The organism is Chitinophaga rhizosphaerae (assembly GCF_003958645.1).
Taxonomy (GTDB): domain Bacteria; phylum Bacteroidota; class Bacteroidia; order Chitinophagales; family Chitinophagaceae; genus Chitinophaga; species Chitinophaga rhizosphaerae.
The window spans coordinates 57,672-173,014 of record NZ_RXLO01000010.1; the positions used below are offsets into that span (position 1 = coordinate 57,672).

The following is a 115,343-nucleotide window of genomic DNA, read 5'->3' on the forward strand; positions in this document are numbered from 1 at the left end:
GATCTTCCCCGAAATGGAGGAAGGCATGCCCGATACCCAGCTACGGTTGTGTAAGGTTGAAGCTGGACAGCCCTTTTTCAGAAAAACGGCAAGAAAGCACCAGCTTCGCCTGCGGTTGCTATCGATCCACTTCGACCAGGACAGGCTTTATTTCCGGTATCGCATATGGAACAAATCTTCTCTTCCATACTTTATCGATTTCACCCGCATGTATATTTCTGACGGTCGCCAGGTAAAACGTGCAACCGCGCAGCAGCAAGAGCTTGCACCGGATATTACCGCCGGGAGTAAGATGGTTCCCGGCCATTCAACTGCTGAGCTCGTTTTTGTAGTAAAGCGGTTTACTATACCCAAAGGGAAGAAGTTCCAGTTCGAAATCTACGAAAAGGACGGCGGACGGAATATTCAGATGGAAGTACGGAACCGGCATCTGTTCAAGGCCAGGCCATTACTCTAAAATCTGGTACATGAATTTTGCACAAACCGGCCCGGTGAACCGTGTCGCCGAGGCTCTTTCCCTCTACGCGATTCAGGAGGCCCAATCTATCGCAGCCAACCCGGCAGGCTGGAAACAGGACGCTTCGGGACTTGATTTGAAAATTCGGTTCTATGAGGGTATCACAGCGGCGGCTTACCCGCACCCCTCGAAGGCCGAGCGCAGCACCCTCCGGTTTGTTCGCCATCAGATTAGGCGGATGAGCGCGATAAAATACCCGACGCCGTTGAGGCAGCTAATTTATCATCCGGTTTCCATTTTTCTGCGGGACATATTGCTGCAACGGCGCCAGGGCTTTCGGCAAATGGAAACACAGATCCGGCACACGATGCGTAACGAATTGCGGACGCTGAACCACCATGCTGTACAGCAGTCGTTGAATGACCGCGGGTTCCGACTTCCGGTAGAAACGATCCTGAGAAAGATGATGGCTCAGGAGATGCCGCAGTTTCATTTCAGGTATGCAGACCCGGCAAGGTGTAAGAATACCGAGTTCGTATTACATTTCGCGAAGGTGCCGGGAAGTGATTTCTATTACTTCCAGTCCTTCGATGCCGCCACCCGGCCAGACCTACAGTCTATGCTGAACCGCCCTGCCGGAGCGGTTCAGCAATCTTTTGACTTGTATGCGGGAAAGTCGTTTTCCGCACCGGAGGCGGCTGCTTTGGTAAACGGCGGCTTTGTTGCCCATATCGAAGAGGGGCACGAGAAATGGTATTCCCTGGACACAGAAGGACAGCATCTGCCGGGACAGGTTCCTTTAATCATTCACTCTTTCGATTTGGAAGCGGAATTGAAAAAGTTGCCTTTGAGACCCTTATCTGCTACCCAATCCACGAACCTGATCCGGGCATTACGGGAAGGGCAGGCGCGATCCGTTGAGCTTCAGATAGATGGTCGCGGAGTTCGTTGTAAAATACAAGCGGCGCCGCAGAGCCGGGCATTGGCAATATATGACGAACATGGACGCCGCCTTGCCTTCGCGAGCACTCCACAGAAGAATTCGGGCGCGAAGGCTAGCCTGGAAAACGGATTGCGAGTATTGAGTGATATAGGAAATACGCCTACGGTCGATAAAAAGAAAAGGAAAATTGGCAAATAGGCTTCCCGGTGTGGTCTTTTTTTGGGGGCCGGCAGTGGATATCAATTGAGCGTCCGTTGCGACGCTCCGTTCATCGGCATTTTTCCTGTTTAACTTACCATTCGTTTTTTATACAACCTATCGGAAACTCTCGTAGAAAGTGTTTCAGCCTGAAGTAGTATAAAAATAAAGCATCCAAAAAGGGGAAAGAGTAAAAAAGAGCGGCTAAGATAGTCGCGGGGTTTGGAATTGAAAAATCGCGGAGTGCCATAAACACGGGGCTCGGCTTTGGGGCATAAAAAAGGCCATGCAGAAAAGCGACTGCATGGCCTTTTTTATGCCCCGCTCTCTTTTATAGCTCCGCGATTTGTCAATGTCCAACTCCCGCGACTCATAGATGCCTTTCTTTTTTACTCTTTCCCCTTTCCAGAATGTTTTACCGCGGCTGACGCCGCAAAAAAATAAAGAATATGAAAGATTTCACACTTCAAACTTACAATCCTTCGGCCGCCCAGCCCGGTAGCCTCTATCTGCTTTCACGTGGAATGAACACCGGTAAACCTGGATTTGAGCCCTGGCGGAATAGCTACGTGTTGTTCTGCGATCCGGTTGATCTCTACAAATATTACTGGTGCATCTACGGAATGTGGCAGGCGAAGGCGTTTCGCCAATATCTCCGCGGCACCTGTGTGCAATACATTTCAATTGGGGTTATGAAAACCGCTATCGTTTCTACGATGGCGGCTTTTTCCAACATCAACCGCTATATGGATCGACTACAGGCCATTACGGCCCTCGAGCTGAATCTACTCCAAAAGATCAAACTGATAGAGGCATTGAAGCAAAGCCTACTCCGCTCTGCATGAACATTCACCAAATAAACGGGAGTGCCGCCGGTAAAGTGGTACATCTGAGATTATGAAACACGATTATCAAGAACGCAAGCAAAACCGCATCACGCGTGCCCTGGAGTTAGCCAGGAAAAAGGAACAGGAAAGCGATCAGCTTTACGATCATGCAAACAAAATGGCTTCGGTAATCCCGATGGGCCAGCCGATTCTCGTAGGTCATCATTCCGAAAAAAGAGATCGCCGGTTTCGCGGCCGAATCCACAACACTTTCGGTAAAGCCTTCAAATCCGCTGAACAGGCGGAATACTACCGGGAAAAGGCGCAGATCATAGAGAGTAATGATGCCATTTCTTCCGATGATCCGGAGGCGATTTCCAAACTGGAGGATAAACTGGCGCGCCTCAGTGCGCACCATGCTTTCATGAAAGCGGCGAATAAGTGCGTAAGAAAGCATGATATGGCCGCTTTCCTCCAGCTTGACGGGGCTTCAGAGGAGCTTTGGAAGGAATTGCACGACGAGAATGGTAATCCTGTGGGTTTCCCGCACTATCGGCTGCCTTATGCTAAAGCGGAAATGAAACGTATAGAAACCAGGATCGCGTTGCTGAAAAGATACGACGGCCAGGAGAACGAGGAAACCGAGAAAGGTGGCGTGCGCATCCTCCGGAATGTTGTAGCTAATCGGGTTCAGATATTTTTTCCGTCGAAGCCGGACGAAGAAACACGTACTCGCCTTAAAAAAGCCGGTTTCCGGTGGTGCCGCAGGGAATCCGCATGGCAAAGGCAGTTGTCCAGTTGGGCAGAGTGGCAAGCTAAGGATTTCCTCCCGGCAGGATGAGTTGAAAAGCCCCGGCGCCAGGCGCCGGGGAAATTACAGTTGTTAATCAAAAAAATATAATATGAAAAATACTAAAGGAACGATAAGGAAAACATCTGCGGAAGCATCCGCCCCAAAAAACACCAAAGTGAGCAAAGCCGCAGCACCCGTATCGGAAATTACAGTCATTCAGGTGCAAGCCCGTGATATATCCTTCAATCCGAAGAATCACCGGCAGCTTTATTCCGAAAGTGCTTTACAGGATTTTGCGCATGAGCTGGCGCTTCACGGCATTATTTCACCGATTACGATCCGAACCGTAAAGGGGAAATATGAACTCGTTGTCGGTGAACGCCGCCTGCGTGCGGCGCTGTTGGCCGGTATCAAGAAGCTGCCCGCAATTGTGAGGGAGTACAATGATGCTGAGGTTAATGAAATACAACTGGCGGAGAATCTTCAGCGAGAAGATCCACATCCGCTGCATATCGCGCTTGCAATTAAGATTATGAGAGATGCGGGACTGTCGATTGACGAGATTTCTTCCCGGTTGGGCAAATCTGCCACTTTTGTGTATGCACGCTTAAAGTTGCTCACCTTGATTAAGGATTTTCAGGAAGTGTTCCTCAGCGGGAAGATTTCGACAAATGATGCCTTCCAAATAGCCAGTTTGTCGGAAGAGGCCCAGGAGGATTTCTTTTCCGAGTATTTCTCAAACTGGCAATCAAATTCATATCTGCCGGCAAAGAACCTGGAATCAGAATTGAAGAAATACCGCTGTAATCTGAATAATGCAACTTTTGATACGGAAGACAGTGAATTATTGCCAGATGCTGGTGCCTGTGGGAACTGCCCTTTCAATAGCGCCTACCTTCAGACTCTCTTTCCCGACCTATCAAAAGAACGTCAGTGCATGAACAGCGGTTGTTTTATCCGGAAGTCCGACGAAGGTTTCCGGCTGAAAGTCGTGAAGTCCGTAGAGGAATTTCAGCCCGCCTTTTTCATCATCCGGCCGTATACGTCGGATCGCATAACGTCTATGCTCGCCGGATTCGAAGGCATTATGACAATTAAATCCGATGAAATTACATGCCTTGAAGAACCGGAAATGCCAAACCGCGATGACTACACCAACGAGAATGAAGAAGAGTACGATGATGAAGACGATGTTTTTGAAAATGGCGATAAACAGTATGGAAATGCGATGGAGGAATATCAGCAAGCCCACGCTGAATTCTTGGAAGAAATTGAGAGTGGAGGCTATCAGAAAGGGCTGGAAGTGAGAGAAAATGCCATTGAAAGACAATACTTCATCGTTGGAAAAAGAACAACGCCCGTGAAGCAAACTGCCAAGGCGGTACAGGAAGCCATCAAAAACAAGACGGTCACGCCGGAAATGTTGGAAAGTGAAATCGAAAGGATCGACGATCGTGAAGTTCGGGCAAAGGAACTGGATATCAGGAAGATACGGACTGATATTTACGATAAGTATGGGCAACATGTGACTGAACAGGGTGCAAACCTGCCGGTGACTGCGGAAGATTCCCTTTCAGTCAGGTTACTGGTTTATGAACGTCTGGATTTCCATCGGCGCCTTGTGATTGATGAATTGCTGGAGACAAAGATGGGCTATACCGAAATAGCCCCCGAGGCTTATCTACATATGGCGCTGGGCATGTTAACGGATGCTGAGTTTTGCTATATGGTGCGACTGGCATTGACCTGTACCATGAGCAGCCAATATCTCCAGAACAGTCCGGCGTATTTCCTCCGGAGCGCCGCCATTGCCAGTGGCGTTGATGTGGCACATATCGAGCGGGCCCAGCAGGAAGTTGCGGAGGCGCGGGTAGACAGGGTCGCAACGCGCACGCATGAGCTTAACCGTTTATCAGAACGGTTAAAAAGGAAACGCAATGCTCAATAATCTATAAGCACAGCCGGGCGAATTTGCCCGGCTGTTTAAATTTTGTACTATGGCAGTAAATACCCGAAGGAGCTTCCAGGTTCCTGAAATTATCCTGAAATACTTACCCAAGGTGGCGCCTGGCCAAAGGGAAACATGTAATTCAATAGATTATGCGTTCGGTTGCTTCATCCGTTCATGGAATACGGCAGAAATATTCCTGTTGGAGGAGTTTAAGGTATTACTTCTCGACCATTCTGCCGGTATTATTGGCCTATCTTCCATCGGGAAAGGTGGTCGGACGAGCGTTGTTGTTGACATTCGGATGATACTACTTCTGGCGATAAAAGCGATGGCAACAAAAATCATCGTCGCACATAATCATCCATCGGGTAACATCCGCCCTTCCCGTGCGGATATCCGATTGACGGATCAGTTAAGCAAAGCGTGTAAAATAGTGGAGATCGAGCTTGTAGATCACTTAATTATCGCGCCTGATAAATTCTTTTCCTTCCGCGAAGACGGAAGTCTATCAATAACGTAGAATTAGAAAAAGTTGCGGACTACCCGTTGGCGTTCCGAGGTGGCGCTGGGGGAAATTTATGCCCGTGTTTTTTATTTCTAATTTTAGATTGGGGTAATGCGTACTTTGTTCGGTTTTTAGTAGTTAGATTGGCGTATTATTCAGCGTAAACACTGAAGCGAAGGTTAACAAACAATGTAAAAATGTCGTAATTGCATGAAATATTCAGCACAATTACTTTACGGAAACGCTATCAATCCAACTAATCAGTGTGCTCTTTTGATGTTCGCTCAATTTTGCATCAGCATGCATTAACGTATATGATTTCAGCGGCATTTTATCTTCCTCCACCTGCTCTTTCATTCTTTTCAGCTTATTGCGCCGCCTTTTAACTGAGTATGTGCCAAACTCGTTGAAGTTCAATTCTTCTTTTCCATGTTTGATATGTCCGGCCATGAACCACCCTACGGGCTGAATTTTAACATACCAGGGATAACGGGTGTTGTTACTATGGCAATCATAGCAGGAATTTTTCAGAATAGTACGAACCTCGTCTGGCATGGAGTATAACATCGTTACATCTTCCGAAGAGATTACGTCGCCAGATTGGTTCCGCGCAGGCGGGAAAAACTGGATTACGATAAACCCAAACAAAAGCATCAGCAGTAAGTATCGCAAATATTTCATGTGTACTCCGGTTGCGAAGCCAAATCTCCCGCGAACATGCGTTTTACCGATTCGCGGGAGTTTGACAATCGTATCGTGATGATCTGAATTACTTTATTACTTCCTTGATAGTACCGCAGGTAAGCATCTTGTCTCCGAAGTACGGGTTTTTAATCTCTTTTGATTCGCTGAGCCACATCGCACCCTTGTTGTTATCGTACATGGGACAGAAGTCATGGTAAAGCGCCTGTCCGCCGCCGAATCCCTTGGCCAGCGCGTAAACATCTTCGCTCATTTGTACGAAATGTTCACGCTGGTGCTCGATATTACCGCCGTTCTTGCTGATATGATCGGCATGCTCCTTCAAATCTTCTTCATTTTCAGTGTAAAGCTTTTGCTGATCAGGCGTCATAGCCGATTTGTCGACTTTGGCAAGCGCCTCATCCATGGCTTTTGCGCCAGCAGCTGCTTCAGATGCATTATCCGCGGCAAGCCCGTTTTTAACATGAATATAATGATCAAAAACAGGTTTCAGCGAAGCGGCCACTTTCCCGTCTACATCGGCGAACTGAGGCTTAATTTCTGCTATGCTTTCATCTGATGGCGCTTCATGTTTCATAGCCTCCCCTGCAGTAGCTGCGGAGTCGTGGTTGTGTCCGTCATCAGACTTTGTGCCGCTGTTGTTACAGGCTGCGAAGATGACCATAGATAACGCCAGGGCGGCAATGATGTTCTTTTTCATTTTTGTTGATTTTGTAGTTTAAGGAAACAATGTTAATGGTTGGCTTGTGTTATTTTACTTTTAATAATTTTGCATTGATTGCCACGATGATCGTGCTCAGGCTCATCAGAACGGCGCCCATAGCCGGGCTCAGCATAAAATTGGGATAAAGGACGCCCGCGGCAAGTGGAATAGCAATGACGTTGTACCCAACTGCCCAGGCGAGGTTTTGAATCATCTTCCGGTAGGTTGCCTTACCGAATGAAATCATCTGAACTACGTCTTTAGGGTCGCTGTTCACCAGGATGATGTCTGCGGTTTCCGCCGCAACATCCGTTCCAGATCCCACTGCAATGCCCACATCGGCCATCGCCAGAGCCGGGGCATCGTTCACCCCGTCGCCCGTCATCGCTACAACTTCACCTTTATCCTGAAATTCTTTGACCTTCTGCTGTTTCTCATGCGGCAGCACGTTCGCCAGATATCCATCCATATTGAGCTTCCGGGCAACAGCAGCGGCCACTTTCTCATTATCCCCCGTCAGCAGGAAGGATTTTATTCCCATAGCTCGCAGGTCGGCAATGGCTTCAGCGGCGGTTTCGCGGATTGCATCGGCAAAGGTGATAATCCCGGCGGGTACATCGCCAATAAGGACGAAGTTCACCGTATCCGTGGATTGATCCACATCTTCGGGGATGTCCGGCAAGACGATGTTCTGCTGTTTGAAGTAATTGGGGCCTGCCGCTACGACGGATTTGCCATTGACGTTACCGGTTACCCCGATCCCCTGCATATACCGGAAATCGGTGGAGCTCCAAAGCGCGAGGTTCTTCTCCTTCAGCTTCTTCATTACGCCATGGGCGATGTGGTGTTCGGAATTCTGCTGGATCGCGGCGGCGTACTGCAATATCTCGTCTTCCGAGTATTGCGGACTCAATGGGATAATCCGCTGTACTTCATGGGAACCTTTGGTAAGGGTGCCGGTTTTGTCGAAAATAATGGTGGTCAGCTTTCTGGCGTTTTCGAAAGCGGTACGGTTTCGGATGAGTAGCCCGTGTACGGCAGACAGCGTGGTAGAAATTGCCACGACTAGCGGAATTGCCACACCCAGTGCATGGGGGCAGGATGTTACCATTACGGTTACCATTCTTTCGAGGGCGAAGGAAAGCTCATGGCCCGCCGTCAGCCAGACGATGAAGGTTACGACCCCGACGCTGATGGAAATGATCGTCAGCCATTTCGCCACCTTGTTGGCGAGGTTTTGGGTATTGGATTTGGCGCCCTGAGCGGACTGCACCATGTTTATCACCTTGTTGAGGTAACTATCCTTTCCCGCGCCGGTGACCTGAACTTTCAGGGCGCCGTCCCCATTTACCGCGCCCCCGATTACTTTTGCGTCTTTACCTTTATTGACGGGAACGCTTTCGCCGGTAAGCATACTTTCGTTGACGTCTGAGCTTCCTTCCAGGATAATACCGTCTGCCGGGACCTTCTCGCCCGGTTTAATGAGTATAACGTCCTTGTTTTGCAGATCTTGGAGCGAAATGTCGGTAACCTGGCCGTTCCGTTCTACGTGCACCACGGCCGGAAGCAACGCAACCAAAGATTCCAGCGCGCGGGAAGCTGCCATTTGGGATTTCATTTCCAGCCAATGCCCTAACAGCATGATATCGATCAGGGTGGCCAGTTCCCAGAAGAAATCCATCCCCCGCAGGCCGAGCACAACCGCCACGCTATACAGGTAGGCTGTAGTAATGGCAACTGCCACCAGCGTCATCATGCCCGGATTCTTCCACTTCAATTCCCTTATCATTCCGACTAGGAAGGGCCATCCGCCATAGAAGAAGATAAAGCTGCTCAGGGCGAGCAGCACATACTTGTCACCGGCGAACGTAAAAGTAAAGCCAAGCCATTCCTGGATCATATGCGACAGCAGCAGTACCGGTATCGTGACCGCAAGGCAAATCCAGAACCGTTGGAGGAAGCCCTCCGTGTGGTGCCCAGCGTGCTCGTCGTGCCCGGAGGTACTGTCGTGCTGTTTATGGTGGGCGGACTTTTCATTGGTCATCGCTGCGTGGTCGTGACCTGCATGACCGTGCCCTGCATGCGCGGAACTTTTGCCGTCCGGAGCCGGATCTGGGCGGTGGCTGCTATGCTGGTGGTCATGGTGTTCATGATGCCCCTGGTGGCTGTGCTCGTCTTGCATGCTCTATTTTTTGAAGGTTACGGGAAATTCGATACGGATTTTTTCCCAGGCCATGGCGATTTTACCGGAATTTCCGGCGCCAGGCTCGATATAGTACTGAAGCCTTTCCGTTAAGTTGTGGCGTTTCGGTTTCACGGCAACCCTCACGATATCTTCCTTTTCATCATATTCCGATGCCAGGTGCTGCTGCCAGCGGGAATTAATGATAACCGTCCATTCATTTTTGCCGGGGATGGTGAAAAGCGCGTATTTCCCTGCCGGAACGAGCTTTTTATCGATAATCAGTGCTTTTTTGAACTCGATTGTGGTCGCATCATGCGCACCGGTAACCCAAACCTCGCCGAATGGCACGAGCCCGCCCCAGATGATCCGTCCGCGTACACCGGGGGAATGGTATGTGATATGAATGGAGTCAGAACCGATCAGCCCTGCGGCCGCCGATTTGATACTGCGCTTGCTGGTGTCTTTCACCAAGTTTGGATTATAACATACTTCTCCGGATTGGGCTTTCAGGTTTGAGCCGGCGCAAAGCAGCAAGGCCATCAGGCAAATGCTGAAAAATGAATTGATCTTGGACATGCGAAAATTTTATAGCTGTTTGTATGCTCCGGTTTTATTGAATTGTTTCTTTTACCTCGCCGCACGTCATCATTTTATCACCGAAATAAGGGTTCTGTATAGCCTTGTTGTTGCTGATCCAGTATCCTCCCTTATCATTCAGCGCCATCGGGCAAAAGTCTACATACAGCTCACCATTATTTACCCCAACTTTTTTCACGAGGGAAATGAATTCGTTGCTGAGTGTAGAATAGGCCGCTCTTTGTTCCTCGATATCTGAAGACGCGGTAATTTTCGCGGCGGAAGCCTTGATAGCTTCTCCTCCGGCAACAGCCGCAGCGCCAGTTTCGATAGCATTGCCAGCAAGACGGGCTTCTTTTGCGTCACCTTTGATCAATGCCTGCGTCAGATGAACATAATGCTGATAAACGGCGTTCAGTTTGTCGTCTTTCAGTTGTATGCTGGCGGCAGCAGGTTCGCTTTGCATCGCCGCATGATCGTGTGTCGCAGCCGAGGCAGTGGAATCCGCGGCGGTCTGCCCTTTCTTCTCTTCGGCATTTCCGCATGCGGCCAGTAGAACGATAGCCAACACGGGAGCGGCAACGGTTTTCAAAAAGTGTTTCATGTGATTTTCAGTTTATTTTTTAGATTGTTTTTTACATTCCAGCCATGCCAGCCATAGGATCGGATCCTTTTTTCAGAATATATTCCGAGTAGAGCAGATACGCACCGGTTATCACAACAACGTCGCCCTCTTTCAGGCCTTCGGTAATTTCCACCAGGTTGAAATCCTCCATGCCGGTTTTTACCATCCGCGGGACGAATTTCCCCTTCTCTTTTTCGATCCAAACGTGCGCGCCTTTACCGTCGCGGATCACCGCATCAATCGGCAGGCTCAGCACATCTCCCTTGCTTTTAAGCGGTAGCTGAATATTCGCCTGCATGCCAGGCTGCCATCTGTTCCCGGGATTGGGAATGCTTCCGCGCACCTGCAGCAACTGGCTGCCGCTTTGCAGGGAGGGATTGATGAACTGGATCGTCATGTTTTGCGGTTCGTTCTCCCAGCCGGCAACAACAACCTTGACAGTTTGCCCTATGCGGACAAAGGACGCTTCCGCAGGATAGACGTCGGCTTCGACCCAAAGCTGGTCGAACGCCTCCAGTCGCATGACCGATCCTCCTTCCGACACATATTGCCCTTCCGTTGCGGTAAGCTCCGAAACGATACCGCCGTAGGGCGCCGGATATGTCACGAACGCGCTGACTTTCCCTGACTGTACCAACTGGTTGATCTGCGCGTCGCTTTGATCGTACAGGGCCAGCTTCTGGCGAGCCGCCTTTTCGATCTGCTGAAATTGAGCGTCTTCCGGGAATTGCTTCGCCTGCGCCACAGTCAAAAGGTACTCCTGCTGGAGCGTTGCCAGTTGTTCAGAGTATATTTTATAAAGCGGTTGTCCTTTATTTACCCTTACGCCCGTTTCCTTTATATACATTACTTCAATCCGGCCCGGAACCCTGCTGGAGATAATAGTGGTCTTTTCGGGATCGGTTGCAAGCCTGCCGTTTAGCTGGCGAAAATTCGCCAACGCGCCCGTTCCTACGGCCATCGTGGTAATATTCGCCAGTTTTATCTGGCTTTCTCCCAGCGTAAGCGAAGCGTCCTTATTGGATTTGTCGAACGGAACGAGATCCATCCCGCAGATGGGGCATGTACCGGGTTTGTCCTGCACGATTTGCGGGTGCATCGGGCAGGTATATGTTTGTTTGTTTTCCCCGGAAGCTTCTTTTTTCCCTGCATCTGAACACGCTGCCAGAAACACTGCCGGCGCAATTGAAGCTAACGCAACTGCTTTTAAAAAACTTTTCCTTTCCATATCTTCAATTGTTGCAATTAGTTATTTGTTTTGATAAAGCTTTCGCTATCAATTAAATAGTAGGCATTTGACGCTACTTTCCATGTACTGATGTCCGTGTCTACCTGTATCATGTCGTTCGTCTCTATCCCTGTCGTCACAGTCATTGGAAGGTAGGAATCCTTCTCCTTTCTGAACACCACGGACTTGTTGCCCAGCTTCAGTACCGCGCGCTTGGGGAGCCACCAGCCACCGGAGTATATAACCGGTACGTTCGCACTGAGAAGCTGGCCTACATGGAACTGCTGATCGTTCAGGTAAACCCTGGCGATGGTAAAGTTCATCCCGTTCCGGAAAACCGGTTCGATAAGGCCGACGCTGCCGGATAACATATGATTTTCGTCGCTCGTGGGATAGAAAAGCAACTTTTGCCCTTGGCGGATGCGTGCCGCCAGTTGCGGAGGGAATGCAAATTCCGCTACCAGGGCCCTGTTCTGATAAATAGTGAAGAGAGACTGGCCGGCGCTCACATATTGACCTTCGCGGAGCATAACGGGCGTGGCGGCCGGTGCTGCCGGCGCAGGAGCTGCCGCAGCCGGCGCTGCACCGCTCATCCCGCTCATTCCGTCGCCGGAAGCCCCCCCGGAAGGTGCCGGCATTGTTGCCGCCGCCGATGGCGCGGTTGCCGTAGCCGATTTCTCCAGAATGTATCCATCACTGTTGCTATATACAGGCACCCGGTAAAGTATATTACCGGTTTTCAGCACTTGTTCGATCTGCGCGCTCTGCATACCCAGCAATTGCAGCCGCTGCTTGGCTGCTGATAGCATTTCACCGCCATTTCTTGCTACGAGCAGCAGCTCACGCTGGGCGGCCGCGAGGTCTGGAGAGTAAACTTCCATAATTAATTGCCCTTTACGGATGGGCTGGAAGTTATACCTGATGTAAAGGCGTTCGATACGACCGCCGACCCGGCTGGAAATGCTCGTTTGGTTACGGGTATCGTAGGTGATGATACCGTACACGTCCGATGCATAAATGCGTGTCCCGGATTCCGCGCTTATCGCCGGAATGGTGGCAACGACCTGGGCGTTTACCGGTTTTGTCAACGCGTTGATACTGCTGTCTAGGGCCGGTTCGCTGTGGGCGTCTTTCGGTACGAGATCCATACCGCAGATAGGACATTTACCCGGTTTATCCTGGACGATCTGCGGATGCATGGGGCAGGTGTAAGTTTGACCCGCTTTATGCCCGGCATGTTCGGTTTTCGCACCGTTGCCCTTGCAGGCAGCCAATCCCAGTATGGCGAAGGACAAGCCTATTAATATTTTAACGATATAATTGTTTCTCATAATCCACGATCATTTCATAAAGTTTTAACTTTTCGTCGAGCACGTTGGCCTGCATCATGGTGAGCGCCTCCCAGGAGTCGATCACGTTGGATAACGCCAGTTTGTTCTCCTGGTAATTCAGGAAGTTGGCTTCCAGGGTTTGGCGGAGCGCGGGAACGATCTTGTCTTCCATTGCTTCGATCCGCTTTTGCATGGAAAGGATCTCATAGTGCATACCGTACAGCATGCCCTGTGTTTCCTGCAGCATGGCGGCTCTTTCTTTTTCCATCGCCTGTACTTCATATTTCATTCCCTTGACCCCGGATTTATACATTTTCGAGGACCATGGAGCGATTGGGATGCTTGCCATTACCATGGCGCTGTAAGCATTCGGCATCATTCCGTCCAGCGGGTACATGTGGTCGAAGCGCACCCTGAAATCCGGTTTCTTTTCCTTCTTCATGCTTTCGATGTTCAGTTGCATCGTTCGGATGCTTTCATCCATTTTCAGGATGTCTTTCCGGGCACTTGCCAAGGAAGCGGTATCGTATGAAGGTGCGATCTCGAAACGAGGGGTATAAGTGGTGTCGATCTCGAACTGCTCATTGCCGGGGGAATTCATCAGGCTGTTCAGCCAGGAGCGCGCTTTGGCGATATTTCCATCCTGCATCCTTATCATATTGACATTTTCCTCAATTTTCGCGTTCGCTTTGTACACGCCGCTGAGCTGAGACTGATTGTAGGGATATCTGACCTGTTCGATTTTTTTCATCGTTTCCATGATCTTCCCGTTCTCCTGCAGGATATGGATGCGTTGTTTCGCAACGATCCAGCTGAAGTAAAGGCGCTTGGCCTGCGACTTCAGCTCATTCAGGGTAACGCCCCGGGTGGCGTTCTCAACGTTTGCCTGGGAAGCGATGTATTTCTTCTTCGCGTTGAGTTTCGCCGGGTTTGGGATATCCTGCTCCAGCTGCAGCATAAGGCTTCCCTTATCCCTGTCGTCCATAATCATTTGGCCAGGATACGGGGTCATGAACGTGCCCACGCCGACCATTGGGGCCATCCAGGCTGTTGCCGCTTCGGCGCTGTATTTGTAGCTTTCCGCCTTCAGCCCGTAAGACTGAAGCAGAACATTATTCCTGTCTACGCGGAGCAAAACGCTATCCAGGGGCAAAACCGGTACTTGTTGCGCGGCGAGCCCCATTGGTGCGAAAAGCCCAATCAGGAAGATATATTTAATGATGTACTTCATGAATCTCCAATTTTCCGTACTTACGTAATTCGTATTCTTTCGTTAACAAGAAGATCAGCGGCGTTACCAGCAGGATATGCGTGGAAGAGGTCAGTACCCCGCCAATCATCGGCAGCACAATAGGTTTCATCACATCAGTGCCCACCCCGGATGCCCAAAGAACAGGCACGAGGCCGAACAAGGATACGCAGACTGTCATCAACTTCGGGCGGAGGCGTTTCGCAGCACCATGGATCACGGCAAGGCGCAGGTCTTCCCGGGTAATTGTCGCGGAAGAATTGCCTTTTTCCTTTACGAGCTGCTGCATCGCATCGTTGAGGTAGATTACCATCACGATCCCAGTTTCCACAGCGATACCGAACAGCGCGATGAAGCCCACCGCTACGGCAACCGAAAGGTTCACGCCCCAGAAATAGATCATGTACGCACCACCGATCAAGGCGAAGGGTACGGTGATAAGGCTCAGGAACGCCTCGCGGATGGAGTGGAAGGCAAAATACAGGGAGAAGAATATGATGATCAGTACCACCGGAGCGATCCACAGCAGTGTTTGTTGCCCGCGGATCAGGTTTTCGTACTGTCCGCTCCATTCCAGGTAGTAGCCCTGCGGAAGGATCCCGCCAGTGCTGTTGATCTTTTTGATGGCTTCGTTCACAGTACTGCCTAAATCCCTGTCGCGCACGTTAAACATAACGGCTCCGCGCAGCATGGCGTTTTCCGAAGTGATCATCGGCGGACCGTCGGTGAATTTCACGTCGGCAACGGAGGACAAGGGTACTTCGCCGAAAGAAGAAGACATGATTGGGATGCGTTTGATGTGCTCAACGCTATTCCGGTATTCCTGTGCCAGGCGAACGCTGATCGAGAAGCGCTGGCGGCCCTCGATGGTATTACCGATGGGCGCGCCGCCCAGTGCGGATTCTACTGTTTGGTTCACGTCGTCAACCGTCAGGCCGTAGCGGGAAAGATCCCCGCGGCGAACGTCGATATCGAGGTACTTTCCGCCGGTTACGGGCTCAACATACAGGTCGGCAATGCCGGATGTGCCTTCCAGGGCTTTTCTTACCCGTTCAGATACGGATGCGATGGTATCCAGGTTTTGGCCGTAAACTTTTACGCCCACGTCCGTTCTGATACCGGTAGCCAGCATGTTGATGCGATTGATGATAGGCTGCGTCCAGCCGTTTACCACACCGGGAATCTGGAGCTTCGCGTCCAGCTCGTTGATAATGTCCTTCTTGGTAATGCCTTCCCTCCATTCTGTTTTGGGTTTCAGCATGATAATGGTTTCGATCATGCTGATCGGCGAGTTGTCGGTGGCCGTGCTCGCGCGGCCGGCTTTCCCGAGGACTTTATCTACTTCCGGAACGGATTTGATGATCTTGTCCTGTACCTGTAAAATCCGCTTCGCCTCGTTGTTCGATACATCCGGCAGCGTAACTGGCATAAACAGGATGCTTTGCTCGTCCAGCGGCGGCATAAACTCGCTGCCGAGGCTTTTCAGCAAGGGAATGGTGATGACGAGCGCCACTACGTTGATGGCGATCGTGGTCTTTCTCCATTTCAATACACCGCGGATGATGGGCTCATAAATCCTCTCCAGTACCCGGTTTACGGGATTTGCATTGTCCGGGCGGAACTTGCCCTTCATAAAAAAGGAAATCAGGACGGGGGCCAGTGTGATCACGAGCAGGGCGTCCATGATCATGATGAAAGTTTTGGTGTATGCCAGCGGATGGAACAGCTTGCCTTCCTGGCCCGTCAGCATGAAAACCGGGAGAAACGAGGTAATGATGATGATCGTGGCAAAAAATACCCCGCGGGATACCTGTTTGCTGGACTGTTCAATGATCTTCAATCGTTCTTCTTCCGATATCCAATCCGGGGATTTTTTAAATATTTTCTTCAACCAGTTCATTGTAATTAGCTTTTTTGCTGTTTTTGCCAGAGGGCATATCTTTCAGCAAGATGTTTGTATGCGTTTTCACTCATAATGATCCCATTGTCCACAATAACCCCAATGGCCAGCGCGATACCTGTGAGGGACATGATGTTCGACGAGATGTCGAAGGTGTCGAGCAGAATGAAGCTTGCGGCCAGGGTAATCGGGATTTGGATGATAATGCTGAGCGCGCTGCGCCAGTGGAAAAGGAAAATGATCACCACGATGGAAACGACGATCATTTCTTCAATGAGCGTATTTTTGATGGAATCCACGGATTCCTTTATCAATTCGCCCCTGTCGTAAATGATGTCAAACTTTACCCCCTTGGGTAGCCCTTTGGCTACTTCTTCCATTTTCGCTTTTACCTTATCAATTACCGCATCCGCATTTTCTCCATATCTCATTACAACGATCCCGCCAACGCGTTCGCCTTCGCCATCCTGGTCGAAAATACCCAAGCGGGTTTCGCCGGTCATTTGCACAGCGGCAACGTCGGCGACACGGATGGGAATGCTGTTCTGGTTCTTGACGGGAATGTTTTCGATCTCCTCGACGGATTTCAGGTAGCCGGAGGTTTTTATGATATAGCCGATGTCGCTAAGCTCGAATTTCCTGCCACCGGATTCGTTGTTGTTCGTCCGGATGGCGTTGATGACTTCCGGAACGGTAAGCCTGTAGTAAAGGAGCTTGTTGGGATCCAGCGTAATTTGATATTGTTTCTGGAAACCGCCAAAGGAAGCGATTTCGCTGACGCCCTCCACGTTTTGCAAGGCAAATTTCACATACCAGTCCTGTACCGCGCGTTGTTCGCCCAAGTCCATGTTGGGGGCGTCCAGGGTATACCAAAGGATGTGCCCTACACCGGTGCCGTCGGGGCCGAGTTGCGGCGTAACGCCGGTAGGCAGCGTCCTGGAAACCGTACTGAGCCGTTCCAGCACGCGTTCGCGCGCCCAGTATATGTCAACATCGTCGTTAAAAATGACGTAAATGAAGCTCATGCCGAACATGGAGGAGCCACGTACATATTTGATCTTGGGGAGCCCCTGCAGATTCGTTACCAGCGGATAAGTGATCTGGTCCTCGATCAGTTGAGGCCCGCGGCCCATCCATTCGGTGAATACGATCACCTGGTTCTCTGATAGGTCAGGGATGGCGTCGATGGGGTTCTTCTTCACAGCAAAGATGCCCCAGGCGAACAAGGCGGTTGCCATCACCAGTACAATAAACCGATTTTTTAATGACCATTCAATAATACTATGTACCATATCTCTTTTTCTTTTGAAGGACGCAGCAGGTTGCCTGCCGCGTCCCATCTGTTTGATCTTGTTGCCTATGATTATTTATGGTGCTGATGGCCCTGGGTGGACTTTGCGGCACCTTTACGATCATACTGGCAGCATCCTGGAAGCTTGGTATACACGGAGTCCGCCGCCTGTGCTTTTTCCGTATCATGGCCGGCGGCAGCGATCTTCTGCTGCACCGCGTCGCCGCTGGTTTTTGCGGGATCCAGCGACACCGTCATCATTTTGGTTTCTACATTCCATTCAGCTTTCGAAACGCCGTCAACGGTGGCAGCTTTTTCGATTCTTTTCTTACACATGTTGCAGTTGCCATAGACCTTGAACGTTTCTTTCTTGGCGGATTGGGCAAATGCGCTCGATGTGCCTACAAAGGCAACCATAACAATGAGAAGAGATAATAGTTTGTTCATTTTTATATTGGTTTATTGTTTGATTACGATGCCGTTCGGCTTTTTGCCAACCGGGATGTCTTTTATTTTAGTGTGATCCGATACTTTGATAACGGAAACGTTGGCCGCTGATTGGTTCGTTACGTATGCGGTTGCGCCGTCGCTGGTAATGGCTACCGCATGCGCGCCGGCGCCGGCATTGAACTTGCCGCCGTGTACCCACTGGCCGGTAGCGTCCGGGACCCAGAAGTGAACCTGGCCGTTATCCGGATCCGTTACCCATAATTCCTTCCGGGAAGCAAGATGAGCCGCGCTTCCCGGCATAAATCCGAGCGGTATGGTCTGCACAATTTTATTGGTGGCTACGTCGATGACACTGATGCTTTGCCCGTCCTCGTTGTCGAGGTACATTTTGCCGTCGTGCCCGACCCAGGCCCCAACCGGGTTCTCACCGACAGGGATGGTCGTCAGCACGGCTTTAGAGGCAGGGTCGATGATGGAAACAGTATTGTCGCCGCCGTTTGCGACATAAGCCTTCGTGCCATCAGCTGAAAAAGTGACTTCCGCCGGTTCCATACCGACCGGGATCGTATTCTTCAGGGTGTAGTTTTGAGCGTCGAATACCAACACTTTACCTTCCATTTCCATTTGGGACGTCCAGATTTCCCGTCCGTCCGGAGAAAAAGCGGCGTTGTGATTCATGGTGGGGACTTCCAGGTCTTTGGAGATGGAGCCCTTTACGGCATCAATGATCATTACACGGCCCTTCATTCCGCCCATGTTTCCTCCATGTCCGGCACTGAGGTCGGAACCCGGAACACCGACGGCCAGCCGGTGGGCTCCGCCCGCAGCAAAGTGATAGATATGGTGCGGCCACATCGGCATATCATTTCCCCCGGCGGTCATCAGCTCGATCGTGTCGGTAAGGGTGTTGGAATTGAGGTTTATTACCGAAATCGTGTTGGATTCTCCATTTACCACATAGGCGGCCGGATAGTTGATATCTTTTACGGGCATATCCATGCCTTCCATTTTGTGCTTTCTGCATGCGGTGACTATCACCAGCGAGAACACAATTATACCAGCTACCACAATTGCAAAGCGTTTGCTCAATTGCATAACTAAAATATTTACTAAAAAAATGTAGAAAAATATGTAGCGGGAATTACCGGTCGCCTCAAAGCTACAGCGGGATTAAAACGTAGAGCGCCGGACTTGGGGTAGGATCAAATGCGGAATGTGCAGTAAAAGATATGTGCGGGAACTTTGCTACTTCGTGGGGGGGCGTGCCCGGTAGGATGTTCCACTGCAATGGAAGTAGGGAACACCCTGGGAATATCGATGAAAGAAATAGGAGTAGCAATAGCCGCCAGTTGCATGAACTGAAAAACGCTTTCCGAGACTTTCTGATCTTTCTCGAACTTTACTGTTTTATGGATGTCTTTACAGCATTTTTTGGCGCATACGCTGTTTTCTTCGGAACCACATTTACTGCATTTCTGCGCTTCGTGCTCCCAGAACTTCACGTCCACCAACTTTCCCATGCAATAATGCATGTGAAATGTAGCGCCCGTTGACGTTCCCATGTAGAGCAGGGCAAGAATCAGTGTGAGGATCCTCTTCATCTGTGGCAAAAATAAGGGGTAATTCCCGATTTATTGTTATATAATTTTGTAAGAGTTTTATATTATAAGAAATTTTATAATTAGTAAATAAAAGATTATCAAAGCCAAGGTTCCCCTTGGCTTTGATATATCATGCATGCTCCGCCATTTGAGCGCAAGTTTCCGCGCACTTCCTGCACGCTTCCGCACATTCTCTGCAATGCTCCATATGGGCATGTTTCTCACATTCCTCGGCACACCTGGTGCATGCGTCGGCGCATAGCTGGCACACCTGAGCACTAAGTTCACCGTCCATGCTCATGATCTGCACGGCGGCGTTGCAGATCGTGGCGCATTCCAGATCACGCTGGATACACTTGGCGAGGTCTTTCACATCCGGTTCCTGGAGACAGGAAACCGCGCAATGGTTACAGATCACCGCGCATGCATTACATGCGTCGATGCACTCCTGAAAATGTTGATGAGGCATAATTGAAAATTTTTGATGTTAAGAATAATTTAAATGAATTAAGGCGCCCGCTATCGGGGCCGCTCGCTTTTTAATTCCTTTAATTTTGCTTTCATCTGATCTATTTCTGCCTGCTGGCTGGTGATGATGGTTCTGCACAACTCCTTAATTTCCGGGTCGGTAACTGCCGCTTCCTTTGCCATCAGGATGGCGGCGGCATGATGAGGTATCATAGACCGGAGAAACTGCCTGTCGGATACGGCGGCCTGCTGTCTGATCAGCAGGTAGAAAATTACCAGGGCGAGGCTTCCGGTTGCCAGTAGCAGCCCGTTCAATTTTTTGTTCATGTACATGGAGCGCATGATGATCAGCTCGATTATTAGCATCGGGCTCGCCATCAGACCCGCCATGTAAAACTGGTTCACATTTGGAATTACATTCGAAAATGTATCTACCATTGCGTACATCAGGATGTACATTGAAATAAATGAAAGGATTACCATTACAAGTAAGCTTCGGTAATGCTTGTTATGCTCGCCGTGTTGCATCCCTTTGCTGTTCTCTTTTTCCATGATCAACTTTTTTGGGTTAGATAATACTCAATGTCGCATTTTCATCAGCCCGGGGTAAAGCCTTAGATAAACCTGGAGCGCTATGGGTTTTTTCCCGTATAACTCATGCAGAGCACTGCTATTAAGGAATGCACTGAATTGCCCTCCCAGCGCAAGGCGTGTTTTCCGAATATTCAACAAGTCATATGTAGCGCCGGCGGAAATTGCATTGACGGGGAAAAGCGTAGCCTCCCCGTATTTGGCCGGATCAAGGTTAAGTTCCTCGACCGCTTTCTGGACCCATTCGTACCGGGTAAATACTTCCGCTTTCTTCAAACGTAGCGCCCCTTCGAGTAGGAATGCGTTTTCACCCTCATGCCCGGCTGTTTTATTAAGTCCCCATAACGTTGTGACATTCAGCCAGTTGTCATTTCGCATGGGCAGGCTGTAAATTGCGGAAGCTGTAGTGCGATTTACGTCTTCGTCCGGATGCAGGAGCTCCGGGCTTTTGATGAATCCGTGGGAAGCTTGGAAAGCCCAGTTCGGTGATGGATTGAACGACAGTCGCCCGCTCCAGGAGTCGAAGCGCATCTTGTCGAAGTTGTACCTGTTTTCGTCGGGTTCTCGCCCGGTAAAAAGAGACCCCTCGACCTTGAACTTATCCAGTCTGACGCCGAGCGTCGCCACGCCGAAGGTAATATGGGTGCCGTCGTTCCAGTGGTGGCTGATCGGAGCGTCCGGGTACGAAAGTGCGGATGGGCGATGCATAAAGGCTACGGAGCCAATGGCCGGCTCCCCGGGATATCCGAAATACGCGAACGCATCCACCTTTTTGGAGAAGGCATAAGAGTAGCTGACGGAAAGCTCCGAAAAGAGGTCGTGGGGGTGTTGCCGATCTACGAGCGGTTGTCCCTCCCAGCTTTCCCCGGACTGGAAAAGCAGCGGGTAGCCGCTACCGCCTTCGGTAATGCGATCCAGGGAGATCATTACATTATAATGGAACAGGCCTTTTCTGCCGACCTTTCGCTGCGCCATCATCATAAACCAATTTGGGGCATCGAATTTTTCATCGCCGCGGGAACCTTTGTTTCCGACATCCTGGTCGGTGTATCGGAGAAAAAGGTTACCATGGACCATATACATCCACTTTTTGGAGTGGAACATATAACCGTACATAGGGGATGCGTCGGGCAGCCACCCTGTACCTGAACCGTTTCGATTCATAGGGAGATTTAACGAAAACGCATGGCTCATGGGTACGTCCGAAGGCATTTCCATGCTGTCCTGCATTTTGTGCATGTCGTGCATGGAGGTATCCTTCACTGCTTTATTCGGGGCCGGCATTTCTTTTGGCGGCTTTTCAGGCTTTTTGGGTGGAGATTTATGCTGCTCGTGTTGCGCGCGCAATACCCCTGAAATGGTTATCAGTACCAGCAAAATGAATAATTTCTTTTTCATACCTCAATTTTTCCTGTGTTGGAATCCCATCCCGGTAAGCAGTAGATAAGGCGGTAATTTTTTAAAAGCAGATATATCACCGGATGGCTTTTTTATTCACCTTTTGAATGGAACAGCATATCGTCCCTTCACCACCAAAGGTGGCATTTAGGTGATCGCTCAAATACGAAAGTTTTGAAATCGTAGAAATAGCGGGAGTTCAATAGGTGGTGGATGGTGGGGAATGTCGGGAGCGGAAATTTCAGACGAAAAAGAGATTGGTGCGGTGTCGTATATTAAAATGATATTTGCCTGTGCGTGGGCCGCGATAAGCGTCGCAAAATACGTAGAAACGTGGCTATCTTCTGAGCGGGGGCTGGCTATCGTTACATCTTTACAACATCCGCTGTTTAGCCCGGTGTGTATTTCCATCCCGCATTTGCCACATGGGCCGTCACGAGTAAAGATCAGGCTTACACTTTGCAACTCGCCCATGCAATAATGCTGGTATACGGTTATTCCACCCGTATATACAAGGTAGAATATTGCCAGTATAACATTATTTATGCGTTTCATGTGGAAAGTCTCTGACCTCCACGCCGAAAAACTATACCACTCTCAATGAGATGCGCTATTTTTAATCAATAGTCATAAGTTTACCTATAATTTATTGAAAATTAACGAATTGTCTGTTTGGGTTAGGGTATTAACGGTGAGCTGAAAAAGAAAAAGAGAGAGGAACATTTTCTACGAAATGGGGCTGGCGTGCTGTACGGGATTACTTACAGCAGCTTTTCTTTCTTACAAAGAGGAATTTCAGTACGGAGATCATGATGTTTTTTATCGATGCCATAGCTGCAAATATACAAAAATAAAAACGGGCAGCATTTTGAGCTGCCCGTGGGTTGGTTCTTATGCCAATGTTTCTGCCTTGTAACCTGCTTTCTCTACTGCCTTTTTTATATCTTCTTTGCCAGCTTTCTCAGTTGAAACTGTTAATACTTTATCCGGGCTTTGGAGATCGACTTCCCAGTTTTCCTTGCCGGCGAGTTCGTCCAGGAAGGGGGTTACCGTAGCAATGCAACCGGAGCATTTGATGTTCGTTTTAAATTGTACTGTTTCCATTGTATATCCTTTTAAGTATGTCGTTGCCTGTTTGATGATGTAAAATTACGATGTCTCGCCGGGGTACCTGTTATACAATTGCTACTATGATTTACAATATTCCATCGCTGCGCGTCAGTCAATTTCCACGGTAACGTCGCCGGTGACCGGGTAACTTTGGCATAATAGGATCAGCCCTGATTCCACGTCGGATTTTCTGAGTGCGAAGTTGTTCGCCATACTTACCTGGCCGGAGGTGAGCCGCGCCGTGCAGATGCCGCAAGTGCCTGATTTGCAGGAATAAGGAAGCGGTATCCGGTCTTCAAGCGCCGCAGTCAGGATTGTTTTTCCAGCCTGCACCTCCAGGAGGTTCGACTGATCGAAAAAATGAAGTAGGACTTCCTGCATTTCGATGGGTGGAACAACGGAGATGCTGTTTTCATCAGGCGCAAACCACTCGGTAAACACCTGCTGCTCGGGTATTTGTTGCGACGTCAGCACATCTTGGTGCAATCGCATCAGTTCCACCGGGCCGCAAATAAAGAAATGGGCAGCTTCCAACGGGCTCGGGACCGACATTTTTAACATCTTTTTCACGGCGAGCTTATTGATACGGCCACGAAACAGTGCCGCTCCATGGATCGATGTCAGGCTTCCGGGCTGGGAAACCGCATAATGGATAGATACCCGTTCTTTATGCTGGTAGGCCCAATCTTCTATTTTACCCCGGAAGATAATTTCATGCGGTGTGCGGTTGGAATAGATGAGCGTAACATGAGTGTCGTTACTCCCGGAAATAATGGAGCGGGCAATTGAAAACAAAGGCGTTATACCGCTGCCCCCTGCAAGGAGCACCACATGGCCCGCATGGAATGCTTCAGCAGGCGGTGTAAATGATCCGTAAGGACCGGATACCTGCCAGCGAGAGATGCTATCGGCCTGGTCGACGATGTAATTGCTCATGATGCCGCCGGTCACCCGTTTCACGGTAATGGCGGGATGGGCGTCTTCCTCTTGTACGGAGCTTAGGGAATACGACCGGGTGATAGCTTGTCCGTCGATCTGCAATGTCAGATTGATGAATTGCCCCGGTTTGTAATGGAAGGGTTCAATTCCCGAATCGAAGACCACCGTAATTGCCGATTCAGTTTCGCGGACAATTGCGGTGGTGCCCCATGTATATGATGTCATGCTTATTTCTAAGATTTAGAAACGTATTCTGAATATTATAAATTGGTTGCTTTCAGGCGCAAGCTATTGCTGACAACGCTCACCGAGCTCAGTGCCATTGCGGCCCCTGCGATCATCGGATCCAGCAAGAATCCGTTTACAGGATAAAGGAGCCCAGCTGCGATGGGAATTCCGATAACGTTATAGATGAACGCCCAGAACAGGTTTTGTTTGATCGTGCTCACCGTTTTACGAGAGAGTTTGAGCGCTTTGGGAATGCTGTTCAGATCGGAAGTGATGAGTGTCATTTTCGCAACATCCATGGCGATGTCGGAGCCTTTGCCCATGGCTATGCTGACGTCGGCCTGGGCAAGCGCCTGGGAGTCGTTGATGCCGTCGCCTACCATGGCAACCACTTTGCCTGCCTGCTGCAGTTCCTTTACGAATTCGGATTTGTAAGCCGGTAAAACTTCCGCCTTGAACGTGGTAATACCTACCTGTCTGGCTACTGCGGCGGCAGTATGTTGATTATCGCCAGTGAGCATGTAAACTTCAATGCCGCTCTTACGGAGTGCCGAGATAGCTTCAGCAGAGGTGGTCTTTATTTTGTCCGCGATAGCGATGACGGCCAGCAATGAATTGTTGGATGCAAAATAAATGACCGTTTTGGCTTCCTCCTGGAGAGATCCGGCCTGATATGCCAGTTGGGGCGGAATTGCGACGTTTTTCGCGTCCATCAGCCTTTTGTTGCCGACATAAAATCCGGTTCCTTCATAGCTACCTTTTACGCCTTGGCCGGTAAGGCTCTCAAAGCCTTGCAGCGCGGCAGGTTGAATGCGATCTTCTTTCAGATATGCTACCACGGCTTCCGCCAGCGGGTGCTCGGATTGTTGTTCCAACGCAAGCAGTACGCTGGCATGAACGGGGCCATTGCTCCAAACCATATCGGTAACGACAGGTTTGCCCTCAGTAATGGTGCCGGTCTTGTCCAGGATTACGGCATTTACCTTATGGGCCAGTTCCAGGCTTTCGGCGTCTTTAATAAGGATATTGTTTTCAGCGCCTTTTCCAACGCCTACCATAATGGCCGTCGGGGTCGCCAGACCCAGTGCGCAGGGGCAGGCAATTACGAGAACAGTTACCGAAGTGAGGAGCGCGTGCGTAAACGCATTATCACCACCGAGCACCATCCAGGAAATGAACGTCAGGATGGCAATGCCTATGACTACCGGGACGAAGACGCCGGCGATCTTGTCGACCAGCTTCTGCACCGGCGCCTTGCTGCCCTGGGCTTCCTGTACCATTTTGATGATCTGTGCCAGAAGCGTGTCCGTACCAACTTTTTCAGCCTTAAACTGGAAACTGCCTTTTTGATTGATCGTTCCTGCGAAAACCGCGTCTCCGCTCTTTTTCGCTACGGGAACCGGTTCTCCCGTGATCATGCTCTCGTCGACGTAGGACTCACCACCGGCAACCTTCCCATCTACGGGGATCTTTTCTCCGGGCTTTACCAGCAGGAGGTCATTCACTTTCACGCTGGCGATTGGTACTTCACGGGTGTTTCCGTCCGGATCTACCATCAGTACTGTTTTAGGCTGCAGGCCGATGAGTTTCTTGATGGCAGAGGACGTATTGGATTTGGCTTTTTCCTCCAGGAGCTTGCCCAGAGAGATGAAAGCGATCACTACCGCGGCGGCCTCGAAGTAAACGTGGGCATGAAGTCCGCGCTGGTGCCAGAATTCGGGATATATCGTGTTGAACGCACTGAAAAGCCAGGCAATACCCGTGCTTAACGCTACGAGAGTATCCATGTTGGCTTTCCTGTTCTGCGCTTGTTTCCAGGCGTTGACGAAAAAATTTCGACCGAAGAAGAAAACTACCGGGGTGGCCAGCACCATCATGATCCAGTTGCCGTAGGGCATATCCATGAAGAACATGCCGATAATTACGATGGGCAACGACAGGATGGATGACCATATTGTACGTTGTTTTACTTCCCGGTAGTGGCGTTGCTGGGCTTCTTCCTTTACTTCGTCCTGATTTTCGAGATCAATAACGAGGTCGTATCCGATTGCGCGAACTGCGCTTTGAAGTTCTTCGTGGGTAACTGCACCCTTTCCATATTGCACCCAGGCAGATTGGTTGGCGAAATTTACGCCGGCATCCTGTACGCCAGGTACGGATTTAAGCATGGATTCCACACTGATGGCGCAAGCCGCGCACGTCATTTCCAGGACGGGAAAGGTTTCCTTTATCGTTCCGGCGCTTTTTCTATCGGAGGTAGCCACTGGTCTTGCTGTTATCGTTGTTGACATTTTCCTGATTTTCAACAAAATTACGCCAGAAGACCGGGGCGGTTATTACACTATATCCGGAGATTTGTATATAATTCCTCAGTTGGCTGGCTTGCCTTTGCCAGAAAGCGACTGCTTATTTTGCCGAATTTTCTGGAAGTGAGAAGGGGGCAACCCTGTATTCGCTTTGAACTGCCGGGACAGATGGCCTATGCTGCTGAACCCGAGATTGTAGGCAATATTTGTGAGGGAATCGTCGGTATACACGAGGAATTCCTTGATTTTCTCAATACGAAATTCTATAATGTATTTCTCCAGGGTTATTCCTTCCACCTCTGAAAAGATGGAGCTGAGCGTGGTAAATTCCTTATTCAGTTTTTTCGCGAGCGTCTCAGAGAATTTGAACTTCGCGGGGAAATCATAGGATCCGGAGTACACCTGTTCCACGATCTTCTTGATGTCTCGCGCTAGCTTGGTTTTCTTGTCTTCCAGAAGCGAAAATCCCAGTGGGGCCAATTTTTCGCTGAGGGCGGCAATATCGGGAGCGGACAATGCGGATACCGTGGTGATTTCTCCCAAACTGATGTTAGTGACAGGGATATTCAACTCCCGCAAAACCTGGCGGATGGAGTGAATACACCTTTCGCAGACCATACCCTTTATGAAAATTTTGTATGTGCTATGCATAAAGCCAAATATTTGAACTTATGCAAAGGTGAGGCAAGGTTCAGGAAGAACTGTTATATAATTTTGGCGAACGATTATAAAATTATCAGGATTTTACTTTATCCAGCGGTTTCCGTTGGTTTTCCTGGGACTGTTTGAACTGCGACGTGGTAAGGCCGGTAACTTTTTTGAATTGCTGGGAAAGGTACTGGATACTGCTGTAGCCGAGTTTTTCCGCTATTTCGCCTACCGAGAGCTCGTTGTAGGTAAGCAATTCCTTGGCTCTCTCGATGCGCTGGAGGATTACGTATTTTTCAATTGTCGTGCCTTCAACCGTAGAAAAGAGGTTTGAGAGCTGGGTGTATTCCATCCCCGTTTTTTCCTGGAGGAAGACGGAGAGTTTCTGGGATAGCTCTACTTCGTCCACGCTGTGAATCAGTTGTATTACGATATTTTTTACTCTTTCGACCGTGGTACTTTTTTTATCATCCAGCAGCTCGAACCCCAGTTGCTGAAGCCGGGCCTTCAAAACCGGCAATTTTTCTTCAGCGACCGGAGCGGAAATGGTTACTTCTCCCAGTTGGATGTCTTCAAATGGGATTTCGGTTTCTTCGAGCAGCTGGCGAACGACCATGATGCAGCGGTCGCAAACCATGTTTTTAATAAATACTACCATCATTGAAGGTTAATAAGGCGCATTATAATGTTATTTGTGCTTCAAAAGTAAAGATAAAAGTTGATGTGGCGTATATCAAGCGAGTTCAACAGGAAGTTGCGGAGGCGCGGGTAGACAAGAGCGCTACGCGCGCGTATAAGCTTAACCGTTTATTAGAATGGTTGAAAAGGAAACGCAATGCTCAAAATTCATAAGCGCAGCCGGGCGAGTTAGCGCGGCTGTTTAAATTATATGTTATGGTAGCAAATGCCTGAAGGAGCTTCCAGATTACTGAAATTATCTTGAAATATTTACCCAAAGTGGCGCCGGGCCAGGGGAAATATGCAATACAATAGATTATTCGCATCTTCATCCGTTCATGGAATACGGCAGAGATATTCCTGTTGGAAGAGTTTAAGGTATTACTTCTCGACCATTCTGCCGGGATTTTTGGCCAAACTTCGGTCGGCAAAGGTGGCAGGTTGATCGTAATAGTTGAATTGTTCGGCGTTTTGTTGAAAGTGAAATTGTGGGCATTAATTGATTGAAGGCGAGAATGTAGGTTTTGGGCATTTTGGGGCAAAACAGGCGAAATCCGTTAAGGTTTCGCTTGTTTTGTATTAGAATTTCATCCTCTGAATACGAACGGCGTTCAGAATCGCCAGCAGTGCCACACCTACATCTGCGAAAACCGCCTCCCACATAGTGGCTAATCCACCAGCACCGAGAATCAGCACGATAGCCTTCACCCCAAACGCCAGGGCAATATTTTGCCAAACCACGCGGTTCGTGGCGCGGCCGATCTTCATGGCGATGGGGATGCGGGAAGGCTGATCGGTCTGGATCACCACGTCCGCCGTTTCGATGGCTGCGTCGCTGCCCACCCCACCCATGGCGATTCCCACGTCGCTGAGCGCGAGTACGGGGGCATCGTTGATACCGTCGCCCACGAACGCGATAACGGCGCCGGGCTCCTTTTTGATTTGCTCCACTTTCTCCACCTTGTTTTCCGGCAAAAGGTCGCCGAAAGCGCGGTCAATTTTGAGGACTGCGGCCACTTTATCAACTACGGCCTGCTTGTCGCCGCTGAGCATGGTTGTCTGAACATTCATTTCGTGCAATGCCTGCACGGCCTCCTGCGCATCTTCCTTCAGCTCGTCGGCAATGGTGATATATCCGGCAAACTTTCCATCGACGCCTACCATTACAACGGTATCGGTGATCGCTGTCGCTTCCGGCGGAATGGGGATCCCTAACTTCTGCATGAACTTTCCATTTCCTGCTGCGACCATCTTCCCACCGATCGTACCCTTCAGACCATGTCCGCTGATTTCCTCCAGCGCATCCACGGTCTGGCCGTCAGCGTCCTTTCCGGCGTGCTCCACAACCGCGGCCGCAATGGGATGGGTTGATTTGCTTTCCAGCGCAGCGGCCAGCGGCAGCCAGGTTCCTTCCGGCAGGTCGAAGCTGCGGACTTCCTGCACCCGGAAAACACCCTTCGTCAGCGTTCCGGTCTTATCCATCACCACGCGGTTCACTTTGGTAATGAGGTCGAGGTAGTTGGAGCCCTTGAACAGAATACCCTTACGGGAAGCGGCGCCGATACCACCGAAGTAGCCGAGCGGTATGGAGATCACCAGCGCACAGGGGCACGAAATCACCAGGAAGATCAAAGCCCGGTACAGCCAGTCGTTGAATACATAATTATCGACGAAGAAATACGGCAAGAGCGTGATGCCTATGGCTAGGAAAACCACGATGGGCGTGTAAACCCGCGCGAACTTGCGGATAAACTGTTCCGTCTTCGCTTTCCGCGTGGTAGCCTCCTGGACCATCGTAAGAATGCGCGCCAGGGAGCTGTCATTGAACAATTTCGTGACTTGCAGCTCTACGACTTTTTCCTGATTTATCATACCTGCCAGCACGGTTTCCCCTTTGCGGAATGAAGAGGGTTTGCTTTCGCCCGTCAGCGCGGCAGTGTTAAAAGAACTGCCATCGTTGAGGATAACTCCATCCAGCGGCACCTTTTCACCTACCTTGATCTGGATCGTATCGCCCACTTTTACGGCCGTAGGGCGCATGGATTTGTATTTACCGTCCACGAGCACCATTGCGGTATCGGGGCGAATGTCCAGTAACGCCTTGATGCTGCGCTTCGCCCGGCTAACAGCAGCGCCCTGAAAGAGCTCACCGACGGTATAAAAGAGCATGACAGCCACGCCTTCCGGATATTCCCCGATATAGAAGGCGCCCAGGGTGGCGATGGTCATCAATACGAATTCAGTGAACACATCACCTTTGAAAAGCAACCGGATGCCGTGCATGGCTACCGGCCACCCAACCGGCAGATATGCTATGCCATACCATACCAGCCGCACCCAGCCCGTAAAAAAAGACGGTTTGATGAAGTTATCGGCCGCAAGCCCGGCCATGAGCATCACGAAGCTGATGATTGCGGGCAAATACTCCCGCCACGGGGACGAGCCCGCCGGTGCTGGTGCGTGATCGTGCTCTTCTTCATCCTCCACTTCCTCGCCGGTTCCTTCCGGCTGATGGGTATGTACATTGGCGGCGGTGGATTTTGTTTTCAAGCCTTGCCGCTCTATCTCCTTCAAGATGGTTTCCTTATTGGTCGCGTTCCTGTCGAATTCGATGCGGATGTTGCCCGTGGCGGAAACGGAAACATCCACGATGCCGTTCACCTTTTTCAGTTGACTTTCCACCACGGCCGCTTCGATCATTTCCCGGATCGCCTCGACCTCGATCACCAGGTGGCCGTACTTCCGCGAAACGGATGCGCCTGCTTCCTGGGCGAATTGTTGGATTTGCTCCAGCGAGATTTCGTCCGGATCGAAATGGAAGCAAAGCCTGGCGCCGTTCTGCGTATCCGCAGGTACAACGTGCGCTTTTTCGATGCCTTTATGCTGCTGCATGGCGGCGATGACGCGCTGCACGCAAGCATCCCTTTCATCCGGAACTTCCGGCAAAACCAAATCCAGATCGATCTTGATTTTTTCCATATGAGGGCTTTATATCGGCGGCGCCCGACTTCACGAGCGCCGCCGGAGTTAAATCATCAGGTTTTACAGGCGCAGCTTCAGGCCGCCGTTTACGACGAAGCCATCCAGCGGCGCGTAAATATCCCGGAAAACGGGATTGGTAACGGTGCCGGTGTAAATCGAATCGAAACGTGTCTGCCGGGTGTCGAGGAAGTTCTCGAAATTCACGAACAGGGAGAACTTTTCCCAGATCTTCTCAGCCATGAATCCGCAAATCCAGTACGGTTTGCCGGTTTTGCCGTCGCTCAGCTGCTGCTTGCTGTAGTAGTAGCCTTCCAGTCCGAACTTCCATTTTTCTTCGATCTCGTACATCAAAACATTGTTGAGCCGGTGGCGGGAAGTCAGGTAGTTTTCCCGTTTGATGCCGTTTTCGTTGATCTGCGCGTCGGTGAACGTATAACCGATGAACAGTTTGAGATCGTCGAAGCTCACTTTTACGTTAGTTTCCCATCCTTTTGTATCAATATGGCCTTCTGCATTGACGAGCCGGTAGAGATTACCGGGGGCGCTGGTCAGCAGCAGCGGGTCGTTGATCCGGGTGTAAAAGAACAGCTGGTTCACGCTGAGGCTAACCTTTCCGTCCGCGAAGCCGGTCCGGTAGTTCAGGTCGAAATTGGCGCCGTAGGACCGTTCCAGTTTGTTATCGTCCGAATTGATCGGCAACACGGAATGATACCGGAGCCTTTCCGTTTCTTCGGTGAAAATGGTCGGCGTTTTATACCCCAATCCGCCGCCGATCCGCGACGAGAACTTCGGCGAGAACTTGAACAGCACGGAAGCCCGCGGGAGGAGCACAAAGCCGTAGTCGACCACGTAGTCACCGCGGAGCCCGGTTTCCAGATGAACTGCCTCGCTGGCCTTCCAGGTGTTTTGCACGAATGCGCCGACGGTGTTCTGATCGTAGTTCCGGAGCGGGATGGTATCAGTTTTGGCCTCTTTGAAGTTGTCGGTGTAAACGTTGACCCCGGCAACCCATTCGGAACGCTCCCGATGCCGGCTGTAGGCCGCTTCCGTGTAGGATGACCATTGCGTGCCATCGAATACATAACCCGGGATGCTGAGCTTTCGTTTAAAATTATTCACGGAATTTTTCACGGTCAGACTGCTGTTTTCGCTGAAATCGTGATCGAATGCCAGCTGGGTGCTGTACCGTTGGGTCTTGTTTTTCTCGAAATAGGAATGCGTAGCGTCCCCGCGGCCTTTGATATACTGAATATCGCCGCCGGTGCGGTCTTCGAGGGTGGCGTTTACGCCAAAGTTCAGACGGGTACGTGGGTTGAAGTACAGGAACAGCTTCGGGTTGATGTTATACCTTTCAAACTTGGGTATCGCAGTGAAACCCGTGTTTGATGGATCGTAGGGCCGGTTGCTGTTGCGGGATGCGAACACCGTCAGGCCCACTTTCTCGAACTTCTGCCCATAAAACCCGCTCACGTCCAGCCCGCCGGCGGACGTGCCGTTCACCTGGAACCGGAGATCCCGTTCTTCGGTCGGCGTCCGGGAAATGAGGTTGACCAGGCCGGCGATGGCACCACCGCCGTAGAGCGTGGAGGCCGAGCCCTTGATTACCTCTACCTGTTTAAGGTCGAGCGGCGGCGTCTGCAGGAGGCCCAGACCACCGGAGAACCCGGCATACAGCGGGAAACCATCTTTGAGGATTTGGGTATATCGCCCGTCGAGCCCCTGGATGCGGATGCTGGAGTTGGCGGAAGTCGCGGAAACCTGCTGCGTCTGGATGCCGGTGCTTTCATTGAGCATCATGCGGATGTCGCCGGGTTTCATGTTGCCTTTTTCTTCCAGTTCCTCCCCGGCAATGAATTCCACGCGGGTCGGAATATTCTGGATGGTGCGGGTGCTTCGGGTGGATGTGATCACCACTTCCTCGATCTCCTCGGATTCTTCTTCAAGCAGGATGGTTAGGGTGTCGGTACCGCGCGGGAACACCAGCGTGTCGATAATCGTTTCAAAACCCACAAAGCTGAACGCGACAGCCTGCCGGCCGTCAGGGATGTTCCGGAGGATGGCGATGCCGTCTTCACCGGATTTCGCGCCGAGCGAAGTTCCAGGAAGGGCAACCGTGGCGCCGGTCAGAGGCACTTTACTGTCTGCTTCCAGGATGCGCGCGATCAGTACGTTTTGTGCATTGCATATATAGCTGATACAGGCTAACAAGCCCGTAAATACGATTCTTTTCATAATGGTTTATAGTATGATAAAACAGTTCAATTCGCCTCTGACGGAGGCGATGCCAATGGTTGATATGGAAAATCAGGCTTTGGGTGGATGCCAGACGGCGGGCTGGTAGATGGAAAGAACGGAACTATCCGGTGTGCTGAAAATGTGTTTCGTGGGGATGGTCCAGGCGGTGAGAATTACCTTATTTGCGGTAACAACCACACCGTGGCAGGTATTGCAGGAAAAGAAGGGTGAACAGGGGAGCTCGGGTTTCTCGTGTTTTTCATGATCGTTATGATCTGCGCACTCGCGTCCCGAAGCCAGTTCGATCTCGTCTTCACAGCATGCATCTTCGCCGCAGCAAGGAACTGCGGACAGGGTGAGGACGTATGCGGCGAAAAGGAGCCAGAACCACTTCATCCGGTGAAATTACGAAAATATTTAATGATGCAAAAGCCGTCAAAGGGATTGGTGTTTGTCGGACTATGCGCAACAAGACTTATTCATTTGTATCGGCGGACATTTGACAGTGCCATAGCTGCAATACACGCAGCAATCCCCGTGTTTCGGCTTTATCGTGATTTTGCAGTTCGTACATGCATAAAAGTACTGACAGGCATCAACCGGCATGGTTTCCTCCTTTTGAAAGCCGCAATGCGGGCAAGTGATTGTCGATTCGAGAACGATATTTTCTTGCATTGGTTTATGTTTTGCCTTATCAGCAGGTTTAATTTAAATTACTTTGTATCCATAATTTCTGATCCCCGAACCTTGTAGCCGGTTTTCCCAATCGCAGCTGAAATCGCATCGATGTTAGTTTTCGATGGATCGAAAGTCACCACGCTGTTTCTTGCTTTGAATGAAGTCGCATACGTCAAAACGCCCGGCACTTTGGAAATTTCATTGTTTACGTGGGCTTCGCAGCTCGCGCAGGTCATTCCCTGTATCGTAAACCTAGCCTGCAATTTGTTATCCGCGATGGAATGCACCGCTGCATTTTCATTGCCCTTCGGATAAAATACACTGGCATACAGCGGGAAAGTCATCATCAACACGGAGAAAAGGGTGATGATTCCCAGGAATTTCTTTGATTGGTAATATGACGGCTTCTTCGCTGGTTCGCAGTGGCAATCATCAGCTGAAGGTTTCGCAGTTTTAAGTTGAAGGTACCAGGCGTATGCCAAAACCGCCACTGAAGCGCCAATAAGGTAGGGTCGTGCCGGTTCAAGCCAGGAAAAGCTGGCCAGCAAACTGCTGCTGCCTGCGATCATGGCGATAATGGGCGTAATGCAGCAGATGGATGCTGCAATTGCGGTCAGTATGCCCGTCCCGATCGCGGCGCCGGAGGATCTGGCCTTTTTCATGGCACTTCTGTTTTAAGGGTTTCCGAATTGATATGTGTAAAAAACGGATTTAATGTTGGGAGGAATTCCTTCACCAGCGAGTAAAACACGGTCTGGCCTTCCTTCCGCGTCTGAACGATACCGCCGTCCTTCAGTTTCTTCAAATGCTGGGAAATAGCCGGGATGGTCATTCCCAAAATGTCTGAAAGATCACAGGGGCAAAGCTCATTTTCCTCCTCCAGCAGATACATGATCTTCAGCCGGACTTCATTGCCGGCGAGCGACAGCACGGCAGACAAACTGGAAAAAGCCTTCTGTGCGGTCTTCAACTTGACTTGGCAGGCCATGATTTGCGCCTGGTCTGCGAATAGACGAATACAAGTATTACCATTCATCTACCAAAATTAACTAAAATCTCGATTATTTAAGCAATTGCTTAAATAATTAGACGGAGTTGATTTTTTGAACCAGGGAATGGAAAACCCTATTTCATCTTTAGCTTCCAGCCAATAAGTGCGACATCTATAAGTTCTGCTGTTGTTGAAAGCGTTTTGTCAAGCTGGAGGCGATATCGTCGAATGCTATATGCGCCGTCTTCTATTGTTAAATATATCTTAATATTGTCCAGATCGCTGAAATAATACAACTTCGCGAAATCTTGCGATGGGTGAGGCAAAAAGCCAATTGTCGCCAAGTCATCTTCAGTCAGCTCGCTCAAGGACTTGTTTCTGATAACGGCGAGTTTATCGAAATCAAGGGTATTTATTAACCGTTGTACACGTTCCTGATACTCTTGCCGATCGGCTTCGGCATTGTAGTAGAGGCCAAATTCTTTAAAATCCATAAGATGTGTTTTTGGTGTTGTAGATCGAAAATAGGGGTATTTGAGCATTCCGAAATGGAAGAAAATTCCACAATTTTATTAACAGGAAAGCAGCTGCTTTGGTGGAATTTTCATAAATTTGTGTATAATTTTATTAATTGTTCTTTACTTAAAATTGCTAAAAAGCAATCAAACACACAGGGGACCAATTCGGGGACCTATCGAATTTTGATAGAGGTATTTCCGCTTTCATAGTGGATTTCGCCAGGATTTTTAATGATCCCAGCGGGATCACCTGATGGACCAAGACAGCAGACTTGTTGTTTTGGTCCATTTTTATTTTGCCGAAAGCCTTGTCCAGCGCGAGTATCGCAGAAATAACCTCATTGAGTCGAGCGGTTCGAACTCCCGTTCCGTCATAAATTAGCTTACCAGGATAAAGCGAACCGATTATATTCCTCTTTTTTTCAACTGTACCTAATTCATATGCCTTTCGCAGGTTACGAAGATTAGGTATTGCTTGTTCTAAAAGCCTTTCCAAATCGAATTTGTTATTTTCCTCGGCCGCGAGTTTAGCCTCGAGTCGCTCCAGCTTTTGGGAATACTCCGTCTTCATTTCCCGGAATTCTGCTGGATCAATCTGTTTTAACGAAAGCATCTCCCTAATGTTCGAAATACGAGTTTCGTATTCTTTTACCTGCGCAAGTGCCGATTTTCGGTCCGCGTCCCTGAAATCAGTTTTCGTGTACCACGCCTCTTTCAGCGCGAGCTCAAACAATGGAAGCATCTCGGGTCGAGGAATAACCGTCGCCAGGAGGTCGAAAACCTTATCATTTACAACTTCTGCCTTAAATCGTGTCGGACAGCCTTTCAAACAATGATAATATGCATAGTACTTCTTGCGTCCTTTCGATGCGCTGCCTGTCAATGTCCTTCCGCAGCAAGGACAAATTAAATAGCCACGTAAGGGCAAACTCTCGTCGGAAGAAACTTTTAACTTTGCTGGTGCACGTTTTCGTCCATCAAGAACGTCCTGTACATCGTAAAAAAGCTCCTGGGAAATCAACGGTTCATGAATGCCGTTTCGTAACGAGGCTTCTTCCTCTCTTTGTTTAGGAACGGCAATGAGACCGCAGTAGACAGGATTCCGGAGCATATTCCAGAAACTGTTCTTCGAACGGGTATAACCTCTTTCCCTTGCCATTTTTAGCACTTGCTCACTATTGAATTCTCCCTCACTTATCGTTTCAAACACCCACCTTACCACACTGGCCATCGGCTCGGTTGGTGCGATGAACTTCTTCCCAGCATCATCATTTTTATTTACATAGCCAAACGGAGCGAACCCCATATAGCGCCCTTCCTTCATTGCTCTTCTCATCCCATTTGTAACATTAAGTGAACGGCGGTCATTTTCAACTTCAGGAGCGGCTAAATAAAAGGCAAGCATCATTTTGTTTTCAGGCACAGAAAGATCTAATGGTTGTTCGACTGCCTGGGGCTCCACTCCTAGCTTTTTTAGGGTACTGATCATTTGATAAGCATCACCCGCATTTCGGCTGAATCGATCCCACTTTAGAAATAAGACAAAATCGGAATGACCCTTATTTCGACGCAAATCCGCCAGGTACCTTTTCCATTCTGGCCTGTCAAAGGTCTTAGCAGAGTGATCTTCAAATATGACTTTCCGAATTGAGATCTTATTCACATCGCAATAGCGCCTCAACATTTCTTCCTGGCTACGCTGTGAATAGCCCTTTTCAGCCTGTTCGTCTGTGCTGACACGTATGTACAAATCGGCAACCTTCATGTAGTGGGACCTTTTTTACTTAATTCTTGGGAGGTCGGCTGCTCTCTATACTCGAGATACGAATCGACCAAAATATCGGCAATTAGACGCAAAAAGGCTAAAATCTCAGAAACCTGGTCTGGCGATATTTCTACTCCTTGCGCTTTCAAAATCTGAATAACCCTATCCCCACTTAACTTTTCCATATGCGGCCTAAAACACGAAACACAATATTCAGCGGGTGGGCTTATCCCGAAATTACAAAATATGTTCCGTTATAACAAAATAGTTGGACAAACATTTTTATAATATCTGAGGTTCGGTTATCTTAGTTTACCTTATATAGGGTTTAATCGAGTAAAAAAGGCAACCCTTTATGGCAAAAAAGTATCAGTTAACATATAAGACCTTTTTCAATGAGCGTCTTAACAAGTTGGAATTCGGTAGTCAATTTACGCATCCGATCTATCTCCAAATAACTTACAGACGTAGCACAAGGGCATTCAAAAGCGCGATTTTTGATTTGGTACGAGAGAATAGTAATGGGTCAAACTTTGACTTAAAAGCACTAAGATTGACTCTTCAGGGTATTGAACGCCTGGAGGTGGATATAACCACAAAGATTGCGGAGGAGCTTGGGGATACTTTTACATTCGAAGCCTATCAAAAAAGGTATAATGAATACACCATCGATTTGTGCCGTCTTGCAGCGCCTGGCTACACCTCGTTCCTTATCGGATACCTCAAAAAACGCAAGCTGAATACTATCGCTACAGTTATTTCGCGTGGTCTGGAGTTGCAAAGCACCTATTTATTGATCCAAGAATTTGAGAAGTTGGTTCGCCCTGAAGTTTATCAGGATTTGATTAAACAATCTTTGGTGGATGCCCCTCCATACATAGCGCTTTACGGGTTTACTCAGACGATAAAACGTTCCAATATGGGTTTGCTAACAATATATGATTGGCAAAATCCCAAGAATCGGAATGCATTCCTGCAGTATATTGAAAAGGCCTTTCCACAGAGCGACGGGCTTAAAGTAATCGGGCAAATTAATGTCGCAATAGCTCGACTACAACATTCGTAGGTAACTGAGGGTATGAGCTCGTAATCAGTATCGCCGGCTTAAATATTAAAAAGACTGAAGGATTAGCGCTTACAAACGCTCTTATTTCTGCCATCAGGGGAACAAGTAACCCCAAACACCCACAATAAACACTGCAACTGGCGTAATCTACATATACCGACTGGATATTGAATTCTCAAAGCTCAAAAGATGAGAACACACCAAAAATACTTATTCTTGTAACAATTTCACCTAAACCCCTTACCCATGGAATTGCTATTTTGCTACATACATTCTTTTCAATCTTTGGATAAGTGCCAAATTAATTTTGGCGGCAAATTCATCTTCCACTATGATCATGAAAAAAATAGATTGTCCATTAAGGTTAATGAAGAATATATTGCTGACTTCTTTTCGTCATCCATTTCTAATGTATCTGCGTTGGTGGGGAAAAATGGCGCCGGGAAATCTGCGATTCTTGAGGCGATTCTCTATTCACTGGGGAACCTTGAAATAAGTCTTTATACCGACGTTATCAGTGTCTTCTACATTGGAACCACGAATGAAATTGTTTTCCATGGCTCGAAGGGATTACCCGATATCACCTGGGATAATGAATTAAAACAAGCGGACGTCATACACTATTCCAGAAATTATGACTGGGAATATCATCTGGTGTATTTTACAAACAATTTGTACGACCGATTTAATCCAGACAGAAAGCACGAGGGCAACACACATAACCTATCCATAAGAGCCGATCTCGAGCAGAGATCGCCTAGCTCATCTTCAGGAGGCGAAGGTCTTATCTCGGGCTTTTTAAATAGGGAATACTATCGAATTATTAAGATGTTGCAAGCCGGGATTGCATTGGGCGATAGCTTCCCCTTTCCGAAGTATATTTCAGTAAGGCATAATGGACCAGTTGATCCTTTGCTTGAAGATCCCGAATCTGATCAGGAAAATTCACCGAGGAATCAATTATTGATAGCAATTTCTAACTTCTACGATGAGTTTTTTAAAGAGGTCTCGGCGCCTGAAAAAGTATTTATTGCGCAAATTGAAAAGATGATTCTTTTGGATTTTGTTGAAAGTGCAAAGCATCCCCAATCCGCGTTTGCAATACCTGGGGATATTGACATAATTCCAAAAGAGCCAGGTAATTTGCTGTCCCTTGTCATGGCCCAATTTGGCAGTCCAGAACATTACGAAGTTGCATTGCAGAGTGCAATTGAATTGTTTACTGGCAAGGGAGTTAGCTATTTTGAACCATTTGTTTGGATACCGTTGGAAGTTTTTGTACAAGAGAAGCTGGAAGATTTCCTACAAAAATTACGTAGAATTCAGATCGAGGGCACGCGGTATTTGACGTTTGGGTTTAGTTTTGGAGCAAGTGGTCAAGACCAATTTAGCTCAGGAGAGCTTGCTTTGCTTTCGATGTTGTCACGATTTTATGAGATAAGTGACCAACAAGCTATGACGAGCAAAGAACAAATTAGAGACAATGCATTAATAATAATTGACGAAGGGGAATTATACCTTCATCCAAAGTGGCAAAAAAGCTTAATTAGCGTTATCATTGACGCTCTTCCGAAGATTTTCCCGGAAGTAAACTTACAAATATTACTAACCTCCCACTCCCCCTTCGTTCTCTCTGATTTGCCAAAACATAAAGTAACTTTTTTGAAGAATGGAAGAACCATTGACCCTTCAGACTCTTCATTGATAGAGCATGCCCAGACATTTGCAGGCAATATTCACACCCTGCTTTCTGATACGTTCTTTATGGACAATGATTTTATGGGCTTATTCGCAAAGCGAAAGATTGATCGCGTGATAGCCGATCTCACATCTTCAGCAGAAGTGACGGCTGAAAGAAAAAGTGATATTAAAAAGATAATACTTAGCATTGGAGAACCAATCGTTCGTCGTAAGCTGCTCGAAATGTACGATATCAGATTTAATTTGGGGCTAGATGAGCGGCTTGCCCGAATAGAAAAAAAGCTGGGTTTATGATAAGGATAAATCGTACAAACCTTGAAAAGATTGCCGCAAACCACAAGGAAAGGATTTGCCAGGATAAAGGACGGTCGAAAGGTTTGGAATACCGCTTGAGACAGGTAATTAAAAACACTACCCTGCCTGCTGAGGCAAGCTTCCTTCAAGATGTTCTGAATGATATTTCTTTGCCAGTGGGCCAGTGCCTGATTACAGGGCGACCCGAATATTTAGCTGAGCGAATCGATTATTACCAAACAACGTACGCGGCTATTCTAACAAAAAATTTCATTGATAAAGTTAATAGCAAAGTATTTTTTTATGAAAATTACGAAAAGTGGGGAGCATATGAACTAGCAATAGATTTGGGAATGAATGTTTGCCCGTATTGCAATCGGCAGTACACTTTCACGCTGAGTCGAAAAGGCCCAGGAACGCGACCACAATTTGACCACTTTTTTACTAAATCAAGCCATCCATACTTATCTCTTTCATTTTACAATCTTATACCATGTTGCTCTATATGCAATGCAAGCCTAAAAGGCCAGTTGGCGTTTACGCTTAAGACGCATTTACATCCTTATCTGCATGGCTTCAGCCAACTTGCAAAGTTTAAGATATCACCGACTTCGATTGATTTCATCAATGGAATGCCAGAGAAATATGATATTGATTTTCATTTCAAGACGGGAATTGATCCAGCGATAAAAACCTGTATAGCGGGAAACGTTACTGCTTTTGCACTTCTGGATCTATATAAAATGCACAAGGATTATATTGACGAAATTATCCTCAAAGCAAGGATATATGATAATTCCTATTTAGAATCTATTCTCAAACAGTATCAAGGCACACTATTCAGTGACATAAACGACGTTAAACGGATGGTTTTTGCCAATTACTTCTCGGAGATTGAACATGAAAAGAGAGTTTTGGCAAAGCTTACGGCGGATATTTGTGAAGATCTTGGAATTTCATAATGAGCTATTGGTGGTCAATATAGCTCGAGCACATTGAGGGAATATACAAATCTACTATATAGGAACAAGTAAGGCCCATTACCGGAAGTGACGTCGATATTGCGACAAACATTTCCCGTGAAACTGAACAAGCTCTTTGGTGTTCAGTTCGCCCAAAATGAACTGGCCAAAGAAAAAATTCTACAGCATTATCAAGCCTGGAAGAACAAGCAGTTTGTTGAATATGTATCCGCTGGATTTCTCGATCCAAAAGAGGTTGAGCATGACCCTAACGTCATAAAAGGGGTTGATGGCAGACTCAAATTGGATTTCAGCGGAACACGCCGTCTCTTATCCGAACAGGATTGCAAGCACTACTTAATCATGAACTCTGTCCTTGAGATGGGCGAGAAAGTTCGTGTAAAGGAACCATTCGAATTGGAATGGTTAAACCAAGTGTCGGACGGAAAGCGGCAATTGTCTTTTGGCGATACATTCATCCGCTACGAAAAGTCAGGAAATCGCATAAATGCGCTTGCGGCAAGAAACTCTAAGACCTCCGAGGGATCCAGTTATCTCTCCTACTCTTTCTTCAATTTTGATCTGGCCCAGAAATCAATTTCGGAACATTACGCCGCAGATGACTATGATAATGGCGCCCCCATGCCCCTCAAAGACTTCGACGCCTATGCGAAAACGACCCTATATCAGCTTATTATTTTTATGGAGCTCGCCGACATCGAGGAAGTCATACTGCCACCTGGAAGAAGCCATGGTGTTCGGAAAAATCAGGAAAAGGTCTTAAATGATGCGAGGTTTCCCATCACAAAAGTCACCACGTCCTGGAATAAGGTCATTCGCACTTCAGGATTTGACGTTCGAGGGCATATTCGAAAGCAACGCTGGGGCCCTCAAAATAAATATCGGAAGTTGATTTGGATAGATCAATTTCACAAAGAAGGATGCAGTATTGGTGCACGCGCAACAAAGGCGCAGCCTAGAATAATCGAACCGGAAAGCATTTCTCGCGGTCAACGACGCAAATAAACTATGTTGTAATCTATTTGAGAAGTGAGCGTGTCCGCTGGCCCTCAGAATCTTTTTCTTACGTAGGATCAAATAGCCCCGAATGTAGCTGGTATTTGCCAGATTTATGTTGAGATGATGCAAACATAAGCTACATAATCAATGAAAAGATCATTGTCAATTCTTTCGCTAGGCCTCGGAGTCCAATCCGTGGCAATGTACTACATGTCAAGCCTGGGTTTATTTCCAAGAGCTGACGCAGCAATCGTTTCGGATCCGGGTCGCGAACGGATGCTCACATACGATTATCTCGAGCACTTGTTGAAATGGCAGGAAGCACACAATGGCATTCCCATTATCGTCCGGAGGGAAAAGAACTTATTCGACGACTTGTTAAACCCAGGTAAGGAGGGCAAAAGGTTCGCATCCATTCCGGCGTTTACTATGAGCAGTAACAGTCGCGTAGGGATGTTACGTCGGCAGTGCACCTCCGAATACAAAATTCGTCCCATTGACAATGCTATCAGAGATTTATATGGGCTGACAAAGGGGCAGCGTAGACCAGAGACGACTGTCTGGAAAGGTATTACAACAGATGAACTGGACAGGATGGATCACCCGAGGCAAGGATGGAAAACCCATATTTATCCATTTACCGGATTTTATTTCAAAAAAGAAGTCTGGGGACGAATCGCCTGGGGAAACCCGATGAGCCGGGAACAGGTTGTCAGCTGGCTTAAGCACAACAATTTTCCTGTTCCGGTGAAAAGCGCATGTGTTTTTTGCCCATATAGATCAGATAGCTCCTGGGCGGATCTTAAGGAAAACTACCCAGATGATTTTCAGGCTGCAGTTGCAGTGGATGAATCTATTCGCAATAGCATGAGTAAGGGGATTAAGAATCCATGTTACCTACATAGGAGCCTGAAGCCACTTTCGGAGATACAGTTTCGCAAAAGCCAGGATCTTTGGGCGGGCGATTGCTCGTCAAACTGCCACCTTTGACCGACGAACCGCCAACGTACCGGTTAAACTAATTCGTTGTCTCAACTGCCGCACCAATTGGATAGGAAGAGTTATGTTGATGTATTTTCCCTGGCAGACGTGATTTTCCTACCATTAGGAGTAATCAGGCATCTTGTGTAACGGTTTCAGTTCCTTTCTGATTATCCGATGTTCCAAATAGCTCTGCTGCAAGTTTTTCAAACTCCTCATCGCTTACACGTTTAAATTCTCTCCGCCATTTCCGCTTCATTGGGCTATGTAGCCATAGTTGATCCAGTCGCCAAATAATCCATTCCAACCTGGTCAACTTATCACCAATCGCACCTTTCATTAAGATATCGCCATAATAGTTTCGCAATCGTTTCATAGTAGTTTTTTGATGGCCACGTCTATATCTAACAACAGGACTTCAGCACTAAACTCGATTTGGTCATGACGGTTGAGTGCCTTCACCTTGCTGATGCCAGCCATTTACATGAGTATCTTCTTTAATAAGTATAATTTCCTGGCCCGCATTGACAATGGTTACCAATGGGACACTTGATCGATGACCACATCGTTCACAATGCAGCGTAGAGGGCCAGCGGCAGTTTTCGGGCATCCAAAACTTCTTTTCATCGACTTCAAAATATAATTGCTCTCTAGTGCTCGCTCTATAGTAAGTGCAATTGTGAGGGCTTCTACCACTGCTTGAGCATAATTCTTCAGGTGGAAATTTAACAGGTGTGACGAAGTAATTCCCGATAAATGCGCCAAAGCTTATTCCCATCCCATCTTCTTGTTGTCCCTCCGTCCTCAATATTGTCTCCAAAAGTCTCTTGGAAGAGAGGTTGGGGTTACTTTTGGCAATCCGCGGCGCTTTATCTGCGTAATCGCCTGCGAAGAAACTCCCGTCACTTTTTAGCACCTCCGTCTCTGATATAGCGGCGGCAGAAGAGTCGATCGAAAAGTGTATGACTCTAACACGACTTTCAAACCGGCAATAACCAGAAAACAGCACGTTTCGGATGCGCATATGGCTGCCGATATCGGCTACCACTTCAACAAATCTTCGACCGATTGGTAAAAAGTAGTCTTTCGGTGTCCATTTCCCCGCCACGTTTTGATCAAAGGAGGTTGCAAAAATACCCATATCGCCAGCCTCAACGTCTGCTCCGTCGATTAGTACACCGAATTCAAGGTAATTTGCATGATCCCCCCTGTCCTGAAAGGTATTGACACCCACATTCCCGCCAATTGTGAAGAGGACCTCTTTAAATCTCCCAGAATAGGTGCCGGCCATCGAGACATGACCATCAAAACGTTGTGCAAATAGCAAGGACATATTATAACAATTCTGTTTGTAATTGCATAAAAATCTTGTGAATAGCAACGAATGGCACCGACCTAACAACTATCGTTACTGGCATTTTTTTTCGAATCCTGAAACAAAGATGCGAGTTGATTGGAATTGTTCTGGAGACCATCCAAATATTCCCGAACTCATCATCATTTTTCCAAAACTTTATATGGGAAAACTCACGTCGAAAAATGCCTTATACCATTGCCATGTCACTTTTCATACCGCCAATGCTATCTGCTTTTTATAGTAATCATGTTCGGCCTTCAGGTAAATACTCTTGGCCAAACAGCAAAGACTGCAATTATTAGGGGCACTATATACGATTCTGCTTCCCAAAAGCCATTGGAAGCGGCTACCATATCAGTTTTTATGATGGCAGACTCCTCCCTGGTTTCCTATACCATGACAGGTAAAAAAGGGGAATACACAATACGCCAGGTGCCCATCGGAAAGCGCTGTGTGCTTGTGGTATCATATAGCGGGCTTAAGTCCTTTCGCGAGAGCTTCGAGCTTTCGTCGGACCGGACCGAAACTATTCGTCCGCCAGTCTACCTATCCAAGGATATCGCTATGTTGGAGGAAGTCATCGTTTCTCGCCTTCGCCCCCCGGTATTAGTGAAGCGGGACACGTTGGAATATAACGTGGGAGCTGTAAAAACTTCTACTAACGCTGTTGTCGAAGACGTTCTCAGGCGCCTGCCTGGTGTTGAGGTGGATCAGGATGGAAACATCACGGTAAATGGTAAGAAGGTAGTCAAAGTGACCGTTAATGGCCAGGACTTCTTTGGGTCGGATGTGCGTCTGGCGACTAAAAACTTGCCAAAGGATATCGTGGATCGAATACAGGTCACCGATCACAAGACGCGCGAGGAGCGATTTACCAATAGCCGCGCCTCCGGCAATCAGAAAGCCTTAAACCTTGTATTGAGAGGTGGTACAAATAAGGGAACATTCGGGAGGATAAATGGCTCCGCCGGCACTTCAGACAAGTTTGAAGCCGCCGGGAATGTGAATTTTTTTGATAAAAATACCCAGTTTAGCCTTCTTGGATCGATTAACAATACAGCGAGCCAGGCACTTTCCTCTCCCGGAGTGTCACTAACAAGTGTGCAAAGCAGCAGGGGGATTCCCCGCAACGGCCTCGCCGGGGTAAACCTGTCACAAACCATTAACCCGGCGCTGCGGTTTAACGTTAGCTACTCCTTTAATAGCAATGAGCGAAGGGAAAACACGGAGATCTGGCGGCAAAATGTCTTTCCGGATACCGCCTACAATTATACTGCATCGGTGTCTACAAAAGGAAAAACAGACGGGCATAGATTGAACTTCTCAACCGACATTAAGGCAGACAGCCTAACGGAACTGAACATCAGCGGAAGCGTCACGGGAAACGTTGTGGACGGATGGACCCAAAATAATGCCCTCACCACGTCCCTTGATGCAAAACCAATAATTACCAGTCAAAACGAACAGAAATCCAGCGGCAATAGCTTGGAATATGAATTTCAGATATTTGCTGGCAGAAAATTATCTGCTAAAGGCCGGAGTGTAACTTTTTCCATGGGAATGAGTGCTACCGAGCGCACTTCAAACGAATCAAATGTCGGATGGCTAGCGTCTGCGGCAACCGGAAATCCGATCCAGCGGCGGGAGCTGGATCAGATTGGAAGGACATCTGCGTACAGCCGACAGCTCAACCAGATGACAACCTGGAATGAGCCTATATCTGCCCGACTGGGATTGAAACTAACCTACGCTTTGAATTTATTCGAAAGCACCAATGACCGGAAAACTTATAAATTTGACTCGACATCCGGCTTGCATACCGTGTTGGATAGCAGCTATTCAAATGCCCTGGAGGTGGTCAACATGATAAGTTCGCCCGGTTTGATAATGAACTATTCGCTTGGGAAGTCAAGCATTTCTGCTGGCATGACCATTCAGCGGCAACGACAAAAGGTGACGACAGGCCCTAAAGCGACATACCGGGACGATGCAGCGACAAATATTTTTCCCTCAGCCAGTTTTATGTTTCAGCTGGGTAGAACAGGCAGCGTCAATATTGCGTACAATGGAGGAAGCCAGCAGCCTTCCAGCGAGCAGCTTCAACCCGTTGCCGATATCTCTAATCCTCTATATATACGTCTGGGAAACGCGACCTTGAAGCCTTCATTTACCCACAATGTCAGCTTAAGTGCACAAATGAACAAAGGGACAACATTTTGGTCCGGAATGCTTTCAGGGACGACCTCGTCGAACCTCATTGTCGAAGAAACCTGGTATGATAGCGTCCAATACAGTCGGCCAATCAATACAAATGGAAACCATGCACTAATCGGAAATTTCAGTTATAGCCGGAGCTGGAAAATTGAGGACGCTACATTACAACTCTCCCTTAGCACTAGCCCATATTGGGCCCGTACGGTTTCTTTATCCAATAGAGAAAGAAATGTGGCAACGACGTTTAGTGGAAGCCAGCGGATCGGAATCAATTATTCGGCCGCCTCCGTATTTTCTTTACAGTCGACTTTTTCCTTTACGAGCTCCGTTACCCGAACAGGTCACCGAGGTTTAGCAACGATGAAACAGAAAAACAACCTGACTGGATTTACCCTTTCCGGACAGCTGAACTGGCCCAAGCGATGGGCGTTGGATGCATTTCTCTCTGCAATTCAGAATCCATCCCTTGGCCACGGATTGCAAAAAAATGTTATTATCATAAACGCCTCGTTGAATTACACCTTTTCAAAAGATGAGCGCTGGTTTGCAAGGGTGCTAGCCATGGATATATTGGGGCAGAATACGAGCGTCAGGCGGGCAATAACGGCAACAATGACCGAGGAAAGCCGTTCAAATGTACTAGGTCAGCTCTTATTGCTCGGAATAACCTGGAACATTAAGAAATTCTAAGATGAAGTAAATTGATGGTAATCAGAACAAAATATGAGTAGAAAATGGTGCTTAATTCCTAAATTGCGGAAATCACATTCGGCGATGGAGGAAGCTGTAAAACGATTTTCAAAGTATTTTCTTGTGGGGGATCAAACCATCACTGCTCGATTTGAGCCTGTCAATACCAAGGTGAAACGGCTTTACCAGGTTTATCTTTTACTACCGGGAAAGGAAGTCAGAATTCACATTCAGGCAGATGCGAAGGGATGCTTTTACATAACTGATCCGCACCGACTGCCTTCGGCCTATGAGGCGATTGCCGAGTCGCTTATTGCTGCTGTTGAACAGGCCTAGTGGATTTGTTGGACCTGCATTTATATATTTTGTGTAGACTTCCGAGAAGCGGCGATTGCCTGTACTAACTCTACAATACGCGGATTTGTTTGCCTGTCAAGGTTTTTTACCATGATCCCGCGATCAAGATCGATACTTAACTCCTGCGCCCAAGCCAGGAGTTTACCGGATGCAAGCGCGGTTTGTGCAGATTTCACGATGAGGTTACTTTTCTGCCCTGAAAGAAGTAGGATTTCGGCTTTTAGCGCTTCTATAAGTTGTTCAATGGTTCGCAGATCTGCCATAGGACTAAAGTTAACTAAATCACCGCGCACGAGGAACCGAAATACTACCCATTTTTTCACTCCCTGCGCCATCACTACACATTAATTGGTAACGCATTTATTACCGAAAGCCTTTGGAGCTCTTGAAAGTGTTAATACATCATCCCTTCCAATTTTCTAGCCATTGAATATCGCCTGAGCCCCGACTTCATTTGAACAAAGGTGAAGAAGTACTTTTCCAGGAAGGGGCCGGTTTTTAGATAGCCGACCAGCGGCTCATATGGGCTGAGTATTAGCGAATCCTGGTAATAGTCAGTTGTAGGCAGCGGTCCCCAAACAAAACCGCAGGTTTCAAGGGAGTCTGGACCATACTCGCTAGTTCCAAAGATACTTACTATACCCTTGTCAGCCCGGCCCAGCCAGGTGATTTCCAAGTGTGGTTCTGGTGGCGACTGAGGGTTTGCGGGCTCTTTTTTACATGCCAAAAGGAATAGAATCGATAGTTTGATCACTAGTTGAATTGGAGAGTGGAATGGTATTCGCATAAGTCTGCAAATTGGTTCAAGAATGAGGGATTTCGGAGCATATAACGAATAAGAGCGCCGAAGTAACTATTTACAGCATCCGAATTTAAAGTCAACTCGGCGTTTAACCGCTATTGTTCATCTATTTTTTTTCCGCGCCTTGGTTTGGTCGATATTCTGTTTAAACTCCCTTTGCTTCTTCGTCTTCTTAAGATTTTCAACATCCAGGTTTGGCAACGCTATATCCTGCCAGGAAACAGCTTCGGCGTTTCGCTGCATCACAATAGGGCAAAACCGAATAACCTCCATCACGTCAAATTCCATGTCGCGGGCGAAGCCATAGGGGTCGAGAATGTCTACAGTTGGAAACTTCACCAAGTGGACACCATTCGGGATTTTAGTCAACGTATCAAAATCAAGGGGCACAAATTCGAGCGTAGCTGGTTTATACGGGATGATATAGTGGGGTTCGGGTCCTCGACACCAAAAGTTTTTCAGGACTTCGAATGGGAACCCTGAAAGTGGCTTTCCCTCTGGCTCAAGCTGCCCCATATGATAATTGACAAAAAAGCGATGGCCGTGGATCATTAGACTCGGTTGCCGGCCTAGTGATATTCTTTCATTAATTGCCTGGGCAGAGTTAACGATTAAAACATCTGACAAGCGCTTGACATCTTCCAAAGATTTGCCATATGTTTTAGCCATACCCGCTGGATCAAGCGAGGAAAGCGATGGCAATACAAAATCTGGGTCGCGACCCAATCGAGTAGAAAGTTTTAAGCCAATGCGAAAGATGATATAGTTATTCTTAATGGGGTCGTAAAACGTGTCCTTAAGCATGATTTGATTGTCCGGATTAGCTTTTTCGAATAGCAGATCCCTTGTGACGTCCAAAATACAGTCGACACCAAACACTTTGATCAAAGGCTGTGCACTATTCATAGTAAATTTGATTATGCTATTTTTTTAATGAGATTCCAAGTCGCCTGCCTGTTTCGCTCAGTCGATGGCGCATCTGCAGCGTGCGGTCATTGCGTCGATCTCGAAAGAACTTTGCGTTCAGCTTGCTAAATTCCTTTGCAATGACTCGGGCAAGGGTTATTCGTTGTGGTGGCTGGTTGCGAACAAAAGATTCAATTGGTAAATGAAAGGTTCGGGCATAGCCGACCGGGTCGATTTCCACAGGTGGTGGAAGGGTTACTATCACCGTATTCCTCGGTAGCCGGTTGGGCGAACGTTCATCCAAGTGGGCAACGACCCCATGCTTTTTATTAAAGGGGAAACAAAAGCTGAATTGGTAGGGATCCCAGAATTCCCACAGATCCCGAAACAAGATAGGAGCTCCCTGACTTCGGCTGGTATTGACTAGCCCATATACATGCCAGTCTACGACAAACTTGTGTCCGCAAATATGAACCTGAGTAGGGATCCCGCTAAGGAGATCCCTGAGAACTTGGGTATCGACCATCAGGTCCAGGTCTTTCATTGATTTAACAGCTTCCGCTGATACGTTGTATTTCTTTGCCATGCCGGCAGGATCCAGATCAACAAGGGCGGGAATCCGCAGCGTTGCATATCCGATGTCAAGCAAGTATTCATTGCCGACATAATCCATGTCCACGAATCGCAGTACTTGTTCAGGATCGTCAACGCTCACCAGGCGGTCGGTGGCGACATCTACGTAATAGTTGCGGCCATGTAATGGGAAAATTGGTCTGGTTTCTTCCACAAATGATAGTTTAGTACTCGAGTTCGGTTAAGGCGCCGGCGAGCTGGTGAAAAGCATTTCATGGGCAGTCGCCCTCATTGGGGCGCGTTGTGCCGTTGAGCATTGCTCCGCCCATTTTACGCAAGTCTTCCCCCAAATCGCCCGGGTTGACACCGCTGCCAACCACCCACCACCCTTTGGTCCTGGGTAACGCAATGCCGCCAGCAGCGGCAATGTCGATGACGAAGTCTGCACAGTTATAATGCTCGATGTCATATATTGAATTGCTGTAACATATGGCATCCAGCACCTGCCGGGTGGCGCCAGGCTGCAATGCGAAGGCGACGGCGACGTCGTAGGGGTGGTCCTGGTCGTCGCCTAATTGACTGTCGGCACTGGTCCTGTTGAACGGATTGACCTTGGTGGCCGGATAAAAGCCGATACTTCGGCGGACCAATTTGCTTCCTTGTTGTTGTTCAATGGTTACAAAGGCGTGACCGATGCCACCAGTGATGCTGATAGGGTCATTGTATCCGGGTACCGGCTGATCCGCATATACAATTAGCTTTAACGGTAAGTTGCGGTCAAGGCATTTGAGGTAAGCCAAAATGCTGGTGATGGGTCGCCGGGGTGCCAAAAACTGGATGGTCGTCTCGCCAGTATTCCCGCCGGACGTACCTCCTCCCCCGCCGTATGAACCTGGATCGTCGTAATAGGCGCCGCCGTATCCGGCGTAGTCAAATTCCCCTGCCCATAGGAAGTCTGTATAACATTCGGAGTGATACGTCAACGGTCCGATACAATTGCCCCAGCCGTCGCCCCTGCAGGTGGTCCATTCGTAACAGATGCTGAGGGTATAGGCGACGGCCCTATTAACGGATTGGGCTGCAGGCTGTCGGACTTCCTTAACGGCAATGTAGTAAATGCCATTGTCACGGTATGGCTGCCGACCGGTTACCTTGTAATTGAAAGCGCCGAGCGCTAGGGCTATGCGACGCTCCTGTTCATTATCCGTCTGTACTCCATAGCGTCCCCATTCGAATACTTTGGCCCGAAGCAACCCTGACCACTCAAAAGCGATTACAGAGATGGTGCTGCTGTCGGCACCCAACATGGGTAGCAGGCATTGCATTTTATTAGCTTTGGTGATTACCAGCGCCTGGTCCCATCTTGCTTTACCGAACTGCCGGACACAGTTCTGATAGTAGGATACCGCGGCCGGGTCGCTGTTTATTCGTTCTACCAGTCGGCTAAGTAAAACGTTAGTAGTCTCCGGTGGAAGTAGCTTTTGTTCTGCCGAAGTAGCACCCTTGCGGCATCCTGCTATAAACATTCCCCCCGATAGAAAGCACCATAACCACACACCATCTTTGAATACGTTGTGGCTTTTGCTGCCACTGGCTAAACTGCATAATAAAGTTGTTCTCATAACAATGGATAAATTTGATGATATGGCTAAGGTCTGTTGCTTGATTGGACACATTTCCCATATGACCCTATCTAGGGAAAATTGAGATGCCGGCAAACTCCCTGCAACTTCAGGCCGGTCATGGATTACAGGTTAGCTAAAAATCGAAGGATAGTGTGTAATTTGTACTTTATGAGAAGTAAAAATCCTATCATGCCAAATACGTTACACCCGGCAGTCCTCCTGTTTTTGACGGAGTCTGGAGTGCCAACGCGGATTTTGCAGGTTGTAACTGTTTCGTCGCCCCTGCCTCGCCTTAGACGTGTACGACGCCTACGAGACTACCTTGCAAATCGTCCTGTTAACTCGCCTCTGACAACAGTGAGCCCCTACCAGGACAGCAGATCTAACTAAATTTTAGCGGTAACTCTGACTAAACGTAGAACTACGTATTCTAAAATTCCGAAAATGTTAAAAGGGTATCCTCTAGGCAATAATCCGTTATAATCTTATTAGCGTCTCAATAGGCTGCATGCACAGCCGATTGAGATAGAAAAATGTACCCAACATAAAGGAAAGTTTAATGGCAAAACCCACTACTGCTATTGTTGCTTCGATTGCCGAGCCTACCGTACTTTTTTTGATAGACGCCTTTTGTAAGGATGGACGAACAGACAGGATTTGTATTAGTACTGCTTATGACATAACAAAGCAATCAGGACTAAATCACCTTTTCGAGCTTTGGATTCAAAAGGGCACGAGGGCAGCCAAAGCGCTAGATGATCAAGAAAATGCATTTATAGCGGAGCTTAAGGCATTAGATGCCATGTTCCCTAAGATTATCTTTACGCATCCAAGTATTTGGGCTAATCCGTCGTGGCGGGAGTATGTAATCGAAACGAAACCATACCTGTTGTACATTACACAAACTAGCAGGGAGGCCTATTACCAATTGCGGCGGTATCATAACGAACTAAAAAACCTGCTAAATCCAAGGCATCAGTACTATGGCATGTGGTATAATGGGCTTATTACCCGGCGGGTGGAAAAAGGATACATTTTGGATGAGACGACAATTGCAAAAAACAATGTTCGCGATGCAATTCAAAGGCTAGAGCTGAATCTACGATTGAGCTCCAACGGCCCCATACAGTCTTTGCTGTTTTCATCGGTGAAAAAAGACCCTGTGATGTTAGAAGGGACGATTCTAAATGTGTATTCAAGGATTGGGCTCACGATATTTTAATACTTTCGCTAAAAAAGTATGACAATTTGCGAACAAATACGGTTTGCCAAATGACCATCGAATGCTAACTTTCTGACTTGATGGCCGCTGTTAGAACTTTCTACCGCATAGTAGGTCCGTTGATTCGAACCCGGATCAGGGTACCAAATGAGATGTTAAAATTTTATAGCATTTCAAAAGATAAAAGTTCATCGAATGATGGGCTTTTTTTATTGTCTTACAGGCAATTAAGGTGTTCGATGTTTTCTCATTGCCCTGGCCTTAGTTTTACTGTCTTTTACGACGCTAATTGATAACAATCTAAATATCAGATAGATACAGTGGTTCGACCCTCATCCTGGTAGAAATTCATAAGCCACTGATAATAAGACGATTAAAAAATTAATTGCTGACTGCCAAAGTCACTCATTTTGTGTTGCTACTTCTTTATAACACTTACTAATTGCTGTGAAATAAAATCCAGCAACTGCCTTTCATTCTCCACCGTAATATTTAACTCATGGTTCAAGATTTTCAGCAATCCCTTTTCATGAAGCTCGAGGCTACAAGCAGATAGTGCAGACGATATACTATTTGTTGTTCTCCATTTTCCCAAGTGAATCCATGTCTGAAAATATACCGCCCAAGTAATAATCTTTGAAGTGGGTTTAACAAACTATAAATATCGCCGATGGAACTCGAAGTTTTAAATAATTGCTCGACCACCATCAATTGCACCTCAATGTTACCTAATAGATCTTCAACTATCTCCTCTTGTTTCTTTTGATCGCTTCTATATCTTTTCGACCATTTATCGAATGTATTAAAGTCTAAACGTCTTTCAATAAAATGCTCTTCAAGGGAATCAATTCGTTCATTCAATTCCACAATCATCTGTTTCCTTGCATCTATTTGACTTCTCTCATCGTTTAGTGCCATGTCCACCTGGCAACGAGTTTCCTTATATAAATAAGCTATTTGTTGAGGAGTTAGTCTTAATGTGTTCAAAATTTGCCCAAATCGATCATGAACAACTACGCCAGGCACATTCAGTGATCGATGATACATACATTGGTAATACAAATAGTACTTTGTCCTACCTTTGCTCCAAGCAGCAGTCATATGCTTTCCACAATGGCATTTCAATAATCCTTTCAGGACAAACTCCCGATCGACCTTTAAATTAGATTGCCTGGTTGCGCAAAGCTTTTCTTGAACAATAATAAAATCCTGTTCGCCCACAATCGCCTCATGTATTCCCTTTACATATTTTAGAACACCGTCATCTCCTCTGAAAGGAATAAGACCTGCGTATATGCAATTACTCAAAACGCGTTTGATACAGCCATGCCCTACCAGACAAAAACCCATTTGTTGTGCACTATGTGTAAGTTCCAACAAGGAAATACCGGATAGATAATCTGAAAAGATCTTTCGAACTATCTTTGCTTCGTTTGCTTCAAGAATTAATATGCCCTTTCCTAAAATATCTCTCCCATTTCTATAGCCAAATGGAGCCTTATTAATAAAACGTCCTTCCAATCTTGCTCTTTTAATTCCCCTTCTTGTCCTAGCGCGGATATTTAAGAGCTCTGCGTTGGCCGTAGCGTACCTAAATGCGCGGCTAATAAATGCCGTTGGGTTTGTTGGATCGATGTCTATCGGTTCATCCACAGATACTACCTTAATGCCGTATAATTTCTCTAAAGTGCATATTTTTGAAAGTGCTTCAGATAAATCCCTACTAAATCGGTCATGATCCATAACAACCAAATATTGAACTTCACCCTTATTTTTCCTTATATAGCTTTCCAGGGCCTTAAAATCAATTCTATTAAATGTACTACTAAGCTGACCATTGTCTTTAAATAACGCAACAAGTTCGAGATTATACCTTAAACAATAATTTCTGATGGAAGTCTCTTGTGCATCGAGAGAATAACGTGATTGGTCTTTAAAGCTAAGACGCATGTATCCTATGGCTTTCATGATTACTTTATTTTGGTTATAAAAGACTACTCAAAATAATTAAACAGCTCAAACCTAATAACATTAATCAGTGTCGAGACATTGTGGCTTGCTCCGTAAAAAAAACACATGGGTTATTTTGGGTGGCTAAATCTCATATGGACGACAACGTTCCCTAGTCGAATTGTAACAAGGCGCGTCAACAATTTACACAAACAAATTTGTGACTTCCCTTAACTTTATTTCGAAGGACCTTTTCTGGAATAATTTGCCTATTATTACTTTACTAATTTAAGTAGATGTCAAATAGAAACGCAACTGCCAGTTGGAGCGGATATGCACATCAAGGCAAAATAGGTTTGTTGGTAGGCCTTCGTAAAGCAAATTCTGCAAATTTTCAAAATCTCGGCCAATATAGAATAGAGCTGGAAACGCAAGAAGATGTAAAACTTCTAGACGGCAATACCATAGTAGAGGTTCACCAGGTTAAAGCTTACACTTCTGGCAGAACCATAGGCAGCTATACTGACGCATTGGCCAATTTCGAGGCTTGCCTAGGTGAAAATTACCTACACACAATTCGTGAAGTTACTAATTGGTCAGATTTAACTGCAACACAGAATCCGCATAATGTTCTGCGGTACCCATATAGTACAACGCAAAACTTTTGCTCACTTTACGATATTGGAGACCTAATTGTCGACGAAATTATGGCTACGCTTTCATTTCTGGCACACCCTGAAGCGACTAACCGCGACTGGTGCCAAGGCAGCTTCCATGAATATCTAGCGTTTCTTGATGAACGGATAAGGATCGAACATGCCACAAAGAGCAAGGCAGATTACAATGTTAATTTCACTTTGGATGAAATATTGAACTTAATCTCGACACCTAAAACAAAACATCAAGCAAAAATAAATGCAGTTAGAAGAGAAATTTACAATGAATACCTAAATCTGCTCAATCTACTTGATGAAAATGGAATGGAGATGACTCAGGAACATGAAGCCTTCGTTTCAGACCTGATTCGCAGAATTTTCTTATTGGATGACATTAATCTGGAAAGCTTGCTATGTAAACTTTTCCCAGCGACTACTCACAATAAAACATTGGCCACCTGCGAACTAAGTCATAACTTCTTTTTACCTACAGATTTTTCCAACACTTTTTTACGTACTGTGATCCAAATACAGCGTGAGAAACTTATTTTAGAGGATGAAAATTTTCCGCATTACAAGACTAATTACAATTACCTTGCTACCGCGTTAGCAAAACCCGAGTTTTATAAAGGAGATGCCGCTCGAGGAATATTAAAAAACGACAAGCTCAATATCGAGCGATACGAGACAGACTTTATCATAAACGAACATATAACAGGGAAAATTCATGATATAGCCCGTAAGCAGATTGCCCGTACAGGATCATTCATGGATGAAAAAGAAATCGAATTTATTACCCGTGATAACGTAGTCAACTTATTAAATTAAATGGAAAATATTATCACACAGTTATTTATCAAGTTTGGATTTGTTACCTTAGAAACCGATTCACGAATCAAGTTTTTTACCAACTCGAACTCAGACCGTTCAGAATACTATTTGGTGCTTTTTATTAAAAAAGCAGACTTATCGACCATAGACGTGAATTTGACGGAAGTTCTCACTCTGTTTGAATCAAAAAAAGCCCTAGCAACTGACGTCGAAAAAAACACTTCATTGATAATTTGTGTTGAGTTTGAGAATTATGCAGAAGACTGCGTGAGGTACAAAAACCGTTTACTGCAATTAGAAGAAGATGAATTTTTCTATCGAAAGTACGTGATCCCCTATACTCCAAATGCTTTACTTGGTCTCAATAACCAAAATGATATTGTAACCTCTATTCACCAGATCATTTCCGATGAGGAAAGGTTTGATGCATTTAACACACAAATATTCGCTAATGAAATATATTTCTTGGCGATGCAACTATCCATAAAGCTGCCTTTCTTTAACCTAAATGTAGCCCGCAGTGACGACTTCATCTCAATTTCAGAGCTGCTTTCGCAAAAAATATCCCAAGGTGAACAACAATTCCTAAGTAGTATTCTAAAGGCTCCCCAACTTGAACAAAACCAAAGGGATCAGCTATTACAAAAGGTTCTCGACCCTAACGACACGACCTTCGATACATTCATCAATTCACTTATAGACGATGCTCCAACTTTATAAAATACACATACAGAACTTTAAGGGCGTCTACAATCCGGCAATTGTCCCATTACACAATGATCGGCTGACTATTTTGAGTGGCCCAAATGGGTTTGGCAAAACAACCATCTTCGATGCTATTGAGTTATGTCTTTGTGGAAAGCTAGAACGGACGATGACCAATAATGAGGTGACGATGAAAAACAGCAGCCATAGAAAACCTTTTTACCAGCACAAGGCCGGGGAGGATGTATTGCTTAAGGTCTGGCTGAAAGATGACAATCAAAATCACATCATAATCAAGCGGCTGGATAAACAAAGTAACGGTAAAATCGGGAATGCGAGAGCTTTTAGACCCGACGCCTGGGAAATACTCAACACATATTACAGTAACAACGAAAGTGATTTTGAGCAAATCCCGTTGTACTCGACTCTCAGACAGATTGACCAGCAATTTATTGACAGGCTTTTCTTCCAACAGGAAAGTCTAAGTATGAGTAAATTATATCCTCTTTTCAACTATCTTCAGCAGGAAGACAACATTTACTTTTTGAGGAAAGACGAAAATAAAAAGAAAAATGAATTGTCTTTTCTGTTTCAAACCCAAAAAGAGGACAACGATCTCTCAAATTTAATAGGTAAACTTGAAGTGGTAACTGCGGTACGCGACATTTTAAAGTCGCGTATAGAAGAACTGGGTGAAGTTGCATCACAATACGACCCAATTGGGTATGATCGGCTATTTGATAATATAGCTATTCAATTTGATGAAATCGAGCCTTTTCAAAACACACCTACTGATCAGTTAATTGGAGTAAATCGAGAACTACAACTAACTGTAAATCGGCTATTGTCGTTTGCTAGAACTTTTAGAGTTGAAGAATTTGAGAAACAGCGGTTAAAACTTCAACTACAGGCTGTGATTTCCAGTCAGCCAATACTGGAATCATTAATAGTCCAATCTCTAATTAGCCAAGAACGCCTCGCTGCTCTTCGCTCACAGGTTGACCTAAATGAGCGACTGAGTAAATATTTGGAGCGACTGAACGATTTCCATAGTGACGCAACACTAAATTTAGCCTTGGGGCTAACTGATGAATTCAATGCATCACTTCACGCGCAGCTTACATCACGACAGCAGATTGTACAGCAGATGAACAAAATGACCGTGATGCTCCGTGAACTAAACTCGGAACGCCAGGCAACAATTCAGCATTTTGAAAACATAAAGGGCCATGAAGTATTGCCCAATCATTGTCCGCTTTGTGATGCCGATTGGAAAAGCATAGAAAATCTACGTCTTGCTTTTGACCAAAAAACAACCCTACTTTCAAGTTTTAATCAAAGCCAACAGGAAATCCTCAACGGGATAGAAACTCTGCTAGAATCTGGATTTTTCAGTATTATACGTGCAGCAATCAACAATTTCTTGACTGCTCCAAGAAACTATATAGATCCAATCTTTTATACACGTGTATCTCAAAGAGCGGGCAATCTTGATGCAGTTCAACGATTTATGAATATCGCAGAAAGTCAAAGGATAGACTTTCAGTACTTACTTATTAACGAGCCTGTATCATCAGGAAAATTAGACGAAAACATCCTGCTACTAAAGTCTGTACTTGAAATTGCCAATAACGGTATAACAGTTGACGAGAGTAGCTTAATAGATTCGGAATTGTATAAACAATTTTATAGCCAGAATCCAGAACGGCTACTGATGCCCGAACGCATGGAAGCAAAATTGCGATACCTTGATCAGAAGTTCAATGAAACAAAGATTTTTTCGTTGAATATACTTAGAAGGCGACTTGAACGGGCCGAAAGCATAGTAACACAAGCTTCCACATTAAAGTCACAGTACGCGTCTGTGATCAAAGAATATAAAAAGCGAATGATCGAAAAGATCAAAATACCTTTTTATGTTTATTCAGGAAAAATTCTACAACACTACCAGCAAGGCTATGGAATCTTTATGGACGTGAAGGAATCGACAAGCCGGGTAAGGTTCCTTACTAATGAGGACAGCGACCACGACATCATTCATCAGCTTAGCTCGGGACAATTGGCAGTCGTGTCGCTCGCATTCTGCTTGGCATTAAACAAGGTTTATGAAACACCCAACCATTTTAAATTCCTCGCAATAGACGATCCTGTTCAAACCCTAGATGATCTAAATGTGCATTCATTTATTGAACTACTTAGACACGAATTCACTGATTACCACCTAATCATTTCTACTCACGAAGAACATATTGCTAATTACATGCTATATAAATTCAATAAATTCCACTTTAGCAGTGGCAAACTGAATGTGCAATCACTTTTCTACAATACTCAAATAGCACAGTAAATCGAATTTGAAGAGTTGCGGATTCAAAGCAATTAAATATCAAATAGAATAGGAAATAGAATAGGCTTGAAGAATGAAAATTAATATAATTATTGATTTCAATATTTATTGTATTAATCCTATTCTGCTTCAACCCCTAAAGAGTATAAAATCTCCAACAACTTAAGTATGGGTTCGAAGAATCCCTCGGGCTCGGTTGAAGTTGAAGCATGCCACGTTACAGCAACCATCGTATCCTGTAGCCTTAGTAGCGACTTTTATGGCCCGGTCAAATGGAAGGCGGAGCGGAAAACTTGGGATATCTGCTGTCCCGAAGGGGCGATAAGCTACAGATTGTTCATCGAGTCCCTGGCTCCTTCCAACCAGGCTGAATTCTCCGCCGCACTTGTTGGCCTGGCTAAGTTCCGAAAAGCACGCCGTTTAGGTGGTGGGAAGCTTTGAGATGAGTGATTATTAACTTAAATTATGTGAATGTCATTTAAAATAGTCAATATTATATCATCTGAGTTGGTTTATTTACCCATTCAATGCTCACATTAACAGCACAGGTAATGGTTAATGGGGAAAATGAGCAGAAAATGGGCATTGGAGGGACAGTCGGTCTCTCCATTTTCTTTTAATCGATTGTCCTTCACAAAGCCACGAAAATCCCGAAAATCGGGACGATAATTTTTTCACAGTTACGTTTATCCGCTTTGGCGACCACCTAAAATATCGCATCGGCAAAATATGGTACTGTAATCCGCCATGGTACTCGCATGGTGGCTTTTTGCCTAGTTTACTAAAACGAAAAACCATTTCTTCTATTGGGTAGTTTCGCATATGTGATCACACAATCAGCGTAAACTTCAATTTCTAATCCACACCCTTGAAAATGATTAACCAAACTGTCAATCAAATCCTCGAAACGCTCTTAACAGCACTTGACGCAATAGACATCACGCAGCAAGCCGAGCTACCTTCCATTATCCGGTGCGCAGAGTTAAGCCAGGCCGCCGTTAAAGACCTTCAATCTGCTTTAGATGGCTACACGTTCGCCGATCTATCGGAAGAAATCCATTTTTTCAAAAGCCAGCAGCCACAGTTGGAGGGGCGGTTGATTTATTACGTGCGGCTCAGCTCGATCATGCAGCTTGCTCCGGTTTCGGATATCGAAGAAAGGAGGTCTTTCTTTAAAAGTCACCTTGTATCGATCGAACAATTTTACCGGGAACATGCAGAATCGCATTTGTATTACAGAATGGAGTATACCCACCTGGATAAATATTATTTTTCCCGTGACGAGCATTTGGAAGAGCCTCGGTTCGATGGTGTAACTATCGTGATGGATAACCGCTACCACACTAGGAAAAGTAACTTATTCGCGCACTTCTTTGCCATGGAACTGCTGTCGATGTATCTAAATACAATTCTTGAAGATCTCAGCTGGGATCCGGCAAGGCGCCAGGAAGACAAATTAATTTGGACGGGTACCCAGGCGGAGGCCACCGAACTCTTGTATGCCCTCAACGAGGCAGGCGTCTTTAACCGCAAAAAGCAAGATATACGGAAAGTCGCCAGCCACTTCGAACGGAGTTTCGGCATAAAATTTTCTAATATTTATGCTACAAATGAAGACAACCGTATGCGTAAAAAGGACCAATGTGCTTTTCTCAATCACCTCATCAAAGTGGCGGTTGCCAAATATGACTATGATGATGAGCATGCGCTTTGATAACCTGAGGTGCTCCGGAATCTGTAGCGGCAATGACCAGTTCTACCAGGACTCCGGTCTTGCTGTCAGCTGATATATCCGTGATATGAATTGATGAGGCCGTGCCAGTTTGTCTGCTAAGGAGAACAAGGCGGTCACGCGTAATTTGAGTGGATAACGACTCCTTTTCGGGGTTTCCTTGCCGTGCCACTAGCCCAGGTCCGTTGTCCTCTATCCGGCACGAGATCGAGTGAGCCCCCCTGTCTATGCCAATTTTCACAAGGCCACCACCTCCAGATCTGCGTCGGACGCCATGGTTTATAGCATTTTCGACGAATGGCTGAATGATCATGGGCGGGATACTTACTTCATCCTCTTCGTAGCCGTCATACACCTGGATTTGGTAGATGAAGTCACCGTCAAGGTTGACCTGTTGGAGATACAAATAAGCTTCCAGTGCTTCGATTTCGTCCACAAGGCGCACGCTGGGTCTGCGTGTCGTTACTAAAACAAGCCGAAGCAACTTCGAAAACCGCCCAAGATAGGCGATTGCCTTTTCTGTTAGGCCGTTGTGAATCAAGGTAATTACTTGTGCTAAAACATTAAAGATAAAGTGTGGCTCCATCTGCAGGCGCAGGATCTTTTGCTCCTGTTGGGCTTGGGCCAGGGCCTTAGCCATTCGCTGGCGTCGAAGCAAGAGCAGGGTAATTATGGTGCCCAGCAAAAGGAAGCCGGCAAGTGCGACGACAGTTATGGCTCGACGTTGGGCGGTGGCTTCGGCAGCTCGACGGGAAATCGCGAGGTTTTCGATTTGCTGATTTTTCAATCTGATTTCGACTTGCTGGATCTTGACAGCGGCATTTGCACTGTCCCTTTGTTGATAGTAGCTGATAGCTTGACGTAAATAGTCAGCGGCCGCCTGATTTTTGCCTTCAGCAGACATCAGGTCGGCGCCCTGTTCGCTGTATTGTGCTGCGTCACCAAACATTTGCAACTTTTGGGCGAACAGCACTGCGGAGTCCAGGAAGGATTGCGCTTTCCGTTTATCGCCGTTTTGAAGCATAAGGGACGCCATGTTGCCATATGGGGTCGGTTCAAAAACGCCTATGGAGCGAAAATATGCAATGCCTTTTTCTTGCGCCTGGATGCCGGCACCTATATCCCCTCTACGTGAGAAGAAATCTGCAAGATTCGAATAATTTACACCCTTTCTAAATGGATCTAGCCCTGTGCTGTCTGTGATGATGTCCTTGAAAACCGCCAAGGCTGAATCAGACTTACCCGTCTGGTCAAGATATACCATAAGGTACGTTCTAAACGTTGAGCGGGCGATCGGAGCGCGAGCCATGGCCAGCCCTCGATCGATATACTGCCGTATGTTGGCCGTATCTCCCGCCTGCAGATACAGATTAACTAGTCGGTTGAGAACATCCATCATCTGGTTTGGCCGGTATTTGTCGGAGTATTCGTATAGCTGTGGCGCTAGTATCATTGCGCTATCAACTCTGCTTTCCATTAAATAAATCTGATATTGTGCTAGCAGCTCAAAGGCATGGGCTGAATCTATGGGTTTTCGGCTGCGGTTTATCTCAGCAGCGAGTGCGTTGTAATACCTGGCGCTGTCGGTCTTTCCTGCTGTTGCGTAAAGAAACGCCTTGTAAGATAGGAAAAAGGACTTTTTTACTGGTTCAACTCGTTCCATCAGCACAAATGCGCTGTCCAGCATCTTCACCGCCGAGGGAATATCAAAGTCTTCCCCTAGACCTGACATTCTCTGCAAAAGGCTCGTATAGACTGAGTCATCCTTCACGCCGGCATACCTGTCCCCAGTATATTGGCCGCAGGCTGCCAGCAGCACCGACAAAATGCAAAAGGATAAAGCTTTCATAGTATCGGCTATTTTGTATTTGTGAAGAGATAATTGAGTAGCCCATCTTTGCGCCTGGCAGCCACAGGTATCACTGCTCCATTGAATAGTACAAGTTCGTCGGGAGGTCGGAAGAAGTCAGCTTGCTGCAGATTAACCAGAAAAGAAGCATGAATACGGTAAAACATATCTGCCGGCATCAACTCTTCAAAGTCCTTAATAATTTTGGGTGTAAAAAAACTTCGGCTGTCCCTCATATAAAAGCGAGTACCATCGCCACTTTGCAAATAAGTGATTTCGCTGATGGGGAGTATTCTAACCACCCCCTCGCTTTTTATCGCCAAACGACCTATATCTCTTACATTTCGTAATTGTCGAGTGGCCACTTCCAGTTGTTCTTTTTGGGGAATAGCGTAATCAAATTTTGCAAGAGCGACTTGCAAGTCCGACCGCTCAATGGGCTTGAGCAAATAGTCCAAAGCGCCTACTTTTATGGCTTTTATAGCATAGTCCTTGTAGGCTGTGGCAAAGATTAGTCCAAAACTGATGGGCTGTAATGAATCCAGAATATCAAATGCATCGCCATCGCCAAGCTCTATGTCCATAATGACGAGATCCGGCGCTGCAGCTGGAATAATCAAGGTGGCTTCGGCAGTTGAATGGGCGATAGCAACACAGCAATAGCCTGGCTCATTATCAATGAGGTCGCGTAGGTGCACAGCGAGGGCGCGTTGATCTTCCACGATCACAACTCGTATAGGCTTTCGGTGCATGGGGACACTGTCTATAATAAAACGGAACAACAAGCATAGGCACGCAGTACTTTAGGGGATTCACCACGTTACAATAACTAAGAGCCGCTGTTAAAATGACTTCGGAATCGGGGAACACACACGGGCTTCCTACTTAGTACCAACTATCTTGCACAAACGTAAATTATCAATAAAAATCTAATATAATTGTCAAAAAAAAACGTGATGCGCGCTTGAGAAACCGATCTTGACTTACCCCTAAACATCTGATATTCAACCACACAAAAGCAAAAAATGGCTTACTATACGTTCAAATGGATAAAAGGCAATATGCGTAGCTATATTCCTTCGAATAAAAACGCTTAAGTTCCTCTTTGAAGTGGTCGAGAAGTTTTTTACTTGTCCTAAAGTACCTTTTATAGTAAACCGTGAAATGATGATCGATCCATGAAACCTTAAAGTGAGTATAGTCGAAGCTGTCTAGGTTCAAAAGCCAATCATAGTAAATACCACGCCTTACAATAGCTGATTTAACGGCATCACTGATGACACCCTGTTTCATAAATATAAAATTGAGGAACCGGTCAATCCGTGGATCAAAATCAGTACCATCTCCAAATTCCATTACTGGCGCAGGTAAAGACTGAATGTAGGCTCCTGTTCTTTTGACGTATTCATCCTCATACTCTTTCGGTAGATTATCAACGTACATTGATACATCGTAATAGAAGTCGGCGCTAAAAGATACTTTCAAGCGCCTTAAAACACATGTGTGTAAACGTTCCATAGTTTCTGGTTGGCCCTTTAAAATACAGATTAATCCCTCTATACCATCGTTCCATTCTGTGGCTGTAGACGCCTCGAGTGCGTTGAAAGCTTCTTCGATGATGTCTGTTGGGAAAAAACATTGAATGCCGAGTACTTTGTAGGTGGAACAAAGACTTTGCAGAAAACCTTCATCCCGCAAGCGCTGGTTCCTTATTCCTAGCTTATAAAATGCTAAGTGTAGATCTTCAGGCATGTTCAATGCGTTGTGGCCAACAAACTGCAATAAATCTTGTCTGAGAGTCGTCAATAGCCTGCTGTCATCCAATTGGTTCAAGAACCGCAAAATATCCTTGCTCATACTTTCTACTTCCATGGGATTGAGCTCCAGATAGCATGCTAACATAAGCATGTTCTCAAAATAAACATGCGTTTTTCTAATCAATTTAGTCGGCCAGGGCTGACTAGATGAGTTTTTGGAGGAAATCAGTTCATCGACTAGTCTTTGAAACCGGTTTGCGAAGCCCATTTTATAAAATCGTTGGTAAGGAAGTTTGTTGACTTCATAATGTTCCAGGACGCTTCGTATAGTTCGCCGGTTTCCCATTTCAATAACCATTTCCAGATCAACATCCGACAGATTCGCTATCCTCATGGTTGCGACGCCTTTCGTCGTGAATGACGCTATTAAGGCTTCAAAAAACGGTTCAAAAAGTGATCTAAAGGGCATGTAATCATCGTATACGATGCAGTTTTTGACGAAGAATTCCCTAGTATCCCTGACTGCTTCAACGAGGTACTGAATGGAGTTTGTGGAGGGGAATCCATCTCCACGATGATAACGCCGGAGTCTTCCTGCTTCACGCTCTACAACCAATGCCGCCACATCTAAGAATTGATCATTAAAAAGTTTCTGTGCGAGCGCCTGGTCATGATTGGGAAGCATCGGAATAGTCGTTTCTATGTCAAAGTTGGGCACAACCTTGAGCATATTGTCACGATCTTGCTCCGAATTGGAAAGGCTGACCACTCGGACAAGCGTAGTCAAATTGAGTTCGGCAATAAATTGAATTAGGTATTTTTTCTTCTTCATGGCCAAACGGCGGCAATGTACAAACAGTTCTAGTGATTTTTTGTAATGCCCGAGTTTGTAGGCAGAATACCCCAAATCCATCATCATCGCCAGATCATCGCTTTTAAAGTCGATTTGTGATAACATCACGGAAATGTCAAATCGACGCCACCTGCAATCATGACAAAGACAGCTATTGTTGTCCTGTCGAAGCTGCAATCTGATGTTATCTTCATCACCAAAACTGACAAAGAATGCTCCATTGTTGGCCAACTGCTTTAGCAACACATAAATCTTTGTCTGCGCATCCTGCACTCCATCCAAAGAAATAGCCGAGTTGTATCCCAGTGGACTTGGTACTAGTCCCTTCAATAAAGCATAAAGCTGCGGATTGTCTGTTCCGAGAGTAAATGGTTGGTTATAGCTAATCTCATGAGGACCCACGACAAAGGGATAATGTTTTGTCCAGTAAGCTTTTGGGAGATAATTCCACTGGTCAAAACGTGCTTCAAAGTATTGATGCAATTGATCGACTAGGTGAATATCTTCGTCAATGTTTATGAATTTTGCAACTTTCTTTGGTCGGCGTTTGAATTGATCTACCAATTTTAACCCCTTTTTTTGAAGAAACTCCACCGCATCCTTGGCTTCCTTAAAATAGTGAATGTTAATGTCGGGATACTCCTTTGCGATATTGGGGTGAATTTTCGATTTGTCGTCTTGTGACGCAAATTCTTCAGTATTGCCCGAAAGGAAAACGAACTCTGAGATATTTGCTTGCTTACAATACTCTAATGCAAGGAATATGATAAGCGCATCATTTTTGTTAGATTTTTCACGATTTCTGTGATAGAAAGGGCTTGCTTTAGATTTCTCAAGTTCAGTGATTCGTTCAAGGACATTACCAAAATTCCGTACCACAGGACTGGAATTCAATAAAGCATCGATAATTGTAATCTGGCTATCAACAAAATATTGATATGAATCTTCAGCAGCAGACTCTGCACCATCATTAAATTGCTCGGCGTCCTCTTTGCTACTTGCGTTCATTCCTGCATTGGTGTGACGTGCGCCCTTGGCTTTTCCTCTTGTTACTTCTCGGTGCTTGTTAAACCACTCTTCGAATAGTGGATCTGGTGTCAAATGCTCGATATCCTTTTGCTCCATCCAATATTTGAATTGGGCAAGATTGATATCCATTTTCGTCGGATTAACTAATCGCCTTAAGGTATTGGTGTCAATGGAAATATGAAACATACTATGAATGCCACGGTTTAGGTAAACACAACTGATAAAATGAGAATACAATATACAAAAATCGGTACACTAACTGTCTGGGGAGGTCTCGCATCCACTATGAATTTATGGAGCTTATATGTAACTCACCAGCAGAGCAAATCGCGGTATTCGTCCCTGTGGTCTTATGAGTGAGAGAACTGAGTACCCATTTGAATCGTCTCGGGCATTGTAACCGTAATAAATTGGCCGCTAGTTTTACGTAATGAAAAAGCCCTGCTGTTTTCCATTCAGCAGGGTCAAGGCATTTTTCAATCCGTTTCTCTTTGTTGCTGTTTGCTTAGTGTAGAGAGCAAAGACAAAGTTAAAACACGTCCAATATTGAACGCAGTTCGAATGTAGGCAATCGGTAGAGATTACGATCAAAGGAAACCGAGTATTTACGAAATATCCTCTTTTTCTTAATTTTTATCAATATCGACCGGGAACCAGGCCTTTTTAATAGAGATTAAATAGCAAAGCCCGTCCTATAGATCGGGATTATAAAAATACTCACCCGTAACATTATATGGAGTCGCGCCTGCCTGGCCGCACCGCTTTCCACAGGAGGCGGGTGTACAAACGAAAAAAACACTCACTACCTCCCAAGCAAAGGGGTTGCTAGTAAGCAGCCATCTCCGACAAATACGTTTGTCGAGAAACTTCGTTGAATCAATAATTAGAGTATGTAACGCATCGCCGCAAATGAATGGAGCAGTACAGATTGAATATGGGGAACTTACTAGCGGCTGTGGAGAATGGTCCTGAGTGGTTAACTACGCCGCATTGTCATTGCGGGAAAGAACATAATCATACTTTTCCCTAAAATATTCCTTACTTACTACAACCACTGGGGTTTTCAAATCGCACCTGCATTCCAGGTCCCAGGAATTAAGGATCCTGCGATTGTCTTCGTCATCATTCTGACCCCAAATACCTAGTTGTTCACCCCCGTAAACAACCTTCAACACGCAACAACCTGGCGTGACTTCGTACACCGCACCTTTTGAGGGTATATTCACGTAAAATTTTTTACTTTCTTCGAAATTCATTTTTTAAAATGTGGTATCCTTTTATGGCGGGACACCAATATATAAGACTACAAAAAAAATTATATATCAAAATTTATCATAGCTAATTATGCTGATATACACCTATTTATAGCATTTTTCACATCCTTCCGAGCCGAAACCTGCAATGCAGGAAAATACGAGCCATACCCAATCGAAAAACCATCGTCGTACGCCCGCTTCTTACTCGTTTTTTGTTGTTTTGATATGCTCTAATTCCCGGGAACGGTGGTTGCAAAAAAACAAGGGGCCCGCGCGATGCTCGGACCCCGGGGATGGCTCCCTTGCTTGGCCTATTACTCGGTCGGGATGCTCTCCAGCAGCGCCCGCCTCCACTTCGGCCCAAGAAGATGTATTGAGGTAACGACGTTTTAATAATCGCCAAAGAGCAAGAGCTGATTTGCATGAGGTTCCAAGGGATAATTGGCGGTGAGTACCTCGGTTTTGATCTTGGGGTTACCGCTCTTAGCATTTACCGACACCGTTTGCTCAATGCTTTGCTGGTTCCAATCGTATCGTTTGACAAAAGCAGACAATACCTGGGATGGATAGCTGCTCAACAGGAATTTGCCCCTGATCTCGGAAAGCGTCTTTAGCAGCGCAAAGAAATCCCGTTTCGAATAACCTTTATAATGGCCCATATCGCTATTATAGTAAGGCGGGTCGCAATAAAAGAAACTCTTTTCCGTATCGCGGCTTCGAATAATATAAAGTGCGTCCTTGCTCTCGAGCTGAACTTTTTCGAGCCTGGCGGCGTATAATCGGGTAAACTCGTCACGGCTGTTAAAGATCTTATTGGTAGTTACGTTGGCGGCAAGGTCAAAGCCCCAAGAACCATCCAGCCGGGCGGCAAATGATTGCGTGGCCAGGACCCAAATGGCCCAGGCCCGTTGCGCGGGACTGAACAGTTCCGGATTTAAATAAATCACCCATGCGTGAATGTGTTGCCTGCGATGATGCAGGGTCGCGTCTATTTGTGCCATGAGCCCATTATAATTTTGTTTAACTACCTGGTAGAAATTCATCAACTCGCCGTTCGCATCGTTGAGTACCTCTACTTCTGAAGGTCGTTTATACCAAAAGACGGCGGCGCCGCCGACAAATGGCTCACAATAGAGCTGATGTGGCGGAATAAGGCCATTGATGAGTGGAGCGAGTTTTTGTTTGCCACCATAGTACGTCAGAAGGCTTTTCATCACAATTCCAGTTTAAACGCGTGTGCGATTGGGTGGTGGGCTGATTTGAAGTTATGTACAATCAAGAGCCTTTCTTCGGAGGCCTGTTCCCCTTGGATACTTTGTCAGGATCAAGAATACGGGCACGTTGATCATTGATGTCCTGCGGCAACCTACTTTGGTATTTGCTACGAGCAGCTTTTAGGGCATTTTGAAGCGGAGCTGGCATGCCCCGCCACAGGTATTTTATGGGGTGCATATCAGGCTTTTCCTTGTCAAAGCCTTTTATGGCCGCCAGCTTCCGATCCCCGTAGCCGAGTGTGGCGTACAGCAACTCTGCTTTAACGCCAATGGACTGCAACGCCCTGCCTGTGAAATAATCGGACTGAATCCCAAAGTGGAAAAAATCTGCCGCCTGTCCGGCGTCATCAAAGCCCATCCTTGATTTGAAGAAAGTCTGGTCCCCGTTGGGCTGTTGAAGGTGCCAATTGAGGTCCACATGATATATTCTTCCCAGGGAATCGGGTACAGGGACCGTGGCAATTTCTGGTTGTGCATCCACCTTTGCTGTTAGGAAATTTATGGACACCAGTATGTCCAGATTTCGAAAGCTATTTGTTCGTTCCAGCTGGCCATCTATATAATGGGCGATTTGAAAAAGGTACCTGTCACCTTCGATGTGTGGCTTAACGATAGTCTCCGCTAGATGCCCTGGCACAATTGGCAAAAGCGCGGGGTTAAAGAGCCAGTCTGGATGGACCGCCAGCCAGAGCCCATCGCGGATATCGTTGGAACGCGGATGGGGCATAACCCCAAATATTGTTCTTCCCTCCTGATCAAGAACATATGCCTCGCCGGAGATATGCTCTCCGGGTTTCAAGTCTGAAGGATTGCCTACATAGGTAGGTAGCGGCCTGCGCAATAATTCTGCAAACGCTTCCTGGATGCTGTCAGTATGTAGGATTTCGTAGCGGTAGGATAGTTCGCTAGCATGCCGATTATTGGTAGCCTTAATGGCCAGGCGACCAACTTCTGTTGACTCACATCTAAAATTCTTTTGTGACAATGAACGGACACTGGCAAAACGTAGCTGTTCCTGTATCAATTCGCTCGCTCGGGTTGGTTGCAGTTCGATGGCCTCCCCGGCTCTCCACCGATCGAGTCGAAGGATCATCTGATTACCAATGCTTACTGACTCTCTTCTTACAATGTCCACTTCCACAAAATCATTTATTGCATCTCTTTTAAATGTGATGTAGCGGCCGCTACCATCTTCTATCCTGGCATCTGGCGAAGCGGGCTCTTCTACTGTAAACATGGTAGCAAGCATAACAGGAGGATCTGTCCAGCTCAGGATTCCGGCCTTCTCGAATAGGTAAGGTAAATTCTTGTCCAAGGCGGTGGATTGAATGAAGCTTTCTGATGGTTGCTTCATTAGATAGTCCAATGCCTCAATGGGTCGGTCAAAATAATGGAGAAACGAAACGGCTTGCGTGTTTATCCCCTCTCCGTCGATACTGGAAGCGCCAAGTTGGTGTCCGCTAAATAATACACAGCATCTGGAGCTATCTATTAAGTAATCAGGGGGAATGTAAGTGCCCAACGCTGTTCCAAGTATTGTATCCAAGTTCCCTGTAAACACCAAGCTCCCGTTTTCCATACCGCGGTTCAATATAGGGATTTGAAACCAGCCTTCATGACGTCGAATCTCTTTTTCGTCCTGAATTCCGAGTACTGATGCAAGTGCATATGCTTCATTTAAGTAAATATATACGGCTGGCCGACCGTTATTGGGTTCAGGTTCGATTACGATTTTTGCTGCAATACTTGCATTTCGCATATCCCAAACCAAGACTTCGCTAACATGGTATTCCATTTTTCGGGCATGCGCAGAAATAGGGTGGAGTTGGTATACTGGCATGCGAAACATCTCCAGCAGGCCTCTGGCAATTGACCAGCATGGTGTAAAACGCGGAGGAGGGGCTATTTGGCCTTCACCTCGAGGCGTTGGTGCAAAGTGTATATTCAGCATAAAATCATAAATGGGTTGCGGCATAGAATTGATTTTGGTATTGAGTCAGTTGGGAAGGTGTGTTGGGATTTAAGGACGTAGGCCAGGTCCTTTCTTTTCGTCATCCCCCCGAAATTCTCTTGCTGATCGTGATGCGGCCAAGATTGCGGCTTTGACTTCCGCCACAACATTGAGTGTTTTGAGGAATTGATCATATGCCGCCTCACAGGCAGGACTCATGGCAGCTTTATCGACCAGAAGTGCCGATACGGAGGGATTGCCAATATCGGAGAAGATGGTTAGCACTGGGGCCCGATCAATTTGTTGCAGTACGCTGATAGCGCTCAATTCAAAGTCAATGAGCGAGCGACGGTTTCGGAAAAGGGACCGATGGTCGTTGGCAGTTTTGAAGGCATCATTTGGATTGTCACAAGGAATGTGATGCACGAACAATTCAATGTTTTGTGTGCCGGGATGGGTCAGTTTCCATTCCAGTTCGACGTAGTATGCAGCAGCACGTAGTGTAGCCGATGGATCGTAGAGTGCCCTTTCTGGGAATTTTTCCAGCAGCGAGGAAATGTATTTCGACTCGAGCATAAGGGAAAACCGGCCAAAGCCCGGTGAGATGTATATGGAAGGACTAGTGAGGTCTGCAATTTTGGCGTATCGGAGGTCTCCGCCTTCTATCCAGGCGCCTCCTTGGTCTAGCGTCAATTGTTGAGGTGCCAGTGCCTGCAGAGACTTTTCTTGGAGTAAGACTGGTGAAACCCCCATGTAAATGCCTGGCTTGGCACCTGGCAACACTTGATTATGGGTTCCCATTTGGAACAGGATGTTCCCTTCATTGTCCAAAATCATAGCGCCTGTTATTTGATGCGGATCATCCAGTTTTTTGGCAGTATTGAGATCAAAGCTGGTATGATCTGCCGCCAAGAGTCGGAAAAGCAACGGCTGGAGGTCATCTGAAGAACCAATGTGCTGTTTCAGGGCTATTATTCCTTCGATACCGAGCTTGGAGCCGAGATGATCGAAGGAAAACGTTTGCATGGAGGTAAAGCGGGTAGGCGCCAGTAAATCGGCGTGAACAATGGGCAAATTGGCAACTATCGCTTTTGTTTCGTCCGTAGGTTCGAGATGATCGGAATCGACATTCCATTCATCCAGCCGAACTACAACATTGGGATTAGCCCCGTCGGGCCGTGTGACTTGTAAACCGATTTGTTCCACGACATCTGTCAGAGCACTTTCAAACACCAACAATCTGCCGGCATTTTTTTCGTCGGACAGCGTCCATTTTTCTCTTGGTGGCTTATGATTTACGGTAAAAGCAATTGGCGCCAGTTCATCCTGTTTGTGAATAGAGGCTTCGAACCAGTAGTGGTCAAATCCCAGATCCCTCGCCGTTTTTTCATCAAATCCGCCGCTAGGAAGCATTAGGAGCTTTGCCAGGGCTTCAGCTGGAGAGTTTACGAAGAACTGCCGCTCGATAGGCCGATTAATAAGACCGTCCTCTCCTACGATAACCTCCCGGAGATCGAAAGTTTTAAGCGACAAAAGGTGAGTTTCAGGAAACGGCCAGGCGTCTGGCTTTTGCATTTGTGCGAATGCATTTTGAACCAGGGTGCAAAAAGCCCGGGAAAACGCGAAATAGTCCGCATCGCCGAGACGGCCGGCAATTGTGATATAGTGGGACTGATCGTCTCTCATCGTATGCTCAAACGGGATTCCCAGATGTTTGACCAGTTCCGCTAATTCACCTCGAACTAGTAAGCCCGCGTTGCGGGCCATTTCACCGGTGCTGTGGGGCAGAACGATCAGGGAACCCTCGTGATCTCCGTTGGAGAGCCGGATGATTTCCATCCGGATCACAAAACGCTCGTATCCCTGGGCAGCTGCCGTCTCGGGATGGAGCTGATCTAGCGGGATAGCGCCGATTTCATTTATACATCTCCACAAGTCGGCACAGGGCTTGGCTTCTGTAAGCCAACTATCTTGATCCACTTGCGATTGAACGGAAGCGTAATGAAGATAGAATAGGTATTGCGGTTCAATTAGCATAAGGAATAAGGTTTGCGATTCTAAATTATTATCTGTCATTCAGGCTAAGGGTTAGGGACGTAACCCCGGCTGATCGCCGAGCTTATGTTGCGCTCTTGGCGGTGGCGGCGCTTTAAATCGTTGAGTTGCGGCGGCCAGGTGTTGCTCCCCGATCAGGATCTTGAAGGCAACCACCGCTTCGCTGTCCTGGCCATTCAGCGCATGAACCAATTGGTCAGGGTATTTGACATCGGGACGTTTTTGAAAAAGCAGCTGTTGGGTAGTTTCAGATCGCCACCAAAGGGATGCGGTGGCCAGTTTCAGGGGGATATCCTGATTGGAAAGCTCTTTGCCGAAAAACAGATCAGGGTTCAGTCGATCGATTTCTGCAATTCCTTTCAGTGGATCCTGAACCGGCATGGTGGATACGATTATTGGTAGGCCGCTAACAGGGAGGGGCGTTTCCAATTCCCAGCAAAATGAGATAAGATAAGGACTGTTTAGCTGCCCAATTCGAGAGTCTTTTTGGAGTTGGGGACGCTCCCGGAGCTCTTTGCAGACATAGCTGGCAGTAACCTGGTCGCTAAGGGCTTCAAAGGAAGGTATTGCTATCATCTTATCATTTTCGCAATGGCCCACCTGAATGTGTCGAAGGCCATCGCCCTTCCTTTCCCCAGCTGACAAAAGCGCCTTAAGCGGGTAATGTTGCAAATCGGGATGGTCGACCATATTATCCGAGATAGCCAGCATCAGCTGTAATTCGTTGTTTACGGTTTGTTCCGAATAGATTCGCAGGAAGGATTGTTTGTTCTGATCCAGAATTTCAATTTGCAGGATGCGTGCTTCATTGGCGCGGGTACGCTCCGGACCGAAATTTGCAGCTTGATAGACCAATGCTTCAAATAAAGCAAGCATGAGCTTATCGGTATGCAAGTGCTGCAGGTCGATTACCGAAGCCTGGGCAGACTGCTCCACTGCAGCAGGAAGGAGTACCTCACTTTGAACCACCACTTCGAAGGATTTGGAAGGGCTTGTCAAGCCGAACTCGCTGGCAAGGCGCTGGCGATGGCCGGCAAAATGTGCGCTGGGCACATATTGTTTGAGAGGGCCAACTATGACCTGGTCGATGGGCAGGCAGAGATCACCGTCGAGTGTTCTGGCGTATGGACCCTGTATGCCCAAGCTCGCTAATGCGTGCCCTACCCTTTCATTAAATGAGAGGTATTGCACTGGCAGTACGGTTCCTGCTGGAAGTATGGTGGTAGGCAGTGGGTATGGAGATAGCTTTGCCAACTGTAGGTCTTCGCGCACATTGTCAATAAGCGTCCCAATGGTGTAATGAAACCTACCATATCTGGTGGTGATTCCCTCTGGATCGAATGCGGCGGGTGGGGTTAGTATGAGCTGTAAGGTAGCTTCCTTAATAGACGGGAACAGATGGGTGATGGTTGCCATGTGCCCAATCGCCAGAGTCCTGGTCTGCTCTAGCTTGGAAACATCTACACCTTGGTATTGGGTTTGGAAGAAATAAGGTACCAGTGGCTCAGTCTCAGATATGCCATGTTGAAGGCACAGCCTAAAAAGGGCCTTGTAGAGCGGTGACTGCACTAAAAACTCTCCTGACAGATCCCATTTAACGAGATCTGCCACTGCTGGTTCGTCCAGGGAGGCACGATGCCCAAATGCCTCTTTATTCAAATGAAGTATTACGGGACTCACGCCGCGCTCGAGTACCAGGTGAACATCTTCAAATGGGCGTTTTTCGCCGTGTTGTTTATAAATAGTCGATACAACCGGCTTGCCCGTGAATAGGTCAAGTAATGTTGCATTGCGCACAAACGTCTTTTGATCACGGAGCAGTGCTGCATCAGGATGGAATTGATCGATCGAAATCGAAAAGAGCGGCAACAGCGCGCCCAGGGCAGTAGAGCCTGCGTTCAGGTAATAGGACGAAGTTGCTCCTTGCTGGCCCATCGCTGCGTCGGCATATTCTACCAGGAGCAGATATCGTTGTTTTGCTTGTTGCATATGTTGGAGGAAATGTAAATGGTGAAAATCAGTGCTTGTTTTGCTGTCCTTTTGCTTGTGGCGGCATGATCCGCCGTTCACGTTGAGTAATGGGGATGCCTTCTTTTTGAGCAGGAGGCTTAAACAAATGATCGATGATCAGTTGTTCCCGACTCGAAAGGTTTTCCTTGGTGCACCAGGTGGTAACCTCGCCTTGTGCACTATCAAATGACTTTTCAACAAGTTTTTCCCCTGTGGCGGCCCTGATAACCGCAGCGGATTTGATAAACACTGGCGCCACATCGTTGTCCTTACCACGGTTGCCATACAGTCGGTCCCTTATCTCGATCAACCCACACAGTGCCGGTTCCAATAGCGAGAAACCCCGTTGGAATTGGAAAAGGTTTGCTTGTTGCATAGGGTTTTCCAAGGGCTGCCAGCCCACAGATAGAATGAATGGATGTTCTGCTTTGATCAGCTGGTGAACCGGAAGCGTTAAGTGTGGACGGGCGTCCTGAAGCAAAAAGGCCTGGTGGAGCATCACCGAAATGTCCATACGCTTACAGAGCGCCGTGGGAACGAGATCTTGGCGTAGTCGGGTAGCAACGGGCAGCATTCGAAATCCTGGCTCATGATCTATAGGATACGAGTGGGTGGCAAGCAAGGGGGCCAGACCCAATGATGACATCGATGGATCTTCGAATAGCTTCTCTGCATAACACATGTACACCCCTTGCGGATGTGGTGAAGTATCTTCGCGTAACTGCAGCTGGAGTAACACTTCCCCTTTCTCTGAAAATATTCCTGAGTTTTTGATATAATGACCTTTAGCGTCCCCATCAACCAGGTTAAAATCGAAGGCCCCCAGATTACTGAAAGGAAGTTGCGAAAAGGCAGAAGGCAGGTCTTGCGTGTGGTAGAATATTTCGTTGGATGGCCCAAATTTGACAACGCGTTCTGTTGCCGTATCAAATACACATGGATCTGCATGGAGGAATGTCACGTATTGGCTGGTCGGAGCACTCGCCTGACTCTGGCCAGCCTGGTATTCGAGCATGTCTTCATATAGCCGTGTGGGCTTGAGCACAGGTGGGCGCGCGGTGTTCCAGTAGTCCAGTTTAATGATCGTCGTGTCTGGTATCGATAGGTGAATGTTTTCTGAAGGCACGCCAAGCGCTTCCAATGTCTGATTGGATTCTCCCTGGTAAAAAAGTATGCGTCCTGCGTCCTGGGCGGTCCAATCGTCACCCTCTTGCGGTAGCGGTATCAGATGTATGGCCGCAATCAATTTTTCGGAGGGCAATTGTAGAACGCTGGCGGATTCGAAAAAATAGTGATCTCCAGCTTTACGTGCAGCGGTCATGTCAAATGCCGTTCCGGAAAGTTTCGTTCCAGCCGATAGTGCTTCTACCTCGGTTGGATAATAGTGACTCAATACCGTGGAAGTTTGACCTTGGGCTTGCTCGTTATTGGTTATCCGCTCTCCAACCAAGGTGAGCAGCCATTCACTCGGATTGGCCACGCGTGGATGATCCAGGTACTTATTGAGAGTAAGACCGACCAGGTGGTCAAATTCGGGTGTCGGATACAGGAATTTTCCTTGTTCATCCAGTGCGAGCAAGGGTACCAGCAGCGGAGTACCTCCGCCCGCCTTTGTGACAAACTTGAAATCATGAAAGAAACGGTGTGGTACCTCAGCCGCGATTTCAAGAAATGCTAATGTGTTGCCATAGACAGGTCGGTCGCTATTAAACCGTGTGAGGGTGGCCAGACGTTCCCCGTTCAACATATCGATGATATGCGCCTCGGCGATAAAATGTTCTTGGCCGCGCCCTAAAGCGATTTGTCGGTCGAACGTGTCCATCGGCTGGGCAAGCAGGCGGGCCAGCGTCTCGTGAAAAGTAGGCCAAGACTGAAGCGTCGGAGCGTCGGCTGGGACCTCTGGCTGTTGGCAACTTTTTGTCTGCATATACAGCAGAAAGCGGTCATTTTGATTCATACGGGCATCTTACACGGTGATGCAGCCGAGCCCATTATCTAACCGGTAGAAGGTGACGGCTGCAATGTTCCGCAGTGTGGGATGCGGCGTTTGCTGTATTTTTTGGGTGGGCGGGTTGTTCTTTTTTCCCCATTTGCCAATACTGGGCTATATCTATAGCCCTAGTGAACGTGGTCTGTCCAGCGGTCTGTCGTTAGCTTGCTGGAAGCTTTGATCTATGAAGGATTCTGTGACTTGAAAGGTGATGCTCATAGATCCGTTAACAGATGGCATTACCGTCATGTTCTCATGCGCCAGCGCGCGACGTAGCCCATCGGGATGCAGTAGGTTAAACTGCAGATACATACCAGGTGGCAAATTGCCAACTGTCTCTTGTAGCCTAAAACTTCGTCCAATTTCAATTTGCTTCGTGTCGTCTTCCAATATTATCTCGCGGAGTGCAGATTCTTCCGCATTGGGGCGCACTGTGCTGAAGTGTTCGGGCTTAAAAGCATCAAATACCGCCACGGCTGTGTCAAAGTCAAAGAATAGCATGCCCCTGTATTGAATGTCTCGATCATGCGGAGTAAGTCCGGTCCAGCCCTGTTTGATCCTGAAAACAGGTGATTCTATCTCCTGTCCTTCCCGTTTGACATGTTGGTTTGGCTGTTTGCCAGTGACAAAAGTTGTAAGTAGCTCCCTGCCAGCCAGTGGTTGCATATGATAGTTATCATCTACACTTGACAATGCGACAATCCTAACATTTTGCCTGGCGACGTGTGCAGGGTTGGTCACAGCAATTGCACTGGCAAATTCCCAGAGCAGCTTGGGCACCAAGGAGTTTTCGTAAAGTACCAGCGAAAGCTCTGGTCGATGCTCCTCAGTAGTATGCGTGTATTGCGCTAGCTCCATCCGTTTAACACAGTCTTGCACTTGCATTTGGGCTATAAGCGACCCGTCTTTATGTTGGATGCATGCTTTAGTGATGTGGTACCCCATATCTGTGGCTACCGGCACGTCCAAAAATAGCTGGGCATGCAGGTCGAGTAATGTTAAGACCGCCCCCTCCACGCTATCACAGTGGTAAAAGTCGTTGGCTTCGCGAACTACGTATTGCATTTGGTCCGTTGCATTTGGGATGTACTCGATTCGCACGACATAATCCGTTCCCTGCGCCTCGGTAGTTTCGTCCTGTCGAAGAGCTGTTGCAGAGATGCCTGAGATATGAAAGGGTGCGTCAAGTGCGTATTTCTCCCGGTAAGTATAGGACGCGAGCCGGATGTTGTCGCTTTGGGGATCGTATTGGGCCAACTTAAAAAGGTCGATGCCACTCTCCTCCTCCAGTCCCCCTATGGACAGGCCGCTAGACAGGTAGATCCCCGCTGGACAGTTGGTTCCTATGGGAACAACAAAAATATGGGCTAAGCGATCCTCGTCAAGGTGATTAATATAGGCGTGCTGGTATAGCACCGTATTTCGGTTGTCCGGGCAGTGCTGATCAAAACGGTATAAGTTGGTACGCATCAGCTGTGAAAGGCCACCACGAAGGGTAGAGAAGTAGTGATGCTCGACAAATTGTTTGACGGGTAACTTGGTATGACCATCTTCCGCCAGCTTGATATTATTCCCCTTGAAAGAAAGCTGATAAGGAAAATCCTGCTGCAGCGATGCACGCGCCGTAACGTCTGCAACCGCATATTGGTGAAGTTGTTGGTACCATTCAGTTGTTTTGAGGGCTCCCTCTTCCAGGTGGGCCAGTAGGACGCATCGTCCGTGTCCATTTTGGTCGGAGTTCGGGACGGGCATGCCGGAAAGCATGCCGAAAAAGTCAACATCATAGCCGCAATTCAGATAGATTCCGGGAGCGATCCTGGGGCGGTTGCCTGTCGGTCCATATGCGTCAAGGGATAGCACGCGCGAGCCAGTGAAAATGTCGGTAACCGTACCCAGGAGATTAAATTTTTCAGGCAGCTCGTTAATGGAATGGAGCCTGGATGTCAAGCCTTCCAGAATCAGGTCACTAGCAGCGGCCTGCAATGAAAAATAAAACTTCTCCTGCAGCAGAAGTTCGCCGAGACCCGCTTTGGTACTTGGTGTGTCGAGTCGAAACGGAAGGTGAGAATAAACTCCTTCCGGTCCCTGATTGTATGTATAGATGGAATATCCGTTTTCCATAAAAAAGCATTTTGCACGTCACAAATCACCACTTGCCATTCCGCTTGTTTTTCGAGCGTCCAAAGCCGAATCGACTATATGATCCCGGTACACCGCCAGGTCTTCAAGCTCGCGAAAGTAAGAAAGTCCCTTTTGTTGCATTGCAAGTCGCTCCCAACGAACGACATTTCGGTTAAACGCAGCATAAAGACCTGCAGGAAGTACTGAATGTCCACTCTGTTCGGTAAATCTGTAGGCTACTGGCGTTTTACTGGTGGCTGCTGATACGAAGGCTGCCGGAATCCAACGCGCGTCGCTCGGCACAAAAAAGCGCCGGGGAAGCAAGAAAAGGATATTTACAATGACCTCCAAGTCTGGCATTTCGAGAAAGTTAGGGACGACCTCGGCAATATGACGACCGTTCTGCCATCTGAATGTAAGCACGTACGCTTCGGAGCCGGGATCATTTCCATGATAATATTCATCTCGCTGTGGAAACGCCCCTTGTTCGCTGGCAGCCTGCTCGGTCCCAGGTAGATCTGTAATTGATGGGTTTTGTCTATGATACTCGCTTTCCATCGTTAAAATATTTGGTCTATGTATACACCAGGTCCAAGCCGAATCTAAACGCCAGTCCGCTTACCCATGTCCCGTTGTTCGAGTTCGCGGAATTCCCGGGCGTGACACCGGGCGAGTTGTTGGGGTCCCTGGATAATTTGGCGGAAGGTATGCACGTACTCGCTCGTCGCATTTTCAATCAGGAGGCGGTTATGTGCCTGGTCGGCAAGCCGCATTGCCCGTTCCTGAGTGTGATTGTATTGCAGATAGAACCCTGGCCTGAGGTTGCATTCCTGCACATCCTTGTAAAATCTTGAGACAAGCGTATTTCGGGTTGTTCGATCCACCAGGCTCGCACATAACAGGAAAGGCTCATCGGGTGCGTCTGGGTTGACACGGAAGAACTGCGTATCAAATTGAAGTAGCATGTCATGGGCAGCGTCAATGGATGGACAGGGAATAAAGTGCGTTTGCTTTTGGCCTGATTCGATTATTTTGTTCCAGAAAAGCTCAATGCCGTAAGTTGGGACGCCGGGTGGATGTGGTACCGGCTTTACCATGGCAAGCATCATATGCTGGTCGATTTTCAATCCGCTTGCCTCGATGAGCAGTCTCCGGAGCGCCGGAAATGTCTTAGGCGAGTAGTTAATAAACCCTAATGGGTCGATAGTGGCAACAGTGAGACTGTAACAGTTTCCTTCGTTAATCAACAAGCTGCCAAATGTGCTTTGTATCGCCGCGAACGTTGTTGGCATTACCGCAGCAAGCTTGTGCTCCATGGTTAGCATGATCTCAGTATCCCCTTCCGGGTCACGTGTTTTAAGTTGGAGCTCGGCAAGCGTTTGATTATCCAGTCTGACAACGAAGCGAGAGGCAATCACGGGGCGGTATGCGTCAATTTTTCTATCCTTCCATATGTAAAGGTCGGAGGTGACTAATTTGAGCAGTGCTCTTTCCACCGTGGTGTAATAGTGGTCGTCTGAACCCCACAGAAAGTTCCGCCCGGCGCTGCGATCGAATTCATAGTGACAGCTGAAATTGTAAGGAACGGGCACGACTTTGTCAAGGACGTGCTGGTCATTTGCCACTTCCTTTATGAATTGCTGTTGTTCCTCGGGTTCGATAAGTTGATACCCATTATCGTATTTGAAGTGTGCACGCAGCAAAACAGGGCTGCCCGGGTCATATTGATACGACGGCTCGAGGTAAATTTTAGCAATTTCGGCGAATTCTTCAATCGTAGAAGGAGCGCTGATATAAATTCCGGCAGACGGATACCCATCGGGAGCATCGTCGATGGACATAATGAGCATGGTTGCCAGTGGTTCGTTGGTCGGCCCTACAATGTAAGCACAGCCATGCGTACGGTCTGCCAATCTTTTATTGCTATATGGATTGAAAATGCGGACATCTTCCAGAAGCAATCGCTTGGCTGCCTGATATGGTGACTCGTAATAATGATGTTCAACGTAATGGTTTTGGTCCATGTGCCAGTCCGTTTTTCCTTTAAAAACCAGTTGATAGTTCATACCATAATCAGCTGCATGGCAAGTGGCCAGGTATTCTCTAGCCCACGCTTGCAAGAGAATGCAATTTTCGGTCAGTACTAGCTGGTTGAAATCATTGCTGTAGCTGGCAAGCTGTATGGAACAGCTTGAGTCGTTGTCAGTTGAACCGACAAAGGGAATACCGGTAACCAGCCGAAGCTTGGTCGCCGGCAAATCGCTTTCAAAATACACGCCATAGCCTTCCAACTGCTGGGTTCCATTGCCAGGCCTGTAAACCACGATTTGCCCATAAAAGCGGTCATGCATTTGGTCGAAAATATAGTGATCACTAACCATCCCGTGCCGGACCCGCCGGTCCATGCCGACGATATCAGCTGTTAACAGATGACAAAGCGCTATAGTAACCGAAAAATAGGCGTACTCTCCAGGCTTTACGTTTTGCGCCGCCTCGTCGCCTCCGTCTTGCCGGCTCGCCATAAAGGGTAAGTAATCATAGAGCCCGGTACCGCTCCGTTTTTCCTGTGTTTTTTCCATTCCGTTTTCCATATTCGGCCGTTGAGTATTTGATAAATGAGATGTAGGCGCTGTGATTGGAAGATCATACGCATCGGAATTCCCGACGTCTTCCCTCCTTTGAGTTGATACCCTACCAGAGGTATCCGCCAGTTAGCTGTAATTATATGGCACTATTTGCGGGGACCGAGATGTTCCCGATCCGGCCCTACGATTCTTTCCCGCTGATCATTTTTTTTTTGATCGTCATCGGATTTGTCTGATGCCGGCCCGATGGCACGGGTAGGGACGTTTTGGGTGTTGCTATTTCTTTCAGAGCGCTCCTGTTTTGCCATCTCGGTCAGATACCGGTCGTGTTTGACCAGTTCTCCGCTCCCATCTTCAATGGTAAACGTCTTGCGTTGAATGTTGACGTAGAAGTAGAGCATCTCATGCTCTGTTTTATCTACGGGAGGCACACCTACTTTGTGCCCCTTTTCAATGTCGCGCAAGAAACGCTCGAAATGTTTATCATCAGAAAATTCGAGGTTAAACCGGGAGATATCATTGCGGTGATCAAAGCCCCACCCGGCACCAAAGTTGCGCAGCTCGCGGGTGCCGTATTCGTTGGCGGGTTTTTCATAATTGACGATCAGCCACCGGCTATATGTTTCCTGCTGGTCCTTGGTTTCATCGTTTGTCCTGTAGTGCTTGAGCACGGCCCTGGGACGATCGACGGAATCCAGCAGGTTGAAGGCTTCGACGCGGGTGATCGCCTGGTTATTGTAAAATCGCTGGCGGCGGACGTCCCCGTCCAGTTCTGTCTTAAGGATATCCATTACGGATTGCCGGTGATCAGGTGCCAACAGCGGATCGATTACAGATTGATAAAGGGCTACGAGTTTGTAGAAAAGGCGCTGGTCGGTATCGTGCACCTTGATCAGGTCTGCGGTGAGTTCCTGGTCATATTTTGCCCGGATCTGTTCGTAGCCCGCAGTTGGGCTGCCCGGCGTATTCCAGGGTTGTGGAGGGGACTGGAGCCGTATTTCCAGTTCCTTGAGAGATATATCGCCAATTTGTAGGTCTGTGGGCATGTTTTTTACGATGGTGGCATCAAAACCATTGTAAAACCCCTTCTCGTTCAGGATGCGCGATTGAATAGTAAAAGCCATACGGTGCTCCAGCATCCCTTCTGCATTGGTTGCATGGAATCGGTCCTGGTGCTCGAGTTTGAATTCCGTCATGCCGGCGGCTACCTGCAACTGTAGCTGGTCATTGATCATTTCGAAGCCTGCAAATTTGTGTTCTTTGCTAAGCCACTCAACGGGATTGTCTGCCATAAAATAAAGTTTTAAATGTTTTAAATGGATTTCTCTTGTGTTGGTGGATGGGGACACGGCCATCGCCTATCTGAGTTTTGGCGAGGATTCTGCCCTGGGCGGGTCCATCAGTACCCGATGCCAGGTATGGCGGGGCGGAGGCTGAGCGGGGCCGTCGTTGCGCAGGGGTAGCACAAGGTCACCATTATTGCCACCTGGGTTCGGTGCTGCTTTGCCGATGATACGCTGGGACCTGTTAGCCGACTGGCCGTCCTGGAAATCATCGGGAAGGATTCTGCTGCGGTGGGCATCTGGAGTCACGCCGGGAGGCCTTTGGGGCTGCTGGCTAGCGGTCTTTTTTTCACGATTCCTGCCCAGCCCCCAACTTCTTTTTGCCTTTTTTACAGATGGTGGCCGCTGGGCAGCCGGCTTGTTCGGGACTGCCCGTCTTTTGTCAATCCATCGGGAAATGAAACTTCGGCCCTGCCCTGGTAATAATTTGTTCGTAAGCCAATCAACCAGCCGCCCTGTATTCTTGAGGGCAAAGTCTCCGGCGGAAGGAAATATCCGTAACGCATGAACGAGCAAAGCTAGGGGCCAAGGCATGCTACGGGCGGCAAAGGCCATCATACGCTGCGTACCGGTCAGGATCGAGCTTGTTGCATGTAAGCCGATTCCAGCGGATTTGGCGGCCAGCCTCGCTCCTCGCATGAGATAATTCGAGCCTGTCTTCTGGGCAAAGATTTCCCGGTTGGCTTTGAGGGTAGCCAGCGAAGCCCGCTCAAAAGCATTCAGGTCAGGTAGCTTTTGGGCATCTTTGAGAATGTTATCCAACAATTCGACTTCTTTGCGCCAGAAGCGTCGGCTATTTGCCAAGTCGGGATTTCTATCGAGGTCCTGCTGATGCAGCCGCCAAAAGGCGTCGACCTCCCTTTCGATTCTGTTTTCCATACACACCTGTTTGTTATAGATGAGCCAATGAAGCGCTGGTCCAAGCGACTGGCGAACACTATTGTCCCAGTATCGGTTGGGCTTTCAGAATGTCATCGCCTACGACCTTAATGGCAAGATGCCGGTCACCATTTTTCTCGAAAGCCTCGATCATGAAATATTTATCATCTGCTATTGTGAACTTCTCGAAAGCAAGAACCATGGAATATCCGGGTGTAAAAGCCCCAATGATGGGGTTTTTCTGGTAGGTGGTTGACAGCGGCTTAACCTCCTTTTCCATTTGGGATTTCCGTTTGATTTTGCGCCGATCTCTTTGATAGCAACGGATAAAATCGATTTCAAATGGAACGCCAGATCCATTAGAGATGCCCAGCTGGAAAAATATTACGCCATGGCTGAGGTAGATTCCGCGGACCCTCATTTTCATGGCGCCGTTGCTGTTTGAGGCAGGTCTTTTTCGGTGGCCACCGAGTTCAGTAATAAAAGCACTCGTTTTGAGGATTGAAGCGTCATCCATTCGATTGGGCAGAAATCGAACGGCGGGAGAAGCGGCCGGGCTCGGCTGGCTGGCGAAGTCGAAAAAGTCGCGGACGGGGTGCAAACTGAAAGAAACGTCGAAACGGTACACCCTGCCGTCGGTCGTAAATATGGTGAGGTTGGTAGGTTGCAGGCTGTCAGAGGCGGCCTTCACCTTAATCACATTCCCGACACCATCCACGGGCTTGGCGAGGATTTGTGCGCTACCGCGATCTACCCCATTTTCGGCTACAGCCGCAGGTAATATAATAACTGTTGTGCGCTGGGTCGACAATTCAATGTGGGTGGTAACCACTTCTGTAGCGCTGGTGATAAAGGGTGATTGTGCTGTTGCGGAGTGCAAGGCACATGCGATCGCACAGAGAAATAGAAAAATGCGGGTGAGCATAATCGTGTTCATTTTAATTTTTTTTTGATTTTTATTTGATAGAGTTTCCGTCACGTAACAGCAGTGGATAATCACTTTTGATGGTTACCCGAATGAGCTTGACCTTTTTTGTGAGGAGGTTCTTGGCAGCTTCGATGCCGGCGGCCGTGGCTTGGGCGCCCAGGGATGGATCAAGGCTGCTCATGGAGATAGCCTGGATGGCCTCGTTGGTTCCTTGTTTGGCTGCATCTCGGGTAATACTGCCGGGAATCCGAATCCCAGGCAGGCCGTCAAGGCCGTAGGCAACCAGGCTAACCGGATAGAGCACTTGTCCGTGACGTAGCGTTGTAAAAGTGCAAAGCAATCGTTCTCCATTAAGCGTGCATTTGCCATAAAGGAAAGTGCCCGCCGATATGCGTTGTCCCTGGATAAAGACGTCCTGGGCGATCCGGACTTTGAGCGTAGATCCGCTGACCAGTGTTTGATTCTCATGCACAACGGCTGCGATGGAAGGCTCCAGGTTAGCATCTGCCACGGCCGTTTCGGCGGAAAGCTCAAAGAAACCCTCAGTTTGTGGTGGAGAGACACGTACGGGTAGCGCTGTCCTTGCACCGATTGCTGCTTGCCTTTCCCCGAGCATAGGGTCAATCAGGCTGCGATCTCTGAGCGGTGCTACATGGAGTCCCTTGTCCTGGTGGGGTTGCTGTTTATCCATGCGCTCTTTGACCCGGTTTGGGTGCTGGATGTCGAGGACCTTGTCCAGCATGCCATTCATCATCGAGAGCTCCGGGTCTCCCTGTGTAGGGCCTGTGTCCTGCTGCAAGGCTGCCATGGTGGTCTCCAATTGCTTGATGACAGATTCGTCAGGACTGCTCTGGCTGGTAAGATCTACAGATGGCTCCGGCTCTTTTTCAGGCTCATTAATCGCTTTTTGGAGGGCAGCGAGCTTACGTTCAAGCTCATCGGCGGGGTCCGCTTTCTTAGCCCTGCCCTGGCCGGAAAAACTTCTGCCCACCCTTGCGCGGCTGCCGGAAAAAGGTGAAAGCACCCGACCCTGATCGTCTATATCAGCTAACCCTTCCGATGCCGTTTGATCCGTTTCCAAATCCTGTTCGGCCTGCTCAAAAAGGTTCATTGATGAATGCCGCTCCTTGCGGCGGCTGGCCGAGTCCTTATCGTCGGCCTGGTAGAGCGTGAGCTTGTCTTCAGTTTTGTCCTTGAGCTGGGGACTGGGCAAAAAGGTATTGAGTCCTTTGGCCTCCGCAACAGCTTTTGCGTCGGCAGGCGCCGATCCACCGCCAAGGGCATAGAAGAGCATGGCGGCAAAAGGAATGATGACCAGCGGCGCTGCCAGCAGTACTTTGGTCTGGCCGGGACGATTGGTTTGGTTACTCATTTGATTGACTTTTAATGAATGGAGGAATGATGATGGGGTCCAGCGTAGGAAAGATGGCGCGCTCTACGCGCAGAATAGAGTCGAGCAGGCCGGGTCGGTTGCGTTCCAATTCCATGATTTCATCTCTTCCCGCCGGCGTGGACAGCAGGCTATCCAGCCGGTGTCGCAGCTCTTTAAATGCGATGCTGTCGCGCTCATTATATCCGGCACGGGCCTTTGGCGTTATCCAGTAGGATGGAATTGGAGCGATTCTCGCCTTTTGGGCTGTGGACTTCACCAGGCGGCTGTTGTCAAATGCGCCGGTGGCTAGCAGCGTAGTCATAGCGGCTGTGAACAGGATTAAAAAACAAATTTTATCACGTCTGCTCCAATTCGCTGTACGCTGGTTGAGTCGATCTGCCAGTCGGTGCTGCGCACCAGTCACCCTACCTGAGATTTTCTGTACAAATGGTCCTAGCAGGCCGGGCTTGTTTTTGGCTTTTAGTCTCTTCCACATAGCTTAACGGTTTTCGAGGTGGAGGTCCTTGTTTTCCAGCGTCAGCCATTTCTCGATCAAAAACCCGTGCGGATTGTTGTCGGTACGTTCCACGGTACGTAGGTAGCCCTCGGTAACGACGCTGCGTGTAAGGATCGCCGTTGACCGGACAATTTGCTGCTTGCCATAGTAGCGCCAGTAATACGGGTAATGCGCCATGGAGAAGGAAATGGAGTCGCAGGTAATCTGTTGGCTGATATTGCCACGGATGATACCGGCGTAGTAAGATTTTTCCTTCAGGTCATCGTACTGGGCCTTGGCGCTCCTGTCGGCCAGGTAGAGCGCTTGTCGGATATTAGTTTCAATGGCCTTATCGTCGGGAGAGAGTGTGAAAAATAGCGAGTGGAAAGTCTTTACATGATCCCGTGCTTCCACGGGTATGTTTTCCTGGCGCGTACTGCTGGTGGCTACCAGCACTTTGCCGTCGGCAATGACGTACAGCTTCTCGGACATCTGATTGGCCATTTGGGCATATCGGGCCACGCCGTAGCCCATCAGCGCCGTATAGCTGATGATGACCACTATCATAAACAAGCGCGTTTGTTTGAAAGCAGAATCGATATTTCTGAGATGTTGCATCGCTAAATTGTTGGGTATGTTGCCGTGTTGAATTGATTATTGGAGCTTGTCACGGAAATAGCCTGATGCCGATGAACTGGGGCCATAGCCGCCGCGCATCTGAAGATTTTGGTCACCAAAAGCATCCGCGGCCATGCCGGTGGCCATAGCAGCCGAGCTGCCAAAGGAGTTGGCGCTGCCAAATGATAAATTGGTGATTTTACTAGTGATCAGCGATCCGCCTCCAGCGTTTACTATGAGGTTGGCCATTGACGGAACGGTGAAATAAGCGACAATGCCGATGAGCATGAAGACCAGGTAACCCACGTCGCTGGTAGTAAAAAAGGTATCACCGTACTCTTGCACCTGCCCGATGTCGATTTCAATCATTTTTTCCTGGATCCTTCCGAGCATGGCGCCGAGAATATTGGCCACCGGCAGCCAGAGATAAAAGTTGACGTAGCGGGCTAGCCAAACCGTCAGGCTATGATGGAATCCGTCGAAAACAGAGAGGGCAAAAACAAACGGCCCCAGCATAGCACAGATAAGGAGATTGAACGTCCGCAGGGTATTGATGCATAAAGCGGCAGTCTCGTAGAGCAGCTGTAGTAAAAAGCTCAAGATATCTTTAAACCAGTTTTTGAGGCTGTAATAGGATTTGCTCATGGCAAATTCAATGTCATTGCCAATGCCGCCGAATAGCCCCTCGTCGTCAATTTCATCGGGATGCGTGTATTGCATCCAGACATCGCGGTCCCCTTCTCCATCATTGACGCCATACATTTTATAGGACATGGAGTTTTCCATTTCCTGCTGGCGCTTGGCGATTAGTCGCTCTACGGATGCATTGGTTTCGTCCACGAGCTCCTGGGTGGCTGCTTTGGTTGGGGCTAGCACCCCTTCCATCAGCCAAATAACCTGGTTAAAGAAAATTATGCACCACGTCAGCACGAAAGGTCTGAGCAAGGGGAAGAAGTCTATGGCCTCCGCGTTAGCAATGTGTTTCCACACACGGTAGCCGATGTAAAAGACCGCCGCAAAACCAGCGATCACCTTGCAGGCACGCAGCACATCGCTACTGAAGACGAGCATTTCCTGGAATAAGTCATCCAGGATGGAGTGTAGGCCACGGATATCTTCCGGCAACCCCTGCGCAAATAGAAAATGTGGTGCTAACAAGAGCAGGCAGGCTATGAGGAGCGTTTTAGGAGACATAAAGGATAAGCATTGAAAGTTTTAAATACATGGAGCAGCTATTCGATGTCGTGGAGGTTCTTGAGCGTCTTGAGCTCAGATTGGTCTCGCATCCGTTCAATGGCCAGCATCGTTTGTTGGTTGTTGAACCGGCGAAGAAACATGAGCTGCTTTTCCACGCCTGCAAATACGCGGTCGATGGCATGGATGCGCTCATCATCACTCATGCGAAGTGTCCGGGCAGTAACGATCATGAGCAGCTCGTCCAGGCTTTTAAGGCCGTCATCCAGCAGCCTCCCATACACTTCGGCCAGGTATACGAGTTGTTCAGGTTTGAAAGCGCCCGATCGTTGAAAGCGCCGGTAGGCAGCTTTGTATTCCTTGATGATGCGTTGCTGGTAGTCTATGATTTGGACCACGCGTCGGTATTTCTTTACTGTGGGACTGACCAGGGTGAGCGCATCAAGAAAGAGGTCATGGAGCTCGAAATTGCCGCTGGTGACGATTTTGATCTTGGTATAGCCGTCGGAGACGATTTTATAGCCGTCATACATCCGCTGCAGGATTTCCCGCAGCTGATTGAGCTTTTGGATATTGAGGATGAGTACGGCGGTTTCATGTTCCTGTGCCCTGGTAGGCAATGGAACTGACAGGGAGGCAACATGGGCAATGAGCATTGCTGAGAACAGGTGTCTCATAAAAAAAGAATTGGAGCGGTTATTTGATTTCGTGATAGCTGCGCAGCACAGCGCTTTCGGCTTGCTCGCCCTGCATGGCGGCAGCTTTGCCCATGACATGGGCATAGTAGGATTTGATAAAAAGGACCCGTTTGCTGGCGTAGGACTCCAGTGCATCGATTTTTCGGATCCGCTCGTCGTCGGAGAGCTCCAGGTCACCGTCCCTGAGAACGGTCATGAGCTCATCCAGGCTTGCCGTCATGTCCGAACGAAGCTTTTGGAGCGTTTCTTCGACATACCGCTTATCGTCGTCCGAGAGTAGTGGGTGTTGGTTTGTACGTTTGAGCAAATCTGCCGAGGTCCTGGCGATATAGGTGTGGTGGTCGATGATCTTGCGGACAGCGGGGTAGTTTTTGATCTGGCGGTTGACCAGCTTAAGGGACAGGTAAAAGACGTCATGAAGGTTGAGCTCACCATTTTTGGCCTGTTGGATGAGCTTGTTTCCCTGGCTCACGAGCTTATAGCCCTCTTTGACGAATCCGAGATAGACCTGGAGCTCGGCAATCTGCTGGCCGAGATACTTGATTTCAGTCTTTTTCTGCTTGAAGAATTCGTTCCAGGTAAAGCTAACCTGGGCGCTGCATGAGAGGGAGACTGTCAAAAATATGACGGCACCCCATAGCCGCTTTTTCATGATAAAAAGCTTTAACGTGTTTGAAAAATGATTTTTCAACACGTCCGGGCTGTGGAAAGCCTGCGCAGGCTACCGGCGCCGAAATAATCTTCCTCGTAGCATATCTTCCCATGGCCGTTTGGGCTGGTAATACCGGATAATCACGGTTTGTGATGCCAGTATCTCATGGTTAGAGTGGAGGCGGATGATGTCGGGCCGTGGCGCATTGTGGGAGATGTGCTGCTCACGAACCTGGAAACCTTTGATGCGATCGTAGGAAACCTTGAACGTAACCTTTATGTCGTCGTAGGGTGTGTGGGTGATAATGGATAGGGCCAGATCTGCGTACTTCGGATGTCGAAAATCGGCAGCTAAGGCGAGTAATAATTGATCTAAAAAGACCGCTCGACCGCGTGCGCCAGCTTTCATGTCCGCCAGAAACCGCCCGCGGTATCCTTTTGCCTCCATTAAGTCCGTAAACTGGGTACAATGCTCTGTGTACTGATCCATGTGTGCGGGCTATTGGTTAATACCATAATAAGCGCGTAGCGTAGCCAGTTCAGACTTGTCCCTTGCTTTTTGGATGCGGGCCAACACATTCTGGTTGGTGAAGGACCGGATATCATTGAGGTTCTTTTGTACACGGGCGTCGGTCTCGGCGATGATCTCCAGGCGGCGCGCATCCCCCATTTGGGTGGAAAAGGAGTTGATCACGCTGGTAATCTGGTCTATATTTCGGATACTTTCGTTCAAAATGCCCAGGTACACTTTCATCATGCCCTCGATCTGCTCGGGCTTGAAGTGCTTGTCTCCGGAAAACAGCTTGACGGCTCTCTTGTATTCCTGAAGGACCTGGAGCTGGTTCTCAACGATTGCCTTGGTCCTCTTATAGGTCGCTATGGCGTTCTTCACCTTCCAGAGCTCATCATAATAGGAGGAGAATAGCTTGCGTTGTTTCTCCGTCCACTGGAAGATTTCGTCCAGCTTGAGCTTTGCCATCAGGTTCTCCAGCGCTTTTTGGACGTTCTGCAGTTTGATGGTAGCATTTTGCAAACGCTGCACTGCGAGGTCCATCGCTTTGAGCACTTTCTTTATCACCGCGGTAATGACCTGGCTTATCGGTTCGGCATGAGCCGGACGCGGCGTGACCATCACCAAACCTATCGTCAAGGCGATAGTCAAAATCAACTTATTCATGGTCGAGGCATTTTGCTATTGAATTGCCTCTGCATGTGCTCTATTGCTACTTCCGGTTGTAGATATTTCCCCCACTGTGGAGTGTGCCCTTTGCGGGGTCAATGTAGAAGACTTTTTCCGTCTCGTCGACTAATATGGCGCCTCGATCCTTATCATATACGCCGACGCCACTGGTGACTTTATAGGAATTAGGTTTGTCCTTTTGAACGTACTCGATCCCGACCCGGCGCTCGTAGCGGTACGAACCCATTTCCGAACCGTCGATGCGACTCAACACGATGGTATCGGCAACGCTGACAATATCGGAGGTGTTAGCCCGAACATAGGTGCCGGCAATTTCTTCTGCTGCTGGCCGTAGGAACCGGTAAATCAGCAGGACGCAAACGCCCACAACTAACAGTAAAAATACCATTATGAGGTTACGCATATGTGTGAAGGTTTTAGTGTTAAAAATGCAGCAAAGACCTATCCAAATTTCTAGTTTCCGGATCTCTAAGCAGACTTTTGCTCTTTTTCCTTCAAATCGGATAATAAAGCACGAATCCCCATTTTCAGGTCGCCGCCATAACGGCTGGCGTATTGCTGTACCATGACTTTTTCTCTTTCCTCTGTCGTATAGGCATAATATTCCGCCGGTGAAGGCTCAAAGCCGTACACTTTCATAACTTGTCCGCTGAGATCGACGTAAAACTCCCGGTATCTGCGCCTGGGATCGTTCGCCTTGTTGAGACTAAGAACCATCATCTTCCCTTTATCCTGCATTCCTAAAGTGGCCTGAATCTGGTCAAAACGGTTGGCGAACTTGCGCATATCCAGCAATATTTTACAATCGGCGTTGTTCAGGATTGCCTCTTTGATGATAGGGCTGGAAATCACGTCATCAATTTCCTGGGATACCACGATGGCCTCACCAAAAAACTTGCGAATCGTTTTATAGAGATATTTCATGAACTCGGCCATACCCGCTTTTGCAATAGCCTTCCAGGCTTCTTCGATGGTAATCACCTTTCGGATGCCTTTGAGTTTTCTCATCTTCGAAATGAAGTTGGACATAATCATCAAGGTTGTAACTGAAAAGAGGATAGCATGGTCCTTAATATTGTCCAGCTCATATACTATAAACCGTTGGTGCAAAAGGTCAAGCTTCTCTTTTGCATTCAGCAGGTAGCCGAATTCCCCATCGGCGTAGAATGGCCTTAAGACATACAGGAAGTTGGCGACGTCGAAGTCCTTCTCCTTGACATCCTGACGGGTAAGGATGGCGACATATTCTGTCTTTACCCATTCATAGAACGAGTCGAAGCAGGGGAAAATATCCGGATGAGCGTCCAGATACTCGTAGTAATAATGAAGCGCATTGGAAATGGCCACATATTCGGAGCGCCGGAATGTCTCGTCGTCTTTTTTCCAAAGGGCAAGGATGAGTGTTTTAAGACTTTCTTTAAACTCGGTGTCCATGACGTCGCTGCTGTCTACGAAAAAGGGGTTGAATTTGATGGGATCCTGCTCCGAGTAGGTAAAGTAGTACCCGCCCACCAGGTCGCAGAGCCCCTTGTAGCTATGGCCAACATCGACGATAACGATATGGGCGCCCTGCTCATAATAACTACGATGCAAATGATTCATTAGTAGCGACTTACCACTCCCCGACCCTCCAAATACCGCCTTATTCCGGTTACTGACGGTCCCTTTGCGCATAGGCTCATCCGATATATCCAGCCAGATGGGCCTTCCGCTCCTGTCGACCACCCTGAGCCCGAAATCACTTACGGAATCCCGGTAAGTCGACTCCATGGTAAAAAAACAAGCGGCCTGTTCTGCGAAGGTATCCAACTGCTCGTTGTCAGGCAGATCCGCCTCGTTGCCGGGCATACACCCCCAAAAGATTTGCGGGGCGCCCGTGATCTCCTGGCGGGGATTGGCATCGAGCTGAGCGAGCGCGGCAGCAGCCTGGTTGCGCAGTTCTTTGAGCTCGGAGGCCTTTTCGGTCCAGATCATGAGGTTGAAATGTGCCTTGACTGGCTGGCGGCCCTGGCTAATGGCCTCGTTCAAAAAGGCGTTGACGGCATCGCGGCTGATCGAGTTTTCCCGGGAGTAAGCGCTAAGCGACTGCAGGCGAAGCCTTTTGGATTCCAGCTTCTTGAGCACCTTTTGGGTGTCCTCTACAACGATGACCTGATTGTAGATATGATTGCAGGAAAGGACTTGTCCCAACGGAGCGGCAAAGCCAATGGAATATTTTGTTTTGTCGGTCGAGTACTTATCGTAGGTAATGCGACTACCGACGACACTGGGAAGGTCTTCCACATCTGCCATGGCAAATACCTGGACGTGCTTTTCCCCTATCATGAAATCAGGCTTGAACCGGATGTCCTGGACAAGTGGCTTTTCCTGGTGATGGTGTAAAAACAGGTACCGCTCAAGAAGTCCGACCTCCTCGTCGGTACCTGCGAGTTGCTCGCCCGTTAGGCGTTCCACTTTAATCCACCCTCCGTCGCTGAGCAGCCTTGCAAACTGCCCGAGTCGATCCTGAAAATCATTGAACGCTTGCCCGGAGAGCATTTCTTGGGGGATAAGGCTTGGTCTAAGCAGATTGGAAAACAACGAGGTGGAGATCTTCCGACCGGTGGCCTTGCGGGTGATCATGACATAGCAGTCATGGTCTAACACAGGACGCTCATGAAAGAAACGGTCACTCTCATGCTGAACAAAAGTTTTTTCCTGCCCGTTTTCGAATTTGCTCATGAATTTTGCCTCGACAAACCAATCCTGCTTGTGCAGGATGGTGCCGGCCGGCAATATTTTGATGGCTCTTACCCAGGTATGGTGAAGGCCTTCGTATTCGTCCGAGGACAGGGTGAAGAGCTCGGGTAGCTCTACCTTGAAAACGGCCGTCAGGTCCCCCTGTTTGCTGACCAGCATATCCTGCTCCACCTTGTAAATGGGTAGCAGATCAGCAAGATTTTTGGTGTTATGCCTGGCTTCACGCAGATGCAGCATCAGTGCGGCAATCACCAGTATGGCTACGACAATGAGAAATGCCATGATCGTTTACGATTTGCGAAGCCTTATAAAAAGGAGCCTGCTACTTGAAGAAATGGCGGAGGGAACCCGTTTGGATGCAGCGAGCTTCATCAGCCCGTGCACGCCATACGTGCGCGACAGACGGTACACCTGGGAGAACAGCCCACACCCTAGTACTCCGATGACCCCTATGAGCAGGTAAAGGTTCACCCCCGCCAAATAGCTAATCGAAAACAAGATCAAAAGGAGGCCAAGTCCGGCACCGAGATACCATATGTATTGTGCTTTCAAGCCTTTGAATTCAATGGGCTTATTGATACCCCGATTGATCTCGTAAACGATACTCATTTTTATAAAGCTTTTTGTTGATAGATAATTAGATTACGGGCGCGCTTATCCGATAAAGAAGCCTTCGAGGATGGCGGCGACTACGATCAGAAAAATGCAGGAGCCAAACCAGCTGGCGGCCACTTTGCTGGTATCCTGGTCTCCACTGTTCCACTTATTGTACACCTTTACGGCTCCAACCAGGCCAACGACCGAGCCGATGGCATACATCAGGTCGACCCCAAGCTTGAAATAGGAACTGACTTCGTCGATGGCGTTTTGGAGGCCGGCATCCCCACTTTGGGCGAGTACCGCGTTGGCGGAAAAGAGAAAGCTTGAAAAAGCCAGATATACAATAACTGTAATATATAGCCGCACTTTGGGGCACATAGAGGGCTTGCCACTATTAGGTAACATAGTAGTGAGTTATAGCAATAGTGGTATGAGCACCGGCCGCCGCTTGCATGCAGAGTTTGTCAAGCGTGATACCGGAAAGCACTGCGAGCCGGGCCCATACACTTATGTGAATGAATATTGTTTAGGCTTGGTCTTGCCCTGATGTGGGCCATAGGTTTGCGACTTGGGCGGGACTAAGTGTAATGCCACAGTCCTGCCGGGCGCATCGGATGATGAGCTTGTCGATTGCCTGTCGATGATGAGGATTGCTTAGTGTGGGATATTTTTGGAGTGCCTGTCGTAAAGTCGTAAGGAGAGTATCTTCTGTAATTGCTATGCCAAGTCCTGCGGTCAGTTCGCTCATTTCCATCGCCATATTTTCAAGCGCCAGGTACTGCCCATCGTCTTCCTCCGTATTATCCTCGAAGTCTGGAAAGATGTCTTCCTCGGCTTCATTGTCCAGGGGCATATACGGAAGGTGGTTCGGATCGGGTGTTGCAGCCAGGTGCTCACCGGAGGCCGGTTGTTCTTCCCGGACACTCCAGATGCGCCTGGCAGGCGGAGATTCATCCGCCTCAACTTTGGGCGGCATAGGCCTGCGTCCCAGGATGTGATGGCGTAGCACATAGAGTATCCACACCAGGCTGCAGCCGCCAACAAAAAGAGAAAATTCAAACCAACTAAACTGAGATAACATGATCGTTTGTTTTGGGTGTTGTTTGTTTGTGACATCACAAAAGTGGCCCAACTGGCATCCGTTTTATCCTCGATCCTCCTATCTCGGAGTTATTTTTCTATAAAGCGTTTAAATCATCCCGATCGTACCTGCGCTCCAGCGCGGTTGGCAGGGAGGACAAAAACGGCGTCCTACCCTTTTTCCGCATACGGTTATCCTCATGGCCGCCATAGAGGTTGGAAATATGGAAATGGAAAACAAGCTGAAAATAGTCGCTGATGTGCTTGACGTCACGGACTTCACTGCCAAATGCTTTTATTTCGAACAGGACGTATATCAACTCCGTGGCGGCAGATTGGGACAATTGCCACTTCAGCGGCGACAAGCCGCCTTTATCGGTCTTCGGTTGTTGAAAGGACCATACACGTTTGTCTAAATGATCTTCCAGCAGCTTAAACCCAACAAGCCTGGCTTGATCATAGCTCCTAGGGGCTCGCAACTGGGGATCCGTGAGCAGGATGTCCGCCACATTGGGTGGCTGGTGCTGTTCCCAGCGACGGAAGTAGAGCCCGTCCAGGTAGGTGCCGCCCAAAAGATGATAACGATAGAATTCCCCCATTTCCTGGTAAGCGTGGTCGATGCGGCTATAAGCCTGTTGATAGTAGGCAATCTTCTCGTCGACCGACCGGGTGGGCAGATGTTGCTCCAGGGTGAACACTTGCCCATAAAAGAAAAGCCGCCCCTCCAATTGGGCTTGTTCGTTTTTGAAATAGTTGATCTCGGAGGCCTCATCTGGAAAGGAACTGGCACGAGCCCAGGCATGTAATTCACGAAGGTGTTTGCAAACGATGTCAAGACAGGTAGCATAGGTGCCCAGCTCTCCAGGAGCGGGCATGGAGAACTTGTCCAATTCCTGGTCCATGGCGGCCAGGATGGACTGGGGACGATTCAACTCCATCGTAGTGTGGTTTTAAAGTTGTGAACTAATTGGGGGCGGTAGTTCATTCAATGGGCCGGATATGCGGGCAAAGGTTTCGTAAATGCCAGGGGATTACCAATAGGGGTAGGCTACTAGCCCCCTTTCATGAAAGGATCAAAACGCTATAAACCAACTTTTTGCAGAACAAAAAAATGCAGCTGATTAAAAAAGAAAGACTGAGGGACGATAATCCAATTTGTAGATTGGGCCGGCGTGAATTTACCGTTTCGGCGACAATAAAGAGTCGAAAGGAAAAAAAAGCGCCGGCTAGGACGAAGAATTTCCTAACCGGCGCTCGGTTGTTAAATAATACTTTAATCTGACGGATCTACTAAAATTACAATCGATCGTACTGGAACATCACGAAAACAAGATAGGCGCCGGTAGACACGGGCGCCCTTACATTCATATTTTATGAAAAAGTCCTAAATAGAACCTACTTTAGAAGGCCCCGCACACTACCCTTTTGTTTGTCAAGGGAGTCAATCGTCTTTCCCACGGGTGCCTGGCCAGGATTGTAAAAATGGGGTCGAAAACTCTTGGAACTGACGTCTTCAGTCCCAACGGTACTAAAATGGGCGCAGAACATAGTGATGGCATCTTCGTTGTTCTCAAATTTGAAGTAATCGGAGTCCATTCCGCTTCGTAGCCATACCGCCGCCTCCTTTGTGGATGCGTTCAGCCTGATTTTTTTCAGTTTTGGGGCAACGGGCAGACCATCCAGCACACCATTCTCCAACTTGATCATGGTCTGCAGATAGGCGATTTCGTTGGTTAGGTAGTTGTTGAGCTGGTCTACGGCGGTCTCTATATTTCGCTCAAGCCCCACCCCATCTTCTACAGCCACCTGATTCTGGGCCTTGATATACCAATTGAAGGTTTGTAATTGAAAAAGATAAAAGTCCTTATCGCTTTTGGGGGTATCGAGCTTTTTATCCCACTGCTCCGTCAATTTTTCCTGGAGCCGGCGGATGCAGTAATGGATGTATTGGGGTTGATTAAAATTGATTCCCAGCAGCGCTTCGTGCATCGCCCGGTTTGGCTCATCCGGCTTTCCTTCCAGTATGACCTCCAGTTTTGATAGTATTTTATCGAAATATCTCAGTTTTCGGTAGGAAACACTACCACCATTCTTCACCATTGCCCGAATGGGCGTGAGCGCGAAATCGATCACACGCGGATCGGTCCCCTCCAGCTCATAAAGTTTTTCGAGGCCATCCATTCGTTTTTTGAAATTACTGACGGCCTGGTCGACACGGACAAATGGAGCCAAGAGATCAAAATCAAAGTATTTTCCATATTGCTCCTGCAAAAACCGTAGGAAAGTATCAATTTCACCGCAAGCTTTGGTCAACACTTGTCGATAACCCACGCGACGGCTCTCTTTAAACACATATCCTGATCTGTCATAATACTTGGAAAGGCGTTGACATAAGTTACTGGCGAAGCTGGCATGGTGATAAACCCAGGCGTCCAGCGTGGCCGATGAGCTAAGGCCTTCAACGGAATCGAGTAGATAGAGCCGGAGCTCGGTTAGTTGTCGCCTGATTTCCTGGAGGAGCTCGTCGACAGAGCCGTTTTTCATTTCTGTGAGGTACTGTCCTTCTGGGTCGAGTTGGGCGCAGACGATTTCGTCAAGACGCCGGATAAGCGCATTATTCGTAGCCATAGGCAAAAGGTTTCTAATGTTGAAGCGTGTACCGCGGGCAAGCCGCGGCCACAACTTCGTTGCAATTGATCGGGCGACAGTAATGCAGTACTGTCGTAGTTTACATCGGTACTAAGAATCAGAGTTTAACCAAGTTAATGAGATGTCATCTTAGAAACACCCCTTCCGAGTGCCATTAGACACCTTCCGTCACTGCTGCCGACTGACGCGTTACGGAAGCCGGCGGCGGCAAGGGCTCCCTTGAGCACTTCTTCCTCATTACCTAATACCGCGTAAAGAGAGCTGACCTCCTCAAATCCAAGGAAAGCCTCAGCTGCGTTTTTTAAGCCATCGGAAAGGTCTATAAGAGAACCACTGTGCGAATACTTGATATACAGTAAATGAGCGCCTGGAAAAGGGACCGTAACTTGCGCCAGGGGCGAATAGGCTTTCACGACATCTATCTGGCAGATGGCTACAGCGCCTTTCCAGACAACGAACGCCTGCATGTCTCCTCGCTCAGCTATATCCTGATAGGACGTTACGAGCGCGAGGTACTCTTCCCTGAGCTCGTCGGATCCGCCACTGTTGTGGCCTTCCCATTCAAGAATTATCCATTCATCTCTTTCTATTTGAAAAAGAGACACTTTCCATTTTTGATAAGGGTTGTCAGTGCCAATTCCGGAAGGGTAATCGTAGTACTCCTCAGGCTTAAGGGGCTGACAAAGCGAATTTAGGCGCTTTGACTCCATGGCAAAATCGGTTAACAACGTCGTTTGAAACACGTGGTTGAATTTTTGGGGTGATGCAACAAATTCGGAGCCTTTAACCAAGAGAAGTTAGGGAACGGATGGGGAGTGTGTAATTGATACCTGTAATGCCTTACCAACAACAGGCAAACGAAAATAATAAAAACTAGATTATAGAAAAATTAAAAACAACACACATAAGGGTTAGTACTTAAAAACACAGAAAAATGAAAACTTTTTTTGGAGGCTACCTATCTCAGCATATTCTGACATTACCTTTACCCTCACAAGCAAACGAAAAACTGTTAACGATGCGCCTTATCCTAATAACACTTTGCTTGTCGGCATGCATTGCCGGCTGCAAAGACAGAAAACAAGAAGCAGAACTAGCAAAGAAGCTTGCAACACTCCCTCAAGTAAATACTTTAGCCCTAGATAGCACAACTGTCATAAACATCACGGAAAAGTCAAAAGGTTTCCCGGTGGTTGTTATGTTCTTTGACCCAGATTGTCATACCTGCCAGAAGGAGACAGAACTGCTAACTACGAAATACAATGAGCTCGCCAACTTAAAGATTTACATGTTGAGCATCGAGAATACGGAAAAGCTCAAACAATTCTCCAAACACTATAGACTAGAATCGTTTCCCAATATCACCGTAGTGAAAGACCATACCTACTCCCTAATAAACACCTTTAAAGTAAAGTCGATTCCCAGCATGCTGCTTTATGACGAAAACCACAGGCTCGTGCAGGCCTACGAAGGTGTCGCAGATTTTAGCAAAATCAAACAATTAATCGGAGCTACCCTTTAAAAAAGTACGAAATTATGTCACCAACTACGAGAGCTGAAAATTCGGCGCGGGATACGCTTGCCATTGATCCAACAACGGACTATGGGCCGGTCTTGAAAGCCGCGGGAATAGAGTACGAAGTAGAGAATTATTACTATAAGCATGGAGCTCCCACGGCAACGCAGGGCTGGATCATACATATATCAATTGTCCGCTGGCAACTTGAGCACGCTCTCGCCGAAATTCTACCTGTCCTGGCCGGGTTAAAAACGCCCTTCAAGGTGGTTCAGAATAAGATGGTAGCAAGGATGATACTCGATGGTGCACTGGGTCTGGAAAAACTAGGAAAGGTCATCACGCTATATCCTAATTCCAGTGCGGCTGCCATAACCTTGATTGTCAATTTGGAACCAATCACCCAAAAATATAAAGGGCCTAAGATCCTAACCGACTTGGAGGTAGGCACCAATATTTACACGAGATTCGGTTCTTTCGTGCCGCCATCGAATTTGCCCGCCACTGTCATGGCGCCAAACGGACAAACAGAGACTGATCAATATGCTATCCCCTATACCCCTCAGCCCTGGTTAAATGTGCCATTTGAAAAGGTCTCGAAACCGAAACAGGTGAAGCAGTACCAATACCGAGTCATGAGCCCATTACGGGAAAATCCAAAAGGTGGAGTTTTCAAGGGGGTATACCTAAAAAATGGCCTGATCCCCAAGGTTTGTGTGATTAAGGAAGGCATTCGAAATATGTGGAGCAACGAAGCGGACCTGGATATGGGCGATCGGATTAAATGGCAGTACGATCTATTGCGATTGTTCGAGGAAGATGAAGTATTTCCGAAGGCTTACGATATCGTCGAAGAAGAAGAAAGGATTGTCATTTTGATGGAATTTATCGAATCAGTCACCTTGCGTGAGTTTATAGAAGCAAAGAATAAAAGTTCGGTTCCGTGGATTGCAATGTCACCGGATGTCAAGGCAGAAATATTGAACGTTCTCAAGCAAACTGCCCTGATAATTGAAAAAATGCACCAAAAAGGGATTTTGCATAGAGATATCACGCCTGAGAATTTCGTTGTCACCGAAAAGAATAAAGTCCTGGGACTAGATATAGAAATGGCATATGATATCCAGCAGGGATTTCCTTTGCCAGCCTTTCAGTTTGGCACCGAAGGGTTTGCACCCACCAACCAACGGGACGAAAATAGGATTCCAAAATCTAGCGATGATATCTATGGACTTGGAGCAACAGTTTTTTCTTCGATCACTAATGTGCCTCCAGGTGTCCTTTCTGGTCAATCAAAGGAAAGGCGGTTAGAGTTATTAAGAGAACTAATTGGAGATAATATAATCACTAAGATGATCTACGAAAGCGTTCATCCGGATGAGCGTCGCCGGCCTAAGGCAAGCGATTTTGTTGCCGCACTCTCCAATGCTCCTGTTGCTGCTGCTGCTGCTAGTTATCAAGTGACGAGAACGAAGGTTAATTTTGATGAGCAAATTAATAGAACAATTGACTTGAGTTTAAATGCTCTATTAAAGTACAAGCCATTTTCTAGGAACGACCTATGGCATACGCCAAAATATAATTCCGCTGGTGTCGGAGCGGTACTCAAAGCAAGTTCAACTTTCTTTGAAGGTATATCAGGTATCCTATACACGATCTCCTATGCGAAGAATTGTGGCACGAATGTTAGTAATCTCATGAGTGTCTATAAAAGAAATTGGCAATTTATTGATGGTAATTATCTGCAGTCATTACCAAATGCTGAAGGGGGGTTAAACAACGGCTATGGAGTCGCAATTGCTCTAAACGAAGGAATCAAGGCAGGGATGGTGCCAGACTCAGAAGTATTCAAAAAACTAATAAGACAGTGTCTCAATACGACAAGTAATAATCCGACGTTCTACTCAGGCCTGGCGGGAAAACTCCTAGCAATAAGCCAATGCGAAAGTGTATTCACAATGCATGAAAAAGATCAACTTATTCAGGATGTGTCACAACATCTTTGGCGAGAGATGGATACAAATCTTTCATGGATTTATGAGGGGACTCAAAAGCAATCTAAGCCATCTTCAAGCTTCATATATGGAAACTCAGGAATTCTCTTTAGTTTAATAAAATGCGATTTTTCCGCAGATAAGAAAGATCTAATAAAAGAATGCCTGGACAAATTAGATATGGAATGTGAAAGAAATATGGTACAGTTAGCTACTTGTGGTATTTCCAAATCTAATCGGCTTCCCCTCTTTTTAGATAACTGTCTAGGTGCCCTCCTGGCTCTTACTGCAGGTTATATTAGGACCGGAGACAAGAAGTTGCGAAAAGCCATTATTGAGCATACGCTCAATTTGCCAGACTCAATTATTCTGTCAAACATGACAATAAATGGGGGATTACCTATGCTTCTTGGAGTGCTGATTGGTATCCACAAGGCGACCGGTGACGATCTTGTCAAGAACAAGATGCAAAAGATTGCCGATTTAATAGTCATGCTTGCAATTAGCAATGAAGACTACCTTTTATGGCAACCAGACTTTCAAGTTTCTCCGAACGTGAGTTTGCTTGGTGGACAAACTGGAGTTTTGTATTCGCTAATTAGATACAAAAACTACCTACAAGTATAGAACGAATTCATCTCGTAGCTACAGTTGAATAAAACGCAGCCCATATCTGCTTTAATATGGAGGGGGAAGCCGAAAACCCATCAGAGTAGGCAATATTTCTTTTTTTTTTTAAAAACTTTCAACTATGAAAAAGTATTTCATCGCCTTTGGCGCTCTTGCCGTTGCTGGTATCGCTTTTGCTGGTGGTCGCGCATCTATCTACGCTACTGCAACTGACCTATATGTAAAAAAATCTGCGTCTGTGTGCACTAGGCTTGTAAACGCTGCCAATGTTATTTCCAGCCAACTTATCACAAGTGGTACAGGCCAGCAAGCTCAAATCGTAAGCAATGGAGGTACTGCATTTGACCTGTTCGAAGATAACGCATGTACACATGCAGTTTATTTCCCCAACTAAGAGTTAATACTGCAAATAACCTTCAAAGTGCAATTCGGCACTTTGAAGGTTTTGCCACGCCTATTACCAAAAACAAAGTATATGGAAACCTTTCGAACTATGCCAAATTCTACGTTGATTTCGAGAGCTGTGCTAATGATCTTCTTTTCTGTAAATGGCGTGCAATCAAAATCAGTCCCATTGCAATTGTGGGCATTCAATCCGGCGAATTCCACATGTGTTCGTATCATCAACACTTATGGTCCTTCAAGCGCATTTACGACTAATGGGTTAAGCCTCCAATGCCAAATAATTGACTCATACGGTGTTTCTTGGGACGTGTATGAAGATAGCTCCTGTTCAAATCCCGTCTTTCTAAACTAAAATGATTTGTATATGAAAAGGAAAACGCTATTCGTAGCACTTTCGCTTTTATCCGGAAGCGTTACGGCATTCGCCTGGAAAGCTATAGAAAGTTTTGCAACAGCAACTGACTTGTATGCATACTGCCATACAAGTGGTGTGTGCATCCGTTTAGTTACTACCTCGAACGTAATTGCAAGTTCTATTATAACTAGTGGTTTTGGAATTCAAGCTCAAATTATAAGCAACTCTGGCACCGCATATGACTTGTATGAGAACAATACTTGTACAAGGCCGGTATATTTTGTTGGTTGCTAAATACTGTTATAGGAGCGACCGAAATCGCTCCTGTACTTTAATACCCACTATTTTGTTCTAAAAATGGATTGCGCTGAATTTCCACCAAAGGAATGGGCATGTCAATTTTGAATACCAACCAGTTAGGCTTTCTTTTCTTTAAAACATCATTCATACGGCCGGTTCTTTTTAAGTCAAAATATCTTTGACCATTTTCCCAAAACATTTCCTTCCTTTTCTCCATTATAACAAGCCCTATGGCCTCCTCAATATTAGTTGCGGAAACTATGCTCGCCAGGCCACTTCTTAACCTTATACGATTAATATCATCAACGGAACTTTGAAATTGACTTAATCGTGCATACGCTTCAGCACGTACGAACATTATTTCAGCCAATCTCATCAATGTATAGTATTCAGTCGGCTCGATTGAAGGAGAGCTCTGTTTGGGTCCATTTTTATATTTGATGCTAAAAAATCGTTTTTTACCGGAAGTAACAGCGCTATCAATCCAATTTACCCTTCTAAGATCTCCGTATTCAAATTGAGCCAAAAGGGAATCATCCATCGCATATCTTGGAATCGAACCTGTATTAGGCACCATTCTGAATCCTTGCGAAGTAACATTATAAGGATATAGAGCTGGATTCAGCGCCCATTGAAGTATTGCTTCATGACTTGAGCGAAGGAAAACGTCTTTATGGTTCGGCTCAAGGAAGTATGTTGAACTATTATCGATAACTGCAGATGACGTAATAATTGACTTCTGCCAATCACCTGCTTCTAAATATAGTTTGGATAATAGTCCCAACGCTACAAACTTGTTAACGCGTATTCGCTCATTTAATGCATTATTATACGATTCGTCCAAAAGGCCGGCAGCTTCTTCGACATCTTTGATTATGTTCGTTAGAATTTCTGCTTTCTGGCTCCGCCCAACTTTAGAAGTAGCGCGCCAATCGGTTGAAGTAATGTAAGGCACTCCACCAAAAATATTTGTTATTTGGAAGTATAAAAAACTTCTAATAACAAGTACTTCTCCGAGTAGTCGGTTTTTAACAGATGCAGCCAAACTGGATTTTCTTAGTCCCTCAACACATGCATTAGTTTGGTAGATTTGAGCGTATGCCTTTGCCCAAAATCCGGAAAATATGGTCGCGTCATCCGGTAATAACTGGGTATTATAATAGTTTCTAAATCCGCTAGTTCCAACAATCACACTTTCGTCAGTATACAATCCCAATACCTCGGCCAAAAGGCCATTGCTGAACTCTGGGGTCGTTCCAGTATTATTGATCATGCCATATATGCCTGATACGGACGATACAGCATTTGCGCTATCTTCAAAAGCTTCACCTGTAGTGATAGTATCCAAAGGTGGGGGGATTTCAATCAACTTTGTACACCCGCTTTCAATCAGCATAACGACAATCAGAATAATTAGAATATTCTTGAACTTTGTTTGTATCACTATATCTTTCATATGCTCCTTATTTTAAAATGAAAATTGAATACCCGCAGTATATGCAGTAACCGGAGGCATACCACCAAACACTTGAGTCTCTGGGTCAATGCCGTCATATTTGGATATCGTGAATAGATTTTGACCTCGCAAAAATATGCTTCCATTTTTCAACAAAAGTCTACGCAAAGCACGTTCTCCTAGATTATACATCAGCGATAAATTGTTTAATCTAATGAATGAGGCATCTGTATATGCTCTGTCAGAATACTGTAGTAGGTAGTCTTTCTCGTTGGGTTGGGTAGTGAATCTTGCAAATTCTGTAATATCTCCAGGCTTTTGCCATCTGCCGAGAAATTTTTTACTGATATTGTTAGCGACACCGCCCGGGCCAATAGACGCAAGAGCGCTTGCCCCATTTTGTTTCCTAAATTGGAAGAATGCATTTAAAGTAAACCCCTTATAGCGGAATTCCGTTCCGAATCCACCATCAAACTGAACACTCATATCTTTATAATAGACATCTTCATCTGGAGTAAAAGAACCTGTATATGTAATCGCACCATCTTTATTTATATCATCATACTGATATTGTCCGGTTTGCGGATCCACGCCTATGTATCTCAGTAATCTGCGTATATTCAGGGGTTCCCCGATCTTGAATTGCCTTGCATATGGTGACGATTCCAGACCTGGAAATTCAAGAAGCTTGTTCCTGTTAATGCCAACATTAAAAGCCAAATCCCATGAGACATCTTTCGTTTTTATTATCTTAGCCGTGATCATAGGCTCAAAGCCAGTATTTTGAACTTTTGCAGGTGTATTTGCGGTTACATAGCTAAATCCAGTGGCAGTAGGTAGCAAGTATTGCACTAGTTGATTTCCAATCCTATTTCTATAAACGGAAATTTCAAACAGAATTCTGTCCTCAATAAAACCAAGCTGTAAGCCAAATTCTAGTTTTTTATCTACTTGCCATTGGAGTTCTGGATTCGCATGTTGTTGGGCAGTGTATGCCGGAATACCATTATATGTTGCTCGACTTTGCCAGCGAGTTAAGAAAGCATAGTCACCAATTAAGTCTGAACCTGTTTTTCCTGCAGAAAAGCGAAGTTTTCCAAAACTTAATATATTGCTTGATCTAAGGAAATTTTCTTCTGAGAAGATCCATGCTAGTCCAATCGCGCCAAAGTTGCCAAATCTGTTTCCTTGACCAAATCTCGATGAACCATCACGTCTGCCAGAAGCGTCAATGACATATTTATTCGCCCAGATTAAATTTAATCTCCCAAACACTGCGTTATATTTATATTCACCGGCAACGTCACTAGCATCTTTTTCAGCCGCATTTATTATGGAGTTAAGAAGTTTATCGTTTACGTAACCTGTTCCAGAGATTCGATACCCATCCTGTTCCGTACTTTGGTATGTGCCTCCCACGACCATTTTTACTTCAGCCTTAGATATCATCCGCGTATACTCCAATTGAGGTTCGACAATTACTCTGGTGCCTGCATTTGTACCAAAATTTGCCCTGCCAGTTGGATTTGTGTTTGGATTTTGAGAAGCTATTGGAATGGTCGATTTCTGACTGAGACGATTGTTTGAATAGCCAAGAGACGTTGACGCTACAAGCCCATCGATCACTTTATATCGTAAGTTGACATTACTATTAAGCAAACTAGTCTTGTTGCGGTATGGCTCCCTTATTGCACTAAATGGGTACATGCTTGACGCGGGTTCCCAACCAATATAGTTGAGTGCACCGCCCTCAGTCGTAATTGCGGGAGCATTCGGAGGAAGTAATACGCCCCCACCTAACGCTAGTAGATCCATGTATAATTGTGAATACATTGCGGTCGCTGCCAATGAAAACCGTTTATTAATACTCTCATGCTGGACGTTAAACTGAACCGTGGCTCGCCAATCTTGACCAGAGATTGTATTGAAGTTATTCTGATTATGAAAGGTCCCAGACAACCTAAAACTTGTCCCTTTTTCGCCGCCTGAGACACTCGCATTAACATCGAAGGTGTTTTGAGTACCATTCCAGAACTCACTTTGCCAATTGGTATATCGAGTTGTGTCCCAGACCAAAAAATCATAAGCATCGCTTTCCTGGGGTACAAAGCCATCGTTAGCAAACGCTTCCTTCCGCATCATTATGTATTCACTCGTGTTTAATAGTTCGTAACGCTTCGTTATTACATTTACTCCCTTAAATGCACTAACATCGAACTTTGTTTTTCCACTTTTCCCTTTTTTTGTAGTTATTATTATTACACCGTTCCCTCCTCTCGATCCGTAAATAGCGGTTGCGTCAGCGTCTTTTAATATTGATATCGATTCTATATCGCTTGGACTAATGCTGTATATGGGACTCTGACCATTTGCTGGGCCATTTATTTCATTTTGCGTAAATCCCTTCGATCCGGACTTGTAATTTTGGGCGCCAAGCGAGAGTATCGTCAAGGGCACCCCGTCAATTATGTAAAGTGGTTCCGGGATTAGTGACGGATTTATTGTTGACCGTCCTCTCAATTCGACCCTTATAGGTGCACTGGCGTAGCCAGATGTTTGGGTTACTACTAAACCGGGAACCTTGCCTTGAAGTGCCTGCAACGGATTAACGACGACTTGACGTTGTATTTCTTCGGCGGTAACAGTTCCAATGTTTCCAGCATGTATGCGTTTTGAAGTTGTTCCATAGCCTTGAATAACAACTTTGTCAAGCTCTGACACAGCCGGCATTATAGCAATCTCGAATTTAGTCCTGCCATTTAACCTTATACGCGAAGAATTAAATCCAGTATAGCTTATGGTCATTAAGTCATTCGGGTCGATGCCTGATATTGTAAAATTTCCTTTTGAATCGGACATAGTGCCTTTCCCTGAATACTTAAAAAATATCGTTGCACCCGGCAGGCCAATACCTGCGGTGTCTGTTACCCTACCGGTTACTGTTAACTTTCCTAATTGACTGGTATCAGATAGCGTTGGCAATACCTCAGCAGCTTTCATTTGGAGTCTAGCCGTCAGCACGATCGTCTTGTCCTGCACTTCGTAGGAGAACGGTTGCGACATCGTGATCCGATCGAGAACGTCGGTCAGTGTGCAGCCGTCGCAGGAGACATTAACCGGCTTGGACATGTCCAGGCTCCCCTTAAAAAAGAAGAACGTAAACCCTGTTTGACGTTCCAGCTCATGAAGCACGTCGATAAGCTTTGCGGACTGGTACTTGACCGTAACTTTCTGCGCCATGCCGTCCCCGGCAAGGAGTTGGAATGACAAAAGCAGGAGGACAAATAGAAACGCATTCATAATCAGTGTTTTGCGCAGAAAGCGGTAGCAAGACCCACGCGCCACCACCACTTGCCTGTGAGCGGATGATTCCATAAATTTGAGTTGTTAAAAGGTGAAGAAATGTGGCTGTCAAACCATTTTCTAGCTCACCTGGCAACATCCGACCGCACGGGCCTAAACCGTGCGGTTTTTCAGTTTACCAGAGAGCGGGCCGAATTAAAATTTCATTGTTGGTTCAATTTTGGAACTTTTTTGGCAGGCAGTGTTTCCATTTTCTTTCTTGCTACGTCTAATTGAATACCGTTTATTTTCTTCTTTTTTGAGTGTCCGTCACGTAGTATCCCAAGCTAGCGATGGTCATTACCCGCACATTTTGCCCAGGGCTACTGCAAAACAGTAGCAACGAGCAGGCACAAACAACCGATGAATAACTTTCAGGGGATAAGAAATAATGGAGACAAATGAATCGAGCAGATCGTTAGGTGGTATCCGGTGTTGGATATTGCTATCCTCCACCGGCCTGCCCTCGCCCGAAAACGGGTCGGGGAGGGTCGGCGCTGAGTGGTGGTTCCTTTGGGGAACGTGAGCAATGGAATGAATGTTCCGCGGGCGAACACAGGATTAGGCAATGGTTAAGATCTCTTGACAGTGATTCCACAAGGGATCCCAAATAACTTTTCAGGCTGGCGACACCTAAGCCATCAGCCTGGAAGTGAATAGTATGCTTCCTCGATGAACATGTGATAAAGCTGGAATTCCCGTGATAGAAGTATCTTGGACGACCGGCTCCTGTAACGCGCGGACGATTGTCGCAAATGTACGTTGGTCTCTTTAGTAGAGCTACTCTCATGTCAGATTGATCTTTATTACTACCCTTGAATGTTTAACCAGGCGATCTTAGATCAGGATCAGACGATGCACCTAGTTTTTGATTACTTACTGTTCAACTCTTTTAGAAGGTACGATACTGTTACTGTTACACAGAAAACTAAAATATCTTTTGAATGTACGGGGAACATTTGCGTTTAGATTTTGCACAAGGATTCACAAAAATTAAATCCGCCATCATGTTCCCACTGCTACCAAAATATTTATGTTGACGCGGACATGCCGCAACTTTTTTCATTTTCAAAAGAGGCTTCGGGTCGAAACCGATGTCCTCTAAATTTGGTCGTCACTCGCCTCTTTTCGCTCCCGTTTTCACCGACCGAGCTGCTGTACTGTCACTATGGAATGCTGTATCTATCCCTATGTTTTAGAGGTAAGAGGTCTCAGATCGAAACCGAATCCTCTGTTATTTTCCAAAGTCAAAATCAACAGTTGGTTTTATGATGCAATATTTTTCCAATACTATTTATCTCCGTTACGCCGCTATCCCACTGCCTCCCAGAAGTCTCGATTGAAAAGGGTCACGGGCCGATACCGAACCCTCGGTTTCTGCTTATGATTTCGTTCTTCCGGGCAATCATTACGAGCTTTCCCAGGAGAAAGTCGATGTGCGCCCGAATAATAACTAATATTTTCTCTATGCCAATGTTGCTATACACCGGTTGAAATATGAGGTTTCAGGTTGAAACTGAATCCTCTGTGAACCAGATGGATGATTAGTTGTTCGTATTACACCGATCTTTAAACGGCGCTGCCGCTAGTAAGCTTGCAGGCATAATCCGGCCAAAATATCCAATATGGTCCATCAACTACTGGCTTTATTTTTTTCAATTTTTTGGACCTACGAATCAAAGAGCCCTCAGGGCGAAACTGAAGCCTCTGTCGTAAGATTGAGTTAAGTGGACGCTTTTCCATGGCGATCTCTGATCTAAACCAAAAATTAGATTCAATTTTGTTATATATACACGATGATCTTGCGATCTTTTACTTCATATTTAACGCCGGCGGTCTTCAAGATTCCCAGTATCTGCTTGAGACCAGCGGTTCTCAGCAACGTGCCAGTGGCGCCGGTCGTCCGATTCTGGGCATCGATCGTTGGATCGTCGATGAACTCTACGTCTACATCATACCAAAGCGAGATCTTCCGCATCACGGTGCTGAGCCTGTCATCATTGAAAACGAATCGGTCCATGGTCCAGTCGATAACAGTATCCGCCTCTACCCTGTCGGTCACCTGGAGCATGTCATTGGATTTGTCAACGCTTACCTGCTGCAGCGGCGCCATAATTGTTTTGGACGCTCCTTTTGTTACCTGCACTTTGCCTTCAATGAGGGTGGTTTTAACGCTCGTTTCAGAAGGATATGCCTGGATATTAAAGCGAGTGCCCAACACAGTTACTTCCATTGGATTATTGGAAGGCGGGGAAGCGACTTTGACGACAAACGGCAACCTTTCATTGCGCTGTACTTCCAGGTAGATTTCGCCCTCGATCAATTGGATTTCCCGGATTTTGCCGGTAAATGAGGAGGGATATCGGACTTTGGTGGCAGCATTGAGGTATAGCTTCGAGTTATCCGAGAGGGTAACGATATACTTGCCGCCGCGTGGTGTCGAAAGCTGGTTATATACGACTTCGTAGTTATGATGGACGTCGTCGTACTGAAGCGCACCGCCCTTTTGGCGAATGGATGCGCGCCCCTGATCGGCGAGGTGGCCGCTGTCGGCGCCATCAAGTACGATGGTTTGGCCGTTCCCGAGGGTGAGGGTCGCTTTGTCCGACCCAGGAGTAATAGCCGCCATTTGATCTTCAGCGGCCGGTATGGCCACGCCGCCCTTATTCCACATATACACGCCAACCACCGCAGCGAGAATTGCGGCCGCCGCCAAATATGGCCAGGTCCGCCAAAATCGTGGCGGGGTGGATCGCCGTGTTTCCATTCGGCCCGAGAGCTTCTCGTTCAATACGTCCTTAACCCGACGAGACGACCGTTCCATCTGGATGTAGTCCGCCTTAAATGTGGCTTCATTGATGAGCCGCGTGAATAGCTCACGATTCTGAGGATCTTCCAGCCATGAATCAACCGCTTGCTCCTGCTCGTTACTGAGCCTTTCTCCCATCACTTTTCTCGCGATCGCCTCTGAAAGTCTATCACCATTGATTTGTTCTTTACTCATCGGTCATTTGAAATTGATAGGTAGATAATTGCCGGTCTCCGATTTCGAACTAGCCAACGTCTTTTTTGAAGCCTTTCTACTATTAGGAGTAAAAAACACCTCCTTTCTCACAAGAAATTCAAACTTTTTTCAAACATTTTTGTACTGACTGAAATTCAATACGTTATACGTTAAAAATAGTCAGGGGTGCCCCTGCCCTGTATCGATGGCTTACCCTATCGTGGAACGTTAAAACAGGTTTCGGAACAACAAAATAGTAGAGGATATAACAGTAACCAGGCTGGCCATTCTCACTTGCAATGCGACATTTACTCTGCTACGTGCATTGTCGATGGTCCTTGGATTGAGGTTGAGAATCTCGCTGGCCTCTTCAACGGAGAGGTCATTTACGATCATCAATTCAAAGACTTTCTGGTCTGTTTTAGGAAGGTGGGCAATTTTTTGTCGCATCTTTTGATAACACTCACTTTCTACTTCGGATCGGAATACGGCCGGGTCTTCAGAGATGGGTATATGCTCCCTGATAGTGCGCGCTTCCTTTTCGTCTCCCATTCGCCGCTGGACGGCCCGAAATGCTTCGTGCCGAACCGTGGTGGCCATGTAGGCGCGTATGCTGGCGATGCCGTGTTCGGCGCCAATCTTTTCGCGTTTGTCGAATAAGGCCACGAATGCCTCCTGAACGATATCCTCGGCCATCTGGACGTCGCGGGTGATACTTTTAGTGAGCGTAAAAAGGAAAGGAAATAGTTCGTCATACAGAGCTTCAAAGCTCTTGGCGTCCCCTCTGCGGAACTGTTCAATGAGTTGTTGTTGCGATGTCCCCATGCGTGTCTTCGATTGTAGACGCAGCCATTTGGCTATTCGTCTGTTCAGCACTTTTGGTAAGCAGTCAAAAAAATGGGGGATACTAATTCCAATCTGCTACTACAGCATGGTCCGTGCCAAGTTGGTTGGACGCCATTCCACGCGGGTGAATCATTGCCTTATCCGGTTACCAGGGCTCGCACTTTTTCAAATGCTTGCCGAGGCCAAATTTGATTAGTGTACCAAAAATGGTTATTGAATTCGAAGCTTCAATAAATAAGGTTTAATGCCTAGTGCTACTGAGGAGACCGATCAATGTGGATGAGCCTAAAAGGATATCCCGAAAGCTACTTTTTCCAATGAAACATGAGGAGTAAACAGTTTCGGGTCTAGGGCCATCGCACGTTTATGTGCAATTATCTGCGGACAAATTAATGCAAATTCATCAATTTATATGACTGCTCTTAGAAACTTATTTTCCCATCTATGTAACCGTTTGTGCCGGTCTTCTAATTTAATAAAAAAAACGCATAATACGTCATCCTGTTTGACTATTTGGGTGTAATGAGCTAAATAAGCGTACAGCGTACATTTCTCCACATTATTTTGTGTTTCCCGGCTTTTTCGTTTACTTAGCAACCATTTCTTTAGTGTTCAGGATTTTCATCAGCCCTAACGGGGGGCCAATGATCACTCCATAGAGATCAAACAATCACTGGCTAACCGGCCAGGCGACCTTCAACCAATCCTTTTTTGGCCGCTTTGGGCAAACACTCCTCCTCCGTTTGTCAAAAGCACGCACAGTACACTTTCCCTTTCCAGGGAAGGGCGACGTAGCTATTCCATGGTGGCCATTTGGGTTGACGACAGCGCCTGGTAAAACCTTTGGGAATGACTGAAAATTCAGGCAAGGATAAGGCCATGACTACGGCCGAAATCCTGAGCGCGCTCCATGTCAGAGACGAGCGTGCACTAGTTGGGCTGCGTGCGCATTTGGGCCGGCCCTTAAAGATTTACGCGATTAAGGTAATTGGAGACATTTGGGAAGCAGAAGAGCTTGTCAATGATATCTTCCTCAGTCTATGGGCGAAGGCTGAAAACTTCAAGCACTTTGAGGAGGTCCGAAATTACCTATTCAGGGCTATCCGGCTGGGCAGCTTGCGTAAGCGAAAAAATCTCAACAAAAGGGATCTTGAAGCTGCTACCAGCGCATATGAGAACCTCCAGCTCGATATCGCCGAGGCAGAGATTCGTGCCAAGATGTTCGATAAGCTGTATGCAGCTATTGAATATTTGCCTAAAGGGCAAAAACTGATAGTTGAACTTACATTGGTGCACGACATGCGTCCTGCTCAAATTGCCAAAGCACTCGGCATCTCTCCACGAACAGTCAGAAATCAAAAAAACGATGCGCTCAAGGCGCTTCGAAAAAGAATGTTTCCTGCGTCGGCGACCCGCACAAACCGAAACACAGTAATCGTAGCGCGAAAAAATGGGCCCCGGAAAAAATAAAATACTATAGAGGGTTACATTCGATTAAAAAGTGCATGTTCTGTATTATTCATATCAACAAGTTTTATTCAAGGGTTCCTTGCTATTCCGTCGAGAACGGCGAGCCAGCCCTTGGTGGTTGTGGAGGAGGCTCGTACGCTGCACTTTCGTCGTCAGCGCACCTGCCTCTCCTTTTTTGCAGATATATGGGAACACGTCGCACCTATACATAGGCGATCTTGCTGAAAAGTCCAAAATCAAATTTAGGCACTCGCCCCACTTCCCCATCATAATAGCCATTAAATACGACTATGCGAAAGCTTTAAAGAAATAATTCTTAAGATTGAGTTACGTTTATGCTAATCCGGCATATTCTGAATAGACACTCTTTTAATTCTTAATGATGGCGGTCTCGCTGTTTTGTCGAAGATGGCGACTCTTTCCAGAAGGTAAATGGGCTCGTTTGCTGCACCTTGGTTGTCGGCGAACGAGCTTTTTGTATTCCCACTATCGCTCTATCATGTATTCGAGCGCGTCCCAATATTTTGTGGCCCGAACTTTCATGCATGACCTTACAACATGCATTGCAAAAAAAGAGAAAAGGAACCTACTTTCATTGTGATGAATGTCTATCGGGTTGGCGCACGTCCGTGAACGGTCAGAAATCAAAAGAATCAGCCGACCCTGGGCGCTTTGGGAAAGGAGTTCTATTGCCCTAGCGACCCAGAGAAACAAAACAACGGCAATTGCGGTACGAAAATAGGCCTGCGTTAAAAATAGATGCTTATAGTGAGTTACATTTACCCCAAAAATGCATGTTATAACTGGATTTATTTTATAATAAAGTTTGATTCCAAGGGTTCCTTGTTGACCGGTCACGGACGACGAGCCCACTCTTGGTGGTTAGAAAGTAGCTCGTCTGCAGCGCCTTCGTTGCCAGCAGACCTGCCTTTTTTGCCAATCTGGGAATCATTAACTCTTTCATTGGCGCTTATTCGCTCGCTTGAACCGTCCTCAATTGCTAGGACACATTCACATAAAACGGGTTTCGGAAACTCAGCTACATGCTGGAGTGTAAAAGTGGGGCGTTGGAAATTTGCTAAAAAAACGTTCCTGACTGAGTTACGTTTGGGTCGATTAGGTATGTTCTATAGATACAGTTTTTAAAACTATAGGTTGGATACATCGTCTCCTTTTCCAGGATGGCGATCCTATTCAATAGCAGATGAGGCTCGTTTGCTGTACTTTCGACGTCAGTGAACCTGCCTTTTTTTCGACTATACGGGTTTACCGAATCACGGCGCAAATTTTAAGCGCGCGCCATAATTCCAGGAATCCAGCCTTTATCCCATTTCATACTACCTGCAGTTCCGTTTAAGAAAGGACCGCCAACTGCATTATTGAATCATAACGGCTCCTGCCACTTCATATTAGACTGACTCTAATTGCCAAATGAATAGCCACCGGGTCCTTGGGAACGGAGTCTCTTGCAATGATAACCCCTCCTAAACCACTACGGGAATTCAGCCACAATAATGGCTGTAAAAGAAATAGATAAGAAAAGAGGGTCACCTTCGATCAAAATGTGCATGTTCTAAATAGAATTATTTTTGTATAAAGGTTTACCCCAAGCGTTCCTTGCTGACCGTTCTCGGTTGACGAGTCTACACTTGGTGGTTAAAAAAGTAGCTCGTTTGCAGTGCCATCGCCGCCAGCGGACCTGCCTTTTTTGCCAAGTTATTTTCATAAGTTTCTACGTCTGACTATTTCCGCTTCCCGGAATATCTCTCAGTTGCCGGTACACATTCTCATACGACTTGTTCGGAA

At 47.1% G+C, this 115,343-nt stretch carries 94 protein-coding genes (1 of these 94 only partly in view); 22 read left to right on the plus strand and 72 right to left on the minus strand.

Annotated elements, in window-relative coordinates; genetic code table 11:
* The 6 genes from traN to EJ361_RS20815 form a co-directional block, all read left to right on the plus strand.
* Positions 1–457, plus strand: the 3' portion of a protein-coding gene (gene traN / locus EJ361_RS20790) for a conjugative transposon protein TraN (protein WP_126247909.1). Its footprint begins 389 nt before the window's first position; the window shows 457 of its 846 coding nt (coding positions 390–846); the start codon falls outside the window, past its left edge; the stop codon is at positions 455–457.
* 10 nt (positions 458–467) lie between these two features.
* Positions 468–1,598 carry a hypothetical protein gene (locus EJ361_RS20795; RefSeq protein WP_126247911.1) on the plus strand — a complete coding sequence of 377 codons (1,131 nt, stop codon included), beginning with the start codon at positions 468–470 and terminating at the stop codon, positions 1,596–1,598.
* A 449-nt stretch (positions 1,599–2,047) separates the two neighbouring features.
* Entirely contained in the window at positions 2,048–2,443 is a 396-nt protein-coding gene (locus EJ361_RS20800) for a DUF6943 family protein (protein ID WP_126247913.1), read from the plus strand.
* A gap of 52 nt (positions 2,444–2,495) precedes the next feature.
* Positions 2,496–3,266 (plus strand): DUF3560 domain-containing protein, encoded by a 771-nt coding sequence (locus EJ361_RS20805; protein ID WP_126247915.1) that lies wholly within the window; start codon positions 2,496–2,498, stop codon positions 3,264–3,266.
* Positions 3,267–3,327: 61 nt separating this feature from the next.
* Positions 3,328–5,166, plus strand: coding sequence for a ParB/RepB/Spo0J family partition protein (locus EJ361_RS20810; protein ID WP_126247917.1), 1,839 nt, complete (start codon positions 3,328–3,330; stop codon positions 5,164–5,166).
* Positions 5,167–5,215: 49 nt separating this feature from the next.
* Positions 5,216–5,689 carry a JAB domain-containing protein gene (locus EJ361_RS20815; RefSeq protein WP_126247919.1) on the plus strand — a complete coding sequence of 158 codons (474 nt, stop codon included), beginning with the start codon at positions 5,216–5,218 and terminating at the stop codon, positions 5,687–5,689.
* A 213-nt stretch (positions 5,690–5,902) separates the two neighbouring features.
* Here EJ361_RS20815 and EJ361_RS20820 read toward each other — a convergent pair whose 3' ends face one another.
* From EJ361_RS20820 to EJ361_RS20960, 30 genes are all read right to left on the minus strand, one after another.
* Positions 5,903–6,355, minus strand: a complete 453-nt coding sequence (locus EJ361_RS20820) for a heme-binding domain-containing protein (RefSeq protein WP_126247921.1) — start codon at positions 6,353–6,355, stop codon at positions 5,903–5,905.
* Between the two features lie 88 nt (positions 6,356–6,443).
* Positions 6,444–7,076, minus strand: coding sequence for a DUF3347 domain-containing protein (locus EJ361_RS20825; protein ID WP_126247923.1), 633 nt, complete (start codon positions 7,074–7,076; stop codon positions 6,444–6,446).
* A 49-nt stretch (positions 7,077–7,125) separates the two neighbouring features.
* Positions 7,126–9,261, minus strand: coding sequence for a copper-translocating P-type ATPase (locus EJ361_RS20830; RefSeq protein ID WP_126247925.1), 2,136 nt, complete (start codon positions 9,259–9,261; stop codon positions 7,126–7,128).
* Between the two features lie 3 nt (positions 9,262–9,264).
* Positions 9,265–9,840 carry a DUF2911 domain-containing protein gene (locus tag EJ361_RS20835; RefSeq protein WP_205687069.1) on the minus strand — a complete coding sequence of 192 codons (576 nt, stop codon included), beginning with the start codon at positions 9,838–9,840 and terminating at the stop codon, positions 9,265–9,267.
* 34 nt (positions 9,841–9,874) lie between these two features.
* On the minus strand, positions 9,875–10,444 hold the full coding sequence (locus tag EJ361_RS20840) for a DUF3347 domain-containing protein (protein WP_126247927.1): 570 nt from the start codon (positions 10,442–10,444) through the stop codon (positions 9,875–9,877).
* 31 nt (positions 10,445–10,475) lie between these two features.
* On the minus strand, positions 10,476–11,693 hold the full coding sequence (locus tag EJ361_RS20845; RefSeq protein WP_126247929.1) for an efflux RND transporter periplasmic adaptor subunit: 1,218 nt from the start codon (positions 11,691–11,693) through the stop codon (positions 10,476–10,478).
* A 17-nt stretch (positions 11,694–11,710) separates the two neighbouring features.
* The gene (locus tag EJ361_RS20850; RefSeq protein ID WP_205687070.1) at positions 11,711–12,988 is read right to left on the minus strand and encodes an efflux RND transporter periplasmic adaptor subunit; all 1,278 of its coding nucleotides are present in this window, start codon (positions 12,986–12,988) and stop codon (positions 11,711–11,713) included.
* 13 nt (positions 12,989–13,001) lie between these two features.
* The gene (locus tag EJ361_RS20855) at positions 13,002–14,255 is read right to left on the minus strand and encodes a TolC family protein (RefSeq protein ID WP_126247933.1); all 1,254 of its coding nucleotides are present in this window, start codon (positions 14,253–14,255) and stop codon (positions 13,002–13,004) included.
* Positions 14,239–16,173: an efflux RND transporter permease subunit gene (locus EJ361_RS26035; RefSeq protein WP_126247935.1), complete on the minus strand. Its 1,935-nt coding sequence runs from the start codon at positions 16,171–16,173 to the stop codon at positions 14,239–14,241. The genes EJ361_RS20855 and EJ361_RS26035 overlap by 17 nt, the downstream gene beginning before the upstream one ends.
* 5 nt (positions 16,174–16,178) lie before the next feature.
* Entirely contained in the window at positions 16,179–17,513 is a 1,335-nt protein-coding gene (locus EJ361_RS26040) for an efflux RND transporter permease subunit (RefSeq protein ID WP_317126946.1), read from the minus strand.
* Positions 17,514–17,536: 23 nt separating this feature from the next.
* Positions 17,537–17,911, minus strand: a complete 375-nt coding sequence (locus EJ361_RS20870) for a heavy-metal-associated domain-containing protein (RefSeq protein WP_126247939.1) — start codon at positions 17,909–17,911, stop codon at positions 17,537–17,539.
* A 12-nt stretch (positions 17,912–17,923) separates the two neighbouring features.
* Positions 17,924–19,009, minus strand: a complete 1,086-nt coding sequence (locus EJ361_RS20875; protein ID WP_205687071.1) for a YncE family protein — start codon at positions 19,007–19,009, stop codon at positions 17,924–17,926.
* Positions 19,010–19,116: 107 nt separating this feature from the next.
* Positions 19,117–19,515, minus strand: coding sequence for an HYC_CC_PP family protein (locus EJ361_RS20880; RefSeq protein WP_126247941.1), 399 nt, complete (start codon positions 19,513–19,515; stop codon positions 19,117–19,119).
* A gap of 130 nt (positions 19,516–19,645) precedes the next feature.
* A complete protein-coding gene (locus EJ361_RS26080; RefSeq protein WP_126247943.1) occupies positions 19,646–19,984 on the minus strand; it encodes a four-helix bundle copper-binding protein in 339 nt (112 codons plus the stop codon).
* Positions 19,985–20,034: 50 nt separating this feature from the next.
* A complete protein-coding gene (locus EJ361_RS20890; RefSeq protein WP_205687072.1) occupies positions 20,035–20,535 on the minus strand; it encodes a DUF305 domain-containing protein in 501 nt (166 codons plus the stop codon).
* A 27-nt stretch (positions 20,536–20,562) separates the two neighbouring features.
* Positions 20,563–21,972 (minus strand): hypothetical protein, encoded by a 1,410-nt coding sequence (locus EJ361_RS20895; RefSeq protein WP_126247945.1) that lies wholly within the window; start codon positions 21,970–21,972, stop codon positions 20,563–20,565.
* Positions 21,973–22,131: 159 nt separating this feature from the next.
* Entirely contained in the window at positions 22,132–22,527 is a 396-nt protein-coding gene (locus EJ361_RS26215; RefSeq protein ID WP_404980229.1) for an HYC_CC_PP family protein, read from the minus strand.
* Positions 22,528–22,863: 336 nt separating this feature from the next.
* Positions 22,864–23,076 carry a heavy-metal-associated domain-containing protein gene (locus EJ361_RS20900; RefSeq protein ID WP_126247947.1) on the minus strand — a complete coding sequence of 71 codons (213 nt, stop codon included), beginning with the start codon at positions 23,074–23,076 and terminating at the stop codon, positions 22,864–22,866.
* Positions 23,077–23,190: 114 nt separating this feature from the next.
* Positions 23,191–24,246, minus strand: a complete 1,056-nt coding sequence (locus tag EJ361_RS20905) for a ferredoxin--NADP reductase (protein WP_126247949.1) — start codon at positions 24,244–24,246, stop codon at positions 23,191–23,193.
* 35 nt (positions 24,247–24,281) lie between these two features.
* Positions 24,282–26,540, minus strand: a complete 2,259-nt coding sequence (locus EJ361_RS20910) for a heavy metal translocating P-type ATPase (protein ID WP_126247951.1) — start codon at positions 26,538–26,540, stop codon at positions 24,282–24,284.
* 78 nt (positions 26,541–26,618) lie between these two features.
* Positions 26,619–27,206 (minus strand): helix-turn-helix domain-containing protein, encoded by a 588-nt coding sequence (locus EJ361_RS20915; protein WP_126247953.1) that lies wholly within the window; start codon positions 27,204–27,206, stop codon positions 26,619–26,621.
* Positions 27,207–27,291: 85 nt separating this feature from the next.
* Positions 27,292–27,864 carry a helix-turn-helix domain-containing protein gene (locus EJ361_RS20920; protein ID WP_126247955.1) on the minus strand — a complete coding sequence of 191 codons (573 nt, stop codon included), beginning with the start codon at positions 27,862–27,864 and terminating at the stop codon, positions 27,292–27,294.
* A 596-nt stretch (positions 27,865–28,460) separates the two neighbouring features.
* A complete protein-coding gene (locus EJ361_RS20925; protein WP_240646696.1) occupies positions 28,461–30,860 on the minus strand; it encodes a heavy metal translocating P-type ATPase in 2,400 nt (799 codons plus the stop codon).
* Positions 30,861–30,923: 63 nt separating this feature from the next.
* Positions 30,924–33,095 (minus strand): TonB-dependent receptor, encoded by a 2,172-nt coding sequence (locus tag EJ361_RS20930; RefSeq protein ID WP_126247957.1) that lies wholly within the window; start codon positions 33,093–33,095, stop codon positions 30,924–30,926.
* 72 nt (positions 33,096–33,167) lie between these two features.
* Positions 33,168–33,494 (minus strand): hypothetical protein, encoded by a 327-nt coding sequence (locus EJ361_RS20935; protein WP_126247959.1) that lies wholly within the window; start codon positions 33,492–33,494, stop codon positions 33,168–33,170.
* 63 nt (positions 33,495–33,557) lie between these two features.
* Positions 33,558–33,773 (minus strand): GDCCVxC domain-containing (seleno)protein, encoded by a 216-nt coding sequence (locus tag EJ361_RS26085; protein ID WP_126247961.1) that lies wholly within the window; start codon positions 33,771–33,773, stop codon positions 33,558–33,560.
* A 38-nt stretch (positions 33,774–33,811) separates the two neighbouring features.
* Positions 33,812–34,438, minus strand: coding sequence for a mercuric transport protein MerTP (merTP, locus tag EJ361_RS20945; RefSeq protein ID WP_126247963.1), 627 nt, complete (start codon positions 34,436–34,438; stop codon positions 33,812–33,814).
* The gene (locus EJ361_RS20950) at positions 34,435–34,764 is read right to left on the minus strand and encodes an ArsR/SmtB family transcription factor (RefSeq protein ID WP_240646697.1); all 330 of its coding nucleotides are present in this window, start codon (positions 34,762–34,764) and stop codon (positions 34,435–34,437) included. The genes merTP and EJ361_RS20950 overlap by 4 nt, the downstream gene beginning before the upstream one ends.
* Positions 34,765–34,901: 137 nt before the next feature.
* Positions 34,902–35,261 (minus strand): hypothetical protein, encoded by a 360-nt coding sequence (locus EJ361_RS20955; protein WP_126247967.1) that lies wholly within the window; start codon positions 35,259–35,261, stop codon positions 34,902–34,904.
* Between the two features lie 157 nt (positions 35,262–35,418).
* Positions 35,419–37,050 carry a recombinase family protein gene (locus EJ361_RS20960; RefSeq protein ID WP_126247969.1) on the minus strand — a complete coding sequence of 544 codons (1,632 nt, stop codon included), beginning with the start codon at positions 37,048–37,050 and terminating at the stop codon, positions 35,419–35,421.
* Positions 37,051–37,405: 355 nt separating this feature from the next.
* Between EJ361_RS20960 and EJ361_RS20965 the strand changes: the two genes are divergently transcribed.
* The 5 genes from EJ361_RS20965 (at position 37,406) to EJ361_RS20985 (ending at position 43,083) form a co-directional block, all read left to right on the plus strand.
* Complete coding sequence (locus EJ361_RS20965) at positions 37,406–38,116, plus strand: hypothetical protein (protein WP_126247971.1); 711 nt, start codon at positions 37,406–37,408, stop codon at positions 38,114–38,116.
* Between the two features lie 246 nt (positions 38,117–38,362).
* Entirely contained in the window at positions 38,363–40,111 is a 1,749-nt protein-coding gene (locus EJ361_RS20970) for an AAA family ATPase (protein WP_126247973.1), read from the plus strand.
* Positions 40,108–41,073, plus strand: coding sequence for a hypothetical protein (locus tag EJ361_RS20975; RefSeq protein WP_126247975.1), 966 nt, complete (start codon positions 40,108–40,110; stop codon positions 41,071–41,073). Before EJ361_RS20970 ends, EJ361_RS20975 begins: the two co-directional genes overlap by 4 nt.
* 117 nt (positions 41,074–41,190) lie before the next feature.
* Positions 41,191–42,099 carry a hypothetical protein gene (locus tag EJ361_RS20980; RefSeq protein ID WP_126247977.1) on the plus strand — a complete coding sequence of 303 codons (909 nt, stop codon included), beginning with the start codon at positions 41,191–41,193 and terminating at the stop codon, positions 42,097–42,099.
* Between the two features lie 195 nt (positions 42,100–42,294).
* Positions 42,295–43,083, plus strand: a complete 789-nt coding sequence (locus EJ361_RS20985; RefSeq protein ID WP_126247979.1) for a hypothetical protein — start codon at positions 42,295–42,297, stop codon at positions 43,081–43,083.
* A gap of 124 nt (positions 43,084–43,207) precedes the next feature.
* Here the strand turns inward: EJ361_RS20985 and EJ361_RS20990 are convergent, their stop codons facing one another.
* Positions 43,208–43,450: a hypothetical protein gene (locus EJ361_RS20990; RefSeq protein ID WP_126247981.1), complete on the minus strand. Its 243-nt coding sequence runs from the start codon at positions 43,448–43,450 to the stop codon at positions 43,208–43,210.
* A 63-nt stretch (positions 43,451–43,513) separates the two neighbouring features.
* Positions 43,514–44,407: a hypothetical protein gene (locus EJ361_RS20995; RefSeq protein ID WP_126247983.1), complete on the minus strand. Its 894-nt coding sequence runs from the start codon at positions 44,405–44,407 to the stop codon at positions 43,514–43,516.
* 270 nt (positions 44,408–44,677) lie between these two features.
* Between EJ361_RS20995 and EJ361_RS21000 the strand changes: the two genes are divergently transcribed.
* Entirely contained in the window at positions 44,678–47,335 is a 2,658-nt protein-coding gene (locus tag EJ361_RS21000) for an outer membrane beta-barrel protein (RefSeq protein WP_126247985.1), read from the plus strand.
* Positions 47,336–47,419: 84 nt separating this feature from the next.
* Entirely contained in the window at positions 47,420–47,671 is a 252-nt protein-coding gene (locus EJ361_RS21005) for a hypothetical protein (RefSeq protein WP_164714349.1), read from the plus strand.
* A 20-nt stretch (positions 47,672–47,691) separates the two neighbouring features.
* On the opposite strand, the gene EJ361_RS21010 is transcribed toward EJ361_RS21005, so the two are convergent.
* The 5 genes from EJ361_RS21010 to EJ361_RS21030 all read right to left on the minus strand — a co-directional run bounded on the left by EJ361_RS21010 (position 47,692) and on the right by EJ361_RS21030 (position 51,595).
* A complete protein-coding gene (locus tag EJ361_RS21010) occupies positions 47,692–47,955 on the minus strand; it encodes a hypothetical protein (RefSeq protein ID WP_126247989.1) in 264 nt (87 codons plus the stop codon).
* A gap of 131 nt (positions 47,956–48,086) precedes the next feature.
* Positions 48,087–48,479, minus strand: a complete 393-nt coding sequence (locus EJ361_RS21015) for a hypothetical protein (protein ID WP_126247991.1) — start codon at positions 48,477–48,479, stop codon at positions 48,087–48,089.
* A 117-nt stretch (positions 48,480–48,596) separates the two neighbouring features.
* The gene (locus tag EJ361_RS21020; protein WP_126247993.1) at positions 48,597–49,400 is read right to left on the minus strand and encodes a hypothetical protein; all 804 of its coding nucleotides are present in this window, start codon (positions 49,398–49,400) and stop codon (positions 48,597–48,599) included.
* Between the two features lie 16 nt (positions 49,401–49,416).
* Positions 49,417–50,187, minus strand: a complete 771-nt coding sequence (locus tag EJ361_RS21025) for a hypothetical protein (RefSeq protein WP_126247995.1) — start codon at positions 50,185–50,187, stop codon at positions 49,417–49,419.
* Between the two features lie 58 nt (positions 50,188–50,245).
* Positions 50,246–51,595 (minus strand): hypothetical protein, encoded by a 1,350-nt coding sequence (locus tag EJ361_RS21030; RefSeq protein ID WP_126247997.1) that lies wholly within the window; start codon positions 51,593–51,595, stop codon positions 50,246–50,248.
* Positions 51,596–52,157: 562 nt separating this feature from the next.
* On the opposite strand from EJ361_RS21030, the gene EJ361_RS21035 reads away from it, so the two are divergent.
* Positions 52,158–52,820: a hypothetical protein gene (locus EJ361_RS21035; RefSeq protein ID WP_126247999.1), complete on the plus strand. Its 663-nt coding sequence runs from the start codon at positions 52,158–52,160 to the stop codon at positions 52,818–52,820.
* 513 nt (positions 52,821–53,333) lie between these two features.
* Here EJ361_RS21035 and EJ361_RS21040 read toward each other — a convergent pair.
* The gene (locus tag EJ361_RS21040) at positions 53,334–54,788 is read right to left on the minus strand and encodes a recombinase family protein (RefSeq protein WP_126248001.1); all 1,455 of its coding nucleotides are present in this window, start codon (positions 54,786–54,788) and stop codon (positions 53,334–53,336) included.
* Positions 54,789–55,066: 278 nt separating this feature from the next.
* Here EJ361_RS21040 and EJ361_RS21045 point away from each other — a divergent pair, with 278 nt between their 5' ends.
* The 4 genes from EJ361_RS21045 to EJ361_RS21060 all read left to right on the plus strand — a co-directional run bounded on the left by EJ361_RS21045 (position 55,067) and on the right by EJ361_RS21060 (position 61,023).
* Positions 55,067–56,254 carry an ABC-three component system protein gene (locus tag EJ361_RS21045; protein WP_126248003.1) on the plus strand — a complete coding sequence of 396 codons (1,188 nt, stop codon included), beginning with the start codon at positions 55,067–55,069 and terminating at the stop codon, positions 56,252–56,254.
* Positions 56,255–56,977, plus strand: coding sequence for an ABC-three component system middle component 1 (locus EJ361_RS21050; protein ID WP_126248005.1), 723 nt, complete (start codon positions 56,255–56,257; stop codon positions 56,975–56,977). It abuts the gene before it with no gap.
* Positions 56,961–59,309, plus strand: a complete 2,349-nt coding sequence (locus tag EJ361_RS21055) for an ATP-binding protein (protein ID WP_126248006.1) — start codon at positions 56,961–56,963, stop codon at positions 59,307–59,309. The genes EJ361_RS21050 and EJ361_RS21055 overlap by 17 nt, the downstream gene beginning before the upstream one ends.
* A gap of 874 nt (positions 59,310–60,183) precedes the next feature.
* On the plus strand, positions 60,184–61,023 hold the full coding sequence (locus EJ361_RS21060) for an RteC domain-containing protein (protein ID WP_240646701.1): 840 nt from the start codon (positions 60,184–60,186) through the stop codon (positions 61,021–61,023).
* On the opposite strand, the gene EJ361_RS21065 is transcribed toward EJ361_RS21060, so the two are convergent.
* From EJ361_RS21065 to EJ361_RS21210, 30 genes are all read right to left on the minus strand, one after another.
* Positions 60,974–62,890, minus strand: coding sequence for a tetratricopeptide repeat-containing sensor histidine kinase (locus EJ361_RS21065; RefSeq protein WP_126248010.1), 1,917 nt, complete (start codon positions 62,888–62,890; stop codon positions 60,974–60,976). The two genes, EJ361_RS21060 and EJ361_RS21065, sit on opposite strands and share 50 nt — an antisense overlap.
* A gap of 8 nt (positions 62,891–62,898) precedes the next feature.
* Entirely contained in the window at positions 62,899–63,612 is a 714-nt protein-coding gene (locus tag EJ361_RS21070) for a LytR/AlgR family response regulator transcription factor (RefSeq protein WP_164714350.1), read from the minus strand.
* Positions 63,613–63,931: 319 nt separating this feature from the next.
* Positions 63,932–66,658 (minus strand): hypothetical protein, encoded by a 2,727-nt coding sequence (locus EJ361_RS21075; RefSeq protein WP_126248014.1) that lies wholly within the window; start codon positions 66,656–66,658, stop codon positions 63,932–63,934.
* Between the two features lie 1,516 nt (positions 66,659–68,174).
* Entirely contained in the window at positions 68,175–68,999 is an 825-nt protein-coding gene (locus EJ361_RS21080) for a DNA adenine methylase (RefSeq protein ID WP_126248016.1), read from the minus strand.
* Positions 69,000–69,060: 61 nt separating this feature from the next.
* A complete protein-coding gene (locus tag EJ361_RS21085) occupies positions 69,061–71,034 on the minus strand; it encodes a hypothetical protein (RefSeq protein ID WP_126248018.1) in 1,974 nt (657 codons plus the stop codon).
* A gap of 45 nt (positions 71,035–71,079) precedes the next feature.
* Positions 71,080–73,086 carry a hypothetical protein gene (locus tag EJ361_RS21090; RefSeq protein ID WP_126248020.1) on the minus strand — a complete coding sequence of 669 codons (2,007 nt, stop codon included), beginning with the start codon at positions 73,084–73,086 and terminating at the stop codon, positions 71,080–71,082.
* A 12-nt stretch (positions 73,087–73,098) separates the two neighbouring features.
* Entirely contained in the window at positions 73,099–75,054 is a 1,956-nt protein-coding gene (locus tag EJ361_RS21095; RefSeq protein ID WP_126248022.1) for a hypothetical protein, read from the minus strand.
* A 28-nt stretch (positions 75,055–75,082) separates the two neighbouring features.
* A complete protein-coding gene (locus EJ361_RS21100) occupies positions 75,083–77,032 on the minus strand; it encodes a hypothetical protein (RefSeq protein ID WP_126248024.1) in 1,950 nt (649 codons plus the stop codon).
* Positions 77,033–77,185: 153 nt separating this feature from the next.
* Positions 77,186–79,186, minus strand: a complete 2,001-nt coding sequence (locus EJ361_RS21105) for a hypothetical protein (protein WP_126248026.1) — start codon at positions 79,184–79,186, stop codon at positions 77,186–77,188.
* Between the two features lie 18 nt (positions 79,187–79,204).
* A complete protein-coding gene (locus EJ361_RS21110; protein WP_126248028.1) occupies positions 79,205–79,744 on the minus strand; it encodes a hypothetical protein in 540 nt (179 codons plus the stop codon).
* A 44-nt stretch (positions 79,745–79,788) separates the two neighbouring features.
* Positions 79,789–81,765 carry a hypothetical protein gene (locus tag EJ361_RS21115; RefSeq protein ID WP_164714351.1) on the minus strand — a complete coding sequence of 659 codons (1,977 nt, stop codon included), beginning with the start codon at positions 81,763–81,765 and terminating at the stop codon, positions 79,789–79,791.
* 152 nt (positions 81,766–81,917) lie between these two features.
* On the minus strand, positions 81,918–83,063 hold the full coding sequence (locus EJ361_RS21120) for a hypothetical protein (RefSeq protein ID WP_126248032.1): 1,146 nt from the start codon (positions 83,061–83,063) through the stop codon (positions 81,918–81,920).
* Between the two features lie 66 nt (positions 83,064–83,129).
* Positions 83,130–83,993, minus strand: coding sequence for a hypothetical protein (locus tag EJ361_RS21125; protein ID WP_126248034.1), 864 nt, complete (start codon positions 83,991–83,993; stop codon positions 83,130–83,132).
* A gap of 58 nt (positions 83,994–84,051) precedes the next feature.
* Complete coding sequence (locus EJ361_RS21130; RefSeq protein WP_126248036.1) at positions 84,052–84,930, minus strand: DUF4138 domain-containing protein; 879 nt, start codon at positions 84,928–84,930, stop codon at positions 84,052–84,054.
* Between the two features lie 19 nt (positions 84,931–84,949).
* Complete coding sequence (gene traM, locus EJ361_RS21135) at positions 84,950–86,293, minus strand: conjugative transposon protein TraM (protein WP_126248039.1); 1,344 nt, start codon at positions 86,291–86,293, stop codon at positions 84,950–84,952.
* The gene (locus EJ361_RS21140) at positions 86,286–86,789 is read right to left on the minus strand and encodes a hypothetical protein (protein WP_126248041.1); all 504 of its coding nucleotides are present in this window, start codon (positions 86,787–86,789) and stop codon (positions 86,286–86,288) included. Before EJ361_RS21140 ends, traM begins: the two co-directional genes overlap by 8 nt.
* Positions 86,790–86,792: 3 nt before the next feature.
* Positions 86,793–87,407, minus strand: coding sequence for a conjugative transposon protein TraK (gene traK / locus EJ361_RS21145; protein WP_126248043.1), 615 nt, complete (start codon positions 87,405–87,407; stop codon positions 86,793–86,795).
* Between the two features lie 36 nt (positions 87,408–87,443).
* Positions 87,444–88,601 (minus strand): conjugative transposon protein TraJ, encoded by a 1,158-nt coding sequence (gene traJ / locus EJ361_RS21150; RefSeq protein WP_126248045.1) that lies wholly within the window; start codon positions 88,599–88,601, stop codon positions 87,444–87,446.
* A gap of 38 nt (positions 88,602–88,639) precedes the next feature.
* Positions 88,640–89,278: a TerB family tellurite resistance protein gene (locus tag EJ361_RS21155; RefSeq protein ID WP_205687073.1), complete on the minus strand. Its 639-nt coding sequence runs from the start codon at positions 89,276–89,278 to the stop codon at positions 88,640–88,642.
* A gap of 19 nt (positions 89,279–89,297) precedes the next feature.
* Positions 89,298–89,951 (minus strand): hypothetical protein, encoded by a 654-nt coding sequence (locus EJ361_RS21160; protein WP_126248047.1) that lies wholly within the window; start codon positions 89,949–89,951, stop codon positions 89,298–89,300.
* A gap of 69 nt (positions 89,952–90,020) precedes the next feature.
* Positions 90,021–90,440, minus strand: a complete 420-nt coding sequence (locus tag EJ361_RS21165; protein WP_126248050.1) for a hypothetical protein — start codon at positions 90,438–90,440, stop codon at positions 90,021–90,023.
* 9 nt (positions 90,441–90,449) lie between these two features.
* Entirely contained in the window at positions 90,450–91,127 is a 678-nt protein-coding gene (locus tag EJ361_RS21170) for a conjugal transfer protein TraI (protein ID WP_126248052.1), read from the minus strand.
* 46 nt (positions 91,128–91,173) lie between these two features.
* Entirely contained in the window at positions 91,174–91,554 is a 381-nt protein-coding gene (locus tag EJ361_RS21175) for a hypothetical protein (protein WP_126248054.1), read from the minus strand.
* 65 nt (positions 91,555–91,619) lie between these two features.
* The gene (locus tag EJ361_RS21180; protein WP_240646699.1) at positions 91,620–94,172 is read right to left on the minus strand and encodes a TraG family conjugative transposon ATPase; all 2,553 of its coding nucleotides are present in this window, start codon (positions 94,170–94,172) and stop codon (positions 91,620–91,622) included.
* A 6-nt stretch (positions 94,173–94,178) separates the two neighbouring features.
* Complete coding sequence (locus tag EJ361_RS21185; RefSeq protein WP_126248056.1) at positions 94,179–94,499, minus strand: DUF4133 domain-containing protein; 321 nt, start codon at positions 94,497–94,499, stop codon at positions 94,179–94,181.
* Positions 94,500–94,544: 45 nt separating this feature from the next.
* Positions 94,545–94,895 (minus strand): DUF4134 domain-containing protein, encoded by a 351-nt coding sequence (locus tag EJ361_RS21190; RefSeq protein WP_317126947.1) that lies wholly within the window; start codon positions 94,893–94,895, stop codon positions 94,545–94,547.
* Between the two features lie 121 nt (positions 94,896–95,016).
* Positions 95,017–95,571 carry a hypothetical protein gene (locus EJ361_RS21195; protein WP_126248058.1) on the minus strand — a complete coding sequence of 185 codons (555 nt, stop codon included), beginning with the start codon at positions 95,569–95,571 and terminating at the stop codon, positions 95,017–95,019.
* 97 nt (positions 95,572–95,668) lie between these two features.
* Positions 95,669–96,508: an RteC domain-containing protein gene (locus EJ361_RS21200; protein ID WP_126248060.1), complete on the minus strand. Its 840-nt coding sequence runs from the start codon at positions 96,506–96,508 to the stop codon at positions 95,669–95,671.
* Positions 96,509–96,965: 457 nt separating this feature from the next.
* Positions 96,966–98,198, minus strand: coding sequence for a hypothetical protein (locus tag EJ361_RS21205; protein WP_126248063.1), 1,233 nt, complete (start codon positions 98,196–98,198; stop codon positions 96,966–96,968).
* Between the two features lie 134 nt (positions 98,199–98,332).
* On the minus strand, positions 98,333–98,929 hold the full coding sequence (locus tag EJ361_RS21210) for a hypothetical protein (RefSeq protein ID WP_126248065.1): 597 nt from the start codon (positions 98,927–98,929) through the stop codon (positions 98,333–98,335).
* Positions 98,930–99,153: 224 nt separating this feature from the next.
* Between EJ361_RS21210 and EJ361_RS21215 the strand changes: the two genes are divergently transcribed.
* From EJ361_RS21215 to EJ361_RS21225, 3 genes are all read left to right on the plus strand, one after another.
* Positions 99,154–99,741: a peroxiredoxin family protein gene (locus EJ361_RS21215; RefSeq protein ID WP_126248067.1), complete on the plus strand. Its 588-nt coding sequence runs from the start codon at positions 99,154–99,156 to the stop codon at positions 99,739–99,741.
* 14 nt (positions 99,742–99,755) lie between these two features.
* Positions 99,756–102,356 (plus strand): class III lanthionine synthetase LanKC N-terminal domain-containing protein, encoded by a 2,601-nt coding sequence (locus EJ361_RS21220; protein ID WP_126248069.1) that lies wholly within the window; start codon positions 99,756–99,758, stop codon positions 102,354–102,356.
* A gap of 124 nt (positions 102,357–102,480) precedes the next feature.
* Positions 102,481–102,753, plus strand: a complete 273-nt coding sequence (locus EJ361_RS21225) for a hypothetical protein (RefSeq protein ID WP_126248071.1) — start codon at positions 102,481–102,483, stop codon at positions 102,751–102,753.
* A 697-nt stretch (positions 102,754–103,450) separates the two neighbouring features.
* On the opposite strand, the gene EJ361_RS21230 is transcribed toward EJ361_RS21225, so the two are convergent.
* The 4 genes from EJ361_RS21230 to EJ361_RS21245 all read right to left on the minus strand — a co-directional run bounded on the left by EJ361_RS21230 (position 103,451) and on the right by EJ361_RS21245 (position 112,046).
* A complete protein-coding gene (locus EJ361_RS21230; protein WP_126248073.1) occupies positions 103,451–104,875 on the minus strand; it encodes a RagB/SusD family nutrient uptake outer membrane protein in 1,425 nt (474 codons plus the stop codon).
* 12 nt (positions 104,876–104,887) lie between these two features.
* Complete coding sequence (locus EJ361_RS21235) at positions 104,888–108,175, minus strand: SusC/RagA family TonB-linked outer membrane protein (RefSeq protein WP_164714352.1); 3,288 nt, start codon at positions 108,173–108,175, stop codon at positions 104,888–104,890.
* Between the two features lie 1,825 nt (positions 108,176–110,000).
* Entirely contained in the window at positions 110,001–111,221 is a 1,221-nt protein-coding gene (locus EJ361_RS21240) for a FecR family protein (protein ID WP_126248077.1), read from the minus strand.
* Positions 111,222–111,449: 228 nt separating this feature from the next.
* Entirely contained in the window at positions 111,450–112,046 is a 597-nt protein-coding gene (locus EJ361_RS21245) for an RNA polymerase sigma factor (protein ID WP_126248078.1), read from the minus strand.
* An 870-nt stretch (positions 112,047–112,916) separates the two neighbouring features.
* Here EJ361_RS21245 and EJ361_RS21250 point away from each other — a divergent pair.
* A complete protein-coding gene (locus EJ361_RS21250; protein ID WP_126248080.1) occupies positions 112,917–113,537 on the plus strand; it encodes an RNA polymerase sigma factor in 621 nt (206 codons plus the stop codon).
* Positions 113,538–115,343: the final 1,806 nt, after the last annotated feature.

What these genes read in the sequence shown, in the direction of transcription:
- traJ (WP_126248045.1), bottom strand. Translation starts at nt 88,601, where the DNA reads ATGTCTCCTAAAACGCTCCTCATAGCCTGCCTGCTCTTGTTAGCACCA.
- EJ361_RS20880 (WP_126247941.1), bottom strand. Translation starts at nt 19,515, where the DNA reads ATGAAGAGGATCCTCACACTGATTCTTGCCCTGCTCTACATGGGAACG.
- EJ361_RS20815 (WP_126247919.1), top strand. Translation starts at nt 5,216, where the DNA reads ATGGCAGTAAATACCCGAAGGAGCTTCCAGGTTCCTGAAATTATCCTG.
- EJ361_RS20840 (WP_126247927.1), bottom strand. Translation starts at nt 10,444, where the DNA reads ATGAAACACTTTTTGAAAACCGTTGCCGCTCCCGTGTTGGCTATCGTT.
- EJ361_RS21250 (WP_126248080.1), top strand. Translation starts at nt 112,917, where the DNA reads ATGACTGAAAATTCAGGCAAGGATAAGGCCATGACTACGGCCGAAATC.
- EJ361_RS21075 (WP_126248014.1), bottom strand. Translation starts at nt 66,658, where the DNA reads ATGGATATCAATCTTGCCCAATTCAAATATTGGATGGAGCAAAAGGAT.
- EJ361_RS21175 (WP_126248054.1), bottom strand. Translation starts at nt 91,554, where the DNA reads ATGCGTAACCTCATAATGGTATTTTTACTGTTAGTTGTGGGCGTTTGC.
- EJ361_RS21095 (WP_126248022.1), bottom strand. Translation starts at nt 75,054, where the DNA reads ATGCAACAAGCAAAACAACGATATCTGCTCCTGGTAGAATATGCCGAC.
- EJ361_RS21020 (WP_126247993.1), bottom strand. Translation starts at nt 49,400, where the DNA reads ATGAATAGTGCACAGCCTTTGATCAAAGTGTTTGGTGTCGACTGTATT.
- EJ361_RS21005 (WP_164714349.1), top strand. Translation starts at nt 47,420, where the DNA reads ATGGAGGAAGCTGTAAAACGATTTTCAAAGTATTTTCTTGTGGGGGAT.
- EJ361_RS21215 (WP_126248067.1), top strand. Translation starts at nt 99,154, where the DNA reads ATGAAAACTTTTTTTGGAGGCTACCTATCTCAGCATATTCTGACATTA.
- EJ361_RS21115 (WP_164714351.1), bottom strand. Translation starts at nt 81,765, where the DNA reads ATGGAAAAAACACAGGAAAAACGGAGCGGTACCGGGCTCTATGATTAC.
- traK (WP_126248043.1), bottom strand. Translation starts at nt 87,407, where the DNA reads ATGCAACATCTCAGAAATATCGATTCTGCTTTCAAACAAACGCGCTTG.
- EJ361_RS21190 (WP_317126947.1), bottom strand. Translation starts at nt 94,895, where the DNA reads ATGTTACCTAATAGTGGCAAGCCCTCTATGTGCCCCAAAGTGCGGCTA.
- EJ361_RS21090 (WP_126248020.1), bottom strand. Translation starts at nt 73,086, where the DNA reads ATGACAGATAATAATTTAGAATCGCAAACCTTATTCCTTATGCTAATT.
- EJ361_RS20950 (WP_240646697.1), bottom strand. Translation starts at nt 34,764, where the DNA reads ATGGCCTGCCAAGTCAAGTTGAAGACCGCACAGAAGGCTTTTTCCAGT.
- EJ361_RS20895 (WP_126247945.1), bottom strand. Translation starts at nt 21,972, where the DNA reads ATGAAAAAGAAATTATTCATTTTGCTGGTACTGATAACCATTTCAGGG.
- EJ361_RS21245 (WP_126248078.1), bottom strand. Translation starts at nt 112,046, where the DNA reads ATGGGGACATCGCAACAACAACTCATTGAACAGTTCCGCAGAGGGGAC.
- EJ361_RS21195 (WP_126248058.1), bottom strand. Translation starts at nt 95,571, where the DNA reads ATGTTATCTCAGTTTAGTTGGTTTGAATTTTCTCTTTTTGTTGGCGGC.
- EJ361_RS20855 (WP_126247933.1), bottom strand. Translation starts at nt 14,255, where the DNA reads ATGAAGTACATCATTAAATATATCTTCCTGATTGGGCTTTTCGCACCA.
- EJ361_RS21240 (WP_126248077.1), bottom strand. Translation starts at nt 111,221, where the DNA reads ATGAGTAAAGAACAAATCAATGGTGATAGACTTTCAGAGGCGATCGCG.
- EJ361_RS21105 (WP_126248026.1), bottom strand. Translation starts at nt 79,186, where the DNA reads ATGGAAAACGGATATTCCATCTATACATACAATCAGGGACCGGAAGGA.
- EJ361_RS21230 (WP_126248073.1), bottom strand. Translation starts at nt 104,875, where the DNA reads ATGAAAGATATAGTGATACAAACAAAGTTCAAGAATATTCTAATTATT.
- EJ361_RS21045 (WP_126248003.1), top strand. Translation starts at nt 55,067, where the DNA reads ATGTCAAATAGAAACGCAACTGCCAGTTGGAGCGGATATGCACATCAA.
- EJ361_RS20820 (WP_126247921.1), bottom strand. Translation starts at nt 6,355, where the DNA reads ATGAAATATTTGCGATACTTACTGCTGATGCTTTTGTTTGGGTTTATC.
- EJ361_RS20920 (WP_126247955.1), bottom strand. Translation starts at nt 27,864, where the DNA reads ATGATGGTAGTATTTATTAAAAACATGGTTTGCGACCGCTGCATCATG.
- EJ361_RS20915 (WP_126247953.1), bottom strand. Translation starts at nt 27,206, where the DNA reads ATGCATAGCACATACAAAATTTTCATAAAGGGTATGGTCTGCGAAAGG.
- EJ361_RS21100 (WP_126248024.1), bottom strand. Translation starts at nt 77,032, where the DNA reads ATGAATCAAAATGACCGCTTTCTGCTGTATATGCAGACAAAAAGTTGC.
- EJ361_RS20965 (WP_126247971.1), top strand. Translation starts at nt 37,406, where the DNA reads ATGGCAAAAAAGTATCAGTTAACATATAAGACCTTTTTCAATGAGCGT.
- EJ361_RS21165 (WP_126248050.1), bottom strand. Translation starts at nt 90,440, where the DNA reads ATGGATCAGTACACAGAGCATTGTACCCAGTTTACGGACTTAATGGAG.
- EJ361_RS20870 (WP_126247939.1), bottom strand. Translation starts at nt 17,911, where the DNA reads ATGAACAAACTATTATCTCTTCTCATTGTTATGGTTGCCTTTGTAGGC.
- EJ361_RS21015 (WP_126247991.1), bottom strand. Translation starts at nt 48,479, where the DNA reads ATGCGAATACCATTCCACTCTCCAATTCAACTAGTGATCAAACTATCG.
- EJ361_RS20830 (WP_126247925.1), bottom strand. Translation starts at nt 9,261, where the DNA reads ATGCAAGACGAGCACAGCCACCAGGGGCATCATGAACACCATGACCAC.
- EJ361_RS20825 (WP_126247923.1), bottom strand. Translation starts at nt 7,076, where the DNA reads ATGAAAAAGAACATCATTGCCGCCCTGGCGTTATCTATGGTCATCTTC.
- EJ361_RS21080 (WP_126248016.1), bottom strand. Translation starts at nt 68,999, where the DNA reads ATGAAAAGCCTTCTGACGTACTATGGTGGCAAACAAAAACTCGCTCCA.
- EJ361_RS20875 (WP_205687071.1), bottom strand. Translation starts at nt 19,009, where the DNA reads ATGCAATTGAGCAAACGCTTTGCAATTGTGGTAGCTGGTATAATTGTG.
- EJ361_RS20900 (WP_126247947.1), bottom strand. Translation starts at nt 23,076, where the DNA reads ATGGAAACAGTACAATTTAAAACGAACATCAAATGCTCCGGTTGCATT.
- EJ361_RS21155 (WP_205687073.1), bottom strand. Translation starts at nt 89,278, where the DNA reads ATGAGACACCTGTTCTCAGCAATGCTCATTGCCCATGTTGCCTCCCTG.
- EJ361_RS21050 (WP_126248005.1), top strand. Translation starts at nt 56,255, where the DNA reads ATGGAAAATATTATCACACAGTTATTTATCAAGTTTGGATTTGTTACC.
- EJ361_RS20890 (WP_205687072.1), bottom strand. Translation starts at nt 20,535, where the DNA reads ATGGAAAAAGAGAACAGCAAAGGGATGCAACACGGCGAGCATAACAAG.
- EJ361_RS21110 (WP_126248028.1), bottom strand. Translation starts at nt 79,744, where the DNA reads ATGGAAAGCGAGTATCATAGACAAAACCCATCAATTACAGATCTACCT.
- EJ361_RS21160 (WP_126248047.1), bottom strand. Translation starts at nt 89,951, where the DNA reads ATGAAAAAGCGGCTATGGGGTGCCGTCATATTTTTGACAGTCTCCCTC.
- EJ361_RS21035 (WP_126247999.1), top strand. Translation starts at nt 52,158, where the DNA reads ATGGCAAAACCCACTACTGCTATTGTTGCTTCGATTGCCGAGCCTACC.
- EJ361_RS21180 (WP_240646699.1), bottom strand. Translation starts at nt 94,172, where the DNA reads ATGGCATTTCTCATTGTCGTAGCCATACTGGTGATTGCCGCACTGATG.
- traM (WP_126248039.1), bottom strand. Translation starts at nt 86,293, where the DNA reads ATGAGTAACCAAACCAATCGTCCCGGCCAGACCAAAGTACTGCTGGCA.
- EJ361_RS21060 (WP_240646701.1), top strand. Translation starts at nt 60,184, where the DNA reads ATGATTAACCAAACTGTCAATCAAATCCTCGAAACGCTCTTAACAGCA.
- EJ361_RS20845 (WP_126247929.1), bottom strand. Translation starts at nt 11,693, where the DNA reads ATGGAAAGGAAAAGTTTTTTAAAAGCAGTTGCGTTAGCTTCAATTGCG.
- EJ361_RS20990 (WP_126247981.1), bottom strand. Translation starts at nt 43,450, where the DNA reads ATGAAACGATTGCGAAACTATTATGGCGATATCTTAATGAAAGGTGCG.
- EJ361_RS20905 (WP_126247949.1), bottom strand. Translation starts at nt 24,246, where the DNA reads ATGACATCATATACATGGGGCACCACCGCAATTGTCCGCGAAACTGAA.
- EJ361_RS21205 (WP_126248063.1), bottom strand. Translation starts at nt 98,198, where the DNA reads ATGGCTACGAATAATGCGCTTATCCGGCGTCTTGACGAAATCGTCTGC.
- EJ361_RS20910 (WP_126247951.1), bottom strand. Translation starts at nt 26,540, where the DNA reads ATGTCAACAACGATAACAGCAAGACCAGTGGCTACCTCCGATAGAAAA.
- EJ361_RS21030 (WP_126247997.1), bottom strand. Translation starts at nt 51,595, where the DNA reads ATGAGAACAACTTTATTATGCAGTTTAGCCAGTGGCAGCAAAAGCCAC.
- EJ361_RS20795 (WP_126247911.1), top strand. Translation starts at nt 468, where the DNA reads ATGAATTTTGCACAAACCGGCCCGGTGAACCGTGTCGCCGAGGCTCTT.
- EJ361_RS20930 (WP_126247957.1), bottom strand. Translation starts at nt 33,095, where the DNA reads ATGAAAAGAATCGTATTTACGGGCTTGTTAGCCTGTATCAGCTATATA.
- merTP (WP_126247963.1), bottom strand. Translation starts at nt 34,438, where the DNA reads ATGAAAAAGGCCAGATCCTCCGGCGCCGCGATCGGGACGGGCATACTG.
- EJ361_RS20835 (WP_205687069.1), bottom strand. Translation starts at nt 9,840, where the DNA reads ATGTCCAAGATCAATTCATTTTTCAGCATTTGCCTGATGGCCTTGCTG.
- EJ361_RS21200 (WP_126248060.1), bottom strand. Translation starts at nt 96,508, where the DNA reads ATGGAGTTGAATCGTCCCCAGTCCATCCTGGCCGCCATGGACCAGGAA.
- EJ361_RS21185 (WP_126248056.1), bottom strand. Translation starts at nt 94,499, where the DNA reads ATGAGTATCGTTTACGAGATCAATCGGGGTATCAATAAGCCCATTGAA.
- EJ361_RS26035 (WP_126247935.1), bottom strand. Translation starts at nt 16,173, where the DNA reads ATGAACTGGTTGAAGAAAATATTTAAAAAATCCCCGGATTGGATATCG.
- EJ361_RS21125 (WP_126248034.1), bottom strand. Translation starts at nt 83,993, where the DNA reads ATGGAAAACAGAATCGAAAGGGAGGTCGACGCCTTTTGGCGGCTGCAT.
- EJ361_RS26215 (WP_404980229.1), bottom strand. Translation starts at nt 22,527, where the DNA reads ATGAAACGCATAAATAATGTTATACTGGCAATATTCTACCTTGTATAT.
- EJ361_RS20970 (WP_126247973.1), top strand. Translation starts at nt 38,363, where the DNA reads ATGGAATTGCTATTTTGCTACATACATTCTTTTCAATCTTTGGATAAG.
- EJ361_RS21040 (WP_126248001.1), bottom strand. Translation starts at nt 54,788, where the DNA reads ATGAAAGCCATAGGATACATGCGTCTTAGCTTTAAAGACCAATCACGT.
- EJ361_RS20955 (WP_126247967.1), bottom strand. Translation starts at nt 35,261, where the DNA reads ATGGATTTTAAAGAATTTGGCCTCTACTACAATGCCGAAGCCGATCGG.
- EJ361_RS21235 (WP_164714352.1), bottom strand. Translation starts at nt 108,175, where the DNA reads ATGAATGCGTTTCTATTTGTCCTCCTGCTTTTGTCATTCCAACTCCTT.
- EJ361_RS21130 (WP_126248036.1), bottom strand. Translation starts at nt 84,930, where the DNA reads ATGAACACGATTATGCTCACCCGCATTTTTCTATTTCTCTGTGCGATC.
- EJ361_RS21010 (WP_126247989.1), bottom strand. Translation starts at nt 47,955, where the DNA reads ATGGCAGATCTGCGAACCATTGAACAACTTATAGAAGCGCTAAAAGCC.
- EJ361_RS21210 (WP_126248065.1), bottom strand. Translation starts at nt 98,929, where the DNA reads ATGGAGTCAAAGCGCCTAAATTCGCTTTGTCAGCCCCTTAAGCCTGAG.
- EJ361_RS20810 (WP_126247917.1), top strand. Translation starts at nt 3,328, where the DNA reads ATGAAAAATACTAAAGGAACGATAAGGAAAACATCTGCGGAAGCATCC.
- EJ361_RS21170 (WP_126248052.1), bottom strand. Translation starts at nt 91,127, where the DNA reads ATGAATAAGTTGATTTTGACTATCGCCTTGACGATAGGTTTGGTGATG.
- EJ361_RS20995 (WP_126247983.1), bottom strand. Translation starts at nt 44,407, where the DNA reads ATGTCCTTGCTATTTGCACAACGTTTTGATGGTCATGTCTCGATGGCC.
- EJ361_RS21085 (WP_126248018.1), bottom strand. Translation starts at nt 71,034, where the DNA reads ATGCCGCAACCCATTTATGATTTTATGCTGAATATACACTTTGCACCA.
- EJ361_RS26085 (WP_126247961.1), bottom strand. Translation starts at nt 33,773, where the DNA reads ATGCAAGAAAATATCGTTCTCGAATCGACAATCACTTGCCCGCATTGC.
- EJ361_RS21000 (WP_126247985.1), top strand. Translation starts at nt 44,678, where the DNA reads ATGTTCGGCCTTCAGGTAAATACTCTTGGCCAAACAGCAAAGACTGCA.
- EJ361_RS21225 (WP_126248071.1), top strand. Translation starts at nt 102,481, where the DNA reads ATGAAAAAGTATTTCATCGCCTTTGGCGCTCTTGCCGTTGCTGGTATC.
- EJ361_RS21120 (WP_126248032.1), bottom strand. Translation starts at nt 83,063, where the DNA reads ATGGCAGACAATCCCGTTGAGTGGCTTAGCAAAGAACACAAATTTGCA.
- EJ361_RS26040 (WP_317126946.1), bottom strand. Translation starts at nt 17,513, where the DNA reads ATGGGACGCGGCAGGCAACCTGCTGCGTCCTTCAAAAGAAAAAGAGAT.
- EJ361_RS21220 (WP_126248069.1), top strand. Translation starts at nt 99,756, where the DNA reads ATGTCACCAACTACGAGAGCTGAAAATTCGGCGCGGGATACGCTTGCC.
- EJ361_RS20960 (WP_126247969.1), bottom strand. Translation starts at nt 37,050, where the DNA reads ATGAAGGTTGCCGATTTGTACATACGTGTCAGCACAGACGAACAGGCT.
- EJ361_RS20805 (WP_126247915.1), top strand. Translation starts at nt 2,496, where the DNA reads ATGAAACACGATTATCAAGAACGCAAGCAAAACCGCATCACGCGTGCC.
- EJ361_RS20985 (WP_126247979.1), top strand. Translation starts at nt 42,295, where the DNA reads ATGTACTACATGTCAAGCCTGGGTTTATTTCCAAGAGCTGACGCAGCA.
- EJ361_RS26080 (WP_126247943.1), bottom strand. Translation starts at nt 19,984, where the DNA reads ATGCCTCATCAACATTTTCAGGAGTGCATCGACGCATGTAATGCATGC.
- EJ361_RS20975 (WP_126247975.1), top strand. Translation starts at nt 40,108, where the DNA reads ATGATAAGGATAAATCGTACAAACCTTGAAAAGATTGCCGCAAACCAC.
- EJ361_RS21065 (WP_126248010.1), bottom strand. Translation starts at nt 62,890, where the DNA reads ATGAAAGCTTTATCCTTTTGCATTTTGTCGGTGCTGCTGGCAGCCTGC.
- EJ361_RS21055 (WP_126248006.1), top strand. Translation starts at nt 56,961, where the DNA reads ATGCTCCAACTTTATAAAATACACATACAGAACTTTAAGGGCGTCTAC.
- EJ361_RS21140 (WP_126248041.1), bottom strand. Translation starts at nt 86,789, where the DNA reads ATGTGGAAGAGACTAAAAGCCAAAAACAAGCCCGGCCTGCTAGGACCA.
- EJ361_RS20935 (WP_126247959.1), bottom strand. Translation starts at nt 33,494, where the DNA reads ATGAAGTGGTTCTGGCTCCTTTTCGCCGCATACGTCCTCACCCTGTCC.
- EJ361_RS20925 (WP_240646696.1), bottom strand. Translation starts at nt 30,860, where the DNA reads ATGGAAAAAATCAAGATCGATCTGGATTTGGTTTTGCCGGAAGTTCCG.
- EJ361_RS20800 (WP_126247913.1), top strand. Translation starts at nt 2,048, where the DNA reads ATGAAAGATTTCACACTTCAAACTTACAATCCTTCGGCCGCCCAGCCC.